Here is a 107,685-nt window from a genome sequence, read left to right as displayed (position 1 = left end):
CCTCGCCCAGCGCCGCCGGCACCGCCCTCATGCAGCAGCACCTGCGCAACATCCTGGCCGCCGAAGGCGCCGTCGCCCTGACCACGCCGGAAGTCTTCTTGCAGTACACCGAAGGCCTGGTCGACGACCAGTACACCATCACCAACGAAGGCACGCGCAAGTTCCTGCAAGGCTGGATCGACCGCTACGTGGACTGGGTCAAGAAATTCAACGCCTGATCGCCGCCGTTGCCGGAGCCGGGGCGCCTCCCCGTCCGGCACAGATCGCCCGCTTACCTCCGGGCGATCAAGCCCCCCGCTACGTCGGGGGGCTTTTTTTTATGGGCGATTCTTATCCCCCTCAACTGTGGAAAAGCTTGAGGACAGGTGGCGGGCAGTCTCGAAAAACCGTGTGGAGGCAAGCACTTGCGATCACCGGTCAAAAAATGCGCAATCGTCCTTTTGGCTGATTTTTTGGCCACTTATCCACCGCCACAAGGATGAATCGGGCATCCTCGGCCGCGAGCGCGGCCCGTTGTGCATTTGTCCCAGCATTCTGTGGACAAGCATGAGGACAGTCTGAGGGCAGGTGCGGAATTCCCTTGCGCATCAATGACCTGCAAGGGGTGGTCAAGAAAGGCCCAAATGGGCAGGAAGGGGCGCCAGGTTGTCCCCGGGAAATGTGGATAAGGCTGAGGACAGCCTGCGGGCAGAGGTGAAAATCCCTTTTGAGCCAAGGACTTGCGCAATGCGGGCAATAAACGCTCAACCTCGGGCCGCGGCCGCCCTGGCGGACCGCCCAGCCGGCGACAGCCCGGCGCGGCCCAGGCTTGTCCCCATCGAATGTGGACAAGCCTCTGAACAGCCGCATAACAAGCTGAAAAACTCCTTACCCAACAACCACTTGGAAGGGGTGCTCAAAAAAAGAGCACCCTCCCCGTCAGCCTTCGTTGCCTTCCAGGCGCATGCCGATCTTCAATCCGACCTGCCAGTGGGCCACCTTGCCGTCCTTGATGTGGCCGCGCACCTCGGTGACTTCGAACCAATCCAGGTTGCGCAGGGTTTCGGATGCGCGCGCGATGGCCTGGGTGATGGCGTCGTCGGTGGACTTGGTGGAAGAGCCCACCAATTCGATCTGCTTGTAGACATGGTTCGACATAGCTCGTCTCCGGTGTAGAGGGGGTGAGTCGCGAATCGTCGGCCGTGCGCGATGTTCCGGCGCTTACGACCGGCAATCCATTCGAACACCCAGGATACCCGCTGCGCGCTAGAGTGGTGTTACGAGTTCCGACGTCCGCGGCCTCGGTCGCGGCCCGCCACTCGCTTTTCGCAACCGCTAGCAAGGAGGTCTCGTCATGCCAGAACGAAAAACCCTGCAACGCGCCGCGCGCGACAAGCAGCAAGGCAAATCCGCATCCACCCAGGCCGGCGAATTCGTCCGCGAGGAAATCGACCGCGTCCGCCAAGGCAAGCACGGCGTGCGCTCGACCAAGCAGGCCATCGCCATCGGCCTGTCGCAGGCGCGCCGCGCCGGTGTCGACCTGCCGGCCCCCAAGAAAGCCAGTGCAGCGACGCGGCGCAAAGCCGAACAGGACAGCCAGGCCGCCCATGACGGCCACGTCAAGTCCGCCACACGCGCCCGCGCCACCACCCGAGCCCTGAAAAAGGAAAGCCCCCGGCCGGCCGCGAAGGCCGCGTTGTCGCGCCACGCCAGCAAGACGGCCGCGTCGCGCACGGCTGCGGACCGCTCGGCCGCCGCGAAGAAGGCGGCCGCGACCAAGGGCGCGGCGGGACGCTCGGCTGCCGCCAGGAAAGCAGCGCGGACCCGCGCGGCCAATGCCCGGGCGGCCGCGCATCACTGAGGCGCCGCGGCGTGGCTGGGCAATGCCTGCCGGGGGTTCACGGCCCCGTGTCGACGCCCGCTTCAAAGTCGCGCAAGCGCGCCTGCAGGAACTCGCGCAAGCGCTTGACCGTCGGCGACAGCAGCATGCGGTGCACGCACAAGAGGTACAGCGGCGACGGCTCGCTGCCGTAGTCGGACAATGCCTCGACCAGCCGGCCGGCGCGCAAATCGGCCAGCACGTCGTAGCGCGACTTGTAGGCCACGCCGTGTCCAGCCAACGCCCAGCGCCGCACCAGGTCGCCGTCGTCGCCGACGCGATCCCCCTTGACCGGCACCACTTGGCTGGCGCCGCCGCGCTCGAACGTCCAGCGGTCGTGCAGCGATTCGCCCAGCACGAAGCACAGGCAATTGTGGCGACGCAGATCCGCCGGCGCCTGCGGCACGCCATGGCGCGCGAAATACGCGGGCGAGGCGCACACCACCCGGCGGTTGTGCTCGCCCAGCGGCAGCGCCACCAGGCTGGAATCGTTGGGCGTGCCGTAGCGCAGGGCAATATCGACCGGTTGCCGGTACAGGTCGGCCAGCCTGTCGCTGATACGCACCTGGAAGCTCACGCGCGGATGCCGCAGCTGGAATGCGTCGAGCCAGGGCAGCAGCACATGGCGCCCCAGGTCAGACGGAATCGACACCGACAAGGTGCCGGAAATCGCCGTCTTGTCGCGCGCCAGCGCATTCTGGCCCGCCTGCAGGGTCGACAGCGCGGCCCGGGCGTATTCCAGGTAGCGCTCGCCGTCGCTGGTCAGGCGCAGGCTGCGGGTGGACCGCACGAACAGCCGCGTTTCCAGCGTCAGCTCCAGCCGTTTGAGCGCCGCGCTGGCCACCGCGGGCGTCAGGTCCAGCTCGCGTGCCGCCGCCGAAAAACTGCCGTGATCGGCCGCCGCGACAAAGATCCGCAGGTCTTCAAACCGAAGCATGATGGACTCATTTTCAAAAAATTATTGAAACTGAGTCCGATGCTAGCCGGTTTTTCATTGTTCGCGGACAGGTAATCATGGCCACACCCCCGAACCTGCAATGGAGTCCCCCATGAACATCGAACTCAACGGCAAGAAGGCCCTGGTCACCGGATCGTCCGGCGGCATCGGCCTGGCCATCGCCCAGGGCCTGGCCGAAGCCGGCGCGCAAGTCGTGCTGCACGGCCGCAATGCCGACAAGCTCAAGCACGCCGCCGACGCCATCGTGCGCCAGCACCCCGGCGCCCAGGTCAGCACCGTGCAGGCCGACATCGCCACCGCCGACGGCGCCGCCTCGATCTGCGCCGCGCATCCCGACATCGACATCCTGGTCAACAACGCCGGCTTTTTCGAACCCAAGTCGTTCACGGAAATCACCGACGACGACTGGCAGACCATGCTGGACACCAACGTCATGAGCGGCGTGCGCCTGTCGCGTTACTACCTGCCGCGCATGCTGGCCGCCAACTGGGGGCGCATCGTCTTCATCTCCAGCGAATCGGCCCTGCACATTCCCACCGAAATGATCCACTACGGCGTCAGCAAGACCGCGCTGCTGGCCGTGTCGCGCGGCCTGGCGGAATTGACCGCCGGCACCGGCGTCACCGTCAACGCGGTACTGCCCGGCCCCACCCGGTCCGAAGGCGTGGCCGACTTCTTTGCCGAGATGGCCAAGGAACAGGGCGTGTCGCAAGACCAGATGGAACGCGACTTCATCGCCCAGCACCGCCCCACCTCGCTGCTGCGCCGGCTGGCCACGGTGGAAGAAGCCGCCAACATGGTCGTGTACGCCTGCTCGAAACAGGCCTCGGCCACCAACGGCGCCGCGCTGCGCGTGGATGGCGGCGTGGTGCGCACCATCGCCTGATATTCCGTTCACGCTCGTCGGGGCCCTTGCCGCCGCGGCCCCGGCCTCGCCCTGTTTCCAGACCCCTGACTGATCTATCGAGCCCCCATGAAAGCCATCGCCTACTTCCAGAACCTGCCCGCCGCCGATCCCCAATCGCTGCAGGACATCACCGCTGCCGATCCCGTGCCCGGCGACCACGACCTGCTGGTCGAGGTCAAGGCCATCTCCGTCAACCCGGTGGACGTGAAGATCCGCGCCAACCGCAAGCCCAAGGACGGCCAGCCCGAGATCATCGGCTGGGACGCCGCCGGCATCGTGCGCGCCGTCGGCGCCAAGACCAGCCTGTTCAAGCCCGGCGACCGCGTCTGGTATGCCGGTGCCCTGACACGCCCCGGCGCCAACAGCGAACTGCACGTGGTGGACGAACGCATCGTCGGCCGCATGCCGCAAAGCCTGGACTTCGCCCAGGCCGCCGCCCTGCCCCTGACCACCATCACCGCCTGGGAACTGCTGTTCGACCGCCTGCGCGTGCTGGACAACGCCGCCCCCAGCCAGGGCACCTTGCTGGTCATCGGCGCGGCGGGCGGCGTGGGATCCATCCTGGTTCAATTGGCCCGCCAGCTGACCGGCCTGACCGTCATCGGTACCGCGTCCCGGCCTGAAACCCAGGCCTGGGTGCGCGAACTGGGCGCCCACCACGTCATCGACCACAGCCAGCCGCTGACCGAAGAACTCAAGCGCATCGGCTATCCGCAGGTGAGCTTCATTGCCGGCCTGAACCAGACCGACAAGCACTTCGCGCAGATGGCCGAGGCCATCGCCCCACAAGGCAAGATCGCCTTGATCGACGACCCCGCGGCCATCGACGTGCGCCTGCTCAAGGGCAAGTCGGCCTCACTGCATTGGGAATTCATGTTCGCGCGGCCCCTGCACGGCACGCCCGACCTGATCGCCCAGCACGAACTGCTGAACCAGGCCGCACGGTTGATCGACAACGGCACCCTGCGCACCACGCTGGGCGAACACTACGGCAAGATCAACGCCGAAAACCTGCGGCGCGCGCACGCCTTCATCGAAAGCGGCAAGGCCCAGGGCAAGGTGGTGCTGGAAGGCTTCTGACACCCCACCCGCCCGTTTCGGCACCGCCGCGGGCGGTTCCTGAAAAAAATAGGACGGGTGTCTCGCATTGCCGTAAAGAAAGAGGTACAAACTCGACTGCGCGCGACGGGCTTTCGGCCTGTCGCCGCGTTTTCGGGAGTCTGCTCTGATCTGTCACCTGTTCGGCCAAGCCGCGGAACCCATGCTGTGGGGCATGGTGGCGTTCGCCTTGCTGATGCTGCGGCTGGTCCCCCTGCAAGGGTGGAAAGCGGCCGTCGTCGCCGGGGTCACCGCCGGCCTGGTGTTCGACACCATCCAGTTCCGGGTCGGCCCGCCGCGCATGTGGGATGCGCTGGTGCTGGGATCGGTGCTGGCGGCGCTGCTGGTGGCCGCCGTGCTGGAAGGGTTGTTCCTGCTGCTGCAACGGGTGCGCGCCCGCAGCCTGCGTTCCCGGACCTGACTGCACGCCGCCGGGTTCGCTTCGCACGGCCGTCGGGCCGCTGCGATCACCCGCCCAGCGATCGCGCGCGCCGCGCCCCTTCTGGACTCAGACTTGGCCTTCCCGCTTGGCGCGAGCATGCGGGTCGCGGATTTCGGCTTCCAGCTCAGCGATCAGCCAATCGAACCAGCCATTCTCGGTGCGCGCATACACCACCGCGGACGGCGTCTTGCCTTCGCGCCAGCCAGGCTGATGCGCATCCATCCAGGCGGACAGGCTCTTGTGCGGCGCCAGCAGGCCGGATAGCCACGACCACACGTATTCCGGCACGTTGCGCCGAAAGCCCTTGGCGCTGGCGTAGATCGTCGGCTCGAGCGGCAGGTTGCCCGAGCGGGCCAGCTTGGCCTGGACCCGGCGCAGCGTCTCGGCCGCGGCCTGCAATTGTTCGGTGCTGAGCTTTTTCACGTAACGCCTCCTGGACTGGTTTTGCCGGATTATCGCCGTAGCAGCGGGCGCTTGCCAGCGGACATTCACACCGGCCGGCAGATTCAACGGGGCGGTTGCAGCGCCAGCAGCAGCGTCGCGCTGAACCGCGCGCCCGGCTCCAGCACTTGCAGGCCGGTACGAGTGTCACCCGCTGCCGCCAGATTGAAGGCATCCGCCACGTTGGTCACGGGTTCAACGCACAGGAACGACGAGCCCGGCGCCGTGTACACCACCAGATGCGCGAAGGCCGGATCGGCGTGCAGCGCCAGTTCGTGTCCATCCGGCCAATGCAGCGTGGCGCGTCCGCCCCATTGCGACAGATAGGTATCGCAGCCCGCGGCCGACCAGCCCAGCTCACGCACATGGGTGGTCTGGCTGCCGGTGGGCAGGCCATCGGCATCCGCCGGCCAGTGGCGGCGCGCATGCAGCGCCACCCGCTCGGCCGTGAAATACGGATGAATGCCGCAGCCGAACGGCATCGGTGAATCGCCTTTGTTGATCATCAGCAGCGTCAGCGACAGGCCGCGCGAGTCCAGCCGATAACGCTGCACGCATTCAAATGCCCACGGCCAGCCCAGCACGCCGGCGGGCTGATCCAGCACCAGATCCACCGCATCGTCGGCCAGGTGACGTACCTGCCAGGCCTGGTACAAGGCGCTGCCGTGAATGGCTTGCGGCCGTCCCGGCAACGACTGCAAGGGATGCCGTGCACCGTTGAAAGTGAAGACGCCATCGCGCACCCGGTTGGAATACGGCGCCAGCGGATAGGAACCCGCGCGCGGCCACTTCGCGGGCGGCCATTCGGATTCGGCCAACGGCACGATCCAGTCGTGCGCGTCGGTCGACAGGCGCGTCAGGCGCCCGCCACCACCCGGCGCGAACTCGGCGCGATGGGGGCCAAAAGCAATCGTCACCCGCTCGCTGGCATCCAGCGGCGCGGGAAAAGGCAGGTCGGACATCGGGGGCTCCCGCGGCGCTGCAACGGCCGCGTGGCGCCATTGTGCATGTCCGGGTCTGACGGGGGCAAGCCGGGCGGGCCGACAGGCTGGCTGGCTTGGCTGAGTGATTGCCTGCGTGCCTGATTGATTGCCTGCTCGGTTGCCTGTCTGCGTGCGTGCGGGCCTGCCTGCGTGCTTGCCTGCTTGCCGGGTCAGGCCAACGCCTTGGCCCTGGCAGGCAATGCGGGCAGGCAGCCCAATCCGCGCAAGGTCGCCTCCACGGCATCATCCAGCGGCGTCAGCGGTTCCGCGCCCAGCAGCTCAACCAGCCGCGCATTGTCCATGCGCAGCGGCTGGCGCCACAGATACCGCATTTCCATCAACTCGCGCAGCGTCGGCACGAACGGTGCCGCCAGCCGCAGCAGCCACCACGGAAACGCCCCCACCCGTGGCTGGGCGCCATGACGCCCAGCCACCCGCAGGATCGCGGCGGCCATCTGCGTGCCATCCGCATCCCAATGCCCCGCCATATGGAACGCCGCGAACGTCGCCAACCCATCGCGTCGCCCCAATACCTGCACCAGCGTGCGCGCCACGTCCGGCAGGTAGTTCCATTGATGCCCCACGTCACGCGCGCCCGGCGTCTGCACCACGCTCACCGGCCGCCCGGGCTTGACCAGCGCTTGCGAGAACCAGTTGTTGCCGGCGCGCGGCCCGAAAAAATCGCCCGCCCGCAGCACGATCACACGCGCGCCACGGCCGCTGGCCACCTGCAGGCGATGTTCCAATTCCACCCGGATCGCCCCCTTGCGGGTCTGCGGATGCTGCGGCGAGGTTTCCGTCAGCACCGGAAAAGCATCCGGCCCGTAGTTGTAGATCGTGCCCGGCAGCACGATGGTGGCGCCCTGCGCCTGCGCCACCGCAATCGTGTTGTCGATCATCGGCAGCACCAGTTCGCCCCAACGGCGGTAGCCCGGCGGATTCACGGCATGCACGATCACCTCGCACCCCATCGCCGCCCGCGCCACGTCCTGCCGGTTCATCGCGTCGCCGCGCAACCAGGTGATGCCGTCCAGCTGCGCCGTTTCCGTCGCCAGCCCTCGCGCCAGGGCGCGCACGCCCCAACCGGCATCGCGCAGCTGCCGCGCCGTCTCCCCACCCACCCCGCCGGTGGCGCCCAATACCAGCGCCGTGCCGGGCTGCTGCGCCTGAATCATCGTTGCCATGCTCATGGTCTTGCTCCTGTCGTCCCATGGCAAACATTCTGGCGCCGCGCCCTCAATAAATAAATTGCTGAACCTGGCGGTGCAGCTATACATTTATGCATGACCAACACGATCGGCTGGGAACTCTACCGCAGCTTTCTCGCCGTCCTGGCCGAAGGCTCGCTGTCCGGCGCCGCGCGCGCCCTGGGCATCACCCAGCCCACGGTGGGCCGCCACATCGCCGCCCTGGAAAGCGCCCTGGGCCAGGTGCTGTTCACCCGGTCGCAAACCGGCCTGCTCGCCACCGACGCCGCCCTGTCGCTGCGCGGCTACGCCGAAGCCATGCAGAGCAACGCCGCCGCGCTGGAACGCGCCGCGTCCGGCCACGGCCCAGGCATCACCGGCACCGTCCGCATCTCGGCCAGCGAAGTCATCGGCATCGAAGTGCTGCCGCCGGTCCTGGCGCAACTGCGACGCGATCATCCCGGCCTGACCCTTGAACTGGCGCCCACCAACCGCGTGCAGAACCTGCTGCTGCGCGAAGCCGACATCGCCGTGCGCATGGCCCCACCCCAGCAGGAACAGCTGATCGCCCGCTCGGTCGGCGCCGTCGACCTCGGCCTGTTCGCTCGCAAAGACTACCTGCGCCGCCATGGCACTCCGGCCAAGCCCGCCGACCTGGCCGGCCACACCCTGATCGGCTACGACGCCTTGACGCCCTTCCTGCGCGAAGCCGGCAAGCGTTTCCCCATTCCCTGGCACCGGGACACCTTTGCCCTGCGCGCCGACAGCGACCTGGCGCAACTGGCCCTGATCCGCGCCGGTGCCGGCATTGGCATCTGCCAGGCTGCGCTGGCCCGGCGCGACAAGACCCTGGTGCGCGTTCTGCCGCAGCAAGCCGCCTTTTCCCTGGCAACGTGGATCACCATGCACGAAGACCTGCGCGCCAGTCCGCGCTGCAAGGTGGTGTTCGATGCGCTGGTGGCCTGCTTGCTGGCGCATAACGGTGCGGCGTCGGGCTGACCGCAGTTGTCGTCGGCGTGCCCGCCCGTCTCTGCGGCCGCAATGCCGGAATGAGGCGAGTGGCACCTGCCCCCAAGGCACCCATCTCAGACTGATGCGACATCACCGCCCAGCGAAATAGGACTGATCGGATATACTGTTTATTCATACAGTATCTAGACCGCACGGGAGGCCCGACCATGACCAGTCTGATCAACACCCCGCCCCCACGCAGCATCTGGCTCAGCGCCTTCCCGCGCCTGGCTGGCGTGAAAAATGGCGACTACCTGCCGCTGGGCCGCCTGCAAGAGGCCACCGGCGTGGAAAGCGGCCCCAAGCTGCGCGACGTCCTGGCCGCCGCCGAACGCGAAGGCCTGCTCCTTATCGACCGCGGTGCCACGCCCGCCAGCTACCGCGCCACCTACGCGCTGGAACGCCAGGTCACCCTGTTCGCGGCCGATTGAGCCGCCGTGGCCACGTCCGACGCCTCGACCGATAGAGTGCTAACGATCACTTGCAATGCTGTTACATCCGGGGAAATAGAATCCTCGGGAATGCAAGACAAGGAGAAGACCATGCAAGAAGAAACCACCAAGCCCGAACCCACCCGCCGCCGCTGGCCGTTCGGCTACGGCCAGGAAGCCAAGATCGGCTGTTGAATCCGCCCTTGGCGGACATACCGTAGCACGCGCCTGGCATCCACAGCCGGGCCGACCTTATCCATCCTCACCCGCCGTTAGCGACTGAGCGGGTTGCTGGAACCTCAATGGCTTGCGGTGCCATTCCCTGCCCTGTTTCGACGTGTGCAATCCCGCTGCGGTGACCCCGGACGCGAGCTCGCCCTACAAGCGAGCGTCTTTGCAGTCTGCACGAACGGTTTTGATTAATCTGCCTGGGTTGAATCAGAAAACGGAACGGCAGTGAAGCAGAATGAACTGACATCAAAGGACTCGTCACGCACATCCATCCAGGGTGGTCGCGGATCCTCGTTTGGCTCTGGGGGCCACGGCGGCGATAATGCGCGAATGAATCGCCTGGCACACCTTGAAAAACGCGTAGATGTCATCGACGGCCGGCTGGGTCGGATCGAGAAGGACGTCGACACCCTCAAAGGCGACGTCATTGCCGTCAAGACCACGCTCGCGAGCATTGACGCGAAGCTGGATATCGGAAGCATCCGCGCATCCGTCGAGAGGGCCCACACCGACATCTACAAGTGGATCGTGAGCATCATCGCGGTGATCGGCGCCATTTACTTCGGTCTGCAACGCATGCCGCCGGCGGCTGCTCCGTGGGTCTATTCGTATCCGCCCTCTCAGCCGCAGGCGATGCCAGCCCCTCTCGCCCCCGTCACGCCACCGCCTTCTCCGTAAAGCAGGGTCACTGGCTCGCTGTTGCCCCCCACAATCCCGCCCTTCCCGCTGACCGCCACTTTTCGTTCACCCCGTCTCACGGGCCATGAACTGCCCGCCACATCCCCCGCCCCGGCCCGATACAATCACGGGCATGAATTCCGCAACACAACACTCCGCCGCCGACGCCCACGCGGGCCACACCCCCATGATGCAGCAATACCTCCGACTCAAGTCGGAGGCTGGTCCGTTGCTGCTGTTCTACCGCATGGGCGACTTCTATGAAATGTTCTATGAAGACGCCGAGCGCGGCGCGCGGCTGCTCAACCTGACGCTGACCAAGCGGGGTTCGTCCAACGGCACGCCAATCCCGATGGCCGGGCTGCCGGTGCACGCAATGGAGCAATACTTGGCGCGGTTGGTAGCGGCAGGTGAATCGGTCGCCATCTGCGAACAGATCGGCGATCCGGCCACCTCGAAAGGCCCCGTCGAGCGCCGCATCGTGCGCATCGTCACGCCCGGCACGCTGACCGACGACGCGCTGCTGCCGGCCAAGGCCGATCGCGCACTGGCGGCAGTCTTCGTGTCCGGCAACACGCGCGCGCCGCGGGCCGGGCTGGCGTGGCTGAACCTGGCCAGCGGTGATTTCCGCGTGACCGAATGCGCGCCGGCGCAGCTGGAATCCGAGCTGCATCGCATCGCCCCGGCCGAGATCGTGTGCGCGGACAGCGCGGAATTCGATTTCCCGTTCGAGGGCGCCCGTTCGCGCGTGCCGGACTGGCATTTCGAAAGCGATGGCGCGCGCGCGCATCTGCTGGCGCACTTCAAGACCGACACGCTGGCCGGCTTCGACATCGAAGACATGCCCGCGGGCATCTGCGCAGCCGGCGCACTGCTGCGCTACGCGGCCCGCACGCAATCGCAGGCGCTGGCGCACGTGCAGAGCCTGTCGGCCGAACGGCCCGGCCAATTCGTGCTGCTGGACCCGGTGACGCGCCGCAACCTGGAACTGACGCAGACCCTGTCCGGCGAAGACGCGCCTACGCTGTTCTCGCTGCTGGACGGCTGCCGCACGCCGATGGGCAGCCGGTTGCTGCGCCGCTGGCTGCATCATCCGCTGCGCGAAAACGAGCAAGCCCACGCCCGCCAGCAAGCCATCTCGGCGCTGCTGGCCGGCCGCATGGACGTCGAGCAGACCTTCGGCTCGGCCGGGCTGCTGGAAGGCCTGCGCAGTGCGTTGAACGCGTTTCCCGATATCGAACGCATCGCCGCACGGCTGGCGCTGCGTTCGGTGCGTCCGCGCGAACTGGCCAGCCTGCGCGATGCGCTGCAAGCCCTGCCGGCGCTGCGCGACCTGGTCGAGCCCATGGCCGATTCCCCACGCCTGGGCCAGCTGATCTCGCACCTGTCGGTCGATCCGGCGCTGGCCGCCCTGCTGGTGCGCGCCATTGCCGCCGAGCCCGCGGTCGCCATCCGCGACGGCGGCGTGCTGGCCACGGGCTTTGATCCCGAACTCGATGAACTGCGGGCGCTGGCCGCCGACGGCGGCGACTTCCTGGTGCAACTGGAAGCGCGCGAACGCGAACGCACCGGCATCAGCAACCTGCGCGTGGAATTCAACCGCGTGCATGGCTTCTATATCGAAGTCACCAAGGGCCAGACGGCCAAGGTGCCGGAAGACTACCGCCGCCGCCAGACGCTCAAGAACGCCGAACGCTACATCACCCCGGAACTCAAGACCTGGGAAGACAAGGTACTGTCGGCACAAGACCGCTCGCTGGCTCGCGAAAAGTGGCTGTTCGAACAATTGCTGGATGTGCTGGCCGAACACGTACGCCCGCTGTCCGACTGCGCGGGCGCCCTGGCCGAACTGGACACGCTGGCCGCACTGGCCGACCATGCGCGCCGCCACGATTGGATCGCACCCGAACTGTCCGAGCAGGCCGACATCGACATCGATGCGGGCCGCCATCCGGTGGTGGAAAACGCCATCGAACGCTTCACGCCCAACGGCTGCCGGCTCGACCCGGCGCGCCGCATGCTGCTGATCACCGGCCCGAACATGGGCGGTAAATCGACCTACATGCGGCAGGTGGCGCTGATCGTATTGCTGGCGCGCATCGGCAGCTTCGTGCCCGCCGCGCGCGCCCGCATCGGCAAGATCGACCGCATCTTCACCCGCATCGGCGCCGCCGACGACCTTGCCGGCGGACGTTCGACCTTCATGATGGAAATGACGGAAGCGGCCGCCATCCTGTCGGCCAGCACGCCCAATAGCCTGGTGCTGATGGACGAGATCGGCCGCGGCACGTCCACCTACGACGGCCTGGCGCTGGCCTGGGCAATTGCCTGCCGCCTGCTGGCGCACAACCGCGCCCTGACGCTGTTCGCCACCCACTACTTCGAACTGACGCGCCTGCCGGCCGAACAGCCCGCCTCGGCCAACGTGCACCTGGCCGCGGCCGAGTCCGCCGGCGGCATCGTATTCCTGCACGAAGTGCGCGAAGGCCCCGCCAGTCGCAGCTACGGGATCCAGGTGGCGCAGCGCGCGGGCGTGCCCGCCGCCGTGATCCGCCAGGCCACCCGCGAACTGGAACGCCTGGAAGCGCAAGGCGCGCCCACGCCGCAGCTGGGCCTGTTCTCGGCCGCTGCCGACGCCGACGCGCAAGCCTACGCCGAGGCCGACCGCGCCGACGCCATCGAGGCCCTGGACGGCCTGCGTGACGAACTCGCCGGCATCGACCCCGACAGCCTGACTCCGCGCGAAGCGCTGGACGCCCTCTACCGCCTGAAAAAGCACCTGCAATGAACCTCGATCATCCCCTGCCGCTGCTGGGCAACCAGAGCCCCAACGACTTCATGCGCCGGTACTGGCAAAAGAAGCCGCTCCTGATCCGCCAGGCCATTCCCGACTTCAAGCCGCCTGTCACCATCGCGGCCATCAAGAAACTGGCCCGCCGCGACGACGTCGAGTCGCGCCTGATCTGGCGCGAGAACGGCGAATGGCAAATGGAAAGCGGCCCCTTCGCCCGCCTGCCGAAAGACAACGAAGGCGACTGGACCCTGCTGGTGCAAAGCGTGGACCTGCACAGCGATGCCGCGGCCGAATTGATGCAGCAGTTCCGCTTCATTCCCGACGCGCGCCTGGATGACGTGATGATCAGCATCGCCAGCCACGGCGGCGGCGTCGGCCCGCACTTCGACAGCTACGACGTGTTCCTGCTGCAAGCGGCCGGTGAACGCGAATGGCGCTACGGGCGCCAGAAAGACCTGTCGCTGGAACCGGGCCTGCCGCTCAAGATCCTGAGCCGCTTCGAGCCCGAAGCGCAAGCCGTGCTGGCCCCCGGCGACATGCTGTACCTGCCGCCCCAGGCCGCCCACGACGGCATCGCCGCGGGTGACGGCTGCATGACCATCTCCATCGGTTTTCGCGCCCCCACGCAGGCCACGCTGGCCCGTGGCCTGCTCGAAGCCGCGGCCGACCAGGTCATGGCGCGCGTCGGCCTGCTGGGCGGTCCGTACGGCGAACCGGCACTGCCCGGCCCCAAGCTGTCGGCCGTGTACCGCGACCCGGCCCAGGCCGCCGTCACGACGCCCGCGCAGGTGCCCGACGCGTTGGTCGAGGCCACCCTGGAGACCGTGCAGAAGCTGCGCTTTGACGACGCGTTGGCCTCGCGCTTTCTGGGCTGCTGGCTGACCGAGCCCAGCAACCTCAGCGTTTTCGATGCCCCTGAAGACCTGGACGTGGACCTGGAAGAAGACTGGCCCACTGCCGGCAAGCTGGTGCTGGACCGCCGCAGCCGCATGCTCTACCGCGGCAAGCAGCTGTTCATCAACGGCGAAACCGCCATGACGCCGGCCTCGGCCGCGCTGTGCAAGCTGGCCGACGCCCGCAGCCTGGATTGCGCCGACCCCGCCTGCGCCCGCCTGTCCGACGAAGCCCGCTCGTGCCTGGCCGATTGGCTGGATTCCGGGTGGATCCACTATGTGGCCTCGTAGTATCCAGACACCTATGCGTATCTGTATTGCACAGAACGCAATGAGGTCTGATCGCGGGGTCACATAAGGAAAGACATCACACGTGGCGGAAAGGTTTGTTGCCGTTGGGATGCGACCTTTTTAACTTTCACACTCGCAGGGCTTACGGCTTCCTGTAGCCTGGATTCTGGTTTCCCCTGACGGGGTTTCAAGAGTCGTCATCTACAGGAGTCCAAAAATGATGAGCAAAACCTTGATTATTGCGTCGGTGCTGGCGGTGTCGCTCAGCGCCTGCAACAAGAAGGAAGATGCCCCGGCGCCCGCGAACAACCCCACTCCGGGCGCGAGCACCCCCGCGCCTTCCACCACGCCCCCGGCCACCTCGCCGGCTCCGGCCCCCACGCCCGGCACCACGCCTGGCGGCGGCTCGAACACCCCGGGCGGCTCGACCACGCCCGCATCGTAATTAGAGAAGAACCCCCGCTCTAGGTACGACAAAGCCCCGGCAGCGATGCCGGGGCTTTTGTCTGGGCGGCCGTTCAAGCCCGGCCCGTCATGCACGGATGCCTGTTCGCGCTAGGTGCCCCAGCGCAACACCACCGGATCCAATCGCCTCGCGATGTCGATCAGCTCGGCGCGTGTCTCTGGCCGCAGCGGGGGGAAGGGATGACGGGGCGCCTCGCACGCGATCACGCCTCCCTCCTTCATCAGGGCCTTGGCGGCCAGCAAGCCTGCCTGACGATTCTCGTGGTTTATCAACGGCAACCAACGTTGATACCGCTCGAAAGCCAGGTCCGCATTGCCCTCTTGATGCGCCTCGATGATCGGCCGAATTCCGTCGGGAAAACCTCCGCCTGTCATCGAACCAGTGGCGCCGGCGCCCAGGTCAGCCAGCAACGTAATGGCCTCCTCGCCATCCCACGGCCCTTCCACGGCATCGCCGCCCAATCGGATCAGATCGCGCAGTTTGTTCGCAGCCCCCGGCGTTTCGATCTTGAAATATGACACCTGCTCGATGTCACGCGCCATGTGCGCCAGCAGTTCGGCGCTCAGCGCGGTCCCGCTGGCGGGCGCATCCTGGATCATGATCGGAATCTCGATCGCGTCGGACAAGCGCGAGTAAAACGAAACGATCTGCGATTCCGGCACGCGAAAGGTCGCACCGTGATAAGGCGGCATGACCATCACCATCGCCGCCCCCATGGCCTGGGCCTCGATGCTGCGGCGCGCGCAGATAGCGGTGCTGTAGTGCGAGGTCGTCACAATGACCGGCACCCGGCCGGCCACGTGCTCAAGCACCGTCCGGGTGATGCAATCGCGTTCATCGTCGGCCAGCGAAAACTGCTCGGAGAAATTCGCAAGAATGCACAGGCCGTCCACGCCCGCGTCGATCATGAAATCGACCGCCCGCTTCTGGCTGTGCAGATCCAGTTCGCCCGTCTCGGTGAAGGTCGTGGGCACGACAGGGAAAATGCCCTGGTAGCGCGGGACGCGCCGGGTAAGGTCAGGGGTCATGGGGTGATATCGACAGGGTGGTTGGAAGGGATGGCCGACGGCGATGCCGCCGGGCGCAATGCGGCGCGGACCACGAAGGTCATGGCCACGGCCAGCAACAGCATGGCCGCCAGGAAATACAGCCCGGCCGACAGGCTGCCGGTGGCATCCTTGATCATGCCGACGCCGTAGGGGCCCAGATAGCCGCCCAGGTTGGCCAGCGAGTTGATCATTGCGATGCCCACCGCCGCCCCGGCGCCGGTCAGGAACTCGCCAGGCAACGCCCAGACCACCGCCTGGATCGAGTAGATCGAAAACGCGGTCAGGCAGATGAACAGGAACTGCCAGGCCGGCGACTGCACCCACGCGCTCAACGCCATCGTCGCGGCGGCCACCGCCGACACGATCGCAATGTGCCAGTAGCGTTCGCCCTTGCGGTCCGAGTGGCGTGGCACCAGGCACAGGCCGACCACCGCGAACAGGTATGGCACGGCAGACAGGAAGCCAGTCGCTGCGTCACTGACGCCGAACTGCTTGATGATCGTCGGCAACCACAATGACAGGCCGTAGATGCTCAGCGGAAACGGCAGGAACAGCAGGGCCAGCAGCAACACGCGTTTGTCCTTGAGCGCCTTCAGCGGATTGCCGTGCGGCTTGAGCCCATAGGCGGCCTTGTCCGCGGCCAATTCGCGTTCGATCCAGGCCCGGTCCGACGGCGGCAGCCAGGCGGCGCTCGCGGGCGAATCCGGCAACAGCCGCAACGTGGGCAGGCAGAGCAGCACGGCCGGCAAGCCACTGAGCACGAACAGCAACTGCCAGTTGCTCAGGCCGCCCCAGCCTTGCGTGGACAGCACCAGGCCCGCGATCGGCCCGGTCACGATCAGGGCCACCGGCTGGGCCAGCACCAGGAGACCGATGATGCGCGCCCGATGCCGCATCGGAAACCACTTGGTCAGAAAGTACAGAATGCCCGGGTACAGCCCCGCTTCGGCAGCCCCCAGCAGGAAGCGCAGCACGTAGAAGCTGGTCGCGCCGGCCGTCAAGGCCATGGCCATCGTGATCACGCCCCAGGTGAACAGGATGCGCGCGAACCAGCGGCGTGCGCCAAAGCGCTCCAGCGCCAGGTTGCTGGGCACCTCGAACAGGAAGTACCCGACAAAGAACAGCCCTGCGCCCAGGCCATAGGCGGCGTCGCTGATACCGACGGCCGCATTCATGTGCAGCTTGGCAAACCCTACGACCGACCGGTCGATGTAGGCCACCACGTAGATCAATGCCAGGAAGGGAATCAGGCGGCGCGTCAGCATGCGGATGATGCGCGCTTCATCAAGCGGATTGGCGTTCCGGTCGGGCGGCGATCCCGTGCTTGCGCGCACGGGGCTTCTGACTTCGGTCATGAGTCTGTCTCCATGGTTTTTGGAAAGATCGGGGGTCGTATCGCCCCCGTGGGTGATCCCGGGCCTGTCAGCACCAAAAGGCGCTTCGCGCAGGCCCTAATGCGAGTGGCGCGGCACGGCGTGGCCCCGGCAGCCGACCAGAAAGTCCAGGTCGCAGCCTTCATCCGCTTGCAGCACGTGGTCGACGTACAGCTTGCGATAGCCGCCTTCGGCAGGCGCTTGTTGCGGCCTGATGCCGGCCATGCGGCGCGCGTATTCGGCGTCGCCGATATCCAGATGCAGACGGCCGGTTTCGCAATCGAGTTCGATCCAGTCGCCGTCCCGCACGATCGCCAGCGGGCCGCCGGCAGCGGCCTCGGGCGCCACGTGCAGCACGACGGTGCCGTATGCGGTGCCGCTCATGCGGGCATCCGAGATACGCACCATGTCCTTGACGCCACGCCGCAGCAGCTTGGGCGGCAGCCCCATGTTGCCCACCTCGGCCATGCCCGGATAGCCACGGGGGCCGCAATGCTTGAGCACCAGCACCGAGTCTTCGTCCACATCCAGCGACTCGTCGACGATGCGCGCCTTGTAGTGTTCGAGGTTTTCGAAGACCACCGCACGCCCCCGGTGCCGCAGCAGGCGCGGCGTTGCCGCCGAGGGCTTGAGCACCGCGCCGCGCGGCGCCAGGTTGCCGCGCAGGATGCGAATGCTGCCGTCGGGCAGCAGCGGCTTGTCCAGCGGGCGTATCACTTCGTCGTCGTAGTGAGGGGCATCCTTGACGTTGTCCCACAACGATTTGCCATTCACGGTCAGCGCCTGAGGATGCGGCAGGCGTCCGGCCTCGCCCAGGCGCCGCAACACGGCGGGCAGGCCGCCGGCGTAATAGAACTCTTCCATCAGGAAGCGCCCCGAGGGCATCAGGTCGACGATCGTCGGCGTATCGCGGCCGACGGCGGTCCAATCTTCCAACTCCAACGGCACGCCGATGCGGCCGGCGATGGCCTTCAGATGGATGACGGCATTGGTCGACCCACCTATCGCCGCGTTCGTGCGGATAGCGTTCTCGAACGCCTCGCGGGTCAGCACCTTGGACAGCGACAGCCCCTGCCTGGCCATTTCGACGATACGAATGCCGGACATATGGGCCAACACATAGCGGCGCGCATCCACCGCGGGAATCGCGGCGTTGTGCGGCAGTGAGACTCCCAGCGCCTCGGCCATGCAGGCCATGGTCGAGGCCGTCCCCATGGTGTTGCAGGTGCCGGCCGACCGCGACATGCCTGCCTCGGCCGACAGGAACTGGTGCAGGTCGATGTCGCCGGCCTTGAGCGACTCGTGCAACTGCCAGACCGCCGTGCCCGACCCGATATCCTTGCCGTCCAGCTTGCCATTGAGCATCGGCCCGCCCGACACCAGGATGGCCGGCACATCGCAACTGGCCGCGCCCATCAGCAGCGCAGGCGTGGTCTTGTCGCATCCCGCCAATAACACGACGGCATCGATGGGATTGCCGCGAATCGCCTCTTCCACGTCCATCGCAGCCAGGTTGCGCGTCAGCATCGCGGTCGGCCGAAGGTTGGATTCGCCGTTCGAGAACACCGGGAATTCGACTGGAAAGCCACCGGCCTCGTACACGCCTCGCTTGACGTGTTCCGCCAGCTTGCGAAAGTGCGCATTGCAGGGCGTCAGCTCGGACCAGGTATTACAGATGCCGATGATCGGGCGGCCATCGAACTCGTGATTGGGAATGCCCTGGTTCTTCATCCAGCTGCGGTACATGAAGCCATTCTTGTCCGCCGTGCCGAACCAGGCCGTCGAACGCAACCTCGGGGTCGCGTTCGGCGTGGCTTCTTCGGCTTGGGCGTCATCGGCCGCGGGGTCGGGATGGGATGCGGTGAGGTCCGCCATGCATGTCTCCAAGCGTTGTCGTTATGTCTGCGGGCCAGTGTAGGAAGATTGCTGCTACTCTTCTAATGAAGTCTTGGCCGGAAGCCATATCGATTCAGGCATCAGTGCTAACCCCTATCCCGCATGCATAACGCCGCTATCCGAGCCAGCCACACCCGTCTGAAAACACGCCAGTTGCTGCTGCTGGTGGCGTTGGCCGACGAAGGCAGCATCCACCGCGCGGCCGACCGTCTGGCCATGACGCAGCCGGCGGCATCCAAATTGCTGCGCGAACTTGAAGACCTGCTCGACGCACCGTTATTCCTGCGCCTGGCGCGCGGCATCGAACCCACGCTTTACGGCCAGGCAATGATCCGCCATGCCCGTGCAGCGATCGGCAGCCTGGAGCAGGCGCATACCGAAGTGCAGGCCCTGAAAACAGGACAGATGGGCAGCGTCGCCATCGGCGCCATCACCTCGCCCGGCGTGCGCCTGCTGCCGGCCGCCGTCGCGCTGGCCATGCAGCGCAGTCCGGGCCTGCGGATATCGGTGGAAATCGACAGCAGCAATGTCCTGCTGGAACGCTTGGCGCACGAGAAGCTGGACATCGTGGTCGGCCGACTCTCGCCCGAACACGACAAGACGCAACTGCGCTATGAGCCGCTGGCCGAAGAACCGGTCTGTGCAGCGGTGCGGGTGGGCCATCCCCTGGCCGGCGCAGCCGGCCTGACGCTGGAGCAGGCCGCCGCGTGGACGTGGTTGATTCCGCCCGCGGGCAGCGTGCTGCGCCATCGATTCGAATTGATGTTCCGCCGTGCCAGCCTGCCGCCGCCGGACAAGGTGGTGGAAACCGCGGCGCCGCTATTCCTGACACGCATGCTGGTGCAGTCCGACATGGTGGCCGTGCTGACGCTGGACGTTGCCCAGCACTATGCCCGCTACGGCATGCTCGAGACCCTGCCGCTGGACCTGCCCTGCCACATGGACGACTTCGGCATCATCACCCCGACCGACCGGCTGGCCACGCCAGCAACGGAACGGGTGTTGGAAGCGCTGCGTGAGACGGGCCGCGCCATCTATCACACGCCCTCGGCCGATACCGAGCCATCCGCAGGGCACTGAGCGGCCGCACAAGCCAAAAAAAATCCACCCCGTCGGAGTGGATCTTGCAAGACTGAGTCTGAGATTCAAGGCCCCCGCAGGGGCCTTTGAACCGCGCAGGCGCTGCCTAAGCGCCCGCGGTCGACATCACATCTTGTCTTTCAGCACGCTCAAGAGACGCTGCGCGGTGGCGCTGCTGTCGCGTTCGCCCTTGGCATCCAGCACCGTCACATTGGTCTGGTCGCCGCTGGCGGTCAGGTGGATGCGGTACTGCGGCGCTTCGGCCTTCTTGTCGCTCGAGAAGATGCGGCTGAAGAAGCCCGGCTGGTCGATCTTTTCGCCGGTGTCGGTGTCGAAGTAGCGCACGAAGTAGTCGCCCGCCGAACGGTCGCGGTCGTCCACGGCGAAGCCGCCACCGTCCAGCGCGACGCCGACACGACGCCAGGCGCGGTCGAACGATTCGTTGACGATCAGCAGGGCGCCCTGGGCGCGGACGTCTTGCTGAACCGCGGGCTTTTGCGGCGCGGCTTCGGCCTGCTGCACCAGCTTGCGGGCGTTGTCGACGTCGGAACCCAGGTAGACCATCATGCGCGCCAGCATGGCGGCGTTCAGGCCCGGATCTTCCTTGCCGTTCTGCCACTGCACTTGCGAGCCGTCGCCGCCGACGCGCTTTTCGAGCATCTGGCGGTGGCTGACGTAGACTTCGGTGTGACCGTTGACGCGTTCGACGCGGGTGCGGAATTTCTCGCGCTCGCCGCTGTCCCAGGCCGATTCCAGCACCGCGCCCAGGGCTTGGCGCAGCCAGCTTTCCGGGATCTTGGCGCGGTTTTCCGCCCAGTCGGTTTCGATCAGGCCGGCAGCCGGGTTGTTGCTGGCCACGGTAAAGCCGTTTTCGGTCCAGAAGTCGACCAGGCGCGGGAAGACGTCTTCGGGGGCACGGTCGACGACCAGCCAGCGCAGATCGCCGTCACGCTCGACGCGCATGTCCTGGCGGCCGGGCAGCACGTTGCTGGCCTTGGGGCTGCTGGCTTGCGCCTGGCCTTGTTGCTGGAACTGCGAGTACGTCGTCGAGCCGGAAGCGGGCGCGCGGTAGCGCGGATCGCTGGCGGCCTGGGTCAGGTCAGGCGGAATGCTCAAAGGCTCTCCACGCTGAGTGACGGCGCTCTTGTAGTTGACGGATTCTTCATTGCCCAGGAATTGGTTGACCTCGCTGCAGCCGGCCAACAACACCAGAGACATCAATGCCGACAGACCGGCATGACGCTTGTTCATACGTATCCTCACGATATTTAGAGCAGACCCGTTTCCTGGAGCACACGACGCACCGATTCATGGTGCTGCGCCCCCAGTTCAACCAGCGGAAGCCGGTAGCCCAGTGCGGTGCGGCCCATTTCGGCCAACGCCCACTTGACGGGGATAGGATTGGCTTCAACGAACAAAGCCTTGTTCAGACGAGCCAGGTGTGCATTTAGTTCACGCACTTTGGGAACATTGCCCGCCAGTGCGGCCGCGCACAGGTCGCGCATGAGCTTGGGCGCGACGTTGGCGGTAACGGAGATATTGCCGCGGGCGCCCAGCAGGATCAGGGCGGCAGCGGTGGGATCGTCGCCGCTGAAGACCTGGAAGCTGGCAGGCGCTTCGCGCAGCAGCAGGCCGCCGCGGGCGATGTCCCCAGTGGCGTCCTTGATGCCGATGATGCCCGGCACCTGGGCCAGGCGCAGGACCGTTTCGTTGCTCATGTCGGCAACGGTGCGACCCGGCACGTTGTACAGGATGGTGGGCAGGTCGACGGCTTCCGCGATGGTGCGGAAGTGGCGGTACAGGCCTTCTTGCGAGGGCTTGTTGTAGTACGGAACCACGGACAGACCGGCCTGCGCGCCCACTGCCTTGGCGTGGCGGGTCAGGTGGATGGCTTCGTCGGTGGAGTTGGCGCCCACGCCGGCAATGACCGGAATGCGGCCGGCGGCATGTTCAACCGCCACGCGGATGAGTTCCGCGTGTTCTTCCATGGAAACCGTCGGCGACTCCCCGGTGGTGCCCACCACCACGAGTGCGTCGGTGCCTTCCTGGATGTGCCAGTCGATCAACGACCGGTAGGCAGCGTAGTCAAGGCTGCCATCGGGCTGCATCGGGGTGACGAGGGCCACCATGCTGCCCTGGAAATTAACGCCTGCGGCGGTTGCAGGGGATGCCATAAATGAAGGGCTCCAACGCCCCATGGCGGGATGCCTCAGGGCCAGAATCAATGAAACCGCTGAGTTTAACGGATATTGGCCGAAATCCTACAGAAACCACTGAACGATTGTCGTTCCTAACGCCAGGATCGGACGCATCAATATCCATAGCACATCGGTCACCAGCAGCACGACCACGATGACCAGGCCGTAGGGCTCGATTTTCGAGTATTGCCAGGCCAGCCGGTTGGGCAGCAGGCTGAAAACGATGCGTCCCCCATCGAGCGGCGGGATGGGCAGCAGGTTCAGGGCCATCAGCACCAGGTTGACCTGGACGCCGGCCATGGCCATTTCGTACCAGAAGGTTTCCTGCATGCCGGATTCGAGGAACAGGCGCAGCGAAAACACCCACAGGATGGCCATGAGCAGATTGGCGGCCGGGCCGGCCAGCGCCACCCATAGCATGTCTTTCTTGGGCCGGCGCAGGCGGCCGAAATCCACCGGCACGGGCTTGGCCCAGCCAAACAGCATGCCGGGGCTGCCCATGAGCTTGGACATCAGCAGAATCACGACCGGCACCAGCAGCGTGCCGACGGGGTCGATGTGACGCGCCGGGTTCAGGCTGACGCGGCCGGCCTGATACGCGGTGGGGTCGCCGAACATGCGCGCGACATAGCCGTGGGCCGCCTCGTGCAGCGTGATGGCGAAGATGACCGGTATCGCGTAGACCGCGATGGTTTGGATGATGTCGTTCATGGCGAACCGGATTGTAGAGGAGCCGCATGACGACATGCGCCGCAGCGCAGGCATCGCCTGACGCGCGCCGGGCGCGCCCGCGCCCGGCGGTGGAGCATGGCAGGCGGATTCAGGCCAGACCCTGCGTGGAAGGATCGCCGCGGCCCACGCGCACCACGACCGGCTCTTCGCTGGTGAGATCGATGACGGTGGTGGGCGAATGCGGGCAGGCGCCGGCATCGATGATGGCGGCCAGTTGGTGGTCGTAGCGCTCGCGGATGGCTTCGGCGTCGTTCAGCGCTTCGGTTTCATCCTTGGGGATCAGCGTGGTGGACAAGAGCGGCGCGCCCACCTGTTCGAGCAGCCCGAGCATGACGGCGTGGTCGGGCACGCGGATGCCGATGGTCTTGCGCGAGGGATGCGAGACGCGGCGCGGCACTTCCTTGGTGGCTTCGAGGATGAAGGTCCAGGGGCCGGGCGTGGCAGCCTTGAGCAAGCGGTACTGGCGGTTGTCGACGCGGGCGAAATGACCGATTTCGGCCAGGTCGCGGCACAGCAGCGTGAGGTGATGCCGTTCGTCCAGGCCACGCAGGCGGCGCAGGCCGTCGGCGGCGTTCTTGTCGTCCAGGCGCGCGACCACCGCGTAGCTGGAGTCGGTGGGCACCGCCACCAGGCCCCCGTCGGTCAGCCATTGGGCGGCCTGCTTGAGCAGGCGCGGTTGGGGATTCGCGGGGTGGATATCTAAATGAAGGGCCATGGGATTATCCTAACACTCTTGAAGGCCGCCCAGCCAATGGCGGCGATGCAACACATGGCGGTCCATCCGGCCCGCCCGGAGACACAGTATGCGCCTTGATGATTCCCGCGAAAGCGACAATGTGGAAGACCGCCGCGCCAGCGGCCCGCGCATCGGCGGACGCGGCACCATCGGCATCGGCACCATCGTGCTGGCGTTGGTGGCCATGTACTTTGGCGTGGATCCCAACGTGGTGCTGCAGATGGCCGAAGGGCCGCCCACGCAGCAGCAGGCGCCGGCCACCAAGCCGCCCGCCAACGACCCGCAGGCGCGCTTCGTCTCGAAGGTGCTGGGCGAAACCGAAGACACCTGGAGCGCCATCTTCCAGAAAGACCTGAACCGCCAGTACGTGGCGCCCAAGCTGGTGCTGTTTCGCGGCGCCACGCCCACGGCCTGCGGCACCGGGCAGGCCGCGATGGGGCCGTTCTACTGCCCGGCCGACAGCAAGGTGTACATCGACCTGGCGTTCTTCGATGAATTGCAGAACCGCTTCAAGGCGCCTGGCGATTTCGCGCAGGCCTACGTGATTGCCCACGAAGTCGGCCATCACGTGCAGCATCTGCTGGGCATATCAGACCAGGTCGACAACCTGCGCCGCCGCAATCCGTCGCAGGCCAACGCCTTGTCGGTGCGCCTCGAACTGCAGGCCGATTGCTTTGCCGGGCTGTGGGCGCAGCGGGCCAACGCGGCGCGCAACATCCTGGAAGGCGGCGACGTCGAAGAAGCGCTGGCCGCGGCCACCGCAATCGGCGACGACCGCCTGCAAAAGCAAAGCCAGGGCTACGTGGTGCCGGACGCCTTCACGCATGGTTCGTCGGCCCAGCGCGTGCGCTGGTTCAAGCGCGGCCTGGAAAGCGGCAACCTGAAGCAATGCGACACGTTCGCGGCCAGCTCGCTGTAGCCGCGCGCAGCGCCGACGATCCCCGTCGCGCGGCGCGGCGCCGGGTCGCGTCCGGCGCCGCAGGCTGACAGTCCGCTGCCAAGGCGCCGGTTTTGCCTGTATATCCATACAGCCGCAAGACCGGCACCGTCTTCATCTTGTAAGATTACGCCCCGCGCAGTTCCCGCTGCGCGGACCAGCTCCCGAAAGGGGGCTTTTCCCATTGGGCCGGACGCTTTCTGCCGGCGGACAGCCTGACCGGGAAAAAACCGCCCCTCTCGCGCTGCCGCGCGCACGCCGGACCCCTGCGGCGACGCGTACCGCGCGACGCATTTCCAGACACTAGATCCGTTTCCATGGCCAACAAGTTCGAACCGCTAATCACCGTTGATGAGGTGCAAGAGATCCTTGCCGAGCCCAAGGAGACCATCAAGCAGATCACCTGGATGCCCAAGCCGGTCGGCGCCAGCCCCCAATGGATGGAATTTGCCAGCCCCTGCCGCATCAAGGGTGAAGTGCGCGACGACGTGATCTTTCGCGCCACCTACCGCGGCGCCCGCACCGTGGTGCACGGCCAGGCCACCCTCTTCCTGACCGAAGCGTTCTGCGCGAGCCTGTTCGTGGGCCCGCACCGCGTGTTCGGCGTGGACACGGACGACTCGTTCCACACCAGCCTGGTGGGCGAAGGCCGCCCGCAGTTCCGCAAGCCGCTGGCGGACCGCAGCCATGAACATATCTGGGTGAACGAAGGCGAAGGCTATGCCGAGCCCATCGTGCCCGCCCTGCACACGATCGGCGAGCTGATGCAGTATTTCCTGCCGAGGGCCAACCTGACCCTGACCGGCGGATTCGCGCATCCCCTCAAAGGCCGACAAATCGAACTGATCCTATGAGCAATTTCCTGGAAGCCTCCGGCTGGACCGTCCTGCCGGCGGGCGAGCATGCCATCCGCGCCATCTCGCCGATGACCCTCGGCCTGGACGGCCAGCACGCCGCGTTCTTCATCGCGCACCCGGACGACGCCACGTTCTATCTCACCGATGCCTGTGAGACCGCGATGCACGCGTCCAGCTACGGCATCGAGCTGGCCGCCAAGCGCATCGACATCCTGAACGAAACGCCGGGCGTGAGTCTGGCGCATTTCGACAAGTCGGGCGCCATCGTGGCCTCGGGCCCCAACGAGCAGTTGCAGGAAGCCTTGTGGGACGCGGTGAAGCTGGCCATGGCCCTGTCGTTCCAGTGCGCCAAGTGGATGCCCAAGTTCAGCCAGCTGCGTTTTCGCGCCCAGGTCGGCCGTGCGTTGGCGGCGGGCGTTGGTGTGAACCGCATGGTCAAGGGGGCGCGCGCCAAGGGCAGCAGCGGCCACACCGCCGATTTTGCGTTCGCGGTGCGCGCCGCGGGCAGCACGGCGCTGACGTACATCGAGCCGATCGCGCTCAAGGCCGGCAAGAAAATGGACTGGACCCAGGTCTACCAGACCCACGGCAAGATGTCGGACGTGAAAATGGCGGATGCGCGCAACTCGCGCATGGTGATTCTGGAAGACGGCGCGTCGGCCGAGGAATTCAAGAAGGCCGTGACCATCCTGGAGCAGTCGGCCACCGTGCAGACGCTGGCCAAGACGCGCGACTGGCAGGCCGTGTTCGCCGACTAGGCGAGCGGCGCACGGCCGCCGCCGATGGCCGGACGGCCCGGCGGCGAGGCAGGCCAGGGTTCCCGGCCTGGACCTCAGGCTGGCATGTTGGTCAGGCCGTCGACGATTTCGCGGCCATGCAGGATGGCGGCATGCACCGCTTCGCGCGGACTGTAGACAAAACCGCCTTCGGCGAAGCGTGGCACGGGGTATTCGTCGCCGCCTTCGCGGACCGCGCCCGCCTGGACCACCATGACCGATGCGATGAAGACGGGGCCGCTGGGCAACGCTTGAACCTCAGCGCCAGCGCCCCGGGACACTTTGGCCGTCAGCCGGTATCCCTTGTAGATCAAGTTGTTCTGATGCACTTCGGATGCCCTCTTTCTGCGAGCCAGCATACCCCGCCTGTTCATGACAGTTCGGATATGTTTTGTAACCCGGGCATCTCATGGAAACATTGTTGCATCGCAAGACTTGCGTCCCCGTTTCTGTCGTGCCGCCCCCCCGCACGGGCTCGGCGCGCCGATGCGCAAGCGGGGCGCGGCTGACAGCCGGATGACGCCGGCGGCCAGTGGCCGCGGGCGTCATCTGTCCCGGGGATTTCCCTAAAGCTGTTGCGAAAGCGCACTATCCGCCGGGTTTCCGGGCGGTTTCATGCGGCATTCGTCGCGTCGTCAGGGTTTCAAGCGGGGCTCATGCCGGTGGCCGACAGGTAGTCGGACAGCGTCCACCCCCGCCCCAGCAGGAACATGCGGGTATGCAGGTCGGCCAGCACCGTCGGCGTCACCGCACGGCCCAGGTAGTTCAGGCGCTTTCGTCGCAGGTCGACATAACCCAGCGCATAGTCACGAGCCAGGCCGAGCCACAGGCGGTGTGCGGCGGGCGACTGGCGCGCACCGCTCATGATGCACAGGCCCGCATCCAGCCCCCAGCGATAGACCGAAGTCGCCAAGCCCATGCCCTGGTAGGGCGCGGCGTATTTCGAGTGCGGCGCGCGCACATAAGGGTCGGCGCGCCGCCCCACTTCGATCAACCGGTTGAACACGGTATAGCCCGCCAGCCGGCCCCGCCGCACGTCCACCACGTACACGTAGTACTCGCCATCGGCTTCGCGATGGCGAAGCACAAGGCCAGGGATGTCGGTACGGACCTCCTGCAATCCGTGCAAGCGATCCGAGGGACGATTCATACGGTCGTAGATGGCATCGAGTTCCTTGTCCACCTCTTGCGGAGCGTGGTTGACGTCGATGCGCAGTTCCGTCGCGACAGGCAAGGCGCGAGGAAAAGCGTGCAGGGCCAGCGTAAGCAAGGCCACCTCCTGTACAGGGCAAATGCCCGATGAAAAAACCCGTGTTTGTGCCGCCCGCAAGTGCAGGCGGCAAGATGTCATAGAACCTCAGGCTGCCGCGGAATCGCCCGGCCGCGTCCAGTCGGCCCGGTCCGCGGGCACCTGGTCCGGCATGCCGAAGAACGCGGGGAACTGGCGCGCGCCCTTGCGCGTGACCGACAGGGCGCGCGAGTCCAGGTCCTTGTCGACCCAGCCGCGTTGCAGCAGCGCCTCGAGCAGTGCGGCGCCCAGCGCGCCGCCCAGGTGCGAGCGGCGCTCGCTCCAGTCCAGGCAGGCGCAGGCGAAGCGGCGGCGACGCTGGCGCGCCTTGGCCACGTCCACGCCCACTTGCGCCAATGAGGCCTCGCCCAGCGGCGTCAAGAAGTAGTCGCGGCCGTCGGCCGCCAACCACTGGCGCGCCAGCATCGCATCGTGGATGCGCACGGCCAGCGTGCCGGCCATGTGGTCGTAGCAGGTGCGGGCCTCGCGCAACGCCGACGGCGTGTTGGGCTTGAACGGGGTGCGTTCGGCGCCCGCGACCACCAGCAGGGCTTCAAGCGCCTGGCCCACTTCGGCATTGGCCAGGCGGTAGTAGCGATGCTTGCCCTGCACCGCCAGCTCGACCAGGCCCTGGTCGCGCAGCCGCTGGAAATGGCTGCTGGCGGTGGACGCGCCGATGTCGGCGGCGGCGGCCAGTTCAGTGGCGGTGCGCGCACGGCCGTCCAGCAGCACGCACAGCATGCGCGCACGGGCAGGATCGGCGATGGCGCCGGCAACGGCCGACAGATTGATGTCGGCGAACTTGGATTCCATAATTCGGCCACGACCAAAGTGTTGTGTACAGGGCCAAGCATACTGCGAGTCATCTCAACAAGACAGCCGGCCTTGCCGCCGGCCCCATCATGCGCAACGCCTCGCGTTTTTTCGGTTGGAAGGTTCTGTATGCCACCTTCGTCCTGGCCGTGTTCGGCTGGGGCGTCGGTTTCTACGGCCCGCCCGTGTTCCTGCATGCCGTGGTGCAACGCACCGGCTGGAGCGTGGCGCTGGTGTCGGCTGCCGTGACGCTGCATTTCCTGTGCGGCACGTTGGTGGTGGCCAATCTGCCGCGGCTGTACCGGCGCTGGGGCCTGCCGGCCGTGACGCTGACGGGCGCCGTGTCCCTGGCGCTGGGCGTGTCCGGTTGGGCGCGGGCGGACGCGCCCTGGCAGTTGTACGCGGCGGCGCTGCTGTCGGGCATGGGCTGGGTGACGCTGGGCGCGGCGGCGGTCAACGCGCTGATCGCGCCATGGTTCGTAAGGCGCCGGCCGACGGCGCTGGGCATGGCCTACAACGGCGCCAGCGTGGGCGGCATCGTGTTTTCACCGCTGTGGGTGTTCCTGATCGCGGGCTATGGTTTCGCGCAGGCGGCGCTGTGGGTCGGCGCGGCGATGGTGCTGGTGATCGCCGTGCTGGCGCGCAAGGTGTTTGCCGTCACGCCGCAGCAACTGGGCCAGTTGCCCGATGGCGCCGCGGCGGACGCGCCCGCGCAGGCGGCGATCAACACGATGGCGCGCGTGCCCAGGCTGTGGCGCGACCGCGCCTTCCTGACGCTGGGCGCGGGCATGGCGCTGGGATTGTTTGCGCAGATCGGTCTGATCGCGCACCTGCTGTCGCTCCTGGCGCCGCTGCTGGGCGCACAGACCGCAGGCATCGCGATGGGGCTGGCTACGGCCAGCGCCATCGCCGGGCGCAGCCTGGTCGGGTGGCTGATGCCGCCGACCGCGGATCGCCGCAAGGTCGCTTGCGTGTCCTATGGCGCACAGATCGCGGGCTCGCTGGTGCTGATGCTGGCGGCCGACCACATGTGGGCGGTGTGGGTGGGCGTGGTGCTATTCGGCTCGGGCATCGGCAATGCCACGTCGTTGCCGCCGCTGATTGCGCAGACGGAATTCGCGCGCGAAGACGCGCTGCGGGTGGTGCCGCTGATCGTGGCGTTGTCGCAAGGCGCCTATGCGTTTGCGCCGGCCGTATTCGGCGTGCTGCGGTCGGTCTCGGGCGAAGCGGACCGGTCGATGTTCTGGTTCCTGGCCGTGGCCGCCTGCGTGCAGGCGGCGGCGATCGCGTGCCTCACATGGGGCCGTGGCGCCTCGGCGCGGCGGCAAGCTCCCGTGATGGCCTGACCGCACGGCTGCGGGACGGCGGTGGGGCCATCCGCAGCGCGGCCGATGCGCTCAGTCGAGCCCGCCGCGGCGCGCCACCAGACCGGCCATGACGGCATCGCCCTGCTCGTCGGCCAGACCGGTGGCCACGCCCTGGCGATCCGCCGGCGTGCGGTTCTGGCTGACCTTCCATTTACCCTCGATGCGCGTGATGGCGATTTCGACGCCGACGATGGCGCGCATCTGCGCGGCGATGAAGTCTTCGGGTGCATCGTCGACCCGCCAGGGCTGCACCCGCGCTTTTTCCTGGGCCTCGGTCAGCGCGCCGATCTGCGCGCGCACCCAGGTGGGATCATCGTGGATCACCGGCGTGCCCCATACGTGCACCGCAACAAAATTCCAGGTGGGCACGACCTTGTGCGTCTCGGCCTTGGTGGCGTACCAGGACGGCGTGATGTAGGCCTGCGCGCCATGGAACGCCACCAGGCATTCCGCGCCCGCGGCCAGTTCCTTCCATTGCGGATTGGCCCGGGCCATGTGCAGGCGCAACACGCCGTGCGGCCCTTCGGGATAGAGCAGACAGGGGATGTGGTTGGCCATCAGCCCGCCCTCCCCGCTGGTCATCAGCACGCCCAGCGGGTGGGCGCGGATGAAATCGTGCTGGACCTCGAGCGAATCTTCGCGGAAAGCGGACGGCAGGTACATGGCGCAGAGGGATGTGTGATGTCGGGGAAAAACACACGATAGCGCCAGCCTGGCTCCATAACCAGAGCCATATGGCCGCCAATTCATGGAGCCACAACACCTGCCGACGGGCACCTGCCCGTGACACGGGCGTTCACACCGGGAAGCCTGCCCAAGGGCCGCACCGCCCGGACAGTCAGCCCGCCAATGCCTTCACCAGCAGCACCGTGGTGAAGCCGCTGTCCCATTCCTCGTCGGGATAGGTGTCGATTTCGGCGTAGCCGTGCTTGCGGTAGAACGCGCGGCTTTGGGTATTGAAGGTGTCGGTTTCCAGGCGGGCGTCGGCAAAGCCGGCCGCGCGCATGCCGTCTTCGGCCAGGGCCAGCAGCGCCGCGCCCACGCCGCGCCGCTGCACGGCCGGATGCACGTGCAGGGCCCAGATGAAGTTTTTCTCCCAATCGACCATGCCGGCCACGCGGCCATCGACCTCGCAGACATGGAACAGCGTGCCACGCGCCGCGACATACTGGGGGATCTTGCCCGAGTCCAGGAAATGCCGGTATTTCTCCGGCGTCATCTGCGGTTGCCAGGTGCCTTCGTAGGTGCGCGTCAGCACGTCCTCGATGGCGGCGGCGTCGGCCGTTCGGGCCGGCCGGATCGTCAGGGGGGATGAGGGGAGTTGCGTCATGCGCGGCAGTGTAGCAACTGCGTGCAAGGCTTATCGTCGGACGCGCTCGTAGGCCTGGTTCATGCGCTCGCGCGCGGCGGTTTCATGTTCGTAGGCGCGATCATAGGTGTCCAGGCATCCCGGCGTGGGATTGGGCCACTTGATCGCGGCGACGGCGGCGGTGAGCTCGTCCCGCGCGCGTTGCCATTCCTTGACGGCGGCGTACCACTCTTTGGTCGTGTCCATAGTTTCCTCCCTATGTGCACGCCCCCCATCGTAGTCCCGCGCATACCGGCGCGATTGCGGCGTGCGGCGCGCAGAAGGATGAGCTGACCTGGCGGCCGGATGACACCATTGGGCTGATACGGGTTGCTACCAAAGGGGTAAACCCGCGAGAGCGCCGATGCGCACCGCGATCGACGATCGGGCACGACCGCGACGACCGCCATCCGACCGCATCCGGACCCGGCCACGCCGACCTGCCGTGAGCGGGACATGACGTGTCATGGCCAATATCGGACGCATCGTCTTTCGCAGCCAAGGTAGAATTGCGCGCCGCGGCCCCGCGGCCTGCAGCGGTCTGGCGCCAGCAGCACACTGCGCGCCGCCGTCGATTGAACCCGTCGCCGCCGCGGCGGTCCATAGAAGGCCGGTCCGCATGGCCGGCCTTGCGACAGCCCGGCAGGCCTGCGTGGCCACCGGCGCCATCGCCAAGCTTGCTGCCACCTTTCAAGGCCAGCCGCCAACCGCCGCGCATTCCCGTTTTCTCATATCACGATGTGATGAATATTGACGTCAACCCTCACTTACCCACGGCCGCGGCAAATGCTACTGTTCCGCCTGTGCAAGGAGTACTAGCAATGGATCAGAAGACCAAGCCCTGGGCGTTTCCCAAGCCCCATCCGGAAAACACCCCACGGGGCGAACGCAACAAACAGGAGTTCGACGCGCCCGTCGCCGAAAAAACGCCCGTCGCCAAACCGCGCAGCAAGAAGACCGCCACCGCCGCGGCCAAATCATGATGCGCGGCTGAACCCCGCTCACCTGTCCATGCGCCCTTCCATCATCGCCTGGCTTTGCCGTACCGCCGCGGCCGCGCTCTGCGCCGTCTCCCTGGCTGTGGTGGCCGCCCCCGACGTCCAGACCGGCGACCTGGTGTTCCAGCAGTCACGTTCCGCCCAAAGCCTGGCGGTGCAGCAGGCCACCCACTCTCCCTATAGCCACATGGGCATGATCGTGCTGCGGCAAGGCCGCCCCTACGTGCTCGAAGCCGCTGCCACGGTGCGCTACACGCCGCTGGCAACCTGGGCCGCGCAAGGCGAACGCGGCGCTTACGTGGTCAAGCGCCTGCGCGATCCCTCGCAACTGACGCCGGCGCGACGCGACCGCCTGGCCGCCATTGGCGCCACCTATGCGGGCAAGCCGTATGACGCCGCGTTCGGCTGGTCGGACGACAAGATCTATTGCTCGGAACTGGTCTGGAAAACCTATCAGCGCGCGCTCGGCATCGAGATCGGCGCGCTGCAACCGCTGAAGCAATTCGATCTGACTGCCCCAGCCGTGCGCGCCAAGATGCGAGAGCGCTACGGCGACGCCATTCCCTGGGAAGAACCGATCATCTCGCCCGCCGCGATGTTCGATTCGCCACTGCTGCGCACGCCTTGAGTCCGGTCATGGACGCGACGCCGATCCCGTTCATGAACCCGGCCTTGCACGGTGCAGGCAATATCACCGGTGTCTTCTTCAGTCCTGCCGGCGACATCGCCGCGGTGGCTTCGGTATTTCCACTGCTGGCCACGCCGCGCGCACGGGCGGCCTATGGCGGTGCCGCGCTGCGCTATCGCGTCGGCCTGTACCGGCAGGGCGAGCCGGCCCCCTTCGCGGTGTACGACGCGCTGCGCCTGCCGGTCAACGACGTGGCGTTCCATCCCACCGAACCCGTCGTCGTGATCGGGGCGGGCAGCTACGACGGCGGCTATCTGTTCGAAGGCGACCTGGCCTTCTGGAATTGGCAAAGCGGCAACAGCCGCCGCCCCTACGCGGCGATTCCCGAAGTCGTGCGTTGCCGCTACAGCGACGATGGCAGCCACGTGCACGCCTGGGTCCGGCCCTGGGACGAAGAATGGGGCGACCAGGAATACGACCCCGACGGCGCCTGGAACCAGGTACTGGACACCGTGTTCCCCATCCAGATCGAAGGTTCAGACGCGGCCTGGCATGCGCGGTCGCACGAAACACTGACACTGGACCCGGCCACGGCCACGACGGGCGGCGCACCGACGCCCGCCCCTGATGCCGCCGACCGCCTGGCCGATTGGCTGGGCGTACCCGACCTGGGATTGCGCGGGGCCATCTGGGATCTCGCGTGGCTGAATGCCGACGCCCTGGGCGCCACGCACGACAACTGCCTGCTGGACCGCTACGACGCGCAGGGGCGTCTGGTCGCCCGTCACGAGGGCGGCGGCCACGGCGCCGAAATCCTGCGCGCAGAAGCCGTCACGGTGCATGCCGTGGCCCCACCCGATCCCGGCGACCGGTTCCGCCGCGATTCCCGCCTGTATGCCCTGCGGGGCGACGCCCTGGTCGCGGTGCACGACTACGCTGGCCAATACACCTTCTCGATCGCGAGCGACGGCCGCCTGCTGGGACGCCAGGACCGCATGGGCCCGACGCGCCCGCGCGCCCATGACGTGCAGCTGGATGCCACGCTGGCAACGCAACAGCGGCTGGACGTCGGCCACTACGACTGCTTCAACCACTACATCGGCATCAACGGCGCCCCGCACCTGTTCGCCGTGCAGGGCACGCCGCCCAGCTCGCACGAAGGCAAGCACCTGTGCATCGTGCATGCCGACGGCAGCATCGAGCGCCTGTGGCCGCTGCTGCAACCCGATGGCACGCACGCCAGCCATGCGATGGAATGCCGCGGCGCGTATGTCGACGACGAACAGGGGCCCGGCGTCGTCATCGCCGGCAAGCACTACACGCCCACGGTCGACAGGACCTACAGCGGTTTCATCTACCGCAAAAGCCTGACGCGCGGTCTGCTGTCGTGGCGCCATGCCACGCATGCGTCGCCCACCATGATCCTGGCGGCCGCCGGGCTGGTGATCGCGGCATTCCTGGACGGCCGGCTGATGCTGATCGACGCGCTGACGGGGGGCGTGCGGCTGGATGCCAGGGTCCGCATGCAAGGCGCAGCCACCGTGATCTACGCCATGGACGCACGCGACGAACGCCTGGCGGTCGGCACGATAGACGGGCGCATTGCCGTGGTCGACCTGCGAGACCTGCTGGCCGCATCCGTGACGCGCGGCGGCATCGATCTGGCCTAGAATTCCTGCCATGCACTACACCCAAGACCCCAACACGCCGCCCGCCCCGACCGTCAGCTTCGATGACTTCATGAAGGTCGACATCCGCGTGGGCACCATCGTCGCCGCAGATCCGTTTCCCGAAGCGCGCAAGCCGGCCTACAAGCTGACCATCGATTTCGGCGCCGGCGTCGGCGTCAAGAAAAGCTCGGCTCAGCTCACCGGCCGCTACGCCTTGGCAGACCTGCCCGGCAAGCGCGTGCTGGGCATCGTGAACTTCCCGCCGCGCCAGGTGGGCCCGGTGCGTTCCGAAGTGCTGGTGCTGGGGCTGGCGGACGACGCCGACCACACCGTGCTGGTCACGCCCGAGCTTGACGTGCCCGACGGGGCGCGGCTGACCTGAGCCTGGCGCCCGGCGCTGTCACACCCGCGCCACGCGCCTTTTGGTAAACTGGCGTTCCTCTTTGGGGAGTAGCCTCTTCCGGCCCCGTCCGGAAGCGTTTGCGTCAACATTCTTGGCCCCCCTGGCCATGGCGCAAACAACCGATACGGTTTGGCGAGACCATGGACTTTTCCGTAGCTTCTGACCGGGCGATAGGGAAAAAGTCTATGCGTTTCGCCCGGTCGGAGCTTCTCTCGCATGAATGCCGTTTCCACGATAGTCCTGGCCTTCGCCATGTCCACCGACGCCTTCGCGGCGGCGATCGGCAAAGGCGCCGCGCTGCACAAACCCCGCCTGTCCGAAGCCTTGCGCACCGGCCTGATCTTCGGTGTGATCGAAGCAATCACGCCCGTGATCGGCTGGGCATTGGGCTCGATGGCCGCGAAGTTCGTGCAGGACTGGGACCATTGGATCGCCTTCGGCATGCTCTGTATCCTGGGCGCGATGATGATCCGCAACGGCCTGGGCGCGGACAAGGAAGATGCCGCCCCTGTCGGCCGCCATTCGTTCTGGCTGCTGGCCGCCACCGGTTTCGCCACCAGCATCGACGCCATGGCGGTGGGCGTGAGCCTGGCGTTCATCGACAACAACATCGTCGTCACCGCCTTGGCGATCGGCCTGGCCACCTTGCTGATGGTGACCCTGGGCGTCATGATCGGCCGTCTGGTCGGCAACGTCGCCGGCAAGCGCGCGGAAGTGCTGGGGGGACTGGCGCTGATCGGGATCGGGGCCACTATTCTGTACGAGCACTTGAAGGCCTGATGTCTGGGCTATGCGCCCAGGCGAATGGCGCGACAGGTGATTCATCATACAAACTCAGACCGAACGATTATTGTGTATGATTACGCCTTGTGTATAAATACACAAATGACTAGCGCAGACCTTATCAGGCAATTGAAGGCGGACGGGTGGTACTTAGTGCACACCGTGGGCTCCCACCACCAATTCAAGCACCCGATCAAACTTGGCAAGGTCACCGTGCCGCATCCCAAGAAAGATCTGCCGCTAGCAACTCAGCGCAGCATCCTGAAGCAAGCCGGCCTGCGATAAAAGCCTGTCACGGAGAACCCTATGCTCTATCCGATCTACGTGCAAAAGGATAAAGACAGCGCCTTTGGGGCGTCCTTTCCGGATTTTCCCGGATGCTTCACCGGTGCCGATGATTTGCAAGATCTGCCACGCGCGGCTCAAGAAGCCGTAGAAGCTCATTTTTTCGGCGAAACGGAGCATATCCCTCCCCCGTCGACTCCTGACCAGTGGTCAAAACACGCAGACTACAAAGCCGGCTTCTGGATGATGGTCGAGATCGACCTGTCCAAGATCAGTACTAAAGCCGTTCGGCTGAACATCAGCCTGCCCGAATACCTCGTGCATCGTATCGATGAGGTCGCCAAGGCGCGCCATCTGTCACGCTCCGCATTTCTAGCGATGGCAGCAGAGCACGAGATGTCGGCAGCGTAAGGCGGGAATCCAAGCCTCACGCTCCAATCCAAATCACACCTCGCTGGCCCGCATCACCGGCACGGCTTGCGCCTTGCCCCGGCGCATGCGCGGGGCGATGCGCTTTGCCCAGAAGGCGGTCAGCATGGGCACGAGCAAGGCGGTGATGACCACGCATGCCGCGACCAGGGCGGTCGCTGCCGGCGCCCACGGTTGAAACTGCGGCGCCGCGGCGGCGACCAGGCTGGGGGTGGCCGCGGCGGCGCCTGCCGTGCTGGACGCGGCCACACCCGCCGTGCCGCGGCCGCCGCCGATCAGGATGTCGGAAATCACCAGCGCCACGCCCGACGCCAGCATCACACCCACCGCCACCACGATGCCCAGCAAGCCGGTATCCAGGATGACGGACAGATTGATGGTGTTGCCCAGCGCAAAGGCGAAGAACGGGATCAGCATGCGCGGCCCGCGGCTGAAGAATTCGCGCAGGTCTTCGTCCAGGTTGCCCAACGCAAAGCCGATCAGGAACGGAATCACGACGCCGACCAGGTGATGCGCCTCGAACGCCGCCAGTCCGGTCGTGCCCAGGATGATCATGGTCATCAGCGGACCGGATTCCATGCCGATCAAGACGGATGCGCCGGCCTCTTCGCGCGTGCCGTATTCCTCCATCAACGACGCGAACAGGCCCGCGTTGGTCATGTCCAGCGCGGCCACCAGCGCCAGCACCGACAGGCCGGCGAAAAAGCCGGTGGCGATGCCACCTTCCGGCAGCCAGTGCGATGCCAGCAGAGCCACCACCCACGCCAGGCCGAGCTTGGCACCGATCAGCGCACCCGACTTGCGCAGCACGGTGCCGGTGGCGCGCAGGTTGATGGATGCGCCCAGGCAGAACAGCCAGACGGCAAGGATGGGCACGACGCCGGTGATCAGGCCGTTGGTGAACGAGCCGAAGTACTTGCCGGTGTCGGGCCAGAAGGTGTGCAGGGCGGACCCGAGCAGCAGCGGTACGAGCATCATGCCGCCGGGAATCCGTTCGATGGAACGCTTGATTTTCATGTTGTCTCCGTTGTTGCGGGGCGCCTGCGCGGACTCGCGTTTTTCTAATGAAATCAAGTTTTATTGAAAAACGCTACGAAAAAATCGATCTTCCCCCATATTTTTGGCGAAAATAGCGGGTAAACACCGATAAATCGTTTGAAAACCCCCTTATTGTAATTTTATTAATAAAATTAATTTTTATATATGGAATAAAATGACGCGGTTGGCATCCCGCTGGAAATCGAGGCCGGTGAGCTCGGACAAATAGGCCATTGACGTGAATGCGCCGCGGCACCCCGGTCGACAGGATCCACGCGACGCGCGTGTGGCACGTGACGGAGGCAGAGGGGACGCGGCGTATCGGTGGCGGACCTGCGATGCCGATACGACGAAAGTGATGAGGCGGCGTTGCCGACCGTGATGTTGGCGCAGGATTGCTGCGGCCGCGTTGTTGCAGCCATGCTGTTGCAGCGATGCGACCGCTGCACTGGCACCGCGAAAAAGAAAAAGGCACTTCGCTTTCGCGTAAGTGCCTTTCTCTTGAATTCGGTGGGGTGGCTGATGGGACTCGAACCCACGACAACTGGAATCACAATCCAGGACTCTACCAACTGAGCTACAGCCACCACTGGTTTCTTTGCTGCTGAACTATTGCCGCCACTCAAACACCCTTGCGGCGTGTCTTACGTGTTTTGCATTTTGCTTTCGCGTTTTGCTTTCGCGGTTTGCTTTCGCATTTTGCCAGCGGCTTCGTTGTGTTCAACAGCGAAGAGGCCGAATTCTAGCACGTTTTTTTCGCGTGTGTAAAACGCCCTGTCTGGCTCGGCCATCAATGCCCCGTCAATCCCGGCCAGCCCCAGCCTGCCTGCCCGCCAGCCTTGCTATCCTTGCCGCTTGGCACACCCCTTGGACCACCCTTTGGAGGCCCGCCCGCGCTGGCGCTATGGATCGCATACACGAATTACTGATCGCCTACTGGCCGCACCTGGTGTTCGGCGTCAGCCTGGTTGCCGGAGCCGGCGCGGCGGTGCACGCCGCGATGACCAAGCAGGATGTGCGCTCGGCCATCGGCTGGGTCGGGCTGGCGCTGTTTTCGCCGCTGTTCGGCGCCCTGGCCTATTTCGTGGCGGGCATCAACCGCATCCGCAAGACGCGGATGACGCAGCAGCGCGACGAGGCGATGCTGGTGGATGCCGCGCTGGTGGAGACGCCCAGCGTGGACGTGGCGCCCATTTCAGGCCCGCAGTTCGCGTCGCTGAAGGTGCTGGGCGACCAGGTCAGCCGCTTCCGGCTGCTGGGCGGCAATACCGTGCTGCCGCTGGCGGGCGGCGACGAGGCGTATCCGGCGATGCTGCAGGCCATACGCAACGCCCGCCATGCCATTGCGATGCAAAGCTATATCTTCGACAACGATGCGATTGGCCGCGAAATGGCCGACGCGTTGATCGAGGCGCAGGCGCGCGGCGTGCAGGTCCGCGTGCTGATCGACGCGATCGGGTCGAAGTATTCGCACCCGCCGATCGTGCGGATGCTGGCGCGTGGCGGGGTGCCGGTGGCGCGCTTCATGACCAACCCGCTGGGCGTGCTGCGCATGCCTTATGCCAATCTGCGCAGCCACCGCAAGGTGCTGGTGGTGGATGGGCGCATCGGCTTTACCGGCGGCATGAATGTGCGGGCGGCGTTCGTGACGGCGCTGTCGGGCGCGGCGACCAATGTCGACACGCACTTCCGGGTGGAAGGGCCGATCGTGACGCAGCTGATGTCGGTGTTTGCGCACGATTGGAATTTCACGACGCACGAATCGCTGCCGGCCACGCCCTGGTTCGACCCCAGCGCGCAGCCGCCCCATGGCACGGTGCCCATGCGCTGCGTGCCGTCGGGGCCGGACCGGGCGATGGGCAGCGCCCACAGCATTCTGCTGGGCGCGCTGGCGGTGGCGCAGCGGCACGTGCGCATCCAGTCGCCCTACTTCCTGCCGGACCAGCCGCTGATCGGCGCGCTGGCCACGGCGGCGCGCCGCGGGGTGGTGGTGGACATCGTGATTCCCGGCAAGAACAACCTGCGGCTGGTGGACTACGCGATGACCGCGCAACTGGACCAGGTGGTGCGCACCGGGTGCCGGGTGTGGCGCTCGCAAGGCATGTTCGACCATTCGAAGCTGATGACGGTGGACGACGGCTGGGCCTATGTGGGTTCGTCGAACCTGGACCCGCGCAGCCTGCGGCTCAATTTCGAGCTGGATACGGAAATCTACGACCCCGCCGTGGCGCGCTGGATCGGCGCGAAGATCGATGCGCTGGTGGGCAACGCGCGCCGCGAAACCCTGGAAAACCTGCAGCAGGCGCCCTTCGCCAAGCGCCTGCGCAACAAGGTGATCTGGCTGGCCACGCCGTATCTGTAGGCGCATGACCGGCGTTGCCCCGCCTGACGGATCGAAGGCGGCATCCCCGGTCGGCGCGTCGGTGTGGGGGGCTTCCGCTCAACCGTCCGACGTCGGCGTGGCCGCCTGCCGCACGGCAAAGACCGCGCTGGCCTTGAGCACCAGGCGGTCGTCGACCAGCAGCCGGCAGGTGGCGTAGATCAGGCGCTTGCCGCGCTTGTCGATGGTGACGTGGGCTTCGAGCCAGTCGCCGGGCATGACGGCGTTGAGGTATTCCACCGACATCTGGGCGGTCACGACCGAGGCCTGGCATTGGTGGGCAATGACGAATCCCAGGGCACTGTCGGCCAGGGTGGCCAGAAAGCCGCCATGGGCCATGCCATGCATATTGCCGTGGACCTGGCCCACGCGCAGGGCCAGCACGTCGTCGGCCGCGCGCCGGTAAAAGCCGCTGAGGTCGGCCAGGTGCTGCATGAAGGCGCTGCTGGGGCGCCAGGGCGCAAAGCCGGAGGGGATGGAATCGATCATGGTGTCAGGGAGAAATCCGCTGCGGAGCCTGCAACGGTAGCGCAATCCGGCCGTGTCGCACGGGCGCGGCGGCCGGGCGACCGGTGAACGGACAATATCGCCGCCCCCTGGCGCGGCCGTCGCGCCGGCGCTACAGTCTGGCCATCAACCGCCCGGCACCCAGTTTCCCGCATGAACCCCATCAAGACCTACGGCATGGCCGAGCGCGCGGACTATTTCGATTTCGATATCCGCGCGCAGCAGGTGCGCGAGCCGCTCGAACAGCCGCACCGCCACGAGTACTTTCAGATCCAGGTGAACCTGGACGGCGATACCCGCCAGACCATCAGCGGCACGGTGCGCCCGTTCAAGCGCGGTTCCTTGAGCTTTGTGCTGCCGTACCGGGTGCACCTGGTGCCGCATCCGCCGGGCGCGCGTTACGTGATCATCAATTTCGCGCAGCGTTTCCTGTGGCCGGAACTGACGGTGGACCCGCTGGACCTGGAAGACGTGCCGGTATCGCAGGCGCCGGCGCTGGCGCCCTTTCTGTTCCAGGAATACCTGGATTTCGAGCTGGACGACGACGGTTTTGCGCAGGTGCAGGATCTGATCCAGCGCCTGACCGAAGAAAACCAGCGCCGCGGCTTTGGCTCGCTGACGACGATCCGCGGGCTGATCCTGCAATTGATCGGCCTGGTGTGCGAGCGCCATGAAGCCGACCTGCTGCACATGGCGCGCCACCACGCTGGCAGCAGCCGCCGCGGCAGCGTCAAGCGCGTGCTGGCGCACATCGGCGCGCACATCACCGAGAACCTGACGCTGAACGATGCGGCCGCGGCCGCTTTCCTGTCGCCCAATTACCTGGCGCATCTGCTGAAGAAGGAAACCGGCAAGACCTTCACCGAACTCGTGGCCGAACGCCGCATGGCGCTGGCCCGCGATCTGCTGGCGCATTCAGCGCGCAAGGTCAGCCAGGTGGCGCACGCGGCGGGCTTTGCGGACGAGGCGTACTTCTCGCGTCGCTTTCGGCAGCTGGAAGGGGTCAGCCCGACCGAATACCGTGAACGCCTGCGGGCGGGCAACGCGGACCGGTGAGCCGGATGGCCGCGCCGAGCCGCGATCTGCCGCGGTCCGGGACCGCACCGTCCTGCAAATCACGGAATCGTCCAGGGATTGCGTAATCGTCTCCAGTGCACCGGGGCGCGGCAACCGTAAAGTGGCTGCAACCCTCGCAACCTTCAGGAGACCCGCGATGACCCAGCCCGCCCAGACCCCTTTTGCCGTGGCCCAGACCACGGTGCCCATCGCCGGCAGCGCGCAGCGCTTTCCGGTGCGCCGCATCTACTGCATCGGCCGCAACTACGCGGCCCACGCCATCGAGATGGGTTCGGACCCGACGCGCGAGCCGCCGTTCTTTTTCCAGAAGCCGACGGACGCGATCCAGGTGGTGCTGCCCGACAGCGTGACGGACCACCCCTACCCGCCCCTGACCCAGAATTACCACTACGAGGTGGAACTGGTGGCGGCGCTGTCCAAGGGCGGTCGCGACATCGCGCCGGAAGACGCGCTGCAATGCGTGTACGGCTACGCGCTGGGCCTGGACATGACGCGGCGCGACCTGCAGCGCGGCATGGGCGACCAGAAAAAGCCGTGGGAAATCGGCAAGAGCTTCGACCATGCCGCCCCCATCGGGCCGATCCACCCGGTAGCCCAGACGGGGCACTACCAGGAAGGCGAGATCTGGCTGTCGGTGAACGGCGAACGCAAGCAGCAGGCCACGCTGAGCCACATGATCTGGTCGGTGGCCGAGCAGATTTCGCGGCTGTCGCAAGCATTCGAGCTGTTCCCCGGCGACCTGATCTATTCGGGCACGCCCGAGAACGTGGGGCCGGTGGTGCGCGGCGACGTGATTCGCGCGCATGTGGACGGCCTGCCGGAACTGAGCATTCGTATCGTCTGACACGCGGAAGGCGAGGGGCCAGCCAGCGCCCCCGCAGCGGCTGCCATCGCAATTCTGAGAGTAAGATTTACGCCACAACAAACGCCCGTGAGGCAGGAGCAGTGGAAGATGGCGAAAATCGGTATGGTTGGCATCGGCCTGATGGGCCATGGCATTGCAAGCAATCTGGTCAAGCACGGTCACGCGCTGACCGTACTGGAACATCCGGGCAACCAGCCCCTGGATGCCCTGAAGGCCGCGGGCGCCACCAGTTGCGCCGATGGCGCGGCGCTGGCGGCGCAGTCGGATGTGATCATCCTGTGCGTCACGGGCAGCCCGCAGGTCGAAGCCGTGCTGCTGTCGCCGGGCGGCGTGCTGGAAGGGCTGCGCCCGGGCACCGTCATCATTGATTGCTCGACCGCGATTCCGTCGTCCACCCTGAAGGTGGCCGAGGCGGTGATCGAGCGTGGCGGCCGTTTCCTGGACGCCCCCATGACCCGCACGCCCAAGGAAGCCGCCGAAGGCCGCCTGAACCTGCTGGTGGGCGGCGATGCCGCGCTGTTCGCGGAATGCCGGCCGATCCTGGCGTGCTTTGCCGAGAACATCACGCATGCCGGCCCCATCGGCGCCGGCCACCGCATGAAGCTGCTGCACAACTACGTGTCGCTGGGCGCGATCGCGCTGCTGTCCGAAGCCGCCGCCTGCGCGCTGCGCGCGGACATCGACCCGGCCGTGTTCGCCGAAGTGCTGACCAAGGGCGGCGGCGGTGGGGTGGCGCTGGAGCGCCTGAAGCCCTATCTGCTCGAACAGGACCCGTCGTCGCTGCGCTTTTTCATGTCGAACGCGCAGAAGGACCTGTCCTACTACAACACCATGGCCGCCGAGACGGGCGCGGTGCGCGAGATCGGCGCGGCCGTGCTGCACACCTATGACCAGGCGGTGGACCAGGGCGGCGGCGACCGCTACGTGCCCGAACTGGTGTCGTTGCTGAAAGACCGCTAAGGCAGATCGACATGGCAGGCCCGGGCTTTGTTCTTCGCAAGTCCGGTGCTTGGCATTTCGTCCAGAAGTTCATTTTGAAAGACCTGGAATCGCCTCAGTTTCCGCGAAGAGTGGAGAGAATCGCTGGCCTCAGCCGTAGACTACGACACTATTCCCGTTGACTTCCCAGACAGCAACCAGAATGTCGCCACAAATGCCGAAGCAATGACGAACGGTCGAACGGTAGGGGTTGACGTACACCCATGTGTATTCAACGCGTGGGGGCTTGCCATCGAAGAAACTGGAACCAAGATCCTCGATCCCAAGAACGGCTGAACTCGGCAACCAGTCTGAGAGGACCGAGGTTACTTGATCGGGCTCTCCCAACAGGGCTTTGAGTACCGAGGTATCTGAACCCCGGACTACGCTCTTTACTCGCGTTCGTATTTCATTTATCAGTATTCCTTTGGGGCCAGGCCTGTCCGGTGGGAAATCTCTCATAGGATGTGCTCGATTAAGGATTAACAGACAACATACTAGGGCCGGCCCGCCGCCATCGCCGGCACGGCGCGCAACGCGCCGCGGCGCGGCAACTGCATCGAGATGATGGCCGCCAGCAGCAGCAAGGCGCCGGCCGCGCCGAACGCCACCCAATGCGTGTGGAATCGTTCAAAGGCCCACCCGCCCAGCCACGAACTGATCATGCCGCCGACCTGGTGGCCCAGGTAGGTCAGGCCGTACAGCACGCCCACCAGCCGCACGCCGTACACGTCGGCCAGGATGGCGGACGACAGCGCGATGCTGCCCGCCCAGACCACGCCGCCGATGGTGGCGGCCAGATACAGTTCCCAGTGCGCCCCCACCATCACCAGCGCAAAGAAGCCCAGCCCGCGCACCAGGTAGATGGTGGCCAGGATGTTGCGGCGCTCGACCTGATCCGACATGCGGCCCAGCACCAGCGTGCTGAAGATGGCGACCAGGCCGATGAGGCCGATGCCCAGCGAACTGGTGGTGGCGTCAAAGCCATGATCCATCAGCATGGGCATGCCGTGGGTGCCGAGCAGGTTCATGCTGAAGCCACAGGCGAACAGCCCCAGCGCCACCTGCCAGAACGGCAGCGTGCGCACGGCGTCGCGGATCTTGGCGTCGGGCGCTTTGGCGGCTGCCTTGGCCGAGGCTTTTTTCTCGACGATCTGGTGCGGCAGCAGGTCGGTGTGTTCGGGCGCCTGGTCGCGCATGACGAACAGGGCCACGGGCACGTTCAGCAGCGCGAACAGCACGGCAAAGCCCAGCAGGGTTTCCTGCCAGCCGACGGCCGAGATGGCAAAGGTGAGCGTGGGCGTCATCAGCGCGATGCCCGCCATGGACCCGGTGGACAGAAAGAACAGCGCCATGCCGCGCTGGCGCGTGAACCAGCGGCTGATCACGGGGGTCAGCGCAACCGGGCTGGTGAAGGCCAGGCCGATCGACAGCGCCACCCCGAAGGCCAGCAGGAATTCGAGGGGGCCGCGCGCGAACACGGTCCAGATGGACGAGGCCACGACGATGGCCGTGCCGGTCAAGAGCACGAAGCGGGTGCCGCGCGTGCTGACCAGATAGCCGGCCAACGGCATGCCCAGGCCATAGCACAGCATGCCGACCGCGACGATGCCCGACAGCAGGCTGCGCGAAAAACCCAGGCTGTCGGCCATGGGCAGGAAAAACGGCCCGATGCCCATCCGCAGGCCCACCGTCAACAGGGTGAGTACCGTGGCGGCGCCGACGATGTTCCAGCCGAAATACCAGCCGCCTGATTCTTGCTTCTCCACTTGCCTCGCTCCTTGTCTTCTTATTGGTGAATTCTTGTCGCCCGGGGCGCTTCAAGATCTCAGACATCGCAGGGGATGCGTGCAAACGAAAGCCGGCCGCCAGACGCGCCATATTACTCCCGGCTATATGGACGGGATGCGGCGGCGACAACGACCTGTCCGGTGGCCGGTCGGCCGGCGGTGGGTTCGCAATTTCCAGCTGACCAAATATAATTGAGTGTTATTTTCATTACCAAACCCCTTCCCGAACGGCTGCCCCGGCAGCTCTTTTCCCCCCCGCCTCTGCGCGTTTTCGATGCCCACGGCCGCGTCCCGCCCCGATCCCGACCTGCATGCCTGGTATGTCGACCACGGCGGCTGGCTGCTGGGCTGGCTGAAGAAGAAGCTGGGCTGCCCACACAACGCCGCCGATCTGGCGCACGACACCTTTGCGCGCATCCTGGCGTCGCGCGATGCGCTGGCCGCGGTCAACGAACCGCGCGCCTATCTCTCGGTCACGGCCAGCCGGCTGATCATCGACCAGGCCCGCCGCCGCGAGGTCGAAGCCGCCTACCTGGCCGAGCTGAGCCTGGCGCTGCGCGACCAGCCGGGCGCGCCATCGCCGGAACAGATCCTGATGACCTCGCAGGCGCTGGCGCAGATCAGCGCCATCCTGGACGGGCTGGCCGAACGGCCGCGCCAGGCGTTCCTGCTGCATTACCTGGATGGCGAGACCCACGCCGCGATTGCCGCGACACTGGGCGTGTCCGACCGCATGGTGCGCAAGTACCTGGTGTCGGCGCTGGTGCATTGCCATGAACAGGTGCAGGCATGAGCGCGGCCGGCACACCGTCCATCGCGCACGAAGCTGCCCAGTGGCTGCTGCGCCTGACCGAGGATGACGCCAGTCCGGCCGAACGCGAACGGCTGCGGGCGGACTTTGACGCCTGGAAGCGCGAACATCCGCAGCACGAAGCCGCCGCGCGACGCATGGAATCCGTGCTGGCGCAGCTGGGTGCGCTGCGCGACGACGCAGCGGGGCAGACGCAGCCGCTGCACGCGGGTTTGAAGGCGGGCTGGGCAGCCGGCCGGCGCCGCCGCGTGCGCCGCGCCATGGCCGCCGTGGCGCTGGCGGGCGTGCTGGCCGCGCCGCTGGCGGTGTTCCTGCATTTCTATCCCTCGTCGTATCTGCTGGCCGACATGCGCAGCGGCGCCGGCCAATGGCAAACGCACGTCCTGTCGGACCAGAGCCGCGTGACGCTCGAACCGGGCACGGCGCTCAACCTGCATTTCGATCCACAGCGGCGCGAGGTGGAACTGGTGCGCGGCGACATCCTGGTGGAAGTCGCCAAGGATGCCGCCCGGCCGTTCACGGTGCGCACGGCCGAGGGCACGGTGCGCGCGCTGGGCACCCGCTTCGTGGTGCACGCCGAGGCCGGCGTGACCGTGCTGACCATGCTGGAATCCAAGGTGCGGGCCACCCCGCGGCAAGCGGCGGGCGGCGCGGGGCGCGAGGTGTCGGCCGGCCAGGCCTTGCGCATCACCGCGCAGGGCCTGGGCGAACCGACGGCCGTGGACGTGGCCGCGCTGGAAGACGCCTGGCAGTACCGCCGCCTGGTGGTGCAGGATCAGCCGCTGGTCGACGTGCTGGATACCCTGGCGCGCTATCGGCCGGGCGTCATGCGCATCGACCGCGAGGCGCTGGCCGGCATGCAGGTCAATGCCGTGCTGCCGCTGGACGACCCCGAGCGCGCGCTGCAATTGCTGGCCAGCAGCTTCCCGATCCGGGTGCGCACGTTGACCCCTTGGCTGGTGATGATCGACCGGGTGGCGCCCGCCCGCTGACTTTTTTTACTTTTTTTCGCTGCAACGGTTCCGCTTTTTCCGCGTGGCGCGTCATAGCAATCAGGACACTCACGCACACGGAACCCGCTATGCCCTTGCCGACCCTGACCCACCGCCTGACCCCGCTGGCGCTTTGCCTGGCGCTCGCCGCCCTGGGAGGCGCCACCGCCCTGCCCGCCCACGCGCAGCAGCAGACCGACGCCGCGTTGCCGTACGACATTCCCGCCGGGCCGCTGGCGCCGGCGCTGAACCGCTATGCCCAGCAGGCGGGCGTGGCGATATCCGTGGACGCCAGCCGCATCCAGGGCCTGACCACGCCGGGCCTGCGCGGACGCTATCGGGTGGACGAAGGTTTTCGCGCACTGCTGGCCGGCAGCGGTTTCGCGGCCACCCGCAGCGCGGGCGGCTATGTGCTGACCCCGCAGCCGCAACCCGGCGCCACCACGCTGCCGGCGGTGCGCGTCAGCGGCCAGGGCGTGCCCGGCGCGCTGGACCCGACCGCGGGCCTGCTGGCCTCGACCAGTTCCAGCGCCACCAAGACCGACACGGCCCTGATCGAAACGCCGCAATCGGTGTCGGTCATCACCCGCGAACAGCTGGACGAACAGAAGCCGCGCAGCGTGTCCGAAGCGCTGCGCTATACGCCCGGCGCCTTCACCGGCCTGGTGGGCGCTGCCGACCGCTACGACTACGTGGCATTGCGCGGCTTCATCGAGAACAGCACCGACAACACCATCTACGACGGCCTGAAGCTGCTGAGCGATTCGGGCACGTTCAGTTCGATCCAGATCGACCCGTACTTCGTCGAGCGCATCGACGTGTTCCGTGGCCCCTCGTCGGTGCTGTTCGGCCGCAGCGCGCCGGGCGGCCTGGTGCAACTGACCAGCAAGCGCCCGCTGTTCGAGCCGTATCGCTCGGTAGAGGTGTCGTACGGCACGCAGGGCCAGAAAAGCGCGGGCTTCGACCTGGCCGGCCCGGTGGACGACCAGGGCAAGGTGGCCTACCGCGTGACCGGCCTGGGCCGGTCCACCGACACGCAGTTCGACAACACCCGGGAAGAGCGTTACGCGATTGCGCCGCAGGTGATGTTCAAGTTCACGCCGGACACCAGCCTGCTGCTCCAGGCCTATTTGCAGCGCGACCCCAGCGGCGGCTTCCATAGTGGCGTGCCGGCCGACGCCAGCATCACCAACGACCACGCCGGCCAGCGCATTTCACGTCACTTCGTGGATTCGGACCCGGACGACAATCAGTTCAAGCGCAACGAGCGCATCTTCGGCTACCAGTTCGACCATCGTTTCAATGATCGCTGGACGTTCCGCCAGAACGCGCGTTACGTGTCGTCCGACGTGCGCCTCAAGCAGGTCTACGGCTATGGCTGGGCCAACGATACCGAGCTGACGCGCTATTACTCGGGCGCCCGCGAAACGCTCAGCGCCTTCGCCATCGACAACCAGTTGCAGGGCAGCTTTGAAACCGGCGCGGTCAAGCACACGCTGCTGCTGGGCTTGGACTACCAGCATCGCCACGCCGATGGCCGCTGGGATTCAGGCTCGGCGTCGAACCTGGATGCGTTCCAACCAGACTATGCCAAGGGCGACGTGCAGATCACCAGCCGCACGTTCTTTGACCGCAAGCTGGAGCAGACCGGCTTCTACCTGCAGGACCAACTGGCCTACGACCGCTGGCGCCTGACGCTGAGCGGCCGCCAGGACGAGGTGCGCACCACGGATTCGAGCCGCACCGGCGCCTACCTGTCGGACAAGAACTGGAACGGCTCGACGTTCACCAAGCGCGGCGGGCTGGTCTATCTGTTCGACAACGGCGTGTCGCCGTATGTGAGCTACAGCGAATCGTTCAACCCCAACGCCTATGTCGACCGCCAGGGCAACCTGCTGCCCCCGACCCAGAGCAAGCAATACGAAGTGGGCGTGAAATACCAGCAGCCCGGCACCGAGAACATGGTGACGCTGGCCGTGTTCGACCTGACGCAGGACAACGTCGCCAACCGCGTGCTGGCGCAGACCTACTACACCGCGGCGGGCAAAGTGCGTTCACGCGGGATCGAGCTGGAAGGCAAGACCCGCCTGACCGACAACCTGACGATGCTGGCCGCCTACACCTTCACCGACATGCGCTACCGCGAGTCGGCCGAAGGCCTGGCGGGCAAGACGCCCTACCAGGCGCCGCGCCACATGGCGTCGGTGTGGGGCGACTATCAGTTCGACAACGGCCTGGGCGTGGGCGCCGGCGTGCGCTACGTGGGCACCAGCTGGGCCGACAACGCCAACACGCTGAAGGTGCCGGCGTACACGCTGCTGGACATGTCGGTGCGCTACGACCTGGGCCGGCTGTCGTCCTCGCTCAAGGGCATGAGCGTGCGGGTCGCGGCCAACAACCTGCTGGACAAGACCTACGTGGCCTCGTGCGCCAGCCTGAACTACTGCTACTACGGCGAAGAACGGAACGTCGTGGCGACGTTGAAGTATGCGTTCTGAGGCACGCGTTCTGCAGCGGTTCTATCCCGCGCTTGCCGACTGAAGCAAGCCCTTGCGCCGCGGCACTGTCCGCGGCACAAGGCACTCTGCGCGCCTACCAGCGATAGCGTGCCGTCATCACCACCGTGCGCTCGGCGCCGCGGTAGCACTCGCCCATGTAGCAGATCGAGTAGTAGTCGCGGTTGAACAGGTTGGTGGCATTCAGCGCCAGGCGCCACGGGCCCGTTTCGTAATGCACCACGGCATCGACCAGGGCCACGCCGGGCTCGCTGGAGGTGTTGTGCTCGTCGTTCTGGCGCCGGCCGGTGTAGCGCACCCCGGCGCCCGCGCCCAGGCCTTGGGCCAGCGTGTAGTCCAGCCACAGCGCCGCGGTGTGCCTGGGCACGCCCATCGGGATTTTGCCGACCTCTTGTGGATCGCCGCTGCTGCGCACCTTCATGTCCAGCAAGGTGTAGGACGCAGCAACGTTCAGGCCGCGCATCAGTTCGCCCTTGGCTTCGAGTTCAATGCCGCGGGCGCGCTGCTTGCCGGTCTGGCGCTGTTCGTCGGTGATGGGGTTGTAGCTGACGATGTGGGTCTTGTTCAGGTCGAACACGGCCACGGTGTACAGGCTGCGCGAGCCGGCCGGCTGGTATTTGACGCCCACTTCCACCTGCTTGCCGCGGCTGGGCTTGAAGGGGTTGTTGTCCGCGTCCACGCCGCTGTTGGGCACGAACGATTCCGAATAGCTGATATAGGGCGCCAGGCCGTTGCCCACCAGGTAGGTCAGGCCGGCGCGACCGCTGAAGGCGTTGTCCGTCTGCGTCTGGTGGGTGTCGTGCAGGCGATCGTCCGTGGTGGACGTGACCCGGTCCTGCCGCCCGCCCAGCGTCACGATCCAGTGGTCGTCCAGCTTGATCTGGTCTTGCAGATACAGGCCGGCCTGGCGGATCGTCTGGCGGTAGTCGGCCAGCGGGTTGGTGGGCGTCGCGATGGGCACGCCATAGACAGGGTTGCGCAGATCCAGGTCGGGCGCCGGGCCGATGTAGCGGTTGGCCTTGGCGCGCTGTTCGCTCCAGTCGAACCCCATCAGCACGGTGTGTTCGGTGCCCCAGAGCCGCAGATTTCCCTGCATCTGGGTGTCCACCACCGATTGGCTCAGCGGGTCGTCCCAGGTGCGGGCGACGCGGGAAATGGCGGTGACGTCTTCGTTGACCTCGTCCGTCCAGATCACCCGCCGGTCCATCGACAGATGGCTGTAGCGGAAATTCTGGCGCAAGGTCCACGCCTCGTTGAAGCGATGCTCCAGCAGGTAGCCGATGGATGCCTGCTCGCTGCGCATGCGGCTGAAACCCGGGTCGCCCATCTTCACGTCGGTAAGCTTGTAGTCCTTGGCGAAATAGTAGGGATCTTCACCGGTCTTGTTCTTGATGTACTCGGCCAGCAAGGTCACCGACGTGGCGGCGCTGGGCTGCCAGCGCAGCGAGGGCGCCAGGTACAGGCGCTTGCGGTTGATCTTGTCGCCATTGGGGTATTTGTCCTGGTCGTCGCTGTCCAACCCCACCCCCACCAGTCGGTAGCTGAGCGCGTCGTCCTGGCCGAAGGCGTCGCCCAGGTCGAAGGCCAATTGCTTGCGCTCGTAGCTGCCGTATTGCACCTCCACCTCGCGGATGCGCTCACCGGTGGGACGTTTGCTGATGCGGTTGAGAACGCCCCCGGCATCGCCCTGCCCGAAGGTCATCGACGACGGGCCGCGCAGCACTTCGATGCGTTCCAGGCCGTAGGGCTCGGTGGAGTAACGGGTGACGCCGGTGGGCGTCTGCGCCAGGCCGTCGCGGAACGACACGTAATAGGTCGAGAAGCCACGCAGGTTGATGTATTCCCAGCCGCGGTTATCGGGGCCATAGGTATTGCCGGACACGCCCGGGGTGTACTGGACGGCGTCCATCACATCCAGCGCGCCGCGCGCGTCCATTTCGTCGCGGCCGACCACCGAGATGGACTGCGGTACTTCCAGGATCGGCGTGTCGGTCTTGGTGGCGGTGGCGGTACGGCTGGCGGCGTAGCCGGGTACGGCGCTGAAGGCGGTTTCGCCGGTGACGGTGACGGCGGGCAGCGTGGCAACGCCAGCCGCAGGCGCCTCGCGCAGCACATAATTGCCACCGCCGCGATGACGCGCATCGAGTCCGCTGCCGGCCAGCAGATGGGCCAGGCCGGCGTCCACGGCGTAGCTGCCGCGGATACCGGCGGACTGGCGGCCGCGGGTCTGGTCGGCGTCGAACGACAACGTGATGTCGGCGGCAGCGGCATAGCGGCTCAGCGTGACGTCCAGCGGACCGGCGGGGATATCGTAGCTGCGGACCGAGGGTGCGGCCTGGGCCCGAGCGGCCGGCGCCAGCGGACTTGCGGCCGAGGCGGCCCAGACGGCCGCGGCGAGCAGGACGGGCAACAGGCGCGGGACGCCCAAGGCGCGCGGCGGCCGGGAAGATAGACCAGACATCAAGGGAAACGCAGGGCGGACAACGGCGGCTTGCGGCTTGCGGGACACGGCGGCTCTCATAGGCAGGACAGGACATGCCACACGGTCCAGACAGGGCAGGCAGCCCCTGGACCAGGCGGCTCTATCTGGTAGGCCGGATGAGAACGGGAAAGAGCAACCCCGCGATGAAAATATTTTTGGATCAACGCGGCACGACACGCACCCAGTAGCGGGTGCGGGTGCGTAGCGCCACGGGTAGCGAAGCCGCCACGTTTTCCAGCACCGCATCGGTATCGGCCAGGCGGAAGGCACCCGACAGTCGCAGATGGGCCACCGCCGGATCGCACGAGAGGCTGCCGCTGCGATAGCGCGCCAGCTCGGCGATGAAGTCACCCAGCGGCTGGTCAATGGCGACCAACCGACCGTCGACCCAGGCGGCCTGGCCCTGCACCACGGGCTGGGGCGCGGCGGCGGCGCGCGCCGTCAGCAGGCTTTGCTGGCCGGCCGACAGGCGCTGCGAAGCGCTGCCCGGATCGGCAGGCTGCAGCAGCACGGCGTCCTGGAATACCGCCACCCGCGTGGCATGTTCTTCGCGGCGCACCGAGAAACGCGTGCCCAGCGCGCGCACGCTGCCGTCCGGCGTCAGCACTTCAAAGGGCCGGCGGCCCACGTTGTCGGGCGCGGTCTGCACCAGGACTTCCCCTTGGTACAGGCGCAGCAGCCGGCGTTCGGACCCGTAGTCGACGTCAACGGCAGACCCGGTATTCAGATAGAGCATGCCGCCGTCGGGCAGCGTGACGGTGCGCCGTTCGCCGGTGGCGGTGCGCAGCCCGGCGGTCAGCACCCGCCATGCAGGCGCGTTGTACATGCCCAGCGCCGCCCCGCCCCCAGCGAGCACGGCCAGGGCGAGCAGGCGCCGGCGTTGCTGTTGGCGGGTGGCCTGCAATGTGGGCAACAACAGGTCGCCGGGCACGCTGCCCAGGCGCTCTTGCAAATCCAGCATGCGCGCCCAGGCCTGGCGATGGCGGGCGTCGGCGTCCAGCCATCGGCCCCAACCGGCCCGCGTTGCCTCGTCGGCGTCGGTGTCCTGCAAGGCCACGTACCAGCGCGCGGCCGCTTCAAGCGTTTCTGCGGAAACCGTCATGGATCAGTACGTTGCAACACGGTAGGAAGTCTCTATGGCCTGCCGACTTGCACACCCTGGTCGGCGGCCAGCAGCAGGCATTGCGTCAGCGCGCGCACCATGTGGTTCTTGACGGTGGTGACGGAAACGCCGAGCTTGGCGCCGGCTTGGGCGTAGGTCAGTTCCTCGAACTGCACCAGCAGGAAGATCTCGCGGGTGCGCGGCCCCAACTCGTCCAGCATGCGGTCGATGGCCAGCACGGTTTCCAGCACGATGGCGCGCGCCTCGGGCGAAATGGCGACCGGCTCGGGCCGCGCGGCCAGGGTTTCCAGGTAGGCGCGTTCGATGGCCTGGCGGCGATAGGCATCGGTCACCAACCCGCGGGCGATGGTGGCCAGGTATTCGCGCGGACGCAGGATGGCTTCGACGTTGCGGTTGGCCAGCACGCGCAGGAAGGTGTCCTGCGCCAGGTCGGCGGCGTTGTCGCGGTTGCCGAGCTTGCGCCGCAGCATGCCCACCAGCCAGGGGTGGTGGGCGCTGTAGAGCGCTTCGAGAGAGAGGGTGGGGGCCTGGTCTGACATGGGGCGAACGTGACGCCCATGCAACCGAGCGGCTTAAGAATGAATATTATTCTCGATTCTAGCCGAGAGGCCTGCCGCCGTGGCAGGGGAAAAATCGGGCCGTTGCGGCAAACCCACGGCATCCATTCCGCCCCCCTATCGGCTGCGGGGGGCTTGCCGCCCGCCACGCGCCGGCTTGGGCCGCCCCTGCGCCGGCCCCGCCGCGATCAACGCATCCACGCGTTGCAGCTTTTCCGCCGCCACCTCGCGTAAATGCCGGATCAGCAACTGCGCCGCGGGCGACGGCGGGCGCGCCTTGGGGTAGATCAGGCCGTATTGCAGCGGCGTTTCGGGTTCGAAGCGGCGGATCTGCGCCCCCAGGTGCGTCTGCGTGAGCGCCGTCAACGGATCGCTCAGCGCCGCGCCGCAGCCGCGCACCGCCAACTGGCAGGCGATGAAGCCGAACGACACATCGAACTGGGCCTCGGGCTGGTAACCGACCTTGGCGAAGGCGCGCGCGTAGCGGTGGTACAGCGCGCCGCGCAGCGGCAGCCCGATGAAGCGGCCCTGGCCCAGGATCTGCGGCGTAATCACCGCCTGCGCCGCACGCGGATCGTCGGGCCCCAGAATGGCGACGGCGCGCGATTCGGCCAGCACCTCGGTGGTAAGCAGCGCGTGTTCGACCGGCAATTGCGCCAATGCCAGGTCGAAATGCTGCTGGCTGATCCAGGCATCCACATTGGGCGGCATGCGCGCATTGATGGTGACGCCGAAGGCATTGTCTTCCTGCACCGCGCGGGCCACGGCCTCGACCAGCAGGCCTTCGATCAGGTGCTGGGCCACCAGCACGTTGACGTGGGTGCGATTCTTGCGCCGCGCGCCGCGGGCATATTCGGTGACGGCGTCGCCGGCCCGCAGCATCTCGTCGATGCGCTGGTAAAAGCCCTGGCCCTGCTCGGTCAGGGACAGCCGCCGCCCTTCCTTGACCAGCAGCGGAAAGCCCGCCTCTTCTTCCAGCGTCGCCAGCAGGCGGCTGACCTGTGACGCGCTGCGATGGATGCGCAGCGATGCCTCGGCAATGCTGCCGCCTTCGACAAAGGCGCGCAGCGCCTCCAGGGCCATGAAGTTCAAGATGCGTCTCCAGACAGTTGCGAGATATGCAAGTTTTATGCCGAATTTCGACATTGACGCACATTACCCCTCGTCCTGACAATGGCCCTGCCGATGGCGCTCAACGATGGCGCCGTCGTAAAAACAGCAAGGGGAATTCCATGAACGCAGTACACCGACTGGCCGCCGCGGCCGCACTTTGCCTGGGCCTGGCCGGCGGGACGCAAGCCGCGGATGCCTACCCGTCCAAACCCGTCAAGGTCATCGTCCACACCCTGCCCGGCGCGTCGTCCGACGTGCTGGCGCGCGCCGTCAGCAAGGCCATGGGCGAGCAGCTGGGGCAGTCTTTCGTGGTGGAAAACCGCTCGGGCGCCGGCGGCGCGATCGGCGTGGATGCCGTGGCCAAGGCGGCGCCGGACGGCTATACGCTGCTGGCCGGCGCGTCCAGCGCGATGGTGATGCTGCCCATCGTGCTGAGCCGCAAGCTGCCGTACGACGAGAACAAGGACTTCGCGCCGATCGGCATCATTTCGCGGTCGCCGTTCGTGCTGGTGGCCAGCAAGGCGTCGGGCATCCGCAGCGTGCAGGACCTGATCGCCCGCGCCAAGGCCGAACCGGGCAAGCTCACCTACGGCAGCGCCGGCCCCGGCACCAATCCGCACCTGCTGGGCGAACTGTTGAGCCAGTTGGCCGGCATCCAGCTGTCGCACATTCCGTACAAGGGGCCGGCGGCGGCCGAATCCGACCTGATCGGCGGCACCATCGACATTCTGTTCGATACGCCGTCGTCCGCCCTGCCCTACGTGAAGTCGGGCAAGACGGTGGCCATCGCCGCCACCAGCGACGCCCGCGTGGCCGAGGCGCCGGACGTACCGACCGTGGCCGAACTGGGCTATCCCAGCCTGACGCTGTACGGCTGGACGGCGCTGTATGCGCCGGCCGGCACGCCGCCCGCGGTGGTGGAGAAGCTGCAGGGCGCCCTGCGGCAGGCGCTCAAGACCCCGGCGCTGCGCGAGTTCATCCTGAATTCGGGCAACGACATCCTGGACCTGTATGGCGACGACCTGCTCAAGATGCAGGTCGGCATGCAGACCTTCTGGCGCGACATCGTGAAAGCCCGCGGCATCCGCCTGGACTGAACGGCTTCTTTTCCCATCCCTGAACCGCGGCCGTCCGGCCGCGAGGACGACTCCCATGAAGATCAAGATCCGGCTCGCCGTGCGCGACTGGGATTACATCGTGCCGCTCGCACTCGGTGACGTCACCGTCCCCGGCATCGACCTCGACGTCCATCGCGTAGGTACCCTGCCCGACGACCTGGCGAGCGACCCGCGCTTCGATGCGGGCGAGATGTCGATGAGCCGGTACTGCCTGGGCCGCGCCCGGGGCCGCACCGACATCGTCGGCGTGCCGCATTTCCTGATGCGTGGCTTTCGCCACCGCTGCATCATTACCGCGCGGTCCAGCGGCATCACCCGGCTGGACCAGTTGGCCGGCGCCCGCATCGGCATGACCGGCTGGCAGGATTCGGGCAACACCTGGACGCGCGCGCTGCTGCGACGCGAGGGCATCGGCGTGGACGACGCCCGCTGGCAAGTGGGCCGCCTGACCGGCGCGCATCCCATCACCGACCGCCTGGGCGGCTTTGGCCGGCCCGGCGTGATCGAGGCGGCGCCCGGCGAACGGCCGCTGGTGGACCTGCTGCGCAGCGGCGAACTGGACGCGGTGTTCACGCCCTTCATGCCCGACGGCTTCTTCGATGCCGGCTCGGACCTGCGCCAATTGCTGCCGGCCTGCCGCGACAGCGAGGTGGATTACTTCCGTCAGGTGGGCTACGTGCCGGGCATCCATCTGCTGGGCATCAAGCCCGCGCTGGCCTGCGCCCACCCGTGGATCGCGCAGGCGCTGAGCGAAGCGCTGGACGCGTCCGCCACGCTGTGGCTGGACAAGCGCCGCAAGTATGCCGACACCACGCCCTGGATTCTGGACGAGCTGATCCAGACCTCGCGCGACCTGCCCGCCGGCTGGAACCGCAACGGGCTGGAGCCGAATCGGAAGATGATCGCCGACTTCGCCACCGAACTGCATGCGCAGCAACTGACCGATCGCGTCATGACGCCGGACGCGCTGTTTCCGCGCGCGCCCTGAACGCCGATCGACGCCTCAAGAACCACCGCCAAGGAATCGCCATGAAAATCGCCCTGGGGCAATTCGCCGTCCACCCGACCTGGGAAGACAATGCCCGCCTTTGCCAAGACCTGATCCGCCGCGCAGCCGCCGCCGGCGCCGACCTGCTGGTGCTGCCCGAGGGCATCCTGGCCCGCGACATCGCCGACCCCGACCTGGTGCGCCGCGCCGCCCAGCCGCTGGACGGTCCGTTCCTGTCGCAACTGCTGGACGCCTCGCGTGCGCTGGACCTGACCGTCATCATGACCGTGCACACGCCGGCCGACGGGGGCCGCGTCTGGAACACGCAGGTGGCGCTGCGCCGTGGCGAGATCATCGCCCAGTACCGCAAGCTGCACCTGTACGATGCATTTTCGATGCAGGAGTCCGTCAACGTGGTGCCGGGGTCGGACGTGCCGCCGCTGGTGCCGGTGGCCGGCATGCAGGTGGGCATGATGACCTGCTACGACCTGCGCTTTCCCGAGCTGGCGCGGCGTCTGGCGCTGGATGGCGCCGACGTGCTGGTGGTGCCGTCGGCCTGGGTCAAGGGGCCGCTGAAGGAAGCGCACTGGGCGGTGCTGAGCACCGCGCGGGCGCTGGAGAACACCTGCTACGTGGCGGCCGTGGGCGAATGCGGGCCGCGCAATATCGGCGCCAGCATGGTGGTGGACCCGCTGGGAGTGGTGATCGCCGAGGCGGGCGAGCAGGCCACGCTGCTGTTCGCCGACCTGGATCCCGCACGGATCCGCCATGCGCGCGAGGTGCTGCCGGTATTGAAGAACCGGCGCTTCGCGCGGCCGGAACTGGCTTAGCGGTTAGCGGCCGCACCCGGGCGAAGGCACGCCAGCATCGGCGCCGCTCGGCATCGACGGCGAGCGATGCGCTATCTCAAGACGTTGCGCACGAACCGCAGCGGGGTGTCGCCATCGTTGCGATACGCATACGGCTGGGCGCTGCTGTAAATGACGAAATCGTTGGCCGCCACCTGCCGGGCCACGCCCGACAATTCCAGCTGCAGCATGCCTTCCATCACGTAGACCATCTCGTGCCAGCCAGGCGGATCGGGCTCGGCCACGTAGGTCTCGCCCGGCGCCAGCACCCACAGCCATAGCTGCGCCTCGCAACTGGCGGGGGCCGCGCCCAGCAGCACCGCCTGGCTGCCCGGGCGCTTGCCGCGCCAGGCGCGCGCCTCGATGCGGCGGCGTTCCCGCGTCGGGTCACTGACCAGGTCCACGAACCCCACCCCCAGCCCATGCGCCAGCTTGTCCAGGCTGGACAGGCTGATGTTGGCCGTGCCGGCTTCCAAGCCTGCGATCATGCGGCGGCTGATGCCGGACGCATCGGCCAGCGCGGTCTGGCTCAGGCCCGACGCCTTGCGCAACCGTTTGAGGTTGGCCCCGACGTGGGTGAGGACATCGCGGTCGGAATTGGTGATGTGCAGTATATTGCTCAAATTAGTGACACCTCAAGTCTGCCGTGAAGCCCAAATCGATGTTCGCCCTGTCGCGCCAGGAAATCGCCCTGGTGCTGGTCACCATGCTGTGGGGAAGCACTTTCCTCATTATCCATATCGCCATGCAGCATAGCGGACCGCTGTTCTTCGTGGGCCTGCGCTTCACCATCGCCGGCGCGATGTCGATGCTGCTGTTTCGCAAGCACATGGCGGGCCTGACGCGGCACGAGGCCGGCGCGGGCATCGCGATCGGCAGCGCGCTGTTCCTGGGCTACTACCTGCAGACGGTCGGGCTGCGCACCATCAGCAGCAGCCAGTCGGCGTTCATCACCGCGCTGTACGTGCCGATCGTGCCGCTGTTGCAATGGGCCGTGCTGAAACGCCCGCCTGGCCTGATGAGCTGGGTCGGCGTGGCGCTGGCCTTCACCGGCCTGGTGCTGCTGGCCGGACCCGAGGCGGGTTCCCTGCATTTCAGCCCCGGCGAAATCGCCACCCTGGCCGGCGCCGCGGCCATTGCCGCCGAGATCATCCTGATCGGCCACTTCGCCCAATCGGTGGACAGCCGCCGCGTCACCGCCGTGCAGTTGCTGACGGCGGGTCTGGTGTCGTTTGCGCTGATGCCGGTGCTGGGCGAAGGCGTGCCCCCGTTCTCGTGGCTGTGGGCCGGTGCGGCCATCGGCCTGGGCCTGGCCAGCGCAGTGATCCAGCTGACGATGAACTGGGCGCAGAAGTCGGTGTCGCCGACCCGCGCCACCGTGATCTACGCGGGCGAACCGGTGTGGGGCGGCATTGTCGGCCGGCTGGCCGGCGACCGCCTGCCCGCGCTGGCCTTGGTGGGCGCCGCGCTGATCGTGGCCGGGGTGCTGGCCAGCGAAGTGAAGTTCAAGCGCAAGCCGAAACGCAAGCTGCGCGAAGCCTGACGGCTGCGGCGACGGGCTTGGCGCCGAGGTCTGGCGCCGGGGCCGCCGCCCCGGTCCGATCAGCCCGCCTGTTCCAGGAACGCCTGCAACGCCGGTACGGTATTGAGCACATGACGGCGCATCGCCGCTTCGCACCGGTCGGGATCGCGCGTTTGCAGCGCGTCGATCAGTTCCTGGTGCGACTCGCGCACTCGCAGCACGCGGCCCGGCTGGGCCGCCCACAGGCGCATATAGGGTTCGACCACCGAATGCAGCTCTGAAATCTGGCGCAGCAGGCGCGGCTGCTGGCAGAAACTGCACAGGTATTCGTGGAAATCGCGATGCGCGGTGGTCCAGTCCAGGTAATCGCCCGACCCTTGCTCCAGCTGGTCGAGCATGCTGGCCAGGCGGCGCACGTGTTCGGCGCTCATGTTCAGCACGGCGTTGCGCATGGCCAGGCCTTCGAGCACCGAACGCATCTCGAAGACCTCAAGCATTTCCTGCTGGTTCAGGCCGCGCACCACGGCGCCGCGATTGGCGCGGATGTCCACCAGCCCTTCGGATGCCAGCCGGCGCAAGGCGCCGCGCACCGGCATGCGGCTGGTGCCGATTTCGCTGGCGATGACGTCCGGGACGAGCCGGTGCCCGGGCGGGTAGTTGCCCAGCCGGATCTCGCGTTGCAGGTGCAGGTACGCCTCTTCTTCGGCGCTGACGGCTGTCTTCTGGAATTGCAGCATCTTCGTCCCCGGGGTTTCGCAAAGGCGCCATGATAGATAAACGCAAAAATAACACAAATTGGATCCAGTGATCCATGGATGCAAATCCCTATGGCCGAGGCCGGCCGGGTCGCGTCAAATCCAGTCCTGGCGCGCCGACCGTGCGCGCCCGCCGCAACGCAACGGGCGACAGACCCGGCCGGCGCAACCGCCTGGCTACATAGCCTGATTACTTCGCGATCAAGGGGAATCCATGCAATTTCGTCTCATCCGGGCCTTGGGCTGCGCCGCCGCCCTGGCCTTCACCGCCCAGGCGGGCGCCCAGAGCGCCTCCGCCGCCACCGACTGGCCGCAGCATCCCGTGCGCATCGTGGTGCCGTTCCAGGCCGGTTCGGCCACCGACCTGATTTCGCGCCAGCTGGGCGCGGCGCTGTCCACCGAACTGGGCCAGCCCTTTGTGGTGGAAGCACGCCCCGGCGCCGCCGCCGCGATCGGCAGCGCCTCGGTGGCGCGGTCGGCCCCCGACGGCTACACGCTGCTGATGGGCGGCCCGGCCGCGATCGTCACCAACCGCTTCCTGCAAAAGCGCCTGGCCTACGACCCGGACGCCTTCGCGCTGGTGTCGATGGTGGCCTACACGCCCAACATCCTGCTGGCCAATCCGCAGCAGCCGTTCAAGACGCTGCCCGAAATGGTGGCCTACGCCCGCGCCAACCCCGGCAAGCTGACCTATGCCTCGTTCGGCACGGGCACCACCTCGCACATGGCCGGCGAAATGCTCAAGTCGGTGGCCGGCATCGACATCCTGCACGTGCCGTACAAGGGCGCCGGCGAAGCCATTCCGGCACTGCTGAGCGGCCAGGTGTCGATGTACTTCGACACCATCATGACCGGCCTGCCGCAGGTCAAGAGCGGCGCGCTGCTGGCCCTGGGCATGTCGAATTCGCAGCGCTCGGTGCTGGCGCCCGACATTCCCACCATCGCCGAGCAAGGCTACGCCGGCTACGACATTGCCCCCTGGTACGGCCTGGTGGCGCCGGAAGGCACCCCGGCCCCCGTGCTGGACAAGCTGAACCGCGCCGTCAACAAGGTGCTTGCAGACCCCGTGCTGCGCGGTAAGCTGGCCGAAGCCGGCGCCGAGCCCCGGGGCGGCAGCCGCGAGGAATTCGCCGCCTTCATCAAGGCCGAAATTCCGCGCACCAAGCAACTGATCGACCAGGCCGGCATCACGCCGCAGTAAACCTCCTTAGAAAACCTTGCCCATGTCTTCCCCCTTCGATTGGTCTTTCCCCTACGCTTCCCGAAAAATGCCGGTGCTGGCCGCCAACGCGGTCGCCACCAGCCAGCCGCTGGCGGCGCAAGCGGGGCTGCGCATGCTGCTGGCCGGCGGCAATGCCGTGGACAGCGCCATCGCCACCGCCATCGCGCTGACGGTCGTCGAACCCGTGATGAACGGCATCGGCGGCGACATGTTCGCGCTGGTCTGGCACGAAGGGCGGTTGCATGGCTTGAATTCCAGCGGCTGCGCGCCGGCCGCCTGGACGCCCGAGTACTTCGCCGGACGCGAGGCCATGCCGGCCACGGGCTGGGGCACGGTCACCGTGCCGGGCCAGGTGGCGGGCTGGAAGGCCCTGTCGGACCGCTTCGGCAAGCTGCCGTTCGCCACGCTGTTCGAACCGGCGATCGCCTACGCCGAAGACGGCTTTCCCGTCAGCCCCACCATCGCCCGCCAGTGGGCCACCCAGATGCCCAAGCTGGCGCACGAGCCAGGCTTTGCCGAGGCCTTCCTGCCGCAGGGCCGCGCGCCGCTGCCCGGCGAATGGTGGCGCTTTCCCGACCAGGCCCGCACCTTGCGCGAGATCGCCGAAAGCGGTGGCGACAGCTTCTACCGCGGCGCGCTGGCCGCCAGGATCGCCGACTTCGCGGCCCGCTCGGGCGGCGCGCTGACCGCCGACGACCTGGCCGAGCACCGCCCCGAATGGGTCGAGCCGATCTCGCAATCGTTCCGCGGCTACGAACTGCACGAAATCCCGCCCAATGGCCAGGGCATCTCGGCGTTGATGGCGCTGGGCATGCTGGAACGATTCGACCTGGAATCCATGGGCCGCGACAGCGCCGACTACTACCACGTCAGCATCGAAGCCATGAAGCTGGCGTTCGCCGACCTGCACCACCACGTCGCCGACCCGCGCCACATGCGCACCGACGCGCGCGCCCTGCTCGACCCGGCCTACCTGGCCGAGCGCGCCCGCCTGATCTCGATGGACCGCGCCGCCGTGCCGGTGGCCGGCACGCCCGCCACCGGCGGCACGGTCTACCTGACCACCGCCGACGCCGGCGGCACCATGGTGTCGTTCATCCAGTCCAACTACCACGGCTTCGGGTCGGGCGTGGTGGTGCCGGGCACCGGCATCAGCCTGCACAACCGCGGCCTGAACTTCGTGCTGACGCCCGGCCACGCCAACCAGGTCGCGCCGCGCAAGAAGCCGATGCACACCATCATCCCCGCCTTCGTCACGCGCGGCGGCGAACCGGTGATGTCGTTCGGCGTGATGGGCGGCTCGATGCAGGCGCAGGGCCACCTGCAAATGGTGACGCGCCTGGCGGCCTTCGGCCAGAACCCGCAGGCGATGAGCGATGCGCCACGCTTCCGGGTCGAGAAAGGCCCGGTGGTCAACGTCGAAGCGCACCTGCCGGACGACGTGGTGCAGACGCTGCGCCAACGCGGCCACAACGTGGCGGTGGCGCCGACCGACAGCCTGGAATTCGGCTCGGCCCAATTGATCTGCCGGCTGCCGCAAGGCGGCTACGTGGCGGCGTCGGACTCGCGCCGCGACGGGCAGGCGGTGGGGTTCTAAACGAACGGCACGCTGCGCCGGCTTGCGTCGGCCAGCGTCACGCCTGGCCGGCCGAAGGGGGCGATACGGGCCACGAAGCACGCTTTATCGGTCATATGGGCGACGCGGCGCAGGGCGATACTGGCACGCTGATCCCCACACAGGTTCTGCCTGCCGGTTCCATGACTTTGCTTTCGTCCGCCTGCGGATTCCCGCAGCAGGCCATCCGTTGGTCCACCCACTTGGCCGCCCGCCGGCGCACCTCGTTGGCGCGCGCCCTGGCGCTGGCCGCCACGCTCCTGGCGACCTCGCTTGTCCCCGCCGCCCGGGCCGCCCTGCCCATGGCCGTGGACGGCCAGCCGCTGCCGTCGCTGGCGCCGATGCTCGAACGCGTCACCCCCGCCGTCGTCAACATTTCCGCCCAGGGCGACAGCCGCCAGGCGCCCGGCATCGGCCAGGCCGCCGGGGCCGGCCGCCAGAGCATCGGCTCGGGCGTCATCGTCGATGCCACCCAGGGCAACATCCTGACCAATCACCACGTGGTGCGCGGCGCCACGTCCATCCGCGTCTCGCTGCAGGACGGCCGCAGCTTCACCGCCACGGTCGTCGGCAGCGACCCCGACACCGACCTGGCGGTGCTGCGCATTCCGCCCGACAAGTTGCAGGCGTTGACCCTGTCGGACTCCAGCGACCTGCGCGTCGGCGACTTCGTGGTCGCCATCGGCGACCCCTACGGCCTGGGCCAATCGGCCTCGTCGGGCATCGTGTCGGCGCTGGAACGCTCCAGCCTGCGCGCGGCCGGCTACCAGAACTTCATCCAGACCGACGCGTCCATCAACCCCGGCAACTCGGGCGGCGCGCTGGTCAACCTGAACGGCGAACTGGTCGGCATCAACACCATGATCTACACGCCGTCCGGCGGCAACGTCGGCATCGGCTTCGCCATCCCGTCCAACCTGGCCGGCGAAGTCATGCGCCAGTTGCTGCAACACGGCCAGGTACAACGCGGCGGGCTGGGGCTGGACACCGTCGACGTCACCCCGCGCAACGCCCGCCAGCTGGGACTGGCGCCGGGCACGACGGGCGTGGCGGTGGCGCGCGTGGCGGACGGTTCGCCGGCGCAGCAGGCCGGCGTGCAGGCGCGTGACCAGATCCTGGCGGTGGATGGCAGGTCCATCGGCACCAGCGCCCAATTGCGCAATGCCGAAGGGCTGCTGCCGGTGGGCAAGCAGGTGCGGCTGACGCTGCTGCGCGCCGGCCAGCGCACCGAAGCCGTGCTGCGCATCGAACCGGAAAAGAACGAACGGCTGCACGGCGGCTCTCTTGACGCACGGCTGAACGGCGTGGAATTCACCGAGATCGGCCGCGAACAGCGGCTCAAGGGCAACGACGGCGTGGCCGTCAGCGCCACCTACCCCGACCGCGGGCCGGTCGCGGCGCGGATGCAGCGCGGCGACGTCATCATCGGCGTCAACCAGCGCCCGGTCAGCCGGCTGGCCGACCTGCGCGGGCTGCTGGCGGGCGCCGCGCCGGGGCAGCCGCTGCTGCTGACGCTGGTGCGCGGACAGGCCATGTACACCTTGCAGATCAACTAGCGCCCACCGTCGTATGGCGGCAACGGGGTGCCCCCGGCGCCTGGCTGCCGGCTCACGCCAGGCCGCCTGGCAGGCGATAATCGCGGCTCCCCTGTCCCGCCGTTGCCGTTCCGATGCCTTTTTCCGACGCCACCCTTGCCCTCTGGGCCATTTCCGCCCTGGCGATCGTCGGCATTCTGCTGCGCCCCTGGAACCTGCCCGAATACGTCTGGGCGGGCGGCGCGGCCTTGCTGGTCACGGCGACCGGCCTGGTTCCCTGGCAGGCGGCGCTGGGCGCGGTCGGCAAGGGCCTGGACGTCTACCTGTTCCTGATCGGCATGATGGTGCTGGCCGAGCTGGCCCGCCAGCAGGGGCTGTTCGACTGGCTGGCCATGGTGGCCGCGCGCCACGCCCGCGGCTCGGCGCGGCGCCTGTTCGACCTGGTGTTCCTGGTGGGCATCCTGGTCACCGTGTTCCTGTCCAACGACGCCACCGCCGTGGTGCTGACCCCGGCCGTGTATGCGGCGGCCAAGGCCGCCGGCGCACGCCCGCTGCCCTACCTGTTCATCTGCGCCTTCATCGCCAACGCCGCCAGCTTCGTCCTGCCGATCTCCAACCCTGCCAACCTGGTGGTGTACGGCAGCCAGATGCCGCCGCTGCTCGACTGGCTGCGGCAGTTCACCCTGCCGTCGGTGGCCGCCATCGCCCTGACCTATCTGGCGCTGCGCTACACCCAGCGCGACGCCCTGCGCCAGCCCCTGCAGGCCGACATCCCGGCGCAGCCGCTGAGCGCCGGGGCGCGTCTGACCGGCCTGGGCATCATTCTGACCGCCATCGTGCTGATGCTGGCGTCCGCGTTCAATGCCGACCTGGGCCTGCCCACCTTCATCGCCGGCCTGGCCACCGCGGCGGGCATCCACCTGCGCCAGCGCATCAGCCCGATGCCGGTGCTGCGCCACGTGGCCTGGGGCGTGCTGCCGATGGTGGCGGGCCTGTTCGTGCTGGTCGAAGGCCTGGCCTTGAGCGGCGCGATCGACGCGCTGGCGCGGGCGCTGGTGCAACTGGCCAGCCAGTCCGCCGGGCAGTCGCTGTGGGGCGCCGGCATCGTGTCGGCACTGGCCAGCAACCTGATCAACAACCTGCCCGCGGGCCTGATCGCCGGCTCGGTCGGCCAGATCGCCCACCTGCCCGCGCAGACCACCGGCGCGCTGCTGATCGGCGTGGACCTGGGGCCCAACCTGTCCATCACCGGCTCGCTGGCCACGCTGCTGTGGCTGATCGCCGTGCGGCGCGAAGGCCAGCACGTCAGCGGCCTCGCCTTCCTGAAGCTGGGCGCGCGGGTGATGCCGCCCGCGCTGCTGGGCGCCTTGCTGGCCCTGGCGCTGGCGGGCGGCTAGCGGCATCGCGCCGGGCTGACCCGGATATCCAGGGCAACCGTTGCCTTGGCGCCCCCGCCGCCCCGCCATCGCCTACGGCTGCGCCAGCAGGCGCTGGATCTCGGCCTCGGTCTCGGCATAGCGCCCCTCGCCGAAATGGCGATAGACGACGTTGCCCTGCTTGTCGATCAGGTAGAACGCCGGCCAGTACTGGTTGCGGTACGCGTCCCAGGTCTTGTACTGGTTGTCCTGCGCCACCGGATACTCGATGCCGAAGCGCTTGATGGCGTCCGCCACGTTCTTGGTGCTGCGCTCGAACGGAAACTCCGGCGTGTGCACGCCCACCACCACCAGGCCCTGGTCCTTGTATTTCTGGTGCCACTGCTTCACGTACGGCAGGGTGTTGATGCAGTTGATGCAGGTGTAGGTCCAGAAATCGACCAGCACCACCTTGCCGCGCAGGCCGGCCTGCGTCAGCGGTTCGCTGTTCAGCCAGGTCTGGATGCCGGTGAATTCCGGCGCGGGGGCCGACGCCGGGGCGGCGGCCTGGGCGGCCGAGCCGATCAACAGGCCGGCCAGCGCCAGCTTGACGGAAACGAGGGCCCGGCGGGCCGGCAGGCGGATGGACATCATGGTTACTCTCCTTGCAGGGTCGCGATAACCCAGGGGAACACGAAGACCCGGTGGGGTCACGAAAACAGACGGCTGATCCAGGCATAGGCCAGCACGTCGTACTGGAAATAGATGGCGGCGGCCGAGGCCACCAGCAGCACGCCGAAGGCACGCTGCAAACGCACGGCATGACGGGCGATGGCGCGCACGCGGCCGGCGGCGAAGCTGCCGCCATAGGCGATCGCCAGCATGGGAATGCCCGCGCCCAGCCCATAGGCCAGCAGCAACAGGCTGGACTGCCCCAGGTCTTCGGCACGCGCCGCCAGCACCAGGATCGACGCCAGCACCGGGCCGGCGCAGGGCGTCCAGACGGCGCCCAGCGACATGCCTAGCACGAAGCCGCCGGCATTGCCATCACCGCCCCTGCCGCCCAGGCCGATCACGCCCTGCAACGGTCCGGCCAGCCGCGCCGCCAGCCAGTCATAAGGCCGTGGCCAGATGCGTGCCACGCCAAACAGCGCCAGCAGCGCCACCGACACCGCGCGCACCGCCTCGTGGGCCGATTCGACGGCATGGGTCAGCAGGCTGAGCGCGATGCCCAGCCCCGAAAACGCCAGCACGAAGCCCAGCACGATGTACAGGGGCCGCCACCGGCCCGACCGTTCGACGGCGCTGCCCAGCAGAATGGGCAACAGCGGCAGCACGCAGGGCGAGGCCACCGTCAGCATGCCGGCGCCCAGCGCAAGAGGGGTGTTGATCAGGGTCATGATGCGGCGGTCCGTTCCGTGTCGATGACCGCATTGAACGCGCGCCGCGTATCCGCCCTGTGCCCGGAACGCGGCTTTTTGCACCGCTTTTGTATCCGCCCCGGGCCTGCATACACTACGACACACTTCGCCGGGCGGGCGGGGCTATAACGTGCCGGACACCCTTGCTGGAGCTGCACGCATGCCCCCCCTTCGCCTCCCCATCACGCCCCACAAGCCCCCCGCCGGCAATCGCCTGCGCCGCCTGTTCGCCATGCTGGCATTGCTGGCCGGCGGCCTGGGCGCCGAAGCCGTGCAGCCCGGCCCGTGCCAACTGATCCACGACAGCCAGGTCCGCCGCCGCGAGCAGCCCGATGAGTAGAATGAGCCCACTGTCGAAACGCCGCCGCCAGACGGCCTTTCCGTTTCCTCCGCACGGGTAAGCCATGGACCCCATAGACCACATCCTGATCGTCGACGACGACCGCGAGATCCGCGAGCTGGCCGGCAACTTCCTCAAGAAGAACGGCCTGAACGTCACCCTGGCCGCCGACGGCCGCCAGATGCGCTCGCTGCTCGAAAGCCTGACCGTCGACCTGATCGTGCTGGACATCATGATGCCCGGCGACGACGGCCTGGTGCTGTGCCGCGAGCTGCGCGCCGGCAAGCACCGCCGCACTCCCATCCTGCTGCTGACCGCGCGCGACGAAGACATGGATCGCGTGCTCGGCCTGGAAATGGGCGCCGACGACTACCTGGTCAAGCCCTTCGTGGCGCGCGAGCTGCTGGCGCGCATCAAGGCCATCCTGCGCCGCACCCGCATGCTGCCGCCCAACTTCCAGGTCACCGAGCCGGGCCGCGAAGTGCGCTTCGGCACCTGGACGCTGGACACCACCGCGCGCCACCTGCTGGACGCCGAAGGCACCATCGTGTCGCTCAGCGGCGCCGAATACCGGCTGTTGCGCGTGTTCCTGGACCACCCGCAGCGCGTGCTCAACCGCGACCAGTTGCTGAACCTGACGCAAGGGCGCGACGCCGATTTCTTCGGCCGCTCGATCGACCTGCTGGTCAGCCGGCTGCGCCAGCGCCTGCGCGAAGACGCGCGCGAACCCCTGTACATCAAGACCGTGCGCAGCGAAGGCTATGTGTTCGCCGCGCAGGTCGACGTATCCGAGGCGCCGTAGATGGCCTGGGTTCCAGCGCTGCGCCGCTGGCCTCGCACCCTGGCCAGCCGGCTGTTCCTGATCTTCCTGGTGGGCCTGGTGCTGGCCCACGCGCTGTCGTTCTCGCTGCTGTTCTACGAACGCTACCAGTCCGCCAAGAGCGTCATGCTGGACAACCTGGAACGCGACGTGGTGGTGGCGCTGGCCATCCTGAACCGCCTGCCCGCCGCCGAGCGCGCCGATTGGCTGCCGCGCCTGGCCAGCAGCAACCGCCAGTACCTGCTGGGCCCCGGCGATTTCGACCGCCCTTTGCAGACGCCGGCCGCCGAGGGCGTGCGCGATTCGATCCAGGCCGCACTGAACGGCGCCTATCCACTGGCCTTCGGCACCGTGGGCGACGACCCCAAGCACATCCAGGTGCGCGCCCTGCTGGCCGACGGGCAGCCCGTCACGCTCGACATCCACATGGCCGTCATGCCGCTGGCGGTATGGCTGCCGGTAGTGCTGGCAGCGCAACTGGCGCTGCTGATCCTGTGCGCCTGGCTGGCCGTGCGCCTGGCGATTCGCCCGCTGACCCACCTGGCCGGCGCCGCCGACGCCATGAGCCCCGACCGCCAGAGCCCGCGCCTGGCCGAAGACGGGCCGGCCGAAGTGGCGCAGGCGTCCGCCGCGTTCAACGCCATGCAGGACCGCATCGCCGCCCACCTGGCCGAACGCATGCAGATCCTGGGCGCGATCTCGCACGACCTGCAAACGCCGATCACCCGCATGAAGCTGCGGTCCGAATTCATGGACGACTCCATCGACCGCGACAAGCTCACGCACGATCTCCAGGAAGTCGAACAACTGGTGCGCGACGGCCTGGCCTATGCCCGCAGCGCGGGCGCCGCCACCGAACCCGCCGTGCGCATCGACCTGGACGCCTTCCTGGACAGCCTGGTGTGCGACTACGCCGACATCGGCAAGCCGGTCACGCTGCAAGGCCACTGCCCCGCGCCATGGCAGACGCGGCCGCGCGCGCTGCGCCGCGTGCTGGGCAACCTGATCGACAATGCCCTGAAATTCGGCGGTGCGGCCGAAGTCGTCATGGGCGCGACCGAGGGCGGCGGCGTGTCGATCCGCGTGCTGGACCGCGGCCCCGGCATTCCCGATGACCAGCTGCAGGCGGTGCTGCAGCCCTTCTACCGACTGGAAGGCTCGCGCAACCGCGACAGCGGCGGCACCGGCCTGGGGCTGGCCATCGCGCAGCAGCTGGTGGGCATCCTGGAGGGCGAACTGCGGTTGAAGAACCGCGAGGGCGGCGGGCTGGAAGCGGAGATACGGCTCAAGCCGTCGGCTTGAGCCTTCGATCAGGCAATCGAGAATTCCACGTCGATATTGCCGCGGATGGCGCCCGAATACGGGCAGGTCTGATGCGCCGTTTCCACCAGCTGGCGCTGCTGCTCGGCGGGCAGGCCCGGTAGCGAGATGTGCAGGTTGACGCCCAGCGCATAGGTCGCGCCGCCGTCGGTCTTGCCCAGCGACACTTCGGCATCCACCGCCACCTCGCGCGGCACGGTGATGCCCAGCTTGGCGCCGGCCAGCTGCATGGCGCCGATGAAGCAGGCCGAATAGCCGATGCCGAACAATTGCTCGGGATTGGTGCCCGGGCGCCCCGACCCCGGTGGGCTGAGCGGCAGCGTCAGCGCGCCGTCGTCGGTGCGGCCGGCGCCCTCGCGCCCACCGGTGGTGTGGGTGCGAGCGGTGTACAGAACGGTTTCCAGCGGTTTGGCCATGATGGGCTCCTTGTAGGACATGCGGGGGGAAAAGCACGGCGTCGTGCAAACTGAGAGCCTGCATTCCAACAAGCCGCTGTATCCTGCATGTGTCCGCACCCCGCGAAGTTTGCGTCGTACTGTATCGGCGCTCCCCTATTGCCGTCCCACCCACCCCATGAAACGAGCGATCATCATCGGCGCCACCTCCGGCATCGGCCGCGCGCTGGCCAAACAGCTGGCCCGCGAAGGCTACGCCCTGGGCCTGGTCGGCCGCCGCGGCGAGCTGCTGGACAGCCTGCGCGCCGACCTGCCGGGCACGACTGTGCACACCCTGGTGCTGGACGTGGCCCGCGACGCCGACGCCATGGCCGCGCTGCGCGACCTGATCGCCCGCATGGAAGGGCTGGACCTGTGCATCATCAGCGCCGGCGTGGGCTTTCTGAACACGGACCTGGATTGGGACAAGGAATCCGACACCATCGGCATCAACGTGCACGGCTTCGCGGCCATGGCCAACGTCGCGCTGCGGCATTTCATCCTGCATCGCAAGGGGCACCTGGTAGGCATTTCGTCGGTGGCGGCGTTGCGCGGCAGCGGCGCCGCGCCGGCCTACAACGCGTCCAAGGCCTTCGTGTCGAACTACCTGGACGGGTTGCGGCAGAAGGTCAGGCATTTGAAGCTGCCCATCGCGGTGACCGACGTGCGCCCCGGATTCGTGGCCACCGCCATGGCGCAAGGCAGCGGCCTGTTCTGGGTAGCCTCGCCGGAAAAAGTCGCCAGGCAGATCGCCCACGCCATCCGGCTGCGCAAGCGGCGCGTCTATGTCACACGGCGCTGGGCGTTGATTGCCGCGCTGCTCAAGCTGATGCCGTAGAGGTCAGCGGGCATACGGCATCAGTGCCGACGCATCGAGCAAGACGCCGGCACATGCCGCCCGGCCTACAGGAACGTGCGCGTTCCCCACCAGCCGGGCAGCAGCAGCGCCGCCGCCCACAAGAACGCCGATGCCCAGTTGGCCACCTGAAACGCCGCCGCCCGCATGCCGCAGATGCCGGCAATCATCGGCACGGTGGCGCGCAGCGGCCCGAAAAAGCGGCACAGCACGATGCTCAGCACGCCCCATTTCTGGATGAACAGGGTACTGCGATGCAGCAGCTCGGGGCGCTTGCGCAGCGGCTTGCTGCGCATCAGGCTGGGGCCAAACCATACGCCCGCGGCAAATTGCACCCAGTCGCCCAGCGCCGCGCCCACCGAGATCGCCAGCCATACCGCCACGAAGTTGGCATCGCCCAGCCCCAGGATGGCGCCGATCGACAGCAGCAGCGCCGTGCCGGGTATCACCAGCGCCACCAGCGGCAGCGATTTCAGGAAGGCGAAGACAAAGCCCATCGGCGCCAGCCAGTTCGCGTGGGTCTTGGCGAAGTCCACCATCGAGTCCTGCAAGGCATGGAACGTCTCGAACATCAGACGATCACATCGCGCAGCCCGCGTGGCCGGCGTCGCACCAGGCTGGCCAGGTGCTCCAGCGCCTGCGCCAGTTCCTGGCGGTCGGGAATGCTGCCCAGCGAAATGCGGATGGCATTGGGTGCACCCGGTCCCTGGTGGAACACGTCCGACGACGTCACGCTCAGGCCTTCATCGCGGGCCACGCGTTCCAGGTCGGCCGCCGTCCAGCGGTCCGGCAGCGCCTGCCACAGGTGGATGCCCGCCGCCGCCGCCGGAAACGGCCCCGGCAGCAGTTGGCGCGCCAGGCGCTGGCGCGCGTGGGCTTCGGCGCGCACGCCATCCAGGATCTGCTGTGCCATGCCGCTGGCGATCCATTGCGTGGTCAGCACGCCCATCAGCGGCGCGGCCATGACCGCGAACGACCGCATGGCCGCCAGCACATTGCGGCGGCCGTCCTGGTCGGGCGTCAGCACGAAGGCCGTGCGCAGCCCCGGGGTCAGCGTCTTGGCCAGCGTGGCAATGTGGAACACCGATGCAGGCGCCAGGCTGGCCAGCGCCGGCGGCGCATCGTCCAGGAACAGCGAATAGGGATCGTCCTCGATGATGCGCACGCCACAGGCCGCGGCCGAACGCAGCAGGTCGCGGCGGCGCGCGGCGCTCATGGTGTGCGCCGTGGGGTTCTGCAACGTCGGATTCAGGTAGACCAGGCGGGCGCCGTCGCGGCAGGCGCGTTCCAGGCCGGCCGGCGTCATGCCGTCGGCGTCCGTCTCGGCCACCAGTATCCGGCGGCCCAGTTGCTGGGCCGCCGTCAGCAGACCGGGGTACACCAGCGGTTCGGCCACGATGCCGTCGCCCGGCCGGCTATAGGCCAGCATCACCGCGGCCAGCGCCGCCTGGGCGCCGGGGCACACCAGTACGCGGTCCGGGTCCACCCGGCCCACCGACTGCGCCAGCCACTGCGCGCCGGCCTCGCGTTCGGCCTGCCCGCCGCCTGCCTGGTGGTAGGTCATCATCACGCCCACGTCGTGGCGTTCCATCGCCTTGGCCAGGCCACGCCGCAGCAGGTCCTGCAGATCGCAGCCCAGCGGCAACGGCGGCATGTTCATGCCCAGGTCCAGCATCTGCAACAGCGGCTCGTCGGCAGGCCGCGCGATGAAGGTGCCCAGGGGGCCGCGCGGTTCGATCAAGCCGCGCTGGCCCGCTTCGGCGTAGGCGCGCGTCACCGTCGTCAGGTCCACGCCCAGGTGCTGGGCCAGGCCGCGCTGGGGTGGCAGGCGGTCGCCGGGCTGCATGCGGTTGTCGGCCACCGCGCTGTCGATGAAATCGGCGATCTGGCGGTAGCGGGGCCCTGCGCCGCGCACGAACTTCAGCGGCCAGGATGCATACATATTGTCGTCATGCATGAGTTTTATCGCGGCAAAATGTCGCAATGTATGGGTGATATCAACCGACCAGTATGGCAACAAACTCCCATCAAGTCCATACATCAGGAATCTTGTACGGCTCCGCTGCCCCTTGCCAGCGCCTGCCGGCCGTTGGCGCAGGCCTTATCGCACGCCGGGGTCGGGCTGCACCAGGTGGCGCCAGGGAAATACGTCCTGGCGGAAGTGGCTGACGTAGCCGCCGCGCGGCGACTGCACCACCATGAGCCCCAGCTTGGGCCGCAGTGCCTGCAGCGCCTGCAACTGCTCCAGGTTCAGGCAGGTATTGCGCAGGTACAGCGCCCGCAAGCGCTCGCCGGTGGCACTGCGAAGCAACTGCTCATAGGCCGAAAACGGCGTGATGCAACCGGCGACGCGCGCCTGGGCCCACGTCGAGTGCAATTCCGTCGATTCCGTGAAATCCAGCGATCGCAACGCCGTCAGGTTGGTGGAGGACGCCAGGTTCTCGATGAAATCCTGCGTGTCGAATCCGCTTTCCACCACCAGCGTCTGCAAGGACGGCAACGGCACCGCAAAGAAAGACGCATCCGGTGCATTCGGCACGGTGAGCTGGGTCAGGTGCGGCGCCTTGGCCACGAACCGGGCGATGTCGCCGGCCTCTTCCATGATGGTGCCGGCCCGCTGGATCAGCACGACATTGTGGTCGGCCTGGCCGCTGGGGCGGATGGCCAGCGACTTCAATCCCGGGAAACGCACGCTGGTGTCCAGCAGCGGCGTGAATTCCCATTCGCGCGTGCCGTTGGCGCCTTCGTCAGGCCCCGTGAACGACAGCGCCACGATCGCATCGGCGACTTCCTGGTCGGCCAGGCAGGCCAGGGTCCATGCAAAAGGTTCTTCCCACGATTCGCCGAAATATTCCACCTGCAGGCCGCCGAGCAAGGGCGCGATGGACAGATACTGGTACGCCCGGCTCCACAGCGGCAGGTCCGGGGCACGGATGTCCACGTCGTCCTCGGCGCAGGCGTCAAGCGTGAATTCGTGGATGCGGCGCTGCAGGTCAAGCAGCTTGCGGTAGCCGGGGGTCGACAGCGGATGCGTAATGCGGGCGCCTTGTACGGTCAGCAAAGAACGCGGCCACGATACCCCAAACGCAGGGCATCGGCGCATGCCTCCTGCCTGCCGACATATTTTTTTCTTTGCAGCCGCCCCGCCCGAATCTTCACATTCTTTAAATCTATCGAAGAACATTCATCGATCCGCTCCCGTAGATTGCGTAGCCATTGCATCGGTTACCTCGGAGAGATCGCGCGTGTCGGACATCGTCGTCTACGTCAGAAGCCAACCCCAGCTGGGCGACCAGATCGTCGCCTTTGCCACGCTCTACCAGCTCAAGGCCTGGTGGCCCGGCAGACAGGTCAAGGTGGTCGCGCGCGACGATGTCGGCCACATCTACCGCGACCTGCCCTGGGTCGACGAATTCCAGCGCGCCCGCTGCCTGCGGGACTATGTGCGCAGCCTGACCGCGAAGACCCAGGTATCGGTCAACCTGCACCACAGCAGCGAACGCTTCGGCCTGCTCAACCTGCTGCGGCTGCCCGCCATCCGGCTGGGCTTTCGCAATGCCCGACTCAGCGACCTGGTCTGGACGCATTGCCATCGCAAGGACGAAAGCGAATACATCGGCCTGGCCAACTTGCGCCTGCTCGCCGCGTACCGGCCGCTGGATGCCGAAGCGACCGCACGGCGCTGCTTTGCCGAACTGGGCCGGCGCCATCGCCAGACCGAGCTGGGCGCAGACGTCGTCTTCATTCCGGGCGGCGGTTCGGGGCCCTTCAAGCGCTGGAGCCTGGCCCATTACCTGCGGCTGGCCGACAGCCTCAAGCCGCTGCTGGGCGCAGACATCCGCTACACCTTCGTACTGGGTCAGCAGGAAGCCCGCGAACGCGCCGAACTCGATGCCATGCGCCGCGCCGACATCCGGATCGCCTACTGTCGTCCCCTGTCGGAATTGAGCGCCATCATGCTGCGCGCGCGGCTGGTGGTGGCCAACGATTGCGGCCCGTCGCACGTGGCGCAAGCCGCCGGCGTGCCGTATGTCGGCATCTTCAACCAGTCCAACCCCGAATGGTTCTGGCGCCGCCGCGGCGCCATGGACGTCGTGCCCCGCGAGCCGCGCGCCGGCATCAACTCGATCACGCCCGACGACGTGCTGCGCGCCTGCGCCCACGTCCTGTCCCACGCCCCGACCGCCCGGGCCTGATGGCACCGGCCTTTCCCCCCTTCCCAACCCTGTGACCCCATGCGGATCCTGCATATTCTTGGCGAAAAAAGCCTGGGCGGACTTGAGTTCCGTACCTTGGAACAGGCCGCATGGCTCAACCGCCACGGCCACGCCGCGGCCATCGCCGCGCCCGCCGACAGCGCCATCAGCGAGGCCGCCTACCGCCGCGACGTCCCCACCGTGCCGATCGATTTCGGTTCGCCCTATTCCCCCCGCGCCATTCTCTCGCTGCGCCGCACCGTCAAGCTGATGGGCGTCGACATCATCGACAGCCACAGCCGCGCCGACGGCAAGACGGCCGCGCTGTGCCGCGACCTGTGCGCCGTGGTCCGCACCCGTCACTTCGCCAAGCCCATGCCCACCAGCCCGCGGCGCCGGCTCGAATGGAAGCTGGGCTGCGACCATGTCATCGCCACCAGCGACGCCGGCCGCGATGCGTTGCTGGCCGCGCGGCTGGCACGGCCCGAACACATCAGCGTGGTGGGGGAATGGGCGGGCGAAGCGTTCTTTCGCATCGTCGACAAGCCAGGGGTACGACAGCGCACACGGCGCGCGTTGAACGTGGATGCAAGCGCCTACGTGGTCTCCACGATCGGCATGCTGCGCCCCGAAAAGCGTCAGGCCGACCTGCTGCGCGTGGTGCTGCGCCTGCGCCGCCACGGGATGCCGGCCGTTGCGCTGGTGGTCGGCATGCCCACCGTCGATACCCAGCCCTACGCACAGCAATTGCGCGCGCTGGCGGTGCAGTTGGGTATCGCTGACCACGTCGTGTTTGCGGGCCACCGGATCGACGTGGCGGACATGATGCACGCGTCCGACGTGCTGCTGGTGCCTTCGGCCACCGAGGCCTGGTCGCGCGTGGTGCCGGAAGCATTTGCCGCGCGCTGCCCCGTCGTGGCCAGCAATGTCGGCGGGCTGCCTGAAATCGTGCGGCCCGGGGTTACCGGCTGGCTGGCCGAACCCGGCGACGTTGCCGGGTTTGCCGACCACATCCTGGGCATGCGCGAAGATCCCGGCCAGGTCGCCGCCACCGTGGCCCGCGCCCGCGACCACGCCGAAGCGCATTTCCGCCTGGCCAGCCAGATGGCCCACACCCTTGATGCCTACCGCCGCGCCATGGGCCGCGGCCAGCCGGCCACCGCCACGGCCTGACGCCGCGCCAGCGCACTGGAGTCAGCCCGTCGCCGATGACATCAGGGGCGGTTCGATCAGCGGCCGCGAGCCGATCCGCGGCTGCCCGGCTTGCGATCCATGGCCCGCTGCTTGGGCGCAAACGTGTTCTTCGGTGCCGGCCACCCTTTGGCGGCGGCAGGAACATCCGGCTTTTTCTGCGTGGCCGGCTTGTCTTTCTGTTCCGGGGGGGTGTCTTTCTTTTCCATGATGGCTCCTGGGTGGCACCGACGCAGCAACACGCTGCGCGGCACACCGGTGACCAGCATACGCGCTTTGCGCCGCGCCACCATAATTAGAATCTTCCAATGGTGCGGGCTGCCGCTGGCTCTCACACTGTGTGATGCATTCTCAAATCGCATCCACAGACGCCCCCCACATGAATGAACCTCTACTCAGTGAAGTCGCCGAGGAATCCCTGTTCCGCCCGGCCGCCTTGCTGGACAAGCTCCCTCCTCCAAGCGTATTGATGCTCATGCGCGAACACGGCTGGTCGGCGCTGCGCGCCTGGCGCGAAACCAACAGCCTGAGCCGGGCCGAAGTCGCCAACCGGCTCGATCTCACCTTGATCACCTACATCCTCATCGAAAACGGCATGGTGCCGCTTTGCGAATGGACCGCCCCGTTCATCGAAACGCGGCTGCAGATCAAATGGTCCGTCGTCTGGCACGCCCCGGTTTACCGACCGGGCGCCCCCATGCCACTGCATCATTTGCCCAAACGCCGCGGCCGCGCCCGCCTCGAACCCAAACCCGCAGCATAAAAAAAGGCGCGCCCTGCTTGGCAAGGGCGCGCCATGAAAAGGCCTCGCACCGGACCGGCCCTCGGCCGGCACGAGACCCGGCGAATCAGCTGTGCTGCTCTTGCTCGGCCGCGCGCAGTTCCCGCTGGGCCTTGTCCAGTTTCTGCTTGGCCCGGCTGATGCGATTGCCATCGCCGTCGCGCAGTTCACGATCCAGGATGGCCTGGCGTTCCTTGACCTTGCCCTGCTTTTCCTCGACCTTGGCGGCTCGCTCGCGGGCCAGCGCCTTGTCGTCGCATTGCCGGCTTTGGACCAGCGCAATGCGCAACCCGGCAATGCGGGCACTGTCTGCCCGGGCACGCTGTGCGGCGTCAAGTTCCTGCTCGATCTGATACGTCTTGGCGGCGCAGCCGGTCAAAGGACCAGCCTGCGCGCCAACGTCACTGAACGCTGCCGACAGCAACAGCGCACCGCCGGCGATGACCACAAGCCGGCCGACGGGGGAGATTCTTTCCATGCGGGAGTTCCTTTCTTACGTGCCGGATACGGCGAATCCGCCCATGTTGCCCAGCACCAAGACTTCTGAAAATTGGAACTTTCTGAAAATTGCTGCGAAATGGGCACCTCAAATTTCAAATCCGCACTCCTGTAACAAAATTCAGAAACTTCCAATGCCCAGGTTCCCCCTTGCAGGGCAGAATTCACCCGATTTCAAGCCCCCTGGCGGCGCCTTCGCCGGTTGCGCCCTCGTCACCCGATCGCCGCCAGACCTGCTCCGCCTTCTCCAACCGCGCCGACAAAGCGCCCTTGCCGCCGCTGGCGCCACCGAATGGTCCAGCCCGTCTTGCCCCTAATATAGGAAAGCACATGACCCTTCGAGTGCTGGTACTGGAAGATGACCCCATTCAGGCCCGCTATGCGTCTGCGGCGCTGTCGCGCTGCGATCTCGCCGCCTTTGGAGTGGTCAGCGACGCACAGGACGCCCTGCGGCGCCTGCGCGCCCAACGCTGGGACGTGCTGCTGTGCGACCTGCGCCTACCCGGCATGGACGGCATCTCGCTGGTGCGCGAACTGGCGACCTTGAACTCGCCGCCCCAAGTCATCTTCACGACCACGCTGGACCCTCGCTTCCTGAGGTCTGCCGAGCTGGTCGCGCGCAGCTCGTCGGTCGAGGTGATCGGCCTTATCGAAAAGCCCCTGGCCGTCGACGCGCTGCGGCAGATCCTGACTGGCAGCGGCCGCCACGCTCACGCCTATCCCAGCGCGCCGCCCGCCGGCAGGGGCTTTCCCGTCACCGAACGCGCCGCGCTGGAAGCCCTGCAGGACGGGCGGATACAGCCGTGGTTCCAGCCACAGATCTGCTGCCGCACGGGGCGGATCCTGGGCGTGGAAGCGCTGGCGCGCTGGTACGAGCCGCTGCACGGCATCCTCTCCCCCAGCGCCTTCATGCCGACCATCACCGCACGCAACCTCGATGGCCAGCTGGCCGCCAGCATGATGCGCCAGTCCCTGGCGGCCCAGCAACACTGGCTGGAAGGCGGGCTGGCCGTCTCGGTATCCATCAATCTCAGCAGCGCCGCGATGGCTCGGCACAGCGTGGTGCAGTCGCTCATCACCCTTGCCGATGCCAGCGGCGTCCGACGCGAAAGCGTGGTCTTCGAGCTGACGGAAACACTGAACGACAGCGCCGCGGAAGGCTCGCTGTTCGAGAACCTGGCCGAGTTGCGCATGGCCGGATTCGGCCTGGCGATCGACGACTTCGGCATCGGCTACTCGTCGATGGCACGCTTGCGCGACATTCCCTTCACCGAACTGAAAATCGACCGGTCGTTCCTTGAAGGCCTGTCGAACCATCCGCACCAGCGCGCCATCGTCGAATCGATGATCGGCCTGGCCCACCGGCTGGGCATGCATACCGTGGCGGAGGGCGTGGAAACCGAGGCCCACAGCAAGGTCATCCGCGAACTCGGCTGCGATCGCGAGCAAGGCTATCTGTACGGCGCTCCCATGCCGGAATGGCAGCTTCTCTCGTTCTGCCGGGCCCGCGGCATGCTGCCGACGGCCGAACACGCCTTACCTCCCCCCTCGCTATGCAGCTAAACTGTAACCATCCGCTTTGACGCTCGAAGCCTACCCGGAATGAAGGATTCGGCACTGTGCCTACCCTGTTTGTCTCCACCTTTGGGAGGGTGCTGCGCGCGACCGCGCTCGTCCTGACCCTGGCAATTGCCTGCGGCGCCTCCCAGGCGGCCGCCGATTCGAGCGCCTCCCCGTCCCCCCTGGACGCCTCCCCCGAAGCCAGCAGCGTCGTCCTGCCCGGTTCCAGCGACCAGCCGGCCACCGCCCCCTCTGACCATATCGTCGTCGGGGTGATGGACGGCATGGCGCCCATGCTCTCGCGCAGCGACCGCAACGGCCACGCCCGCGGCCTGGCGGCCGACTACCTGGACATCATCGGCCGCGCCAGGAACCTGTCGATCGGGGTGCGCTTCTATGACAGCATCGATGCCCTGTCCGCCGCCCTGCAAGCAGGCGAAATCGACGCCGCCGTCGGCGCGGACGCCGTGCTGCCGCCAGCGCGCTTCCCGCGGTCCACGCCTATCTTCAGTGCCGCGGCCATCGTCATCACGCGCTCTGAAGTGCGCAACGGCAGCTCGCTCGGCACGGGCACGCTGGGTTACCTGCGCAGCGAACTCGACACCGACGCGGTCGCCCGCCTCATTCCCGATACCGCCCTGCACGGGGTGGACAGCTATTACGAAGGCCTGGAACGGGTTGCCACCCACAAAGACGTGGCTTTCCTGGGCGATACGGTCTCGATCTCGGCCTACAACAACGCCATCCTGTTCTACATGCTGAAAGCGCGCCCGTCCACGACCGGCCTGCGCACCCAGTACGCCTTTGTCTTCAACCCGCAACGCGCCGCCCTGCTGCGCAGTTTCAATGAGGCGCTGGCCTCCTTCCCCGAGCGCGTGCACAACACCTTGCAACGGCGCTGGGTGCAGGCCGAACAAGGCCGCCTGGACGGCAAGGTGCCGTTCACCGAGGCCGAACTGCAATGGATCAAGGACCACCCCAAGGTCACGGTGGCGACTTCGTCGCTGGTCGTGCCGTTCACGTTCCGCGACAGCTTTGGTCGTTCCGCCGGCATTTCCGCATCGGTGCTGGACCTGGTCACGGCCCAGACCGGGCTGCAGTTCACGCCCGAGTTCTACGACTCGGCACTGGACCAGATCCAGGCCGTGCGCAGCGGCCAGGCCGACATGGCCAGCACCATGCAGGGCAATTACGCGGACTTCGCAGGCATGCTGCTTACCCAGCCGGTCCTGCACAGCACCTATGCGCTGATATCCCGCATCGACGGGCCACACCCCAAGACCATCGCCGACCTCGAACCCCTGCGCGTGGCGCTGGTCGGCGCCTCCCCCATCAAGGCCATGCTGCAGGCGGCCAGCCCGGGCAAATTGCCGGCCATCGTCGAAGTGTCCACCGGCCTGGCCGCGCTCAATGCCGTCGCCACCGGCGAGGCCGACGCCACGCCCCTGCTGTATCCGTCCGCCGAATACCTGATCGCCCGTTTCTATCAAGGCCAGCTGCAGATCACCGGCATCGGCAGGCCGGACATGGTGCCGTTTGTCTACCCGGTGTCCGACCGCAATCCGTTGCTGGCCTCGATCATCGACAAGGTCCTCAATGCCATCACCGATGAGCAGATGGAATTCACCATTGCCCAATGGCAATATTCCGAACAGCTCGAATTCCGCTGGGCCGCCCGCGGGCCCCTGATCCGGGGCCTGATCATCGCCGGCAGCATCGCCAGCGTGCTGCTGGCCGCATGGTTGATCTTCCTGCTGGTGCGCTTCCTGAACCGGCGCCGCAACGACCGTCTGATGCAAGAGCGCCTGACGCTCAAGCGCCAGATGCTGGACGCCAACCCCAACCCCATGTACGTCTGGGATCCGGACGGCATCATGATCGCCTGCAACGAGGCCTTCGAAAAACTGGTCGAAGACCCGCTGGTGGACATGCACCTGACCCTGGAGGGCATCGCCACCCTCGACGACGACAGCCGCCAGAAGATCCGCCGCGCCTACGACGAGGTCAAGGCCACGCACCAGCCGTACTTCGCCGAAATGACGCTGACGCTGGGCGGCCGGGAATTGACGGGCCAGCATTGGGTCGTGCCGCTGCTCGGTCCCCGCGGCGAGCTGCAGGCCTTGCTGGGCGGCTGGGTCGACCTGACCGAACTCAAGGCCACTGAACGCTCGCTGCAATTGGCCATCCAGCATGCCGACGCCGCCAATCGTGCCAAGACCCTGTTCCTGGCCACCATCAGCCACGAAATCCGCACCCCGATGAATATCGTGGTCGGCGCGCTGGAACTGCTCAAGGAAGGCAAGGCGGGCGAAGTCTCGCCGCCGGCCCAACAGCAGGCCGCGCTGGCCTACGACTCGGCCACCGCCCTGCTTTTGCTGCTCAACGATATCCTGCATTACTCCAAGATCGAGGCCGGCGAACTGACGCTGCACTACTCGGCGGGCGACCTGAACGAGGCACTGCCTCGCTGGGTCATGGCGTTCAACCGGTCGGCCGAGGCCAAGCGCATCAGCCTGACCGCCCGGGTCGAACCCGGCGTTCCGGCCGACCTGGTGTTCGATGCGGGCCGCCTGCGCCAGGTCGTCAACAATCTGGTGGCCAACGCCCTGAAATTCACCCATCAAGGCAGCGTCACCGTCACGGCCGGCATCGTCCGCCAGGACAAGGACCGATGCGTCGTGCGCATCGCGGTGCAAGACACCGGCATCGGCATTCCGGCCGACGTCCTGCCGCACCTGTTCAGCCCCTTCCAGCAGGCCACCGCCGGCACCTACGAACGCTACGGCGGCACCGGCATGGGGCTGGCCATCAGCAAGAAGCTGGCAGCGCTTTTCGGCGGGGAAATCGCCCTGCAAAGCATCGAAGGGAGCGGCACCACCGTCACGGTGACCTTGCCGATGCGCTATGGCAGCACCTGGACTGCGCCCATCGAATCCGAAACGGGCACCTCCGAACAATTCCCGGCCTTGAGCCTGCCCGCCACCAGCACGGTGCTCATTGTCGATGACCACCCGTCCAACCGCATGCTGCTGGAAACCCAGCTGCGCCTGCTGGGCATGCAGGTGATCTCGGCCTCGTCCGGGCCGCAGGCGCTGGAAGCCCTGCACCACGACTGGAAGAACGACCATGGCGCGGGCGGCATTGCCGCCGTCATCACCGACTGCACCATGCCGGGCATGGACGGCTACACGCTGTCCCGGGAAATCACGGCGGGCGCAGCGGCCTGGGGGGTTCCCAAGCCACCGGTCATCGGCTATTCAGCGGACGGGACGTCCACCGCCTATCGCCGCTGCCTGGAATCCGGCATGCTGGGCCTGCTGGTCAAGCCCGTGGAACTCGACACCCTGCGTGCCGCGCTGCTGAAGTCGCCGACGGCGGCCAACGCACCTTCCAACGAACCGCTCACCGCGCCCACCCCTGTCGTGGCTGCCCCAGACGTGACACCGCCCAGCGAATACCTCGACAACCTCGTGACCGTGTTCGGCACCCACGACAAGGCGCGCCAGTTCGTCGCCACCTTCCTGGAACTGTTCGACCAGGACCTGGACGACCTGGCCCATCTGCTGCCCCTGCACGACGATGGCAGGTTGCATGACTGGATCCATCGCGCCCGCGGCTCCACCCATGCCGTCCAGCATCCGGGCCTGATCGATTGCGTCGCCGCGTTCTCGAGCGCCATCCGTCCGGCCGACGCGACCGCACGCGAGGCCATCGGAATCGCTTTCATCGCCGAATGCCGCCAGGTCATGGCCCGCATGAAAAAAGAGACCAACGCCGACGCAGCGGCCGGCATAATGACCTTGGACAACGCACCCTGAAAGGCGAGCACACCATGCGAGTCATTGCCATCGACGATCACCCTCTCATCCTTGCCGGGATCGAGCAGCTCGTCAACGACCTGCCCGACACCCGGCTGGTGGGGCGTGCGTCGACCATTGCCGAACTTCGGGACCTGCTGGCCAGCACCCCGTGTGACGTCCTGATCGCCGACTACTCCCTGCCCCGGGAAGACTCCGCCGATGGCCTGTCGCTGCTGCGTCAGATCCAGCGGCAATATCCCGACCTGAAGATCATCGTGCTGACCATGCTGGACAATGCCGCCGTGATCCGCGTCATCATGAGCAGCGGCGTCGCGGCGCTGGTCAGCAAGCGCGACCCCTTGAACCATATTTCCATCGCGCTGCAAAGCCTGCGGGGCGGCCTGACCTACCGCTCGCCCACCATGCAATCGCTGCTGGATGAAAGCCGCCACGCCGTGGCGGGCGGCGCCCTCAGTGGACGCGAGCTGGAAGTGCTGCGCCTGTTCGCCGCCGGCATGTCCATGACCGAAGTCGCCAACAAGGTCAACCGCACGGTGCAGACCGCCAGCGCGCACAAGGTATCGGCCATGCGCAAACTGGGCGTCAAGAACGACTCCGAGCTGCATGCCGCCCTGCGCGACCTGCGGCTGCTCTGACGGGTTTTGCGCCCCGCAAAATTCAGAAAGTTCCAATACCCGAATTCTCTCTCATGGCGCAAGCTAGGCAAGCTTGCCCGGGCTCCCTTTCGTTCAACGACAGGCATGCGGCCTGGATGCTGGCATCCCCCCACCCGCAATCCTCTCGTCGTTCACCTCCATGCGACTACATTCGCAGCCCAGGGCTCGCCCCTGGCACTGGCTATTCTTCTATTTCCTGGTCACGCTGGCCTGTGAACTGACCGCGCACCTGATCTGGCTGCGGTCCTGCCGCCGCCTGGTGTGCTACCTGGGTATCTGCCCCTCGTCGGTCTGGCTGGTGCTGGCCATGACGGCCCTGGCGCTGCCGATTCCCTACTGGCACGTCCGTCATGGGCTGTTCAAGCGCACGCACGGCCGCGACCCCAACTCGGCCAGGCGCTTCGCGGCAATCTATTTCATCTGCGGCGTGACCGGCGTCCTGACCGCCACCCTGCTCTTCATGGTCACCCTGCCACGCTGGTAGCCCCTGGCGTGACGCAAACAAAAGGCCGCCACGAAGGCGGCCAATCAGTGGGGTTGCCCACCGCTCAGATCGTGACGTCCACGATACGGGTGTGGTTCATGCAATGCGCATGGATCTTGTACAGGAAGATGAAGTAGCCGATGCCCAGCGTCACGATCGAAATGATCGCCCAGATGACGATGTTGCCAATGATGCTGGCCAGATCGATGGTGCACTGCAGACGCCCCACCCGCTTGCCCTGGTCATCCACAACGGACGTGCGGCTGATGATGAAGCGCTGCATGTAATACGGAAAAACGAACAGGGCGAGGCCCAACGTCACCACGCTCAGCAAGATCCAGATGATGCCGTGGCCGATGATATCGCCCACCGTCAGATCCGACTTGAGGGAAAACTGCTTCATGGCTTGATGCCTATAGGTAGAGGGTTCAACAGCAAGAAAGGGCGCACCGACGGGCGGCGCCCACGTCTGCGGCGTCTTCCTTCGTCCAGGCAAGGGTCGGCCGCAGGATTCGCAGCTTAGGTGCCGTACCGGGTCGAGCCTATTGGAACTTTCTGAAAATGCAGAATGCCGGGTTCAAACCTGCTTACATCTATATCAGTGCGACGGTGCGCCCAGAGACGCGCCCCATCCTAGAATCGACTCACTCCCGCTTTTCTCCTCCAGGAGCCCACCATGAGCGCCCCCAGAACCAAACAATTCGTCACCGCAGCCCTCTGCTGTATGTTCCTGGCTGGCAACGTCCTGGCCGCCCCGCCGGAAGGAAAGGGCAAGCCGGACAATGCCGGACAGGGCCAGGGGAACAAGAACAACGGCAACGGCTCGGGCAAAGGCAACAATTCCAACAAGGGCAATGGCGGAAATGGCGGTTCCTCCAAAGGCGGCGGCAAGAATGCCAATGACGTCGACGTGACGCTTCGCCACGCCGGCATCACCCTCTCGACGGCCAGAAGCTACGCCAGTGAATATGGACTGTCCGGCTACAGTTCATTGCCGCCGGGAATTCGCAAGAACCTAGCGCGCGGCAAGCCCCTGCCCCCGGGAATCGCAAAAAAGATGATGCCTGGCCCGATGCTGGCGCGTCTGCCTGCCTATCCGGGCTACGAGTGGAGAGTCGCCGGTTCAGACCTGATACTGGTGGCCGTTGCCACGGCGATTGTCGCGGACGTGCTGTTTGACGTCTTCGATTGACGGGACAGGCGGCCCTTCGCCTTCTCGAACATCGTCGCGGCACGCGATCCCGGCTACAGCCGGGATCGCAGCCACAGCCATGCGGCCACTGCCATTGCGATCCAGATGACCACGACCAGCGTGGCGCCCAGACGACTGCTGGGCTTGGATCCCTTGACCCGCATCCATTCGTCCGCCTGTGCACGGCATTCGGCAAGCACTGGCGCAGGGAGCAACTTGATGGCCAACCCGATCAGAATGGGAAGCAACAGCACATCATCCAGGTAGCCGAGCACTGGAATGAAATCCGGGATCAGGTCTATCGGGCTGAGGGCATAGGCCACGACCAACAGCCCGAGGGCCTTGGCGTACCAGGGCGTTCGCGGGTTCTTCCCTGCGAACCAGAGCGTGACTGCGTCACGCTTGATGCGCGTTGCCCACCCCTTCAATCGACTGTTGATGCTCATCCGTGGCCATGCAGGTCGTCCGAGAGTGTTGATTGTAGGAGACACGAATCGACTCCCCGACATCTCGCCAGCGCGTCCCGGGCCAGTCATCGTGCGAAGCCCTATTCCGCATGGAGCCCGCCCTTTCGCCCTTCCTCAGTCGCGATGACGCTGAATTCGCCGGTGGATTCCAGGTAGGCACGCTTGACGCACGACAGGTGGTCGACCCCTTTCAAGCGCAATTGCTCCATGAGCTCGCCCCGAGTGATGTGCTCACGCCGCAAACCCGACACCATCAGTCGGCCGTCACGCACAAGGCATACGCGCTGCGGCTCAAGTACTTTTCGAAGCGCCGGCACGTGGTAGCTCAGACGGTCAAGCAGATAGCTCCAACCCACGATCGTCGTGACCACGATGATCCCGTCACCGAGGGAATACGAGTCGCCCGACATCGCGTTGCCCGCGGCATCGGCCACGAGCACCAGCACGAGCATGTCCGCCACGCCCAGCGAGCCCAGATCACGCCTACCCGACACGCGCAGCAGCGCATAAAGAACCCAATACATCGTGCTCCCCCGCACAAACATCTCAGCGAAGCCTGCCTGAAGCGCGAAAATCTCAGAAAGGTCGATCATGCGTTCTCTCCATCAATGTGGCGGGGCACGCCATTCATTGAAACAGGCCGCCCTGCGCGTCAATGCGTGTTCCGCACTGGCGGCCCGGATGGCGTTTCGACTTCCCGCCAATGAGAGGGGCTCTGCGAAGTTTCGTGCCAGCAGGCGGCGGTTGGCGCGACAGCATGCATTCCTGTTTCCAGAGCGGAAAGCACCGCCGACGGCATCAGCAAGTTTCATTCCGCCGCGGGTTCGACGCGTCCGAAGCGACGCCGAGGTGACAGATTCCGGTTCACCGTGGCGCGCCGCGTCCTGCAGCGCGGCAACCAAGCGACCAACGTCGGCAACACCGACTGCGTGGAAATACACTTTGACGGCGCGCTCGCTCATGTGCGAGCGGCCAAAAATCTCAGCGCAGCTGAGCAGCATGTAGACCGGCAGTTCACTCTGAAAAGGAAAGCCTTCCATGTTTGAGTTCCCTCTAAAAAAACGCTCGACCGAAGAGATTCAGACGGCGATCGCAAAGGCTTTGTCAGAGCTTTGCGGCGCGGAGCTTGAAGTCCGTATCCACGAAATGAACTTTGGAGATGGCGTTGCGTTTTCCACCACCACCAAGGTGTCGCTGACCATCGACAAGACGCGACCTAAAGACTCGGATCTGCCCTTCTAGGACCCGCGCGAGAGGGCTATGCATGGGAGGGCTCCTGTTGAGCGGCTGCCGGAGCCGCTTGGATGCGGTGCATTGATGTCACGCCGCCCTCGCCTCTTCGGCCAACTCGGGCCACACCTTCGCCCATTGCTTGCACAAGAGCCGCTTCGATATGCCGGAAGCCGTCTCAAGGGCGGCTGCATACTCCGCCGGAACATTTCCTGACCTCTCCCATTGCTGGACGGTCTGGTAGTTGTTCGCGCCGGTCTTCCTAGCCGTTGCCACCGGTCCGCCGGCGTTAGCGATGGCTTGAGCGATATGAGGGTTTTTGTCCATTCGCCCACTTTATACAAGAAAAACTAGCAATGCAAGAAATTCCTGCAATGACACAAGCGTTTCTTGTGGGTAATCTCGCGCGCATGCCGACGATCCACAAACGAATCAAAGACCTACGCGAGAAACTTGGGCTCTCCATGGAGCAGCTCGCCGAGCGCGTGCCCGTTTCTTGGCAGACGGTTCAGCAATGGGAGAACGGCAAGACTGCTCCCAAGCGCGCTAGGCTGGAAGCCGTCGCAAAAGCTCTGAACACGACTCCCGAGTATTTGGCCGTGGGCCCCGTCACGGATCCGGACACGGATGAGTTCGTTGCGGTGCGCCGCTTAGACGTGCGTCTGTCCGCCGGGCAAGGTGAGATCGTTTTGTCGGAGGATGAGAAGAGCCGTCTGTCGTTCCGGGCGGACTTTCTGCGTGCTGCCGGGGCTACGCCGGAGCAGACCGTCTCCGTGTCGGTCAAGGGCGCCAGCATGGAGCCGCTGATTCCTGACGGTGCCACGGTCCTTGTAAACCGTGCTGCGACCTCAATCGTCAATGGGAAGGTCTATGCCTTTCGCCAACACGATGAGGTTAAGGTCAAGCGTCTGCACAAAGGCAATGGTGGCTTCATAGCCAGGTCGGAGAACCTCGTGGGCAACCCCGATCTACACCTGGACTTCGAAGACCCTGAGATTGAGATCATTGGCAGGGTCTTCTGGGTAGGATTTAGGCTGTGATCCCCTTTTCCTGATCCGGCGCCACGCTGCGGGACGATGAGGTTGGGCAGTGGGTGCACTAATGAATTGCAAGTCTTAATTTTCGGCTGCATTGAGAATTGAAGCTTGAGGCATCATTGATCAGAGATTCGATCAAGGGCGGAGTTCTCGTGGACATTCTTCAGTAGCCGAAGTTTCGAGGAGTCAATAAGCCACCTCCGGGTGGCTTTTTTGTCGGACTTCAATTTGACGCCTCCTGTTTGCACGGCTTAACATGAACACACAAATGCATACAAATGACTGCCCTTCCCATCGCTGGCCGGGCAGCAAAGAGGAAGGCAGTTTTGCACGGACCCGACCTCGAAGAACTTCGACATCTGCGGCACATACAAGAGATACGTAACAAAATGCGCAAACTGGTACCCATTGCATCGATACTCCTCCTCACGCTACAAGGTTGCGCTTACACAGCCCGCGTCCCAAGTGCTAATGGCGCTGCGGAAGTCATGCCTACCCGCCGAATTGCAAGTCCCGCATACGTCCGCGTTGAGCCGGAACTCTCTGGGCTCTCGCGCAACGCTTCGTTGGGCCACCTGTGTGGCGCTCACACGTATAAAGTGGAGATGGGTCCCGCAGTCACTGAGTCCATCATGCAGACCCTGGAGGCCGCATTTACCAACGTCATCCGTGTTGATGCTCAGTCCGAAGCTAAGAGCGACGGGTACTTTCTCGACTTCTATCTTTCGGATTTTTCGCCGCGCCTTCGCTTCGATCCGGGCTTTTGGGTTATGAGTTCGGAGGCGAGCGCTGAGCTTTCAATCCGAGCGAAGGCATACGACGGCAAGGGCGATTTGGTTTTTCAGACAACCGCGCGCGGTGAAGCGCGGTCGGACAACTCCAGCGGAGGCTGCCCAGACGGCGACAAACGCCTAGTCGAAGCTGGAAGAAAAACCGTTCAACGCGCTATGGAAGACTTGGCACAAAAGCTAATCAATTCGCGGGCGCTCACAGACACCGCCGAAGTCGCGAAGAAATAACGCACACAGCGGCGCCCGCGGCTTACCGCCAAACGAAAGCCACCATAGGGTGGCTTTTTCATTCCAGCGGCCCCTTCCCTGCCAGCTGCAGCAACGCCTCAGCCGTCATTTGCTCCGACTCGGTGTGTTGGCACCACCGCTGGTAGATCGCCGCGACCACAGCCAGCATCGAGTACAGCTCGTCCTCGGTGAGCTTCGGGGCGATGCGCTCCAGGCCATCGGCATAGACAGCGAGCAATGACTCTCAGTCGCCTGGATCACCCTTCTTAGCGGTGATCATCAGCGCCAGCATCGTGGCTTTGTCCATAGCGCCTCCTAGAAAGCTACAGCGCACTCCCCTCGGCAGCCCGCTTCGAGCGGGCTTTCTTTCGTCCAAAGCCTTCCGTTACAACTTTGTTTACCAGTTTTTCTTGCATGCTAGTTTTTCTTGTTTCACATTACATCCATGCGCTGCAGACACGGCGCAGCAACAAACCCTCGGCCTCGTCTCCCAGCGGGAGGACGTTACCGCCACAAAGTCGGGTGGGCATGGGAAGCAGGACTAGCAGTACCGCTCTTTAACAACCGAGGCCGCCCGCCCCCCGAGAGGGAGGACGGGCGAAACAGGATCACCCAGGCATACAGCCTGGCCCCTGCGTGCTTAGGCTTCTACAGCCAGGCAACGCCCAGCCGGGCGTGGCGACGATAACCCCGGCTAACCCGCCCAGAAAGTCAGTTCAGCGAATACGCGGACAAGCGCCACAGATTCAGCATTATGTCGAGCGGCACATATCGCAAGCTATGATCATGGCGGCGGATCAACGCAAGTGAACGTGGATCCTAAATTCGAAATGCTGAGCAGGAAATTACCTGGGCTTTTCCGACCTGGTGCACGGCAAGAAAGCGCAGTCTTCGAGGAACGCATGTCTTTAGAACAGACGAAAGAACATCTGGCCCACTTGCTGACCGACCCAGATAACAGGGTAATCGCGCTAACTGGAAAGTGGGGTACCGGCAAAACACACTTGTGGCGCGAGGTAATGCTAGATTCGCCTGACGAGGCCGTAAAAGGTGCACTCTACGTTTCGCTCTTCGGCATCTCAAGCATTGACCAAGTCAAAAGGAAGCTAATCGAGGCCGTTGCTCCGTCTTCGACAGAGCACCCACAGCTTTGGGAATCTACGAAGCGCGCGGTGAGCTCTGGTCTAAAAGCGCTAGAGAGCTTTCACAAGGGATTTAGCGCTATCAACGAACTCGGCGTTTTGCTTATAGCCCCTACGTTACTCGGTGAAAAGGTGATCGTCATAGACGACATCGAACGTAAGCATGAAAAGCTCGGGACCGACGAAATCCTCGGATTTATCGATGAATACACACAGAGACACGAAACCCGCTTCATACTTATACTGAACAGCGATCAACTCGATACACGTAAGACGTGGGACACCCTGCGAGAGAAGGTCATCGATCAAGAGTTAAAGCTTTTGATCTCCCCCGACGAAGCATTCTCGATCGCATCCCAACTGACTCCTACGCCATACGCCGAGTCTATCCTAAACGCGATCGCCACATGCAAGCTCACGAATATTCGAATAATCCGAAAGATTATTTCCGCCACGAACCGCATATTGGCTAAACGTTCATTGACGGCGCCTTTGCAGCGCAGGACAGTACCCTCCATTGTTTTACTGGCAGCGATTCATTACAAAGGGATCGAAGACGGACCGGATTTCCACTTTGTCCTCAGCGTGGCCTCGGCAAAAAGGCACGACCCGAACAGTAAGAAGGAGCTAACGGAAGAAGAGAAATCCAGAGCAAGATGGCGCCTGCTAGTGCACAGCTTGGGCATTTACGGGTGCGACGAATTCGAAGAACTCGTTGTAGAGTTTCTCGAATCGGGGTTATTAGCTTCCGAAAAGCTACAACCTATCATCGACCGCTATATAGCCGAGCAAGAGGCCTTCGAAGCCCGAGACAGTGCGCACCAATTCCTGCGAAAAGCGTACTGGGACCATAGCTTAAGCGATCGGGAATTGCTCAACATGGCTTCAGGACTTCCGAGAATCGCTGGCCTTCTCGACCCCTACGTCTGTACAGAGATTCATCAGGTGCTGCAGGATATCCCTGGAGGCGCGAGCATTGGCCAATCAATCGTCGAGGAATGGGTAACTACATTCAGGGCAAAGGAACATGTAGATAGCGGGTTCGAAAGTCCTTTCGCGCGCCCTCTTCACCTACTTATCGCATCTGCGATGGAGGCTTCGCCTAGCGGAGTCGAGGCACGGACGACCCTCTTCGATGCCTGCATGTACGTTTTTGACAATGGCGGCTGGGGAGCCAGGCAGCAACTCGCATTAAGCACGGCAACTACGTCAGAATTTGAGTTAGAAATTCGCACCATGGATATCTCGCATCTTGAGCGTTTCATGCCACGCATGCTGGAAATGGTACTCAAACGGCAGACTTATGATCCTCATTTTGGCTCGGCCACTGAGCACTTTGTCGAAGCATGCAAGAGCATCATCCACGACCCAACCGCAGGGCGCTTAGCCCGCCTGATCCAACGGATATTTGAGGACGCCGGTCTCAACCTTGACATGCCACCAGCTGGATAGCCCCCACCGCCTTCCGACTGGCGTGGCATCACGTTCCGAACATATAGGCAAATCATTGCTGGCTTAGGTCAGGGCACCTAACGTTCTTGGCTTTGAAGTCACAGCCATTTTCTACAGCCCCGGCTCATGCCCCGCGTGCGGGGTATCGGCAGGCGCTGAAAGCGACCTTGAGGTTGGGTCAGTCGAGGACTTCGCCTAGTTTCGAGGCATGGCAGAGACTGCCCTAGCACTCGCCGGCTTTTCGGAAGCACTAGTTTTGACTGCCATTCAAGACTTACCGACCATCGCGACCAGCGATGCAAAGCTATCTGCAACGCGCTGGGTGCTCCCAACCGGATCTACGCCATCGAACGACACGACAGGAAACGGAGCAGACTCGCGAATGTCCAGCGCGAAAAGCTGGCTGCCACCATCGCCGCCGAAGACAAAAAACCCCGGATAGAGGTCTGCTGATATGGCCAGTTGCTCCGGGTCCGACGCCTGTTCTGCAGAGTCCACGCAAAGCCCGTGAAATGGCTGCGGAAGGCTACCCTCGCCGCCATTCGAATATCTCAAAAACTCGATGTAATCGTCCGGCAGCGGCACCCCCGCCGCCCGCTGGAGGGCAGAAATGGCCGCTTCGGAGGCCCCGCCGACCTTAAACCAAGCACTTTCCCTCAACGGAAACATAGTCACCCTTACCGGCGGTCCATCGTACAGCGCCGTCTATGCCAGAGGCGCCTGCGCCAGTATAGCGATGCCCGCATAGTCCCCCAACTACCCTACGGAGCCAAAAATGCTCGCCGCACTCATACGCTTCATCGAAGAACTGATCGACGTTGCCAACTTCGGCCGCGACGTTAGCAAGTAGCACCGCAAGCCATGCCCCGTAGATCGGGGCGGCTTCGGAGAGCGGGCCGGCGCCGCATCCTCACCAGCGCAACGCAATCCCGGCATAAACGCCGATTCAGCTAAAAAGCGGGTTTCGGCCAGCGCTGCGAGTCAGCGCTTACCGTAGCGCCGCCTTGCCCCAAGACTTGGCGAACACTGCGACCGAGCCATCCTTTGAGGCTTCTGCGTGAAGTGCGATAAATGAACGTCGAAACTCGTCGTCGCGAGCATCGCATATGAACGAGTTCTTCGTCCCGTCTTCCGGCAAGTAACTGCCTGAGTCTCCGCAATACACACCCGCCCATACCCAAAGCACATCCCGTGCCAAGCTGTATTGAGTTCGAACCGCAGGTCCTTTGCCCAAGAAGCGCTCGTTCTTGATTTCAACATCGCTTCCCAGTTTCAACTGGGCCAAAACCTGCAATGAATCGAGGTCTTTCTTGATGTTCGGCCTGCCCCGCGGGCCATACTTTAGTTCGACAACACCAATGATCGATCGAGAATTGCAGACAACAATGTCTGGCACCACGGTCTTCTTGCCGTTGACTCCATCGCCGGGAAGTTTGATCCGCGGCTGAACAAAGATCGTGCGGCTGTGTTCGCCGACCTTATCGCGCAGGTTCTGCCAAAAGAAGGCCTGTAGATCACCTTCTGTGTTGATTCGACGCTTGCTGTATCCAGCCTCGATAGTGGTCCTCCAAGCCTGGAACGCTGCCTCCTTAAGGACTCGTCTGTTTGTCATCTGCTCACGTCCTAAACAAGAAGAAAGCCGAACTTTACCCCAGACCGAACATTATTCTCCCCACTCTCAGCACAGGAGACACTGCATGCTCGCAGCACTCATACGCTTCATCGAAGAACTGATCGACGTTGCCAACTTCGGGCGCGACGTCAGCAAGTAGAACCGAAAGCCATGCCCCGCACGCCGGGGCGGCTTCGGAGAGCGGGCCGGCGCCGCTTCGTCACCGGCGCAAAAAGTGACTTTCATCCTGGAAGTGAACTGATCGGGCCTTCCGACCTGCTCTCCGAAGCCTCACCACCGCGCATCCGCGCAAATCCCCATGACCTTGACTGAAACCCTCGCCTGGGGCCTGGGCCTGCTCGCCTTCGCGCGGCTGGTGCTGGCGCCCCTCGGCGACCACTTCACACGCCGCCATGCCGCGGCCGATCCCTGGAGCGCCACCAAATGAACACCGTCAGCGCAAGCGCGCCCCCAACGCGCATCCGCCCCTTGCGCATCATCGCCAAGGCAGCCCGCAAGCTGGGCGACATGATTGCACCGCGCAGCCACGCAGGCACCGGCAACTGGGGCAAGGACTCCGACATCCCCTGGCAGGCATGGCCGCTGGGAACCGTATTCGCCGCCTTCTTCATTTGGGGCTGGGATGTCCTGAACTGGCTGCTGCATCTGGTCTTGTAAGACGCAACGGTCCGTGTCTGCCCCGGCGAAATATCACACTTATCCGGGCCGCGGGATGAGTGCAGAAGGAATCATGCTTTCAGCTTGACGCACACGCCATTCAGCGGCGAACTCGGGAAGCTTGTTTGCATCTTTCTCCGCTCTTACGCAACGTCCATACAAGATGTCGAGAGTCGTAGCATCAAGAGCGACGATCTTGCCGTAATAGAACTCCCCATCGCGCAAAGTGCGGCTCACAGCACGCTGGAGGTCTAGCAACGGCGTCACCGTTCCTTGAGGCAACGGACGGACCATCAGTCCTCGTAACGCGTATTGGGCATCCTGTAATCGGCCCGTTGCCAGGTTGAACTTTCCTGCGCCCAGGACTTCTGCGTAGTTCTGAAATTCGATAAGCGCCTCCAAGCTGTCTACTGCGACCGCGCGAAGCACTTCTAACTGTTCACGCCGCTCCTGTTCAGCGACCCGGGCCGCCCGCGCTTCATCCTCTAGCCGCCGTTCGTGCTCTCGGCGGAACTGTAATTCCCCCGCCCGGTACGCCCACCAAATGGCGCCTATGGACCCAAGAGCCTGCACCCAAGCGGCCCAATCGGCCAGTTGGGCTTTGTTGAGTGCCAGAACAGCAATCACCACGACGCAGCCAATTAGCAGTACCGCCGTCCCACAGGACAGCTGAGCCTCTTTTTCCATCCTGTTGCCCTTATACGGATTGTCGTAGCGGCATCGTATCCCACCCCCTACCGGAGTGTCAGCCATGACCGAATCCACGGCCCCTGTGTCGTTCCGCCAAAAGATCCTGTCCAAAGAAATCAAGCGCGCCCACGCAATGCAGGTGCGCTATGAAGACATCTACGTCGAACCCGACTTCAACCTGCGCACCCCGCTCGAACTGCTGGAAGGTGAAGAACTCGACAACGCGCTGGCCGACGACCAGGCGCTGTTTGAACACATCATGGCCGGCGGCAAACTCCCGCCGCTTGAAGTTCGACCGCGGGCCGAGGCTGGCGTCTGGCTTGTTGACGGCCACCGCCGGCACGAACAAATCGGGCGCGCCATCGCCGCCGGGGCGCCGCTCCAGGATGAGGATGGAATCGTCTGGGTCGATGCGGTCGCCTTCGTGGGCAACGATGCCGACCGAACCGCCCGCATCATCAGCAGCGCCAAGGGCCGGCACCTTCGCCCACTGGAAGTCGCTTTCGGTTACGCCAAGCTGGAGAGCTTCAGGTGGGACAACGACCGCATCGCCCGCCTCGACAACGTGTCGCCGCAGTGGGTCGCCAAGATGCTCTCTCTGGCCCATGCCAACAGCGACGTACACGCCCTGGTGCGATCCGGTGCCGCCAAGGCGTCCACGGCTATCGACGCAATCACAAAGCACGGCGAAAACGCTGGCCCCTTCCTGCTGGGCCAGCTGGACAAAGCCAGGGCAGCCGGCAAGTCCAAGGTGACGCCCAGCACCATCCACGGCCGCGCCCTGCCCCGCAAAGTCGTCTCCCCGCTCATCAGCGGCGTGGACGCCTTCATCCAACGTCTGGACGCCAACCAGCGCGCAACCCTCCTCGATATCAAGGAAGGCCGCGTTGCAGACGAAACCATCACCATCCCCGCCGCCGCCCTGGTCGATCTGTTCCAGGCACACAGCGCCGTCGAAGCCATCCGGACCAAGCAAGCCGAGAAGCAACGCCGCGCCGCCGAGGCCGCAGCAGCTGCCGGCCAGGCCTCGATACCCGAAGAGGAAATCGCCCAATGAACACAGCCGCCCCCAAGACCAGCCCTGACGCCGCACTCGGGAACCTCCTCGGCGCCGCCCTGAACGTGCCCGCCCCTCTCATCCAGGCCGCCCCCGTGGAACGCGACAGCGACGGCTATTGGACCCATCCGGCGCACCCTGACTTCGAAGAAGGCCAGGACGCCGAGGCCGCCGTGTGGTTCAAAGCCCAACAGCTGGAATACCAAATCGTCTATCTGGAAAGCGAAGCCGAAGACCACCCCGCCTGCATCAAATACTGGGGCGATGATCCGGACTCGAACATCAGCGCCTGGGAACCGCCCCGCCCCGAAGGCGAAGGCTGGTTTGTCCTGTCCATCCATGACACCGAAGATTGGGGACCGGTATGCGTCTGGGTCCGCCCTGCTGCCCTACCGGGCAAAGGAGAGCAGCCATGCAAAATTGGCTAATCGGTGCTCACCGTTTTGGGAGTGCCTGGGCTGCCAACTGCCCGAGGGTTACCGCGGCGCTCCAGGCCTGATACTGAGTGGGGTAGGCCCCTGGGGCGCGAGTCATAGGGACGATGATTTTTCCTTGTGATTCCCCCGCCCCGCCTGAATAAATCTGGTACCAACCGTTGAAAAGCTCGGCGCCGTCTTCGAGGCCTACGTCAACTATTACTTGATACCCATTCTCGTACCAATTGCCACTGGGTATCCGAACCTCCCATTTATTGGGAGTCTCCCCGGCATCCCCATGCCGGCTGACCCAAGCATCGCACCGTTCGCAGCGGTACGTCTTACTAGACTCAGTCATATTGCCGGGAACCCCAAATCCCATGGCCGACATGAAACGCAAATCTTCATGAGCTGGAACGTCAGAAGACTGCCCGTCCAAGGATTTGCAATTATCACAAACGTTCATGTTTCTCCCTGCGATGAGATCGGCAAGCGATCGTACCTCACCTCGCCAGGCGGGTCTGCAACCACCCAGAACCACACCGCCCCCTCCCAGTAAAACAGCGCACGAGCAAAGGGAGGGAACTCGCTATATCGCATCGACCTGAATGATGACAGTTCTACCGTTGTGGACAATCCCGCGCACCTCGACACGCGCAGCAGCGCGTTCCGCAGCCTCGCGAGTCAGAAACTCACCTTCCGAGTGAATGTGTCGAAAGCCTCGCAGTGTCCTTCCGTCCGGAAGGGTAATTTCCGCATCAATGCACGGATAGAACTTCCCTTCGCCCACTTCCGCCGACGATCTCCACACCGTGAACCCATCAATGATCTCTGGCATTTTTTGGCCTCCCTAAGTACGAAGTCATCGTACCTCACCACATTCGGAGTACCGCCATGACCAACCAGAACAACGCCGCACAGGGCCTAGGAGAGCGACCAGCCCACCGCCTCGTCTCGCTTGTCGTGGAAGTAGTCCCATTCCGCGCCACACACTGAGCAGACAAACGCCTCGTGTGTCACGCCTCTTCGGGCGGTGGCGAGGCTGCGGACATGGCCCAGGAATATCAGCCGGACGTGCCCCTCGGCGCCCCGCTTGTGCTGAACGATCCCCCGGCAATCCCCGCACAACGACATTTCTCCACCTTTCATTATTCTTTCAGCGGAGATACTACAAAATGAAACCTGCATTGAGGCTCACGAATCCTCACTCGGCCACCACTCACTGTGAACCTGTAGCCGATGAGCGGGCGCTGCCGCCGCTGCCCCATATCCCGACGAGCTATCTACAGCTCAAGAATCTGGACAAGATTCACGGGATGATGCGCGACTACGCCCGCGCCGCCCTGGCAAGCACCCCGGTAGCCGAGTCATACGACAGCGAAAAGCGTTGCCGCGCCTACTACGACAGCGATTTGCGTCCGTTCGCCACCGATGGGTTGACCTACAACGTTTGGCAAGCGGTGTGGCACGCCGCTCAGTTCGACCGAGCCATGCCCCCCGATAGTTCGAAGCCGAGGCAGCATAGCGCCCCTGTAGCCGGGGAGGCGGTGGCGATAGAAGCCCACATGTATCGAAAGCATGGGGCGTACTGGCTAGAGGCCGTATTGCCGCACGACACGCCCTTGCGTCCTGGCTCAAACATGCTCTATGCCGCGCCCCAGGCCAGCGAGGCGGCGCGCATCTTGTTTCCCGCCCACCTGCGCAAGATGTGGTCGGGTGGCGAGGTGCAGGCCTGGCTGGACGAGCACCAGGGCGTTACGCCCCCGCCAGCAACCGTCAAAGGCAGTTTGGAACGCTACAGACAATGGAAGGCAGACCAGGCCGCGCCGGTTTGCTCCTGCCCCTCTGGTGACGGCTCCCTGCGCCCGTGCGCCTTGCATCCCGCAAAGGAACCCCAATGACAGCCCTCTACCTTCTGGCCCTGCCAGCGGCCATCGCAATTGGCGCGGTTGTCGGCCTGGCCTTTTCGCCCCACCGCATCCGGCGTACGCCAGGGGCTAGGCCATGACAATCCGCCCCAACCATCAACCAACCCTGAACACCCAGCCTCCCGCCGGCATTGCTGTGGAGGTTCGAATGGACGAATACCTATCAGCGTCCGAACTGGCTGCGCTCGTTGAATGCAAGCCCAACCAGCGAAGAATGATGGAACGATGGCTCAACCGGAATGGCTGGGCCTACGTTCTCGGAAAGAACGGCGTGCCGCGCGTCTTGCGCGCGTACCGCGACAGGAAACTAGGGATATCAGATGGCCACCAAAAAGCCCGGCTCTCGTCGGCCCCGAACCGCGAAGCCTTCGCCAACATGGGAAAAGACCGGAATTCCAAGGCTGTACAAGCGCGTAGGCACTAAGCGTATAAGCTGGATATACAAGCACTTGGATGGACGTTCCCAAACCCTCGCGTCAAGTGAGGTCGGCAACAGCGAGGCCCGCTTTACCGCTGAGCGCAAGGCCACGCGCGAAGCCGTGGAAATTCAGCAAGGGGTTGTCGTAGCCGGCTCGGTTGCAGAAATGATCGAGCGATTTGAACTCACCATCGATCCGGAATACTACGCGGATCAGTCCAAGGAGGGGCGCGCTACACGGAAAGCGATGTACACGAACCTCAGCAAGTTCTTCGGAAAAATGGCACCGTCGCAGCTAACCACCCAGCACGGATATCAGTACCTTGAAGATCGCGCTGCCAGCGGCGCCCCCATCAAAGCCAACAAGGAAATCAGCCAGCTTTCCGTCATCTGCCATTACGGTGTTCGCTGGGGTCTGCTCGCCGCCAACCCCTTCATCAACATGATGAAGAACCGCAGCACCACGGAGAGCAAGGCAGTGCCACGCCGTCTGATCCTGCGTTTCTATCTTTGGAGCCTCAAACGGCGGCAGAACTACCGGACGATGGGCTGCGCCGGCATGTTCACCTACCTAACTGGCTTTCGCTCATCAGAGGCACGCCCATTCCTAAAATCAGGGCTGCACAAGGATGCCGTGCGCGTTCTCGCTACGAAGCGCAAGCAGGGCGAAGCTGTCATTGAGAAGGAGCGCTTATGGTCGAAGCGCTTGCACTGCGTCGTGCTGCGCTCCTTGGACCGCACGGACACAGACAGCCCCTATCTCTTTGCACCCACCAAAAGGACCGATAGCTACACTCGTTGGGGTTGGGCATCCAGCTGGAAGGACGCAATGCTGGCCTGGATAAAACAGATCGACCCTGCGGTAACGGAAAAGACCCTGACCAGCCACAAGATGTATTTCAACCTTCAGGATATCCGCCCCGCGGCTATCACTTCAAAGCTGGCAAAACGCGATGCTGACGCCTACGATTTCGCGGCTCACGCGAACCCTGCGACTACTCATCGCCACTACGATCGGCGCCGCGTCAAGCGGGCCACTGCGACCGAGTAAATTCTAACGCTGGCGAATTTATTCTAATAATTACCATGCCAGCGAGTTGGAAAGCGTCGTAAACCGTTGAATTCATTGGGTTTGATGGCGCGGCAGGAGGGGCTCGAACCCCCGACCCCGGGCTTAGAAGGCCCGTGCTCTATCCAGCTGAGCTACTGCCGCGCGGCGTGGTGATGATCTCCGAAGAGCGCCGCATTTTACCCTGTTGCGGGGCCTGCCGTGGGCGGATCGCTGCAGCCATGCGGGAAATGCCGCCCCGGGCTATCGCGCCCGGCGTTTGCGCAGCGGGGTGATCAGGCCCCCGCGGTAGCCAGAGCGTAGCGCAGCCATGCCAATATGGTAGACGGCCATCGTCATGCTTACGTACGGCTCGCCCAGCAAATTGCCCACCCGCCGGGCATACCATTTCCCGTACAGGATCACCCCCAACACCGCAGCCCCGAGCAAGGTGCCGCCCACATCCAGCCCTGGCAGCCATTGGTAAGAGAACAGCGCTGGCAGCGGGGCGAAGCGCGTGGCGTAAAGAACGCCGAATATCACCACGAGAATAAGCAAAAACATCAGCAAGAGTCTGCGCGTCATGCGATAGCAGAGCTTCAGCGTTTCCGCGGCAACCGGTGGCCTGTCATCCGGTTTGGCATTGAACTTCATCGAGAATTCCTTTCTATCTTGCCCCGAGGCCGGGACAAATCGAAAGGCAGCATAGGCCGGCCGGGGGGGGCCAGCCATTGGAATATTCTGAAAGTGCGCCGCCCCTATTCCTCGCCAATATCCGCGTGCGTGGACACCCACAGCACCAGGGCGTCTTTCTTGCTCAGGCTGATGACCCGGTGGCCCATGCGGCTGTCGATGTAGAAGCTTTCGCCGGCCTTCAGGCGGGCCGGTTCGTAGAATTCGGTGTAGAGCTCGACCTCGCCTTCCAGCACGTAGACGAATTCTTCGCCGTGATGGCGGCTCCAGTCCTGGAATTCGTCGAACTTGCGGGCCTTGACCCGGGTGTGGAACGGCATCATGCGCTTGTGCGACAGCGCGGTGCAGAGCAGGCGGTGGTCGTAGTACGGGGTTTCGTACTGGCGGCCTTCGCCCTGGCGCGAGAGGCTGCGGCGGCCGGTGCCCATGTGGGCGTCGGACGCGGTGAACAGTTCGGCCACGTCCAGGTCCAGCCCGGCGGCGATCTTGATCAGGTTGTCATAGGTGGGCGACAGCAGGCTGTTCTCGATTTTCGAGAGCGTGGACGCGGACACGCCGGTGGCTTGCGCCGCCTGCTTCAGCGTCCAATCCCGCGCCTGGCGCAGGGCTCGCAGCCGTTGTGCCAACACGCTCTGTTTGTTGCCTTGCATCTGTACACCCTGTCATGCACGCGACTGCCGCTCCCGCCACCAATCGCGCGCCTGGTAAGACCAATATGTGAGTTGCACCGCCGCCGTGCCGAAGGCGCCGCCGTTCCAGGCCAGCCCGAACGGGGCGAACAGCTGGTAGCGCTGGCTGTCGCCGGTGATCCCCTCGGCCACGACCCGCCCGCCGATGGAGGTGGTGTTCATGCCGTGTCCGCCGAAGGCCGTGCAATACCAGACCTCGGGGGCCAGCTTGCCGATCTGCGGCATCAGATGCCGCGCGTAGGCCATGCGCCCGGACCACGCGGTCTCGACCCGCAGCCCCTGCAATTGGGGGTAGACGGAGAGCAGTTCGCGGCGCAGGGACTCGGCCAGATCGGGCGGATCATCGACACGGGTGGTGATTCTACTGCCCCAGCCGATGCGCCCGCCATCGAGCACGCGGTAATAGTTGCCGGCACGGCGGTCGTCGCCGATGGCGGCCGGGGTACGGATGGCCTCGTGCACCCGGTCGCCCAGGGGCTCGGTCAGCATGATGTACGTGGCAATCGGCAGCATGGCCCGGCGCAGCGCCGGCACGGCATCGCCGGTGTAGCCGCCGGTGGCCAGCACCACGGTGCGCGCATTCACCTGGCCGGCGGCGGTGTCCAGTTGCTTGACCGCGCCGTCGAGCCGGGCCTGGGTCACGGGCGAATCTTCATGGATCGTCACGCCCAGCCGCACGCATTCGCGGGCCAGGGCGCGGGCGTAGTTCAGCGGATGGAAGTGAAACGACGCCGGATCTTCGATGCCCTGGAAATAGGCATCGGACACCAGCCGTTCGCGCACCTCGGCGCGCGACAACAGGCGCACGTCGCGGCCGAAGTCGCGCCACTGGTCTTCGCAGTAGCGCCGCAACGCGTCGGTGGCCTCGTAGCGCACCACGCGCAACCTGCCGTCGACCTTGTGGGCGTCGGTGATGTGCAGGTCGCGAATGTTGTTGCGGATGATCTCGACGCCTTCCATGGACAGCCGGTACAGCTGGCGGTAGTGATCTTCGTCGACATGCTTGCGGATGGCGTCGGCACCGGCCGAGAACGCCGGCGAGACCGAGCCGCCGTTGCGGCCCGAGGCCCCCCAGGCGATGCGGCGGCCCTCCAGCAGGGTCACGCCGCGGCCGCGACGCGCCAGTTCCAGCGCCGTGGACAGGCCGGCCAGCCCGCCGCCGACCACGCAGATGTCGGCGTCGACCGTGCCGGCCAACGGCGCGTAGCAAGTTTGCGCATCGCCCAGCGTGCGCTTGTAGTAGGTGTCGATGTACTCGGTGGCCATGGTCTGGGGTCAATGCAGTCCGGCGCCCTGCAGCCCGCCGGTCAGGCGTTTTTCCAGCCAGTTGGCCAGGCGCAGCAGCGGGTAGCAGTAGATGAAATAGATGGCGGCGATCATGCCGTAGATGAACAGCGATTTCGCCGGAAAGGTGATGATGAACACTTCGCCCTGGCGGGTCAGTTCGGTGATGCCGACGACCGACAGGATGGCGGTGCTTTTGATCAGCATCACGTAGACGCCACTCATGGGCTGCACGATCAGGCGCATGGCCTGCGGCAGCACCACCAGCCGCAGGATCTGCAAGGGGCGCAGGCCCAGCGTCATGGCGCCTTCGGTCTGGCCACGCGGCACAGACTGGATGGCGCCCATGACGATCTCGGCCACGTAGCACGAGGTGTAGACCGACAGCGACACGAAGGCCGCCGTGCCGGAATCCCAATGCAGCAGTTCGATGCCGGAACTGGGCAGCACGAAATAGAAGATATAGAGCTGCACCAGGAACGGCGTGCCGCGCAGCACGTGGATGTACAGCCCCAGCACCTGATGCACGCCGCGGATGCGGTAGCTGCGGATCACGCCGATGACGAAACCCAGCAGCGAGCCGGCGATGATCGCCACGAACGAGATCTTCAGCGTCTCCCAGAAGCCCTTGAGCAGGAACGGCAGGACGACGCCGGCGGTGGACAGGTAGGAATCCAGCATGCTTACCTCGCGTTCCAGGCGGGACCCGCCAGCCAGAGGCTCACGCCCCGCGACAACAGCAGCATCACGCCGTAGATCAGTAGATAGCCGGCAGCGATGGTGAGGAAACTTTCGTTGGGCACGATGCGGTCGCTGTTCATCTGCACGCCCGCGGCCACCAGTTCGAACACGGTGATCAGCGACAGGAGCGAGGTGTCCTTGATGAGCACGGCCGTCTGCCCCAGCAGCGGCGGCAGCGTGTTGACGAAGGCCTGCGGCAGCACCACGTAGCGCAGCCGCTGGCGATAGTTCATGCCGCAGGCCTTGGCCCCTTCGATCTGGCCGCGTGGCACGGACTCGATGCCGACGCGGATGATTTCGCTCATGTAGGCGGCATGGTGCAGCGTCATGGCGAGAATGCCCAGCACCATTTCGCTCCAGCCCTTGGCGCCGGGGATCAGCATGGGCACGGCGTAATACACCAGGTAGATCTGCACCAGCAGCGGGGTCGAGCGGATGAACTGCACATAGCCGGCCACCGGCCGCCAGACCGCGGCGCGCGGCGACATGTGCGCCAGCGCCAGCGGAATGCCGGCCAGCACCGACAGCACCAGGCTGGCGCCCGCCGCGATCAGGGTGTTGGCCAGGCCCGTGGCGAACTGGCCCGTGTACTGGCTGACGATGCGCCAGTTGTAGTAGTCGATCAACCAATCCATGAGCGATAGCCTGTCAACTCGGGGAGAACCTGGCGCCAGGCCCGCAGGCCCGGCGCGGCGGCCGCCTGTCGGCGGATGCGGATCAGTGCTCTTTCTTCCAGTCGGTCGAATACCAGTACTTGACCTGCTCGGGCAGCGTGTTGTCGGCGGTCTTGAGCGTCTGCCAGTTGTCGAGCCAGAACTTCAGGCGAAAGGCGTTGGGTCCCACGGCGAAGGCCAGCGGCTCGCGCACCATGATGCCGTCCAGCACCCGCAGGTTGCCGAAGTCGACCAGGAACTGATTGGCGGTGGACAGCGACATGATGCCGGCATCGAGACGGCCGCTGGACAGGGCCTGGCCGACCGGAGCGCTGCCGCCCGAGAATTCCTTGAGCGTGGCCTTGGGCAGCATCTTCTTGCCGACTTCGGCGTAGGTGCTGGCACCCAGCACGCCTACGGTCACGCCGGCCTTGTCCAGCTCGCTGTACGACTTGTAGGGCGAATCCTTGGGCACCACGGCGACGGTGTCGGCGTAGAACATGGGCGCCGAGAACAGCACCTGGGCCGCGCGCTGCGGCGTGGGCGTCATGTCGGCGGCCACCATGTCGGCCTTGCCCGACAGCAGTGCCGGAATCAGGCCCTTCCATTCGTAGTCTTGCAGCACCAGCTTCACGCCCAGGTCATCGGCCATGCGCTGGGCCACTTCCACGGCCAGGCCGGTGCGCTTGCCGCTCTTGTCCATGAAGCTCATGAGCGGCCCCGAGGTCTGCACCGCCACCCGCAGTTCGCCGCGCTTGATGATGTCTCCCAGCTCGTCGGCCTGCGCGGGCAGCGCCACCGAAGCGGCCGCCACGGCAAGGCCCGCGGCTCCCAGCCATTGTTTGATTTTCAGCATTTGCTTCCCCTTCAAGATAAGAATGGACGTGTGTCGTTCCGGGCAAATGCCTGATGCCGGCGGCGCCCGGAGAGGCCGGGCCGGCCCTGGATACCACCAGGCGCCCGCGCCAGAAGCGCTGCCGGGGCCTGGTTGCTGCCTGTGCTGCGTACTGCTTGATGCGTACTGCGGGAACTACAGGATCTTTTCCAGGAAGGCGCGGGTACGCGGTTCTTTGGGGTGGCAGAAAACGTCGTCGGGGGTGCCGGATTCGATGATGCGGCCGGCGTCCATGAAAAGGGCGCGGTCACCCACGTCGCGGGCAAAGCCCATTTCGTGGGTGACGACGGCCATGGTCATGCCGTCGCGCGCCAGCGCCCGCATCAGTTCGAGAATGCCGCCGACGGTCTCGGGGTCGAGCGCCGAGGTGGCCTCGTCGAACAGCATCAGCTTGGGGTCCATGGCCAGGGCACGGGCGATCGCCACGCGCTGCTGCTGGCCGCCGGACAACTGGCTGGGGTAGCGGGCGCCGTATTCGCCCATGCCGACGCGGTCGAGCAATTCACGGGCATAGCCTTCGGCCTGCGCGCGGTCGCGGCCGCGCACCACGCGCTGCGGCAGCGCCACGTTGTCCAGCGCGGTGCGGTGCTGGAACAGGTTGAAGTGCTGGAACACCATGCCCACGTTGGTGCGCCAGCGGTTGACGTCGGTGGCCGGGTCGGTCAGCGACACGCCGTCGACCCGGATGGTGCCGCTGTCGATGCGTTCCAGCCCGTTCAGGGTGCGCAGGAACGTGCTCTTGCCCGAGCCCGACGGCCCCACCACCACCAGCACTTCGCCGCGGTTCAGCTGGCAATCGATGCCCGCCAGCGCCAGGTGGTCCGGCTGGCCGTCGCGCTGGTAGGTCTTGGTGACCCCCTGCACTTGCAGCAAAGGTTCTGACACGAGCATCGCCTTCAAAAAGGTTTCGCATTTCGCGCTGGAGTTTCGTATAGTAAATTTATTTCCAGAATCGCCACTTAGGCATAACCCTTAAGCGAAGGCATTCCTTCGCAGGCAATCTCCAAGGAACCGGTATGGACACTCCCCAAGACATCCTGCGCGCGCTCGGCTTGAACCCTGACGCCCTGACCGGCGGCACGCTGGTCGCCCGCAGCCCGATCGACGGCGCCGAACTGGCCCGGGTGCACGAGCACACCGTGGCGCAGGCGCACGCGGCCATCACCCGCGCCCGCCAGGCCAGCCTGGCCTGGCGCGACGTGCCCGCGCCGCGTCGGGGGGAGCTGCTGCGCCTGCTGGGCGAGACGCTGCGCCAGCACAAGCGCGAACTGGGCCAGCTGGTCAGCCTGGAAGCCGGCAAGATCCTGGCCGAAGGCGAAGGCGAGGTCCAGGAAATGATCGACATCTGCGACTTCGCCGTCGGCCTGTCACGCCAGCTCTATGGCCTGACCATCGCGTCCGAACGCCCCGGCCACCGCATGATGGAAACCTGGCATCCGCTGGGCGTGGTGGGCGTCATCAGCGCCTTCAACTTCCCCGTGGCCGTGTGGTCGTGGAACGCCGCGCTGGCGCTGGTCTGCGGCAATGCCGTGGTCTGGAAGCCGTCTGAAAAGACGCCCCTGACGGCGCTGGCCTGCCAGGCCTTGTTCGCCCAGGCCGCGCAACGCTTCGGCGACGCACCCGCCGGCCTGTCGGAAGTACTGATCGGCGGCCGCGAGGTCGGCGAAGCGCTGGTCGACTCGCACGCCGTGGCGCTGGTGTCGGCCACCGGCTCGACCCGCATGGGCCGCCAGGTCGGTCCGCGCGTGGCGCAGCGCTTTGGCCGCGTGCTGCTGGAACTGGGCGGCAACAACGCCATCATCGTCGGCCCCACCGCCGACCTGGACATGGCCGCCCGCGGCATCGTGTTCGGCGCCATCGGCACCGCCGGCCAGCGCTGCACCACCACCCGCCGCCTGATCGTGCACGAAAGCGTCGCCAATGATCTCTTGCAACGCCTGCACAAGGCGTACGCCAGCGCACCTATCGGCAACCCGCTGGACGGCAAGAACCTGGTGGGTCCGCTGATCGACCAGGCCTCGTTCGACGCCATGCAGGCCTCGCTCAAGGCCGCGGCCGAACAGGGCGGCAAGGTCACGGGCGGCGAACGCGTGCTGGCCGACCAGTACCCGGACGCCTGGTACGTGCGCCCCGCCATCGCCGAAATGCCGGGCCAGACCGACGTGGTCTGCCACGAGACCTTCGCCCCTATCCTGTACGTGATGCGCTACACCGACTTCAACCAGGCGCTGGCGCTGCAGAACGGCGTGCCGCAGGGCCTGTCGTCGGCCATCTTCACCAACGACCTGCGCGAAGCCGAGACCTTCCTGTCGGCATCGGGGTCGGACTGCGGCATCGCCAACGTCAACATCGGCACGTCGGGCGCCGAGATCGGCGGCGCATTCGGCGGTGAAAAGGAAACCGGCGGCGGCCGCGAGTCGGGCTCGGACGCCTGGCGCAACTACATGCGCCGCGCCACCAACACCATCAACTACTCGCGCAACCTGCCGCTGGCCCAGGGCATCAAGTTCGGCGAGTAAGCCCGCACGCAAGGGGCCAGGCCCCGTGGCATTGTCATTGTCGACAATGCCACGGGGCCTTTTGACGTGGGTTATGTTGCACCTCCTACATACGATTAGCCTGACTTACAAAATGTTGCCCGGGTCGATGCTACATTTCTTCGTCACAAATCGAACCCGCCTCCCATGACGACACGCCGACGCTTCGCCCCTTCCCTGCGCATCCTGACTGCCGCCCTGGCGCTGGGTCTGGCCGGCACCGCCGTCGCCGGCGTGTCGTACCGCCTGGACCGGCCGTCCGCTGCGCCCGGCGACACCGTCACCATCGAAGCGGTGTATTTCAATGAAGGCAACGCGCGCGCCACCTGGGAGGCGCCGCCCGAACTGGTGCTGCAATGGCGCAGCCAGGACGGCCAGATCGTGCGCAGCCTGGCCAAGCTGCAAGGCGGCAAGGCCAACTACAGCGTGCCGGTCAACAATTTCGCCCGCATGTCGTGGAGCGCGGTCGTGCCCGCCACCGCCCGCGGCCTGCAGGCCATTGCCATCGAAGGCCAGCCGGCCATGATGGCGCTGGACGCCACCGGCCGCGACAGCGGCACCCTGGCCAGCACGCCCGCCCCCGGCCCCGTGGTCGACGCGCGCACCGGCCAGCCTGTGCCGCCGGCCGTCGTGGCCGCGGCCGGCGCATCGCCCGAAGGCGGCCCGGCGCCAGACACCGTTGCCGTCTCGAACTACCAGCAATCGGCGTTCGACCATTTCCGCAGCGCGATCTCGGAATACAAGCCGGTGTACTTCGACATCGGCACCCGCGGCCAGACCACCGCGCGCTTCCAGATCAGCGCCAAGTACCGGTTGTTCAGCCCGTCGGGCAACCGCCCGGCCACCTGGGGCGAGAACTTCTACCTGGGCTACACCCAGACCTCGCTTTGGGACCTGCAGGGCGATTCCATGCCCTTCATCGACACC

113 protein-coding genes, 2 tRNA genes and 1 riboswitch (2 of these 116 only partly in view) are annotated in these 107,685 nt (G+C 65.8%); of the genes, 63 read left to right on the top strand and 52 right to left on the bottom strand.

Annotated features, from left to right (window positions below; translation table 11 throughout):
* A protein-coding gene (locus tag AC6LJ2_RS01900; protein ID WP_263912116.1) for an NADPH-dependent FMN reductase crosses the window boundary here: on the top strand, positions 1 to 218 show its 3' portion. The gene continues 337 nt to the left of window position 1, outside the view; only the last 218 of its 555 coding nucleotides appear in the window; its start codon lies off the left edge, out of view; its stop codon occupies positions 216 to 218.
* A 700-nt stretch (positions 219 to 918) separates the two neighbouring features.
* Here AC6LJ2_RS01900 and AC6LJ2_RS01895 read toward each other — a convergent pair.
* Entirely contained in the window at positions 919 to 1,137 is a 219-nt protein-coding gene (locus AC6LJ2_RS01895; protein ID WP_025138019.1) for a dodecin, read from the bottom strand.
* Positions 1,138 to 1,333: 196 nt separating this feature from the next.
* Between AC6LJ2_RS01895 and AC6LJ2_RS01890 the strand changes: the two genes are divergently transcribed.
* Positions 1,334 to 1,840 carry a DUF6496 domain-containing protein gene (locus AC6LJ2_RS01890; protein WP_498150623.1) on the top strand — a complete coding sequence of 169 codons (507 nt, stop codon included), beginning with the start codon at positions 1,334 to 1,336 and terminating at the stop codon, positions 1,838 to 1,840.
* Positions 1,841 to 1,877: 37 nt separating this feature from the next.
* On the opposite strand, the gene AC6LJ2_RS01885 is transcribed toward AC6LJ2_RS01890, so the two are convergent.
* Positions 1,878 to 2,795, bottom strand: coding sequence for a LysR family transcriptional regulator (locus tag AC6LJ2_RS01885; protein WP_263912120.1), 918 nt, complete (start codon positions 2,793 to 2,795; stop codon positions 1,878 to 1,880).
* Positions 2,796 to 2,907: 112 nt separating this feature from the next.
* Between AC6LJ2_RS01885 and AC6LJ2_RS01880 the strand changes: the two genes are divergently transcribed.
* The 3 genes from AC6LJ2_RS01880 to AC6LJ2_RS01870 all read left to right on the top strand — a co-directional run bounded on the left by AC6LJ2_RS01880 (position 2,908) and on the right by AC6LJ2_RS01870 (position 5,242).
* Positions 2,908 to 3,702: an SDR family NAD(P)-dependent oxidoreductase gene (locus tag AC6LJ2_RS01880; RefSeq protein ID WP_498150622.1), complete on the top strand. Its 795-nt coding sequence runs from the start codon at positions 2,908 to 2,910 to the stop codon at positions 3,700 to 3,702.
* 87 nt (positions 3,703 to 3,789) lie between these two features.
* Positions 3,790 to 4,803, top strand: a complete 1,014-nt coding sequence (locus AC6LJ2_RS01875; RefSeq protein ID WP_498150621.1) for a zinc-binding alcohol dehydrogenase family protein — start codon at positions 3,790 to 3,792, stop codon at positions 4,801 to 4,803.
* Between the two features lie 181 nt (positions 4,804 to 4,984).
* Complete coding sequence (locus tag AC6LJ2_RS01870; RefSeq protein WP_263912123.1) at positions 4,985 to 5,242, top strand: hypothetical protein; 258 nt, start codon at positions 4,985 to 4,987, stop codon at positions 5,240 to 5,242.
* An 87-nt stretch (positions 5,243 to 5,329) separates the two neighbouring features.
* On the opposite strand, the gene AC6LJ2_RS01865 is transcribed toward AC6LJ2_RS01870, so the two are convergent.
* The 3 genes from AC6LJ2_RS01865 to AC6LJ2_RS01855 form a co-directional block, all read right to left on the bottom strand.
* Complete coding sequence (locus tag AC6LJ2_RS01865) at positions 5,330 to 5,686, bottom strand: hypothetical protein (RefSeq protein WP_498150620.1); 357 nt, start codon at positions 5,684 to 5,686, stop codon at positions 5,330 to 5,332.
* 83 nt (positions 5,687 to 5,769) lie between these two features.
* Positions 5,770 to 6,666 (bottom strand): aldose epimerase family protein, encoded by an 897-nt coding sequence (locus tag AC6LJ2_RS01860; RefSeq protein WP_263912125.1) that lies wholly within the window; start codon positions 6,664 to 6,666, stop codon positions 5,770 to 5,772.
* Between the two features lie 191 nt (positions 6,667 to 6,857).
* Positions 6,858 to 7,877: an NAD-dependent epimerase/dehydratase family protein gene (locus AC6LJ2_RS01855; protein ID WP_498150619.1), complete on the bottom strand. Its 1,020-nt coding sequence runs from the start codon at positions 7,875 to 7,877 to the stop codon at positions 6,858 to 6,860.
* Between the two features lie 93 nt (positions 7,878 to 7,970).
* Here AC6LJ2_RS01855 and AC6LJ2_RS01850 point away from each other — a divergent pair, with 93 nt between their 5' ends.
* The 6 genes from AC6LJ2_RS01850 to AC6LJ2_RS01825 all read left to right on the top strand — a co-directional run bounded on the left by AC6LJ2_RS01850 (position 7,971) and on the right by AC6LJ2_RS01825 (position 14,648).
* Positions 7,971 to 8,873 (top strand): LysR family transcriptional regulator, encoded by a 903-nt coding sequence (locus AC6LJ2_RS01850; protein WP_445657122.1) that lies wholly within the window; start codon positions 7,971 to 7,973, stop codon positions 8,871 to 8,873.
* A 179-nt stretch (positions 8,874 to 9,052) separates the two neighbouring features.
* Positions 9,053 to 9,316: a hypothetical protein gene (locus AC6LJ2_RS01845; RefSeq protein ID WP_263912128.1), complete on the top strand. Its 264-nt coding sequence runs from the start codon at positions 9,053 to 9,055 to the stop codon at positions 9,314 to 9,316.
* Positions 9,317 to 9,772: 456 nt separating this feature from the next.
* Positions 9,773 to 10,225 (top strand): hypothetical protein, encoded by a 453-nt coding sequence (locus AC6LJ2_RS01840; RefSeq protein WP_498150618.1) that lies wholly within the window; start codon positions 9,773 to 9,775, stop codon positions 10,223 to 10,225.
* 133 nt (positions 10,226 to 10,358) lie between these two features.
* Positions 10,359 to 13,013, top strand: coding sequence for a DNA mismatch repair protein MutS (gene mutS / locus AC6LJ2_RS01835; RefSeq protein WP_498150617.1), 2,655 nt, complete (start codon positions 10,359 to 10,361; stop codon positions 13,011 to 13,013).
* Positions 13,010 to 14,203 (top strand): ribosomal protein uL16 3-hydroxylase, encoded by a 1,194-nt coding sequence (locus AC6LJ2_RS01830; protein ID WP_498150616.1) that lies wholly within the window; start codon positions 13,010 to 13,012, stop codon positions 14,201 to 14,203. The genes mutS and AC6LJ2_RS01830 overlap by 4 nt, the downstream gene beginning before the upstream one ends.
* A 217-nt stretch (positions 14,204 to 14,420) precedes the next feature.
* Complete coding sequence (locus tag AC6LJ2_RS01825; protein ID WP_105557453.1) at positions 14,421 to 14,648, top strand: endopeptidase; 228 nt, start codon at positions 14,421 to 14,423, stop codon at positions 14,646 to 14,648.
* A gap of 110 nt (positions 14,649 to 14,758) precedes the next feature.
* Here AC6LJ2_RS01825 and AC6LJ2_RS01820 read toward each other — a convergent pair whose 3' ends face one another.
* The 3 genes from AC6LJ2_RS01820 to AC6LJ2_RS01810 all read right to left on the bottom strand — a co-directional run bounded on the left by AC6LJ2_RS01820 (position 14,759) and on the right by AC6LJ2_RS01810 (position 18,966).
* Positions 14,759 to 15,697, bottom strand: a complete 939-nt coding sequence (locus AC6LJ2_RS01820; protein WP_263912190.1) for a dihydrodipicolinate synthase family protein — start codon at positions 15,695 to 15,697, stop codon at positions 14,759 to 14,761.
* Positions 15,694 to 17,073, bottom strand: coding sequence for an MFS transporter (locus AC6LJ2_RS01815; protein ID WP_498150615.1), 1,380 nt, complete (start codon positions 17,071 to 17,073; stop codon positions 15,694 to 15,696). The genes AC6LJ2_RS01820 and AC6LJ2_RS01815 overlap by 4 nt, the downstream gene beginning before the upstream one ends.
* A 96-nt stretch (positions 17,074 to 17,169) precedes the next feature.
* Positions 17,170 to 18,966 carry an IlvD/Edd family dehydratase gene (locus AC6LJ2_RS01810; protein ID WP_498150614.1) on the bottom strand — a complete coding sequence of 599 codons (1,797 nt, stop codon included), beginning with the start codon at positions 18,964 to 18,966 and terminating at the stop codon, positions 17,170 to 17,172.
* Between the two features lie 123 nt (positions 18,967 to 19,089).
* Here AC6LJ2_RS01810 and AC6LJ2_RS01805 point away from each other — a divergent pair, with 123 nt between their 5' ends.
* On the top strand, positions 19,090 to 20,067 hold the full coding sequence (locus AC6LJ2_RS01805) for a LysR substrate-binding domain-containing protein (RefSeq protein ID WP_498150613.1): 978 nt from the start codon (positions 19,090 to 19,092) through the stop codon (positions 20,065 to 20,067).
* 126 nt (positions 20,068 to 20,193) lie between these two features.
* On the opposite strand, the gene bamC is transcribed toward AC6LJ2_RS01805, so the two are convergent.
* The 4 genes from bamC to AC6LJ2_RS01785 form a co-directional block, all read right to left on the bottom strand.
* Entirely contained in the window at positions 20,194 to 21,318 is a 1,125-nt protein-coding gene (gene bamC / locus AC6LJ2_RS01800) for an NlpB/DapX family lipoprotein (RefSeq protein WP_263912193.1), read from the bottom strand.
* 17 nt (positions 21,319 to 21,335) lie between these two features.
* Positions 21,336 to 22,241, bottom strand: coding sequence for a 4-hydroxy-tetrahydrodipicolinate synthase (gene dapA, locus AC6LJ2_RS01795; protein WP_025138040.1), 906 nt, complete (start codon positions 22,239 to 22,241; stop codon positions 21,336 to 21,338).
* Between the two features lie 87 nt (positions 22,242 to 22,328).
* Positions 22,329 to 22,976 (bottom strand): site-2 protease family protein, encoded by a 648-nt coding sequence (locus tag AC6LJ2_RS01790; protein ID WP_263912196.1) that lies wholly within the window; start codon positions 22,974 to 22,976, stop codon positions 22,329 to 22,331.
* A 109-nt stretch (positions 22,977 to 23,085) separates the two neighbouring features.
* Positions 23,086 to 23,712 carry an L-threonylcarbamoyladenylate synthase gene (locus AC6LJ2_RS01785; protein ID WP_498150612.1) on the bottom strand — a complete coding sequence of 209 codons (627 nt, stop codon included), beginning with the start codon at positions 23,710 to 23,712 and terminating at the stop codon, positions 23,086 to 23,088.
* Positions 23,713 to 23,800: 88 nt separating this feature from the next.
* Here AC6LJ2_RS01785 and ypfJ point away from each other — a divergent pair, with 88 nt between their 5' ends.
* From ypfJ to AC6LJ2_RS01770, 3 genes are all read left to right on the top strand, one after another.
* Complete coding sequence (ypfJ, locus tag AC6LJ2_RS01780; protein WP_263912198.1) at positions 23,801 to 24,652, top strand: KPN_02809 family neutral zinc metallopeptidase; 852 nt, start codon at positions 23,801 to 23,803, stop codon at positions 24,650 to 24,652.
* Between the two features lie 335 nt (positions 24,653 to 24,987).
* The gene (locus AC6LJ2_RS01775) at positions 24,988 to 25,524 is read left to right on the top strand and encodes a hypothetical protein (RefSeq protein ID WP_263912200.1); all 537 of its coding nucleotides are present in this window, start codon (positions 24,988 to 24,990) and stop codon (positions 25,522 to 25,524) included.
* Positions 25,521 to 26,285 carry a DUF1828 domain-containing protein gene (locus AC6LJ2_RS01770; RefSeq protein WP_263912202.1) on the top strand — a complete coding sequence of 255 codons (765 nt, stop codon included), beginning with the start codon at positions 25,521 to 25,523 and terminating at the stop codon, positions 26,283 to 26,285. The genes AC6LJ2_RS01775 and AC6LJ2_RS01770 overlap by 4 nt, the downstream gene beginning before the upstream one ends.
* 74 nt (positions 26,286 to 26,359) lie before the next feature.
* Here AC6LJ2_RS01770 and AC6LJ2_RS01765 read toward each other — a convergent pair whose 3' ends face one another.
* The 3 genes from AC6LJ2_RS01765 to AC6LJ2_RS01755 form a co-directional block, all read right to left on the bottom strand.
* Positions 26,360 to 26,632: a hypothetical protein gene (locus tag AC6LJ2_RS01765; RefSeq protein WP_263912203.1), complete on the bottom strand. Its 273-nt coding sequence runs from the start codon at positions 26,630 to 26,632 to the stop codon at positions 26,360 to 26,362.
* Positions 26,633 to 26,946: 314 nt separating this feature from the next.
* Positions 26,947 to 27,573, bottom strand: a complete 627-nt coding sequence (locus AC6LJ2_RS01760; RefSeq protein ID WP_263912205.1) for an N-acetyltransferase — start codon at positions 27,571 to 27,573, stop codon at positions 26,947 to 26,949.
* Positions 27,574 to 27,660: 87 nt separating this feature from the next.
* Positions 27,661 to 28,404 (bottom strand): ArsR/SmtB family transcription factor, encoded by a 744-nt coding sequence (locus AC6LJ2_RS01755; protein WP_498150611.1) that lies wholly within the window; start codon positions 28,402 to 28,404, stop codon positions 27,661 to 27,663.
* Between the two features lie 89 nt (positions 28,405 to 28,493).
* On the opposite strand from AC6LJ2_RS01755, the gene AC6LJ2_RS01750 reads away from it, so the two are divergent.
* Positions 28,494 to 29,750, top strand: coding sequence for an MFS transporter (locus tag AC6LJ2_RS01750; RefSeq protein ID WP_445657126.1), 1,257 nt, complete (start codon positions 28,494 to 28,496; stop codon positions 29,748 to 29,750).
* A 51-nt stretch (positions 29,751 to 29,801) separates the two neighbouring features.
* On the opposite strand, the gene AC6LJ2_RS01745 is transcribed toward AC6LJ2_RS01750, so the two are convergent.
* The 3 genes from AC6LJ2_RS01745 to AC6LJ2_RS01735 all read right to left on the bottom strand — a co-directional run bounded on the left by AC6LJ2_RS01745 (position 29,802) and on the right by AC6LJ2_RS01735 (position 31,326).
* Entirely contained in the window at positions 29,802 to 30,434 is a 633-nt protein-coding gene (locus AC6LJ2_RS01745) for an FMN-binding negative transcriptional regulator (RefSeq protein WP_263912208.1), read from the bottom strand.
* Between the two features lie 175 nt (positions 30,435 to 30,609).
* Positions 30,610 to 31,101, bottom strand: a complete 492-nt coding sequence (locus AC6LJ2_RS01740; protein WP_263912210.1) for a GNAT family N-acetyltransferase — start codon at positions 31,099 to 31,101, stop codon at positions 30,610 to 30,612.
* A gap of 30 nt (positions 31,102 to 31,131) precedes the next feature.
* Positions 31,132 to 31,326, bottom strand: a complete 195-nt coding sequence (locus AC6LJ2_RS01735) for a hypothetical protein (RefSeq protein WP_445657128.1) — start codon at positions 31,324 to 31,326, stop codon at positions 31,132 to 31,134.
* A 614-nt stretch (positions 31,327 to 31,940) separates the two neighbouring features.
* On the opposite strand from AC6LJ2_RS01735, the gene AC6LJ2_RS01730 reads away from it, so the two are divergent.
* The 7 genes from AC6LJ2_RS01730 (at position 31,941) to AC6LJ2_RS01700 (ending at position 36,297) form a co-directional block, all read left to right on the top strand.
* Positions 31,941 to 32,102 (top strand): hypothetical protein, encoded by a 162-nt coding sequence (locus AC6LJ2_RS01730; protein WP_263912213.1) that lies wholly within the window; start codon positions 31,941 to 31,943, stop codon positions 32,100 to 32,102.
* Positions 32,103 to 32,130: 28 nt separating this feature from the next.
* Positions 32,131 to 32,745, top strand: coding sequence for a YiiX family permuted papain-like enzyme (locus AC6LJ2_RS01725; protein ID WP_263912215.1), 615 nt, complete (start codon positions 32,131 to 32,133; stop codon positions 32,743 to 32,745).
* 8 nt (positions 32,746 to 32,753) lie between these two features.
* Positions 32,754 to 34,415, top strand: a complete 1,662-nt coding sequence (locus AC6LJ2_RS01720) for a hypothetical protein (protein WP_498150610.1) — start codon at positions 32,754 to 32,756, stop codon at positions 34,413 to 34,415.
* A 10-nt stretch (positions 34,416 to 34,425) separates the two neighbouring features.
* A complete protein-coding gene (locus AC6LJ2_RS01715; RefSeq protein ID WP_498150609.1) occupies positions 34,426 to 34,797 on the top strand; it encodes a tRNA-binding protein in 372 nt (123 codons plus the stop codon).
* A gap of 56 nt (positions 34,798 to 34,853) precedes the next feature.
* A riboswitch (yybP-ykoY riboswitch) is annotated at positions 34,854 to 35,023 on the top strand.
* 11 nt (positions 35,024 to 35,034) lie between these two features.
* Entirely contained in the window at positions 35,035 to 35,598 is a 564-nt protein-coding gene (mntP, locus tag AC6LJ2_RS01710) for a manganese efflux pump MntP (protein WP_263912220.1), read from the top strand.
* Positions 35,599 to 35,703: 105 nt separating this feature from the next.
* Complete coding sequence (locus AC6LJ2_RS01705; protein WP_263912221.1) at positions 35,704 to 35,886, top strand: type II toxin-antitoxin system HicA family toxin; 183 nt, start codon at positions 35,704 to 35,706, stop codon at positions 35,884 to 35,886.
* Between the two features lie 21 nt (positions 35,887 to 35,907).
* Positions 35,908 to 36,297 (top strand): type II toxin-antitoxin system HicB family antitoxin, encoded by a 390-nt coding sequence (locus tag AC6LJ2_RS01700; protein ID WP_498150608.1) that lies wholly within the window; start codon positions 35,908 to 35,910, stop codon positions 36,295 to 36,297.
* A gap of 33 nt (positions 36,298 to 36,330) precedes the next feature.
* On the opposite strand, the gene kdgT is transcribed toward AC6LJ2_RS01700, so the two are convergent.
* Complete coding sequence (gene kdgT / locus AC6LJ2_RS01695; protein WP_498150607.1) at positions 36,331 to 37,332, bottom strand: 2-keto-3-deoxygluconate transporter; 1,002 nt, start codon at positions 37,330 to 37,332, stop codon at positions 36,331 to 36,333.
* Between the two features lie 532 nt (positions 37,333 to 37,864).
* Positions 37,865 to 37,940, bottom strand: a tRNA-His gene (locus AC6LJ2_RS01690).
* Between the two features lie 317 nt (positions 37,941 to 38,257).
* Between AC6LJ2_RS01690 and AC6LJ2_RS01685 the strand changes: the two genes are divergently transcribed.
* Positions 38,258 to 39,715: a phospholipase D-like domain-containing protein gene (locus AC6LJ2_RS01685; RefSeq protein WP_263912227.1), complete on the top strand. Its 1,458-nt coding sequence runs from the start codon at positions 38,258 to 38,260 to the stop codon at positions 39,713 to 39,715.
* A gap of 78 nt (positions 39,716 to 39,793) precedes the next feature.
* Here AC6LJ2_RS01685 and AC6LJ2_RS01680 read toward each other — a convergent pair whose 3' ends face one another.
* Positions 39,794 to 40,222: a PaaI family thioesterase gene (locus AC6LJ2_RS01680; protein WP_263912228.1), complete on the bottom strand. Its 429-nt coding sequence runs from the start codon at positions 40,220 to 40,222 to the stop codon at positions 39,794 to 39,796.
* A 171-nt stretch (positions 40,223 to 40,393) separates the two neighbouring features.
* On the opposite strand from AC6LJ2_RS01680, the gene AC6LJ2_RS01675 reads away from it, so the two are divergent.
* The 3 genes from AC6LJ2_RS01675 (at position 40,394) to AC6LJ2_RS01665 (ending at position 43,142) form a co-directional block, all read left to right on the top strand.
* Positions 40,394 to 41,296 carry a helix-turn-helix transcriptional regulator gene (locus tag AC6LJ2_RS01675; protein ID WP_498150606.1) on the top strand — a complete coding sequence of 301 codons (903 nt, stop codon included), beginning with the start codon at positions 40,394 to 40,396 and terminating at the stop codon, positions 41,294 to 41,296.
* Between the two features lie 157 nt (positions 41,297 to 41,453).
* On the top strand, positions 41,454 to 42,161 hold the full coding sequence (locus AC6LJ2_RS01670) for a fumarylacetoacetate hydrolase family protein (protein ID WP_498150605.1): 708 nt from the start codon (positions 41,454 to 41,456) through the stop codon (positions 42,159 to 42,161).
* 108 nt (positions 42,162 to 42,269) lie between these two features.
* Positions 42,270 to 43,142: an NAD(P)-dependent oxidoreductase gene (locus AC6LJ2_RS01665; RefSeq protein WP_263912233.1), complete on the top strand. Its 873-nt coding sequence runs from the start codon at positions 42,270 to 42,272 to the stop codon at positions 43,140 to 43,142.
* Between the two features lie 515 nt (positions 43,143 to 43,657).
* Here AC6LJ2_RS01665 and AC6LJ2_RS01660 read toward each other — a convergent pair.
* The gene (locus AC6LJ2_RS01660) at positions 43,658 to 44,929 is read right to left on the bottom strand and encodes an MFS transporter (RefSeq protein WP_498150604.1); all 1,272 of its coding nucleotides are present in this window, start codon (positions 44,927 to 44,929) and stop codon (positions 43,658 to 43,660) included.
* 295 nt (positions 44,930 to 45,224) lie between these two features.
* Between AC6LJ2_RS01660 and AC6LJ2_RS01655 the strand changes: the two genes are divergently transcribed.
* The 3 genes from AC6LJ2_RS01655 (at position 45,225) to AC6LJ2_RS01645 (ending at position 49,251) form a co-directional block, all read left to right on the top strand.
* On the top strand, positions 45,225 to 45,743 hold the full coding sequence (locus AC6LJ2_RS01655; RefSeq protein WP_498150603.1) for a sigma-70 family RNA polymerase sigma factor: 519 nt from the start codon (positions 45,225 to 45,227) through the stop codon (positions 45,741 to 45,743).
* Positions 45,740 to 46,753, top strand: a complete 1,014-nt coding sequence (locus AC6LJ2_RS01650; protein ID WP_498150602.1) for a FecR family protein — start codon at positions 45,740 to 45,742, stop codon at positions 46,751 to 46,753. Before AC6LJ2_RS01655 ends, AC6LJ2_RS01650 begins: the two co-directional genes overlap by 4 nt.
* Before the next feature lie 89 nt (positions 46,754 to 46,842).
* On the top strand, positions 46,843 to 49,251 hold the full coding sequence (locus AC6LJ2_RS01645; RefSeq protein ID WP_498150601.1) for a TonB-dependent siderophore receptor: 2,409 nt from the start codon (positions 46,843 to 46,845) through the stop codon (positions 49,249 to 49,251).
* Positions 49,252 to 49,345: 94 nt separating this feature from the next.
* Here AC6LJ2_RS01645 and AC6LJ2_RS01640 read toward each other — a convergent pair whose 3' ends face one another.
* The 4 genes from AC6LJ2_RS01640 to AC6LJ2_RS01625 all read right to left on the bottom strand — a co-directional run bounded on the left by AC6LJ2_RS01640 (position 49,346) and on the right by AC6LJ2_RS01625 (position 54,514).
* Entirely contained in the window at positions 49,346 to 51,730 is a 2,385-nt protein-coding gene (locus AC6LJ2_RS01640; protein WP_263912240.1) for a TonB-dependent siderophore receptor, read from the bottom strand.
* A gap of 181 nt (positions 51,731 to 51,911) precedes the next feature.
* Positions 51,912 to 52,853, bottom strand: a complete 942-nt coding sequence (locus AC6LJ2_RS01635; RefSeq protein ID WP_498150600.1) for a FecR domain-containing protein — start codon at positions 52,851 to 52,853, stop codon at positions 51,912 to 51,914.
* Positions 52,854 to 52,885: 32 nt separating this feature from the next.
* Positions 52,886 to 53,413 carry a sigma-70 family RNA polymerase sigma factor gene (locus AC6LJ2_RS01630; protein ID WP_498150599.1) on the bottom strand — a complete coding sequence of 176 codons (528 nt, stop codon included), beginning with the start codon at positions 53,411 to 53,413 and terminating at the stop codon, positions 52,886 to 52,888.
* A 135-nt stretch (positions 53,414 to 53,548) separates the two neighbouring features.
* Complete coding sequence (locus AC6LJ2_RS01625) at positions 53,549 to 54,514, bottom strand: LysR family transcriptional regulator (RefSeq protein ID WP_445659201.1); 966 nt, start codon at positions 54,512 to 54,514, stop codon at positions 53,549 to 53,551.
* A gap of 149 nt (positions 54,515 to 54,663) precedes the next feature.
* On the opposite strand from AC6LJ2_RS01625, the gene AC6LJ2_RS01620 reads away from it, so the two are divergent.
* From AC6LJ2_RS01620 to AC6LJ2_RS01610, 3 genes are read left to right on the top strand one after another with little or no spacing between them, the layout of a single operon-like run.
* Positions 54,664 to 55,641 carry a Bug family tripartite tricarboxylate transporter substrate binding protein gene (locus AC6LJ2_RS01620; protein ID WP_263912244.1) on the top strand — a complete coding sequence of 326 codons (978 nt, stop codon included), beginning with the start codon at positions 54,664 to 54,666 and terminating at the stop codon, positions 55,639 to 55,641.
* Between the two features lie 55 nt (positions 55,642 to 55,696).
* On the top strand, positions 55,697 to 56,650 hold the full coding sequence (locus tag AC6LJ2_RS01615; RefSeq protein ID WP_498150598.1) for a substrate-binding domain-containing protein: 954 nt from the start codon (positions 55,697 to 55,699) through the stop codon (positions 56,648 to 56,650).
* Between the two features lie 41 nt (positions 56,651 to 56,691).
* Entirely contained in the window at positions 56,692 to 57,480 is a 789-nt protein-coding gene (locus tag AC6LJ2_RS01610; RefSeq protein WP_498150597.1) for a deaminated glutathione amidase, read from the top strand.
* A gap of 71 nt (positions 57,481 to 57,551) precedes the next feature.
* Here the strand turns inward: AC6LJ2_RS01610 and AC6LJ2_RS01605 are convergent, their stop codons facing one another.
* Positions 57,552 to 58,121, bottom strand: coding sequence for a helix-turn-helix domain-containing protein (locus tag AC6LJ2_RS01605; RefSeq protein ID WP_498150596.1), 570 nt, complete (start codon positions 58,119 to 58,121; stop codon positions 57,552 to 57,554).
* A 38-nt stretch (positions 58,122 to 58,159) separates the two neighbouring features.
* Between AC6LJ2_RS01605 and AC6LJ2_RS01600 the strand changes: the two genes are divergently transcribed.
* On the top strand, positions 58,160 to 59,041 hold the full coding sequence (locus AC6LJ2_RS01600; RefSeq protein WP_498150634.1) for a DMT family transporter: 882 nt from the start codon (positions 58,160 to 58,162) through the stop codon (positions 59,039 to 59,041).
* Between the two features lie 59 nt (positions 59,042 to 59,100).
* On the opposite strand, the gene AC6LJ2_RS01595 is transcribed toward AC6LJ2_RS01600, so the two are convergent.
* Positions 59,101 to 59,757 carry a GntR family transcriptional regulator gene (locus tag AC6LJ2_RS01595; protein WP_498150595.1) on the bottom strand — a complete coding sequence of 219 codons (657 nt, stop codon included), beginning with the start codon at positions 59,755 to 59,757 and terminating at the stop codon, positions 59,101 to 59,103.
* A 232-nt stretch (positions 59,758 to 59,989) separates the two neighbouring features.
* On the opposite strand from AC6LJ2_RS01595, the gene AC6LJ2_RS01590 reads away from it, so the two are divergent.
* The 4 genes from AC6LJ2_RS01590 to AC6LJ2_RS01575 all read left to right on the top strand — a co-directional run bounded on the left by AC6LJ2_RS01590 (position 59,990) and on the right by AC6LJ2_RS01575 (position 65,544).
* Positions 59,990 to 60,976, top strand: coding sequence for a Bug family tripartite tricarboxylate transporter substrate binding protein (locus AC6LJ2_RS01590; RefSeq protein WP_498150594.1), 987 nt, complete (start codon positions 59,990 to 59,992; stop codon positions 60,974 to 60,976).
* Between the two features lie 22 nt (positions 60,977 to 60,998).
* Positions 60,999 to 62,594 (top strand): gamma-glutamyltransferase, encoded by a 1,596-nt coding sequence (gene ggt / locus AC6LJ2_RS01585; RefSeq protein ID WP_445657147.1) that lies wholly within the window; start codon positions 60,999 to 61,001, stop codon positions 62,592 to 62,594.
* A gap of 161 nt (positions 62,595 to 62,755) precedes the next feature.
* On the top strand, positions 62,756 to 64,168 hold the full coding sequence (locus AC6LJ2_RS01580; RefSeq protein ID WP_445657148.1) for a trypsin-like peptidase domain-containing protein: 1,413 nt from the start codon (positions 62,756 to 62,758) through the stop codon (positions 64,166 to 64,168).
* A gap of 113 nt (positions 64,169 to 64,281) precedes the next feature.
* Positions 64,282 to 65,544, top strand: a complete 1,263-nt coding sequence (locus AC6LJ2_RS01575) for an arsenic transporter (protein WP_498150593.1) — start codon at positions 64,282 to 64,284, stop codon at positions 65,542 to 65,544.
* Positions 65,545 to 65,616: 72 nt separating this feature from the next.
* Here AC6LJ2_RS01575 and AC6LJ2_RS01570 read toward each other — a convergent pair whose 3' ends face one another.
* Both AC6LJ2_RS01570 and AC6LJ2_RS01565 read right to left on the bottom strand, forming a co-directional pair.
* Positions 65,617 to 66,156 (bottom strand): thioredoxin family protein, encoded by a 540-nt coding sequence (locus tag AC6LJ2_RS01570; protein ID WP_263912256.1) that lies wholly within the window; start codon positions 66,154 to 66,156, stop codon positions 65,617 to 65,619.
* Positions 66,157 to 66,212: 56 nt separating this feature from the next.
* Positions 66,213 to 66,905 carry a cytochrome c biogenesis CcdA family protein gene (locus AC6LJ2_RS01565; protein WP_445659202.1) on the bottom strand — a complete coding sequence of 231 codons (693 nt, stop codon included), beginning with the start codon at positions 66,903 to 66,905 and terminating at the stop codon, positions 66,213 to 66,215.
* A 178-nt stretch (positions 66,906 to 67,083) separates the two neighbouring features.
* Between AC6LJ2_RS01565 and AC6LJ2_RS01560 the strand changes: the two genes are divergently transcribed.
* From AC6LJ2_RS01560 to AC6LJ2_RS01550, 3 genes are all read left to right on the top strand, one after another.
* Positions 67,084 to 67,263, top strand: coding sequence for a hypothetical protein (locus AC6LJ2_RS01560; RefSeq protein ID WP_263912257.1), 180 nt, complete (start codon positions 67,084 to 67,086; stop codon positions 67,261 to 67,263).
* A 64-nt stretch (positions 67,264 to 67,327) separates the two neighbouring features.
* The gene (locus tag AC6LJ2_RS01555) at positions 67,328 to 68,065 is read left to right on the top strand and encodes a response regulator (RefSeq protein ID WP_025137773.1); all 738 of its coding nucleotides are present in this window, start codon (positions 67,328 to 67,330) and stop codon (positions 68,063 to 68,065) included.
* A complete protein-coding gene (locus AC6LJ2_RS01550) occupies positions 68,066 to 69,385 on the top strand; it encodes an ATP-binding protein (RefSeq protein ID WP_498150592.1) in 1,320 nt (439 codons plus the stop codon). It begins immediately after the preceding gene.
* Between the two features lie 8 nt (positions 69,386 to 69,393).
* Here the strand turns inward: AC6LJ2_RS01550 and AC6LJ2_RS01545 are convergent, their stop codons facing one another.
* On the bottom strand, positions 69,394 to 69,819 hold the full coding sequence (locus AC6LJ2_RS01545) for an organic hydroperoxide resistance protein (protein ID WP_445657151.1): 426 nt from the start codon (positions 69,817 to 69,819) through the stop codon (positions 69,394 to 69,396).
* Positions 69,820 to 69,976: 157 nt separating this feature from the next.
* Here AC6LJ2_RS01545 and AC6LJ2_RS01540 point away from each other — a divergent pair, with 157 nt between their 5' ends.
* Positions 69,977 to 70,675 carry an SDR family NAD(P)-dependent oxidoreductase gene (locus AC6LJ2_RS01540; RefSeq protein ID WP_263912262.1) on the top strand — a complete coding sequence of 233 codons (699 nt, stop codon included), beginning with the start codon at positions 69,977 to 69,979 and terminating at the stop codon, positions 70,673 to 70,675.
* 65 nt (positions 70,676 to 70,740) lie between these two features.
* Here AC6LJ2_RS01540 and AC6LJ2_RS01535 read toward each other — a convergent pair whose 3' ends face one another.
* From AC6LJ2_RS01535 to AC6LJ2_RS01525, 3 genes are all read right to left on the bottom strand, one after another.
* Positions 70,741 to 71,265 (bottom strand): DedA family protein, encoded by a 525-nt coding sequence (locus tag AC6LJ2_RS01535; RefSeq protein ID WP_263912264.1) that lies wholly within the window; start codon positions 71,263 to 71,265, stop codon positions 70,741 to 70,743.
* Positions 71,265 to 72,650 carry an aminotransferase-like domain-containing protein gene (locus AC6LJ2_RS01530; protein ID WP_263912265.1) on the bottom strand — a complete coding sequence of 462 codons (1,386 nt, stop codon included), beginning with the start codon at positions 72,648 to 72,650 and terminating at the stop codon, positions 71,265 to 71,267. Before AC6LJ2_RS01530 ends, AC6LJ2_RS01535 begins: the two co-directional genes overlap by 1 nt.
* A 144-nt stretch (positions 72,651 to 72,794) precedes the next feature.
* Positions 72,795 to 73,754, bottom strand: a complete 960-nt coding sequence (locus tag AC6LJ2_RS01525) for a hypothetical protein (RefSeq protein ID WP_498150591.1) — start codon at positions 73,752 to 73,754, stop codon at positions 72,795 to 72,797.
* Positions 73,755 to 73,938: 184 nt separating this feature from the next.
* Here AC6LJ2_RS01525 and AC6LJ2_RS01520 point away from each other — a divergent pair, with 184 nt between their 5' ends.
* Both AC6LJ2_RS01520 and AC6LJ2_RS01515 read left to right on the top strand, forming a co-directional pair.
* Complete coding sequence (locus AC6LJ2_RS01520; protein ID WP_445657152.1) at positions 73,939 to 74,889, top strand: glycosyltransferase family 9 protein; 951 nt, start codon at positions 73,939 to 73,941, stop codon at positions 74,887 to 74,889.
* A gap of 39 nt (positions 74,890 to 74,928) precedes the next feature.
* Positions 74,929 to 76,062, top strand: a complete 1,134-nt coding sequence (locus tag AC6LJ2_RS01515) for a glycosyltransferase family 4 protein (protein WP_263912269.1) — start codon at positions 74,929 to 74,931, stop codon at positions 76,060 to 76,062.
* A gap of 56 nt (positions 76,063 to 76,118) precedes the next feature.
* Here the strand turns inward: AC6LJ2_RS01515 and AC6LJ2_RS01510 are convergent, their stop codons facing one another.
* The gene (locus AC6LJ2_RS01510; RefSeq protein ID WP_263912271.1) at positions 76,119 to 76,289 is read right to left on the bottom strand and encodes a hypothetical protein; all 171 of its coding nucleotides are present in this window, start codon (positions 76,287 to 76,289) and stop codon (positions 76,119 to 76,121) included.
* A 170-nt stretch (positions 76,290 to 76,459) separates the two neighbouring features.
* On the opposite strand from AC6LJ2_RS01510, the gene AC6LJ2_RS01505 reads away from it, so the two are divergent.
* Positions 76,460 to 76,843: a hypothetical protein gene (locus tag AC6LJ2_RS01505; RefSeq protein ID WP_263912272.1), complete on the top strand. Its 384-nt coding sequence runs from the start codon at positions 76,460 to 76,462 to the stop codon at positions 76,841 to 76,843.
* 85 nt (positions 76,844 to 76,928) lie between these two features.
* Here AC6LJ2_RS01505 and AC6LJ2_RS01500 read toward each other — a convergent pair whose 3' ends face one another.
* Positions 76,929 to 77,339: a DUF1090 family protein gene (locus tag AC6LJ2_RS01500; RefSeq protein ID WP_263912273.1), complete on the bottom strand. Its 411-nt coding sequence runs from the start codon at positions 77,337 to 77,339 to the stop codon at positions 76,929 to 76,931.
* Positions 77,340 to 77,689: 350 nt separating this feature from the next.
* Between AC6LJ2_RS01500 and AC6LJ2_RS01495 the strand changes: the two genes are divergently transcribed.
* The 4 genes from AC6LJ2_RS01495 to AC6LJ2_RS01480 all read left to right on the top strand — a co-directional run bounded on the left by AC6LJ2_RS01495 (position 77,690) and on the right by AC6LJ2_RS01480 (position 83,880).
* Positions 77,690 to 78,922 carry an EAL domain-containing response regulator gene (locus AC6LJ2_RS01495; protein WP_263912274.1) on the top strand — a complete coding sequence of 411 codons (1,233 nt, stop codon included), beginning with the start codon at positions 77,690 to 77,692 and terminating at the stop codon, positions 78,920 to 78,922.
* 56 nt (positions 78,923 to 78,978) lie between these two features.
* Positions 78,979 to 82,737, top strand: coding sequence for an ATP-binding protein (locus AC6LJ2_RS01490; RefSeq protein WP_498150590.1), 3,759 nt, complete (start codon positions 78,979 to 78,981; stop codon positions 82,735 to 82,737).
* A 14-nt stretch (positions 82,738 to 82,751) separates the two neighbouring features.
* Positions 82,752 to 83,375 carry a response regulator gene (locus tag AC6LJ2_RS01485; RefSeq protein WP_263912276.1) on the top strand — a complete coding sequence of 208 codons (624 nt, stop codon included), beginning with the start codon at positions 82,752 to 82,754 and terminating at the stop codon, positions 83,373 to 83,375.
* A 160-nt stretch (positions 83,376 to 83,535) separates the two neighbouring features.
* Positions 83,536 to 83,880, top strand: coding sequence for a hypothetical protein (locus tag AC6LJ2_RS01480; RefSeq protein ID WP_263912278.1), 345 nt, complete (start codon positions 83,536 to 83,538; stop codon positions 83,878 to 83,880).
* Positions 83,881 to 83,944: 64 nt separating this feature from the next.
* Here AC6LJ2_RS01480 and AC6LJ2_RS01475 read toward each other — a convergent pair whose 3' ends face one another.
* Entirely contained in the window at positions 83,945 to 84,283 is a 339-nt protein-coding gene (locus AC6LJ2_RS01475) for a DUF6693 family protein (RefSeq protein ID WP_263912279.1), read from the bottom strand.
* A 273-nt stretch (positions 84,284 to 84,556) separates the two neighbouring features.
* Between AC6LJ2_RS01475 and AC6LJ2_RS01470 the strand changes: the two genes are divergently transcribed.
* A complete protein-coding gene (locus tag AC6LJ2_RS01470; protein ID WP_498150589.1) occupies positions 84,557 to 85,072 on the top strand; it encodes an anti-virulence regulator CigR family protein in 516 nt (171 codons plus the stop codon).
* Between the two features lie 53 nt (positions 85,073 to 85,125).
* Here AC6LJ2_RS01470 and AC6LJ2_RS01465 read toward each other — a convergent pair whose 3' ends face one another.
* The 3 genes from AC6LJ2_RS01465 to AC6LJ2_RS01455 all read right to left on the bottom strand — a co-directional run bounded on the left by AC6LJ2_RS01465 (position 85,126) and on the right by AC6LJ2_RS01455 (position 86,579).
* Entirely contained in the window at positions 85,126 to 85,518 is a 393-nt protein-coding gene (locus tag AC6LJ2_RS01465; RefSeq protein WP_263912283.1) for a YkvA family protein, read from the bottom strand.
* A 101-nt stretch (positions 85,519 to 85,619) separates the two neighbouring features.
* Positions 85,620 to 86,132, bottom strand: coding sequence for a DUF421 domain-containing protein (locus tag AC6LJ2_RS01460; RefSeq protein ID WP_263912284.1), 513 nt, complete (start codon positions 86,130 to 86,132; stop codon positions 85,620 to 85,622).
* Positions 86,133 to 86,144: 12 nt separating this feature from the next.
* Entirely contained in the window at positions 86,145 to 86,579 is a 435-nt protein-coding gene (locus AC6LJ2_RS01455; RefSeq protein WP_498150588.1) for a hypothetical protein, read from the bottom strand.
* Here AC6LJ2_RS01455 and AC6LJ2_RS01450 point away from each other — a divergent pair.
* The 3 genes from AC6LJ2_RS01450 (at position 86,578) to AC6LJ2_RS01440 (ending at position 88,825) form a co-directional block, all read left to right on the top strand.
* Positions 86,578 to 86,781 (top strand): hypothetical protein, encoded by a 204-nt coding sequence (locus tag AC6LJ2_RS01450; RefSeq protein WP_498150587.1) that lies wholly within the window; start codon positions 86,578 to 86,580, stop codon positions 86,779 to 86,781. The genes AC6LJ2_RS01455 and AC6LJ2_RS01450 overlap by 2 nt on opposite strands.
* 344 nt (positions 86,782 to 87,125) lie before the next feature.
* Positions 87,126 to 87,809 (top strand): XRE family transcriptional regulator, encoded by a 684-nt coding sequence (locus AC6LJ2_RS01445; RefSeq protein ID WP_498150586.1) that lies wholly within the window; start codon positions 87,126 to 87,128, stop codon positions 87,807 to 87,809.
* A gap of 629 nt (positions 87,810 to 88,438) precedes the next feature.
* On the top strand, positions 88,439 to 88,825 hold the full coding sequence (locus AC6LJ2_RS01440) for a hypothetical protein (protein WP_498150585.1): 387 nt from the start codon (positions 88,439 to 88,441) through the stop codon (positions 88,823 to 88,825).
* A gap of 58 nt (positions 88,826 to 88,883) precedes the next feature.
* Here the strand turns inward: AC6LJ2_RS01440 and AC6LJ2_RS01435 are convergent, their stop codons facing one another.
* Positions 88,884 to 89,063 carry a hypothetical protein gene (locus AC6LJ2_RS01435; RefSeq protein WP_498150584.1) on the bottom strand — a complete coding sequence of 60 codons (180 nt, stop codon included), beginning with the start codon at positions 89,061 to 89,063 and terminating at the stop codon, positions 88,884 to 88,886.
* A 568-nt stretch (positions 89,064 to 89,631) separates the two neighbouring features.
* Between AC6LJ2_RS01435 and AC6LJ2_RS01430 the strand changes: the two genes are divergently transcribed.
* Positions 89,632 to 91,419, top strand: coding sequence for a P-loop NTPase fold protein (locus AC6LJ2_RS01430; RefSeq protein ID WP_498150583.1), 1,788 nt, complete (start codon positions 89,632 to 89,634; stop codon positions 91,417 to 91,419).
* 267 nt (positions 91,420 to 91,686) lie between these two features.
* On the opposite strand, the gene AC6LJ2_RS01425 is transcribed toward AC6LJ2_RS01430, so the two are convergent.
* Together AC6LJ2_RS01425 and AC6LJ2_RS01420 are read right to left on the bottom strand one after the other, a co-directional pair.
* Positions 91,687 to 92,088 carry an SMI1/KNR4 family protein gene (locus AC6LJ2_RS01425; protein WP_498150582.1) on the bottom strand — a complete coding sequence of 134 codons (402 nt, stop codon included), beginning with the start codon at positions 92,086 to 92,088 and terminating at the stop codon, positions 91,687 to 91,689.
* 319 nt (positions 92,089 to 92,407) lie between these two features.
* On the bottom strand, positions 92,408 to 93,031 hold the full coding sequence (locus AC6LJ2_RS01420) for a hypothetical protein (RefSeq protein ID WP_498150581.1): 624 nt from the start codon (positions 93,029 to 93,031) through the stop codon (positions 92,408 to 92,410).
* A 319-nt stretch (positions 93,032 to 93,350) separates the two neighbouring features.
* Here AC6LJ2_RS01420 and AC6LJ2_RS01415 point away from each other — a divergent pair, with 319 nt between their 5' ends.
* On the top strand, positions 93,351 to 93,479 hold the full coding sequence (locus tag AC6LJ2_RS01415) for a hypothetical protein (RefSeq protein ID WP_498150580.1): 129 nt from the start codon (positions 93,351 to 93,353) through the stop codon (positions 93,477 to 93,479).
* Positions 93,476 to 93,709, top strand: coding sequence for a hypothetical protein (locus tag AC6LJ2_RS01410; protein WP_498150579.1), 234 nt, complete (start codon positions 93,476 to 93,478; stop codon positions 93,707 to 93,709). Before AC6LJ2_RS01415 ends, AC6LJ2_RS01410 begins: the two co-directional genes overlap by 4 nt.
* 39 nt (positions 93,710 to 93,748) lie before the next feature.
* On the opposite strand, the gene AC6LJ2_RS01405 is transcribed toward AC6LJ2_RS01410, so the two are convergent.
* On the bottom strand, positions 93,749 to 94,462 hold the full coding sequence (locus tag AC6LJ2_RS01405) for a hypothetical protein (RefSeq protein ID WP_498150578.1): 714 nt from the start codon (positions 94,460 to 94,462) through the stop codon (positions 93,749 to 93,751).
* Here AC6LJ2_RS01405 and AC6LJ2_RS01400 point away from each other — a divergent pair.
* From AC6LJ2_RS01400 to AC6LJ2_RS01380, 5 genes are all read left to right on the top strand, one after another.
* Positions 94,461 to 95,456, top strand: a complete 996-nt coding sequence (locus AC6LJ2_RS01400; protein ID WP_498150577.1) for a hypothetical protein — start codon at positions 94,461 to 94,463, stop codon at positions 95,454 to 95,456. The genes AC6LJ2_RS01405 and AC6LJ2_RS01400 overlap by 2 nt on opposite strands.
* Complete coding sequence (locus AC6LJ2_RS01395; RefSeq protein ID WP_498150576.1) at positions 95,453 to 95,884, top strand: hypothetical protein; 432 nt, start codon at positions 95,453 to 95,455, stop codon at positions 95,882 to 95,884. Before AC6LJ2_RS01400 ends, AC6LJ2_RS01395 begins: the two co-directional genes overlap by 4 nt.
* Before the next feature lie 1,163 nt (positions 95,885 to 97,047).
* Positions 97,048 to 97,773: a hypothetical protein gene (locus tag AC6LJ2_RS01390; protein ID WP_498150575.1), complete on the top strand. Its 726-nt coding sequence runs from the start codon at positions 97,048 to 97,050 to the stop codon at positions 97,771 to 97,773.
* A 103-nt stretch (positions 97,774 to 97,876) separates the two neighbouring features.
* Entirely contained in the window at positions 97,877 to 98,224 is a 348-nt protein-coding gene (locus tag AC6LJ2_RS01385) for a DUF4224 domain-containing protein (protein WP_498150574.1), read from the top strand.
* A gap of 25 nt (positions 98,225 to 98,249) precedes the next feature.
* Positions 98,250 to 99,269, top strand: a complete 1,020-nt coding sequence (locus AC6LJ2_RS01380; RefSeq protein ID WP_498150573.1) for a site-specific integrase — start codon at positions 98,250 to 98,252, stop codon at positions 99,267 to 99,269.
* A gap of 85 nt (positions 99,270 to 99,354) precedes the next feature.
* Here AC6LJ2_RS01380 and AC6LJ2_RS01375 read toward each other — a convergent pair.
* The 8 genes from AC6LJ2_RS01375 to AC6LJ2_RS01340 form a co-directional block, all read right to left on the bottom strand.
* Positions 99,355 to 99,431: transfer RNA gene (locus tag AC6LJ2_RS01375), tRNA-Arg, on the bottom strand.
* A gap of 99 nt (positions 99,432 to 99,530) precedes the next feature.
* Positions 99,531 to 99,920: a hypothetical protein gene (locus AC6LJ2_RS01370; protein WP_263912285.1), complete on the bottom strand. Its 390-nt coding sequence runs from the start codon at positions 99,918 to 99,920 to the stop codon at positions 99,531 to 99,533.
* A 104-nt stretch (positions 99,921 to 100,024) separates the two neighbouring features.
* The gene (locus tag AC6LJ2_RS01365) at positions 100,025 to 100,609 is read right to left on the bottom strand and encodes a helix-turn-helix domain-containing protein (RefSeq protein ID WP_025137803.1); all 585 of its coding nucleotides are present in this window, start codon (positions 100,607 to 100,609) and stop codon (positions 100,025 to 100,027) included.
* A gap of 12 nt (positions 100,610 to 100,621) precedes the next feature.
* On the bottom strand, positions 100,622 to 101,914 hold the full coding sequence (locus tag AC6LJ2_RS01360; RefSeq protein ID WP_263912286.1) for an FAD-dependent oxidoreductase: 1,293 nt from the start codon (positions 101,912 to 101,914) through the stop codon (positions 100,622 to 100,624).
* 9 nt (positions 101,915 to 101,923) lie between these two features.
* Positions 101,924 to 102,613, bottom strand: coding sequence for an amino acid ABC transporter permease (locus tag AC6LJ2_RS01355; RefSeq protein WP_263912288.1), 690 nt, complete (start codon positions 102,611 to 102,613; stop codon positions 101,924 to 101,926).
* Between the two features lie 2 nt (positions 102,614 to 102,615).
* On the bottom strand, positions 102,616 to 103,308 hold the full coding sequence (locus AC6LJ2_RS01350; RefSeq protein ID WP_263912289.1) for an amino acid ABC transporter permease: 693 nt from the start codon (positions 103,306 to 103,308) through the stop codon (positions 102,616 to 102,618).
* Positions 103,309 to 103,390: 82 nt separating this feature from the next.
* Positions 103,391 to 104,182, bottom strand: a complete 792-nt coding sequence (locus AC6LJ2_RS01345; RefSeq protein WP_025137807.1) for an ABC transporter substrate-binding protein — start codon at positions 104,180 to 104,182, stop codon at positions 103,391 to 103,393.
* 174 nt (positions 104,183 to 104,356) lie between these two features.
* Positions 104,357 to 105,112, bottom strand: a complete 756-nt coding sequence (locus tag AC6LJ2_RS01340; protein WP_263912292.1) for an amino acid ABC transporter ATP-binding protein — start codon at positions 105,110 to 105,112, stop codon at positions 104,357 to 104,359.
* Between the two features lie 125 nt (positions 105,113 to 105,237).
* Here AC6LJ2_RS01340 and amaB point away from each other — a divergent pair, with 125 nt between their 5' ends.
* Together amaB and AC6LJ2_RS01330 are read left to right on the top strand one after the other, a co-directional pair.
* On the top strand, positions 105,238 to 106,740 hold the full coding sequence (gene amaB / locus AC6LJ2_RS01335) for an L-piperidine-6-carboxylate dehydrogenase (RefSeq protein WP_263912294.1): 1,503 nt from the start codon (positions 105,238 to 105,240) through the stop codon (positions 106,738 to 106,740).
* Between the two features lie 165 nt (positions 106,741 to 106,905).
* Positions 106,906 to 107,685 carry the 5' portion of a phospholipase A gene (locus AC6LJ2_RS01330; protein WP_498150572.1) on the top strand. Its footprint extends 504 nt past the window's final position, so the window shows 780 of its 1,284 coding nt (coding positions 1–780); the start codon lies at positions 106,906 to 106,908; the stop codon falls past the right edge of the window.

This window comes from Achromobacter sp. 1014246743 (genome assembly GCF_059760725.1).
Note: the sequence above shows the minus strand (reverse complement) of the source record. Positions and strands in the feature narration are given on the sequence as shown.

What these genes read in the sequence shown, in the direction of transcription:
- AC6LJ2_RS01365 (WP_025137803.1), bottom strand. Translation starts at nt 100,609, where the DNA reads ATGCAAGGCAACAAACAGAGCGTGTTGGCACAACGGCTGCGAGCCCTG.
- AC6LJ2_RS01395 (WP_498150576.1), top strand. Translation starts at nt 95,453, where the DNA reads ATGAACACAGCCGCCCCCAAGACCAGCCCTGACGCCGCACTCGGGAAC.
- AC6LJ2_RS01830 (WP_498150616.1), top strand. Translation starts at nt 13,010, where the DNA reads ATGAACCTCGATCATCCCCTGCCGCTGCTGGGCAACCAGAGCCCCAAC.
- AC6LJ2_RS01805 (WP_498150613.1), top strand. Translation starts at nt 19,090, where the DNA reads ATGCATAACGCCGCTATCCGAGCCAGCCACACCCGTCTGAAAACACGC.
- AC6LJ2_RS01350 (WP_263912289.1), bottom strand. Translation starts at nt 103,308, where the DNA reads ATGGATTGGTTGATCGACTACTACAACTGGCGCATCGTCAGCCAGTAC.
- AC6LJ2_RS01770 (WP_263912202.1), top strand. Translation starts at nt 25,521, where the DNA reads ATGAGCAATTTCCTGGAAGCCTCCGGCTGGACCGTCCTGCCGGCGGGC.
- AC6LJ2_RS01455 (WP_498150588.1), bottom strand. Translation starts at nt 86,579, where the DNA reads ATGGAAGGCTTTCCTTTTCAGAGTGAACTGCCGGTCTACATGCTGCTC.
- dapA (WP_025138040.1), bottom strand. Translation starts at nt 22,241, where the DNA reads ATGGCATCCCCTGCAACCGCCGCAGGCGTTAATTTCCAGGGCAGCATG.
- AC6LJ2_RS01555 (WP_025137773.1), top strand. Translation starts at nt 67,328, where the DNA reads ATGGACCCCATAGACCACATCCTGATCGTCGACGACGACCGCGAGATC.
- AC6LJ2_RS01715 (WP_498150609.1), top strand. Translation starts at nt 34,426, where the DNA reads ATGCACTACACCCAAGACCCCAACACGCCGCCCGCCCCGACCGTCAGC.
- AC6LJ2_RS01620 (WP_263912244.1), top strand. Translation starts at nt 54,664, where the DNA reads ATGAACGCAGTACACCGACTGGCCGCCGCGGCCGCACTTTGCCTGGGC.
- AC6LJ2_RS01545 (WP_445657151.1), bottom strand. Translation starts at nt 69,819, where the DNA reads ATGGCCAAACCGCTGGAAACCGTTCTGTACACCGCTCGCACCCACACC.
- AC6LJ2_RS01635 (WP_498150600.1), bottom strand. Translation starts at nt 52,853, where the DNA reads ATGACGGTTTCCGCAGAAACGCTTGAAGCGGCCGCGCGCTGGTACGTG.
- mntP (WP_263912220.1), top strand. Translation starts at nt 35,035, where the DNA reads ATGAATGCCGTTTCCACGATAGTCCTGGCCTTCGCCATGTCCACCGAC.
- AC6LJ2_RS01505 (WP_263912272.1), top strand. Translation starts at nt 76,460, where the DNA reads ATGAATGAACCTCTACTCAGTGAAGTCGCCGAGGAATCCCTGTTCCGC.
- AC6LJ2_RS01655 (WP_498150603.1), top strand. Translation starts at nt 45,225, where the DNA reads ATGCCCACGGCCGCGTCCCGCCCCGATCCCGACCTGCATGCCTGGTAT.
- AC6LJ2_RS01720 (WP_498150610.1), top strand. Translation starts at nt 32,754, where the DNA reads ATGGACGCGACGCCGATCCCGTTCATGAACCCGGCCTTGCACGGTGCA.
- AC6LJ2_RS01755 (WP_498150611.1), bottom strand. Translation starts at nt 28,404, where the DNA reads ATGGAATCCAAGTTCGCCGACATCAATCTGTCGGCCGTTGCCGGCGCC.
- amaB (WP_263912294.1), top strand. Translation starts at nt 105,238, where the DNA reads ATGGACACTCCCCAAGACATCCTGCGCGCGCTCGGCTTGAACCCTGAC.
- AC6LJ2_RS01870 (WP_263912123.1), top strand. Translation starts at nt 4,985, where the DNA reads ATGCTGTGGGGCATGGTGGCGTTCGCCTTGCTGATGCTGCGGCTGGTC.
- AC6LJ2_RS01775 (WP_263912200.1), top strand. Translation starts at nt 24,988, where the DNA reads ATGGCCAACAAGTTCGAACCGCTAATCACCGTTGATGAGGTGCAAGAG.
- AC6LJ2_RS01580 (WP_445657148.1), top strand. Translation starts at nt 62,756, where the DNA reads ATGACTTTGCTTTCGTCCGCCTGCGGATTCCCGCAGCAGGCCATCCGT.
- bamC (WP_263912193.1), bottom strand. Translation starts at nt 21,318, where the DNA reads ATGAACAAGCGTCATGCCGGTCTGTCGGCATTGATGTCTCTGGTGTTG.
- AC6LJ2_RS01495 (WP_263912274.1), top strand. Translation starts at nt 77,690, where the DNA reads ATGACCCTTCGAGTGCTGGTACTGGAAGATGACCCCATTCAGGCCCGC.
- AC6LJ2_RS01885 (WP_263912120.1), bottom strand. Translation starts at nt 2,795, where the DNA reads ATGCTTCGGTTTGAAGACCTGCGGATCTTTGTCGCGGCGGCCGATCAC.
- AC6LJ2_RS01600 (WP_498150634.1), top strand. Translation starts at nt 58,160, where the DNA reads ATGTTCGCCCTGTCGCGCCAGGAAATCGCCCTGGTGCTGGTCACCATG.
- AC6LJ2_RS01680 (WP_263912228.1), bottom strand. Translation starts at nt 40,222, where the DNA reads ATGATCGATTCCATCCCCTCCGGCTTTGCGCCCTGGCGCCCCAGCAGC.
- AC6LJ2_RS01790 (WP_263912196.1), bottom strand. Translation starts at nt 22,976, where the DNA reads ATGAACGACATCATCCAAACCATCGCGGTCTACGCGATACCGGTCATC.
- AC6LJ2_RS01610 (WP_498150597.1), top strand. Translation starts at nt 56,692, where the DNA reads ATGAAAATCGCCCTGGGGCAATTCGCCGTCCACCCGACCTGGGAAGAC.
- AC6LJ2_RS01850 (WP_445657122.1), top strand. Translation starts at nt 7,971, where the DNA reads ATGACCAACACGATCGGCTGGGAACTCTACCGCAGCTTTCTCGCCGTC.
- AC6LJ2_RS01535 (WP_263912264.1), bottom strand. Translation starts at nt 71,265, where the DNA reads ATGTTCGAGACGTTCCATGCCTTGCAGGACTCGATGGTGGACTTCGCC.
- AC6LJ2_RS01725 (WP_263912215.1), top strand. Translation starts at nt 32,131, where the DNA reads ATGCGCCCTTCCATCATCGCCTGGCTTTGCCGTACCGCCGCGGCCGCG.
- AC6LJ2_RS01860 (WP_263912125.1), bottom strand. Translation starts at nt 6,666, where the DNA reads ATGTCCGACCTGCCTTTTCCCGCGCCGCTGGATGCCAGCGAGCGGGTG.
- AC6LJ2_RS01665 (WP_263912233.1), top strand. Translation starts at nt 42,270, where the DNA reads ATGGCGAAAATCGGTATGGTTGGCATCGGCCTGATGGGCCATGGCATT.
- AC6LJ2_RS01730 (WP_263912213.1), top strand. Translation starts at nt 31,941, where the DNA reads ATGGATCAGAAGACCAAGCCCTGGGCGTTTCCCAAGCCCCATCCGGAA.
- AC6LJ2_RS01685 (WP_263912227.1), top strand. Translation starts at nt 38,258, where the DNA reads ATGGATCGCATACACGAATTACTGATCGCCTACTGGCCGCACCTGGTG.
- AC6LJ2_RS01500 (WP_263912273.1), bottom strand. Translation starts at nt 77,339, where the DNA reads ATGGAAAGAATCTCCCCCGTCGGCCGGCTTGTGGTCATCGCCGGCGGT.
- AC6LJ2_RS01470 (WP_498150589.1), top strand. Translation starts at nt 84,557, where the DNA reads ATGAGCGCCCCCAGAACCAAACAATTCGTCACCGCAGCCCTCTGCTGT.
- ggt (WP_445657147.1), top strand. Translation starts at nt 60,999, where the DNA reads ATGTCTTCCCCCTTCGATTGGTCTTTCCCCTACGCTTCCCGAAAAATG.
- AC6LJ2_RS01890 (WP_498150623.1), top strand. Translation starts at nt 1,334, where the DNA reads ATGCCAGAACGAAAAACCCTGCAACGCGCCGCGCGCGACAAGCAGCAA.
- AC6LJ2_RS01515 (WP_263912269.1), top strand. Translation starts at nt 74,929, where the DNA reads ATGCGGATCCTGCATATTCTTGGCGAAAAAAGCCTGGGCGGACTTGAG.
- AC6LJ2_RS01385 (WP_498150574.1), top strand. Translation starts at nt 97,877, where the DNA reads ATGACAATCCGCCCCAACCATCAACCAACCCTGAACACCCAGCCTCCC.
- AC6LJ2_RS01415 (WP_498150580.1), top strand. Translation starts at nt 93,351, where the DNA reads ATGACCTTGACTGAAACCCTCGCCTGGGGCCTGGGCCTGCTCGCCTTC.
- AC6LJ2_RS01575 (WP_498150593.1), top strand. Translation starts at nt 64,282, where the DNA reads ATGCCTTTTTCCGACGCCACCCTTGCCCTCTGGGCCATTTCCGCCCTG.
- AC6LJ2_RS01645 (WP_498150601.1), top strand. Translation starts at nt 46,843, where the DNA reads ATGCCCTTGCCGACCCTGACCCACCGCCTGACCCCGCTGGCGCTTTGC.
- AC6LJ2_RS01445 (WP_498150586.1), top strand. Translation starts at nt 87,126, where the DNA reads ATGCAAGAAATTCCTGCAATGACACAAGCGTTTCTTGTGGGTAATCTC.
- AC6LJ2_RS01675 (WP_498150606.1), top strand. Translation starts at nt 40,394, where the DNA reads ATGAACCCCATCAAGACCTACGGCATGGCCGAGCGCGCGGACTATTTC.
- AC6LJ2_RS01880 (WP_498150622.1), top strand. Translation starts at nt 2,908, where the DNA reads ATGAACATCGAACTCAACGGCAAGAAGGCCCTGGTCACCGGATCGTCC.
- AC6LJ2_RS01630 (WP_498150599.1), bottom strand. Translation starts at nt 53,413, where the DNA reads ATGTCAGACCAGGCCCCCACCCTCTCTCTCGAAGCGCTCTACAGCGCC.
- AC6LJ2_RS01590 (WP_498150594.1), top strand. Translation starts at nt 59,990, where the DNA reads ATGCAATTTCGTCTCATCCGGGCCTTGGGCTGCGCCGCCGCCCTGGCC.
- AC6LJ2_RS01480 (WP_263912278.1), top strand. Translation starts at nt 83,536, where the DNA reads ATGCGACTACATTCGCAGCCCAGGGCTCGCCCCTGGCACTGGCTATTC.
- AC6LJ2_RS01670 (WP_498150605.1), top strand. Translation starts at nt 41,454, where the DNA reads ATGACCCAGCCCGCCCAGACCCCTTTTGCCGTGGCCCAGACCACGGTG.
- AC6LJ2_RS01360 (WP_263912286.1), bottom strand. Translation starts at nt 101,914, where the DNA reads ATGGCCACCGAGTACATCGACACCTACTACAAGCGCACGCTGGGCGAT.
- AC6LJ2_RS01420 (WP_498150581.1), bottom strand. Translation starts at nt 93,031, where the DNA reads ATGACAAACAGACGAGTCCTTAAGGAGGCAGCGTTCCAGGCTTGGAGG.
- AC6LJ2_RS01390 (WP_498150575.1), top strand. Translation starts at nt 97,048, where the DNA reads ATGAAACCTGCATTGAGGCTCACGAATCCTCACTCGGCCACCACTCAC.
- AC6LJ2_RS01485 (WP_263912276.1), top strand. Translation starts at nt 82,752, where the DNA reads ATGCGAGTCATTGCCATCGACGATCACCCTCTCATCCTTGCCGGGATC.
- mutS (WP_498150617.1), top strand. Translation starts at nt 10,359, where the DNA reads ATGAATTCCGCAACACAACACTCCGCCGCCGACGCCCACGCGGGCCAC.
- ypfJ (WP_263912198.1), top strand. Translation starts at nt 23,801, where the DNA reads ATGCGCCTTGATGATTCCCGCGAAAGCGACAATGTGGAAGACCGCCGC.
- kdgT (WP_498150607.1), bottom strand. Translation starts at nt 37,332, where the DNA reads ATGAAAATCAAGCGTTCCATCGAACGGATTCCCGGCGGCATGATGCTC.
- AC6LJ2_RS01815 (WP_498150615.1), bottom strand. Translation starts at nt 17,073, where the DNA reads ATGACCGAAGTCAGAAGCCCCGTGCGCGCAAGCACGGGATCGCCGCCC.
- AC6LJ2_RS01750 (WP_445657126.1), top strand. Translation starts at nt 28,494, where the DNA reads ATGCGCAACGCCTCGCGTTTTTTCGGTTGGAAGGTTCTGTATGCCACC.
- AC6LJ2_RS01440 (WP_498150585.1), top strand. Translation starts at nt 88,439, where the DNA reads ATGCAGACCCTGGAGGCCGCATTTACCAACGTCATCCGTGTTGATGCT.
- AC6LJ2_RS01625 (WP_445659201.1), bottom strand. Translation starts at nt 54,514, where the DNA reads ATGGCCCTGGAGGCGCTGCGCGCCTTTGTCGAAGGCGGCAGCATTGCC.
- AC6LJ2_RS01735 (WP_445657128.1), bottom strand. Translation starts at nt 31,326, where the DNA reads ATGGACACGACCAAAGAGTGGTACGCCGCCGTCAAGGAATGGCAACGC.
- AC6LJ2_RS01560 (WP_263912257.1), top strand. Translation starts at nt 67,084, where the DNA reads ATGCCCCCCCTTCGCCTCCCCATCACGCCCCACAAGCCCCCCGCCGGC.
- AC6LJ2_RS01745 (WP_263912208.1), bottom strand. Translation starts at nt 30,434, where the DNA reads ATGTACCTGCCGTCCGCTTTCCGCGAAGATTCGCTCGAGGTCCAGCAC.
- AC6LJ2_RS01785 (WP_498150612.1), bottom strand. Translation starts at nt 23,712, where the DNA reads ATGGCCCTTCATTTAGATATCCACCCCGCGAATCCCCAACCGCGCCTG.
- AC6LJ2_RS01400 (WP_498150577.1), top strand. Translation starts at nt 94,461, where the DNA reads ATGACCGAATCCACGGCCCCTGTGTCGTTCCGCCAAAAGATCCTGTCC.
- AC6LJ2_RS01650 (WP_498150602.1), top strand. Translation starts at nt 45,740, where the DNA reads ATGAGCGCGGCCGGCACACCGTCCATCGCGCACGAAGCTGCCCAGTGG.
- AC6LJ2_RS01475 (WP_263912279.1), bottom strand. Translation starts at nt 84,283, where the DNA reads ATGAAGCAGTTTTCCCTCAAGTCGGATCTGACGGTGGGCGATATCATC.
- AC6LJ2_RS01825 (WP_105557453.1), top strand. Translation starts at nt 14,421, where the DNA reads ATGATGAGCAAAACCTTGATTATTGCGTCGGTGCTGGCGGTGTCGCTC.
- AC6LJ2_RS01345 (WP_025137807.1), bottom strand. Translation starts at nt 104,182, where the DNA reads ATGCTGAAAATCAAACAATGGCTGGGAGCCGCGGGCCTTGCCGTGGCG.
- AC6LJ2_RS01465 (WP_263912283.1), bottom strand. Translation starts at nt 85,518, where the DNA reads ATGAGCATCAACAGTCGATTGAAGGGGTGGGCAACGCGCATCAAGCGT.
- AC6LJ2_RS01355 (WP_263912288.1), bottom strand. Translation starts at nt 102,613, where the DNA reads ATGCTGGATTCCTACCTGTCCACCGCCGGCGTCGTCCTGCCGTTCCTG.
- AC6LJ2_RS01340 (WP_263912292.1), bottom strand. Translation starts at nt 105,112, where the DNA reads ATGCTCGTGTCAGAACCTTTGCTGCAAGTGCAGGGGGTCACCAAGACC.
- AC6LJ2_RS01510 (WP_263912271.1), bottom strand. Translation starts at nt 76,289, where the DNA reads ATGGAAAAGAAAGACACCCCCCCGGAACAGAAAGACAAGCCGGCCACG.
- AC6LJ2_RS01875 (WP_498150621.1), top strand. Translation starts at nt 3,790, where the DNA reads ATGAAAGCCATCGCCTACTTCCAGAACCTGCCCGCCGCCGATCCCCAA.
- AC6LJ2_RS01700 (WP_498150608.1), top strand. Translation starts at nt 35,908, where the DNA reads ATGCTCTATCCGATCTACGTGCAAAAGGATAAAGACAGCGCCTTTGGG.
- AC6LJ2_RS01425 (WP_498150582.1), bottom strand. Translation starts at nt 92,088, where the DNA reads ATGTTTCCGTTGAGGGAAAGTGCTTGGTTTAAGGTCGGCGGGGCCTCC.
- AC6LJ2_RS01845 (WP_263912128.1), top strand. Translation starts at nt 9,053, where the DNA reads ATGACCAGTCTGATCAACACCCCGCCCCCACGCAGCATCTGGCTCAGC.
- AC6LJ2_RS01615 (WP_498150598.1), top strand. Translation starts at nt 55,697, where the DNA reads ATGAAGATCAAGATCCGGCTCGCCGTGCGCGACTGGGATTACATCGTG.
- AC6LJ2_RS01540 (WP_263912262.1), top strand. Translation starts at nt 69,977, where the DNA reads ATGAAACGAGCGATCATCATCGGCGCCACCTCCGGCATCGGCCGCGCG.
- AC6LJ2_RS01895 (WP_025138019.1), bottom strand. Translation starts at nt 1,137, where the DNA reads ATGTCGAACCATGTCTACAAGCAGATCGAATTGGTGGGCTCTTCCACC.
- AC6LJ2_RS01460 (WP_263912284.1), bottom strand. Translation starts at nt 86,132, where the DNA reads ATGATCGACCTTTCTGAGATTTTCGCGCTTCAGGCAGGCTTCGCTGAG.
- AC6LJ2_RS01410 (WP_498150579.1), top strand. Translation starts at nt 93,476, where the DNA reads ATGAACACCGTCAGCGCAAGCGCGCCCCCAACGCGCATCCGCCCCTTG.
- AC6LJ2_RS01595 (WP_498150595.1), bottom strand. Translation starts at nt 59,757, where the DNA reads ATGCTGCAATTCCAGAAGACAGCCGTCAGCGCCGAAGAAGAGGCGTAC.
- AC6LJ2_RS01810 (WP_498150614.1), bottom strand. Translation starts at nt 18,966, where the DNA reads ATGGCGGACCTCACCGCATCCCATCCCGACCCCGCGGCCGATGACGCC.
- AC6LJ2_RS01405 (WP_498150578.1), bottom strand. Translation starts at nt 94,462, where the DNA reads ATGGCTGACACTCCGGTAGGGGGTGGGATACGATGCCGCTACGACAAT.
- AC6LJ2_RS01570 (WP_263912256.1), bottom strand. Translation starts at nt 66,156, where the DNA reads ATGATGTCCATCCGCCTGCCGGCCCGCCGGGCCCTCGTTTCCGTCAAG.
- AC6LJ2_RS01740 (WP_263912210.1), bottom strand. Translation starts at nt 31,101, where the DNA reads ATGACGCAACTCCCCTCATCCCCCCTGACGATCCGGCCGGCCCGAACG.
- AC6LJ2_RS01820 (WP_263912190.1), bottom strand. Translation starts at nt 15,697, where the DNA reads ATGACCCCTGACCTTACCCGGCGCGTCCCGCGCTACCAGGGCATTTTC.
- AC6LJ2_RS01705 (WP_263912221.1), top strand. Translation starts at nt 35,704, where the DNA reads ATGACTAGCGCAGACCTTATCAGGCAATTGAAGGCGGACGGGTGGTAC.
- AC6LJ2_RS01370 (WP_263912285.1), bottom strand. Translation starts at nt 99,920, where the DNA reads ATGAAGTTCAATGCCAAACCGGATGACAGGCCACCGGTTGCCGCGGAA.
- AC6LJ2_RS01640 (WP_263912240.1), bottom strand. Translation starts at nt 51,730, where the DNA reads ATGTCTGGTCTATCTTCCCGGCCGCCGCGCGCCTTGGGCGTCCCGCGC.
- AC6LJ2_RS01855 (WP_498150619.1), bottom strand. Translation starts at nt 7,877, where the DNA reads ATGAGCATGGCAACGATGATTCAGGCGCAGCAGCCCGGCACGGCGCTG.
- AC6LJ2_RS01550 (WP_498150592.1), top strand. Translation starts at nt 68,066, where the DNA reads ATGGCCTGGGTTCCAGCGCTGCGCCGCTGGCCTCGCACCCTGGCCAGC.
- AC6LJ2_RS01530 (WP_263912265.1), bottom strand. Translation starts at nt 72,650, where the DNA reads ATGCATGACGACAATATGTATGCATCCTGGCCGCTGAAGTTCGTGCGC.
- AC6LJ2_RS01450 (WP_498150587.1), top strand. Translation starts at nt 86,578, where the DNA reads ATGTTTGAGTTCCCTCTAAAAAAACGCTCGACCGAAGAGATTCAGACG.